The organism is Rufibacter latericius (assembly GCF_003721515.1).
Taxonomy (GTDB): domain Bacteria; phylum Bacteroidota; class Bacteroidia; order Cytophagales; family Hymenobacteraceae; genus Nibribacter; species Nibribacter latericius.
The window spans coordinates 346,029-461,371 of the sequence record NZ_RJJD01000008.1 but is presented as its reverse complement, the minus strand read 5'-3'; the positions used below and the strand labels follow the sequence as shown (position 1 = coordinate 461,371).

The window sequence follows — 115,343 nt, the reverse complement described above, 5'->3', positions numbered from 1 at the left end:
GCCAAGGCTACACCGATTCCAAAGGCGTCTTTGCCGCCCGCAAGGCCATCATGCACTACAGCCAGAGCAAAGGCCTGCAAAATGTGCACGAAGATGACATCATCATAGGCAACGGCGTGAGCGAGTTGATCATGATGAGCATGCAGGCGCTCCTCAACAACGACGATGAAATCCTGATCCCCGCGCCGGATTACCCGCTCTGGACTGCCGCCGTAACGCTCTCCGGAGGCAAAGCCGTGCACTACCTCTGCGACGAGGCCTCAGATTGGTACCCAGACCTGAAGGACATGGAAAGCAAAATCACGTCCCGTACCAAAGGCCTGGTCATCATCAATCCTAATAACCCCACCGGAGCCGTGTACCCCGCCGAGGTGCTGCAACAGATTGTTCAATTTGCCGAGCGGCACAAACTCATCATTTTCTCCGATGAAATCTACGACAAGATTCTGTACGATGGGGTAGTGCACCATTCCACTGCCGCTTTCGCCGAGGATATCTTTTGCCTGACCTTCAGCGGACTCTCCAAAAACTACCTGGCCGCCGGGTTCAGGGCCGGCTGGATGGTGGCCTCGGGGAACAAAGCTATCGCCAGTTCTTACCTGGAGGGACTGAATGCCTTGGCCAGCATGCGCCTCTGCAGCAACGTGCCCTCGCAGTTCGCGATCCAGACGGCCTTAGGCGGTTACCAGAACATTACCGATCTGGTGTTGCCCACTGGCCGATTGCACAAGCAGCGCGAAGTGTGTTACGAAAAACTAACCTCCATTCCGGGTATCACCTGTGTGAAGCCATCCGGGGCGTTTTACATGTTCCCTAAAATCGATGTAAAGAAGTTCAACATCCAGTCAGACGAGAAACTGGTGCTGGACCTGCTCATTGATCAGCACGTGCTGCTGGTGCAGGGAACCGGCTTTAATTGGCCCCAACCCGACCATTTCAGGGTAGTATACCTGCCCATGGTGGAAGAACTTGACCTGACCTTAGACAAACTAGCCGAGTTCCTGAAGGTGTACGACGGGGCAATGGTGGTGTAAGGCTTTTTCTGCTATTTGCTCCGGGTAACTCCAAGGTGCACAATAAGGCTATGGCTTCTATAGCTTAATGAATTTTCCTGTTTCCGTTTTGGGCCTCTTTTCAGAAAACCAGCCCAAAACGGAAGATTTTCGCCAATATGCAAATAAGCAAATCTGAAATAGCCGAATTGCACCATTAGTAGCTCCTGGCAAATCCTTTTTTTAAGGCAAGCCGATTTATTTTAAGCGTATTGGTTTGTATTCCTGAAGAATACCCGGTAAATTATCTTTTTATGCAGACGAGATGATTACCGGATGGGGCAATTCTTTACTAGTAATATTTTAGGACGATGGGTATGTGGGGCAGGGCTGGTATTCCTTTCGTTTACTGCCCTGGGTCAGCATCAGGCAATACCTAGAAAACAAGGCAAGCTCGCTCCGGTCCTGCGGCAGGCAAGCCACATGCGGAAGTCAGCCCAGGTGCGGGTTCAGGTAAAAGACCAGAAGCAGTTTCTGGCCTGGATCAAAACCGCCTTACCCCAGATACCGGTCCACACCACCTCACTGTCCCAAGTTTACTTTCTGGAGAAAATCAATCCGAAGAACCTGGAAACCTTAGCTCAGAGTCCCTGGGTGGAGTTTATTGACGTGCCTAACCGGAAAGCTCGGGAAGAGGCGTACCTGCAGAACGCAGACCTGCGCGTGAACCGGGTGGAAGCCCTCCACCTCCAATACCCCGACCTGCACGGCCAAAACCTGGTGGTTTCAGTGAAAGAGCAGCCCTTTGACTCTACCGATATAGATTTCAAAGCCCGGGTGCTTCCTTCCTCTGGCTTCACCCAATTGGCTACCCCGCATGCCACCAGCATGGCCACCTTAATTGCCGGCGCGGGAAATACTTCCTCCTCCAGTAGAGGCGTAGCCTGGCAGAGCCGGCTCACCGCCGCCGATTTCTCCAACCTGCTCCCAGATAACACTGACCTGCTGAAAACGCAGGGGGTATCGGTGCAGAACCATTCCTATGGTGTTGGGGTGGAGAATTACTATGGTCTGGAAAGCCAGGCCTATGACCAGCAATCGCGCCAACTTCCGGCATTGCTACATGTGTTCTCCTCTGGGAATTCTGGAAGCCAGGCCGCCGAAGAAGGCCCGTACGCCAAGATTTCGGGTTTCGCTAATCTGACCGGGCAGTTCAAGGTTTCCAAGAATACGCTGAGCGTGGGCGCCATTGACACCTCGGGACAAGTGAGTATGTTGAGTTCAAAAGGGCCTACGTATGACGGGCGTATCAAACCAGAGTTGGTAGCGTTTGGCGAGGCCGGAACCTCAGAGGCCGCTTCGGTGGTGTCAGGAATTGCTTTGGTGGTGCAGGATGCCTATCGGAGGCAGAATGGGGGCGCTTTCCCTCCTTCCGCCCTGGTCAAAGCCGCCCTCATCAATTCCGCCGATGACAAAGGCCGCCCCGAGGTGGATTATGCCGCTGGTTTCGGGAATGCCGATGCTCTGGGTGCGGTGCAATCTGTCCTTGACAAAAGGTACGCGACAGGAGAGGTAACCCAGGCAACTACCCGCACCCTCCGGTTCAAGGTGCCTGCGGGTACGGCCAAAGTGAAGGTTACCCTGGTGTGGCAAGACCGGGAGGGATCTCCTTCGGCTGAGAAAGCCTTGATTCAAGACCTTGATCTTTCTTTAAAGTCAGTGACAACAGGAAAGAAATGGCTGCCCTGGGGCCTGAGTACCTTCGCCCACAAAGATTCCCTGCTGGCACCCGCCCGCCGCCAAGCCGATCACCTGAACAACGTGGAGCAGGTAACGGTGTCTAACCCGGGGGCTGGTGAATATGAGGTGCAGGTGAGCGGCTTCAAGGTGGAAGGGGCGCAGGAATACAGCGTGGTCTATGAAGTGGAGAAAGCCTTTTCTTGGGGATATCCTACCACCGGAAGTCAACTAGAAAGCGGACAGAAGAACCGGCTGCGTTGGATACTTCCCGTGAAAGACGGCGCTAAAGGGAAGTTGGAATTCAAATGGGCGGGTGCCGGGGCCGAATGGCAAACGCTGGGAGAAAACATACCCCTTTCAGCGGAGGCTTTTGATGTCGCTTTTCCGGATACCATAGCGCTGGCCCAGATGCGCATGGTAGTGGGCAACGAAATTTATGGAACGGGTCAGTTTATGATAGGGCCTACCTTGTCTCTGAAAGTAGGGTACCAGTGTGGCGATGAGTTCATGCTTTTCTGGCCTAAAACCCAAGGAGCCGATGGTTACCAGGTGTACGCCTTAGGTCCTCAATACCTGGAGCCGGTGGCCCAAACAGCCGATACGGTCATGGCTTTTCAGAAAAGCCAACATCCGGGATTGCTTTATGCGGTGGCCCCGTTGGTAAACGGTAAACCTGGGCAGCGCAGCCTTACCCTTGATTATACCCAGCAAGGCGTTGGTTGCTACATCATCAGTTTCCTGCCGAGGCACTTCGTGTCAGATTCAGTTATCCTGGACCTGCAAATCAGCACCGTGTTCGGAATAGAGGCCATGTACCTGGAGAAGAAAGTTGCCGGTGCCTTCCAGCCTATTCAGACCCTTGAAGTTGGGCAACAAACCAGATTTGTGCTGCAGGATGTAGCTCCCCTCTCTGGAAAGAATGAATACCGGGTTAAGATGGTCACCAACACCGGGAACACCTTTTACAGTCCCGAAGAAAGCCTTTTCTACACCCCTGCCAACTACATCCAGGTATATCCAAACCCTAATTTGGCCGGGGGCGAGTTGAATATTATTACGCAGGACGATGGCGTGAACACTATTTTCCTCTATGACCAAATGGGCCGGCTGATCAGGGAATACTCCCAGGATGGCTCCATTAAGGTAATTGATACCAAAGGCATCAGCCCCGGAGCCTATTTTGTCAAAGTCTTTTCGTCAGCCGGGGCGCTTACCCAAGCCAAAGTCATCCTGCTGTAAAGAGGAGAGTAAAACTGGGCTACAACGTTTAAGGCTTGCTTTTAGGAAAATAGCCTTGAAACGGAGGCTTTCGGCAGAAGGAGTCAAGGCAGGATTTCAGGAAAGAGGTTGGTGGTGCTTGCAAGCTTAAGCGGTGTTTTGCCAAAAGGAAGCCAAAACCCCGGAATGTTGGTAGAAAGACCCTAGCATAAGTGAAATTCGGAAATAGAAAACAGGGAGAGAAGAAGTGAATCGTCAGGGTTTTCAGGCAATGGTTTACTCCGCCACAGGCTGAAGTAATTTCGAAAACTGAACCAGTTGAAAACAAAAATGGCCTCCAGTATGCTGGAGGCCATTTTCTCAATGCTTTTTATATTGACTAGTACAAGTACTTAAGTGCAGTTACGTCATTGGCGTTGAACGGACGGTTCTGGCCAGATCCGATACAAGCCAACATCCAGGAAGTGGCGTCAGCGGTAGTTGGCGTGCCTGGAATGTGGATCGCACCCACTGTGCTGGCACCTTCGTTGGTGTAAGAACCACCGCAGCTATAGCTTCTGTCCATGTAGTCAGTGTGACGGAAACCAATGCAATGACCGATTTCGTGCGCCAGGATGGTAGCGAACCAGTTTTGGTTAGGGTTTGTGCCAATGTGACGAGTAGCGATCAGGATTTGGTTGTGCGGGTTGCCATTTACCGGGAAACCTGCCGAAGCCAAATACTGTGCTGATTTAGGAGCTGCCTTCAGGTAGATATTGCCACCCGTAGCTACGCGGCTCATGGTAATCAACAAGCCTTGCGCATTGTAACGGGCAATAGCGGCATCAAGCGCAGTTACGTAGGTAGAGGGCAACGTTGGGTCAATAGAGATGGTGATGTTACGGCCGGTACCGGCATTTACCAGGTTGGTGGTGCGGTACTGCTCTGTTTCACCAACGCGCAGGAATTTGTGATCATGTTTAGCATTCAATTCGGCGTCAGTCAAAAGGATGTCTCCTTCTACCAGATAGCCACCTTCCACTACCTGCACATCGGTAGTCCCGAAGCCCATTTCATAGATTTTTGCCAGTGTTTCTTTTGAAACAGCAGCTTTTTCAACAATTTCTTCCTCTGCAGAAGAACAGGAAGAGAAACCAAGTACTAAGGCTACTGCAGCCAATTTAAGGGTGTGAGTTAACTTCATAATTTGTTTGGTTAGGTTTGGTTAAAGTGTGAGAAAAAATTTTGTTTGGTGGTAAAGAAGTGAATTGATTCGAGTCCATTTTTCTGGAAATGCAAACAAATCAAGGGTAAAAAGTAAAGTGTGATCTATTTGAAAACAAACACCGTAAAAAAAAGGGAATCTACGATTGTAGTAGGTTTTGTTATCGTTTAAAAATAGGGGAGTTGTGATAAACGAACAAGGGTAAAAGTTTCGTGAAGTTTCTAACGGAAAAGGTAAAACAAGGTTGATTAAAAGTTGACAAAAAGATTTAAAAATACTGGTAGTTTAGCTTAGGTTGAGATAGGCAATAAAATACCTTTTAGGTTTTTGATGGAAACCCAATTCAGATATTTTATTGCCTATAAAGGAGCTATACTTTTTGGTTAAAAAAGACAAGCTTTTTTAACAACGATTAAGAAATTAATAAAGATAATTTAGAGCCGTACGGTCGTTTGAATTGAACGGACGGTTTTGGCCTGTGGCCACGCAAGCCAACATCCAGGAAGTGGCATCGGCTGTGGTGGGCGTGCCTGGGATATGGATAGCGCCTACGGTACTGGCACCTTCATTGGTGTAGGCACCACCGCAGCTATAGCTTCTGTCCATATAGTCAGTGTGGCGAAACCCGATGGTGTGGCCCAGTTCGTGTGCCAGGATGGTAGCCAGGTAATTGGTTCCGGGGTTGGAACCCATGTAATCTGAGTTTACCAGTACTTTGTTGTAAGGATTTCCACCTGAAGGGAAACCGGCAGAAGCCAGGTAAGAAGAACCGGTGGGGGCTTTAGACAACAGAATATTATAGCCTGAAGACACTCTTCTGAACTTAATGAGCAGGTTTTCTGCATTATAGCGCCGGATAGCCTCGTCCAGAGCAGTGACATAAGAACTAGGCAAAGAAGTAGTAATGGCAACGTTGATGGTACGTCCGCTTCCTACGCTTACCAGGTTGGAGGTACGGTACTGTTCGGTCTCACCAACGCGCAGGAATTTGCCATCTTGCTTGGTGTTCAGTTGCTCATCGGTTAAGAAGATGTCACCTTCTACCAGGTAGCCGCCATCAACGGCTTTGACATCAGTCGTCCCGAAGCCCATGTCATAGATTTGCTGCAACGTTTCTTTAGAGACTTGCGCTTTCTCTACCACTTCATCTTCGCTTACAGAACACGAGGTGCCGCCTAATAATAAAGCGAACGCGAGGAGTCTGATCTTGTAATTTTTCTTCATACTGCTTATTGGGGGTTAGGTTAAATGATAGGCTATTTTATGTATAAAAAATTGTGTGTGCAAGCAGCCTTTCGTAAAATATGTAATTAAATTTATTTAAAAAGCCAAAAAGAACACTTGTAAAAAAGGTTTTGTGTTTTGTTGGTATAATGTAGGATTAGTAAAATTTAATTATATGTAGCGACATTAAATAGACAAGAATTCCTTTAAGGGGACTTTGTAAAAACGTGTATAAAGCAGCCAGTAAATCTTAATTATGAAAGCTTGATGGATGCGAAAAGTCTAGAATAAATCGTGTTAATACGGAGGTTGTTTTGGTGTAATTACTTTCTATTGTTTCTTGATAGTGAGAGTAGAATGGAATAATAAGAAGTAGTTAAATTTACTACATATTAATAGAGATCATATTCATTTGCGCCTATGTAATGAATTGAAGGTAGTTTTAATAAAAGACCCTTATAATGAAAAAGGCTGCCATTGGCAGCCTTTTCGTAAATAGATTAATAAATTAAATCAAGTGTTTAATTGGGTACATATTGCAGGAAGCTCAGGTTCTCTTCCCGTAGGGTTTCCTGGGCCATTCCCAGAAGATCGTTGGCCTGCACTTTCCTGATCTGCCCGAAGATGTCGTTCAGGCTTTCAATGGTGTTCAGGTCAAGGATGCTTTTGCCCATCATCATCATAAAGCCCATGTTGCTTTCCTCGGCCATGGCCAGTTGGCCCATCAATTGTTCCTTAGCGGTATGGAGCTGCACCGATCCCATGGGTTTCTCGCGCAGCAGCTTCAGTTCCTTCAAGACCAGCCCAGTGGTGCGTTTCAGCTGTTTTTTCTCCGTTCCGAAGTAAATCCCGAAGAGGCCGGTGTCAACGTAGGTGGCATAGTTGGCGTCAATGGTGTACACCAGGCCGTGTTTCTCGCGCACCGCCAGGTTGAGCCGCGAGTTCATGCCGGGGCCGCCCAGAATGTTCACCAGCATGAAGAACGTGAGCCGGCGCGGGTCAGAAAGCGGATAAGCCGGGCACCCAATCACACAGTGCGCCTGCTGGATGGCTTTTTCTACCACCAGGGTCTGCGGCTGGTACGCCTGGAAAAGCAGGCGCTCCCGGGGCTGGATTTTGCTCTGTAGGTGGCCCAGGTACTTCTCGGCTAGTTTCACCACGCGTTCAATGGGCCAGTTGCTCACCGAGCAGAACACCAGTTTGTCGGTGCTGAGGTTGCGGTCAATGAAGGCCTGGAAGTCCTCACGGGTGAAACCGCTCACGCTCTCGCGGGTGCCCAAAATGTTGTAGCCCAGCGGGTGGTTCTGGAACACCACGGCATCGAACTCGTCAATGATGGCGTCCTCGGGGGTGTCCAGGTACATGGCCATTTCCTCCAGAATCACGCCGCGCTCTTTCTCAATCTCCTTGGAAGGAAAGGTAGAGTTGAAGGTGATATCGGTGAGCAGATCAAACGCCTTCTCGAAGTGGTTTTCCAAAACCGAAGCGTAAAAGCTGATCTTCTCTTTGGTGGTATAGGCGTTCAGTTCGCCGCCCACGCTTTCCAGCCGGTTCAGGATGTGGAACGATTTCCGTTTCTGGGTTCCTTTGAATGCCATGTGTTCCCAGAAGTGGGCCAGGCCTTGCTCGTGGGGCAGTTCATCGCGGGAGCCAATGTCCATCATAAAGCCACAGTGCGCAATCTTGGTATGCGGAACCTGCTTGTGCAGCACTCTGATTCCGTTAGATAAGGTATGGATATGGTAATCAGGTATTTTTGTCAATGTATGGGTTGCGTTTACAAGTAAAACACGTTAGCGCCGTTTCCTGCATGTTTTCAGGAAAGCAGCCTGCAAAGGTACGGAGGATTGGTGTGAAAAGATGAAGATTTAGAAAGCCCGCGCTGCAATTTTACAGGGGGTCTGCATCGTTTAAAGCCCAGGAAGGAATCTATCGTTTTCTGGCATTTTCAGAAAGGCGATAGGGTAGGGATCGGTTTCATATGTCATATAAAGAAACACCCACAAAATGTACCGTTCAGGAACCTCCGTCATCCGTTTAGATACAGTTTTACCCAAAGAATACCCCGCGCTGGTAGACCTGTGGGAAGCATCGGTGAGGGCGACGCATCATTTTGTGTCTGAGGATGAAATCCAATACTACCGACCCATCATTCTGCACGAGTACCTTCGGCAAATGGCCCTCACCTGCGCCCGCACAGACCAAGGGCAGATCTTAGGGTTTGCCGGGGCAGCCGCCGGCAAGCTGGAAATGCTGTTTCTGCACCCTTCGGCCCGGGGAAAAGGGGTGGGCACGCGGCTGGTACAGCATGTGATCCGGCACCAGAAAGTCACCAAGGTAGACGTGAACGAAGAAAATGAGCAGGCCCTCGGTTTTTACCGGCACCTGGGTTTTCAGGTGGAGGACCGATCTCCCCTAGACGGCATGAATCGGCCACACCCCATCCTGCACATGACCCTAAACCTGCCCAGACTTGGGGAGGAATAAGATACGAACCCCTTTTTTCCATTTTATCCCTCCTAGGCACGGAATGAGCACGCGCTTTAAGGCCAGTTTCTTTAAACCACGCTTAAAAGACAAGCCGGCTTTTATTACTGCGCCAGCACCTGTTCGTACACCTGGTGTAATTGCGGAAGAGTCACCTGAGGCCGGAAAATCTGGGCGTGCTCCAAGCCTTGTTTGATCATCTGTTTCTGTAGATCTGGGCTGGATAAAACCTCTTGAATGGCCTGCGCCAATTCCTCAGTATCGGAAGGAGACACGTAGCGTGTGCCTGCCCCGCCCGCCTCCGAGAAGCACGAACCAGTAGAGGTGATCACAGGAACCCCGCTGTTCAAGGCCTCCACAATTGGGATCCCGAATCCCTCAAAGATGGAAGGATACACGAACAAGGTGGCCATTTGGTAGATAAGCGGCAATTCCTGGAACGGGATATAGGGCAGAAACACCACCTTTTTCTCCAGGGAGTGTTCCCTGATGTAGGCCAGCATCTCTTTGTGATAATCGGTTTTGCGCCCGATGAAGACCAGCGGAATAGGAGCCCCGGCGGCGTGCCAGCCCTTTAATAGATGGACCTGGTTTTTACGCCGCTCCAGCGTACCCACGCAAAGAATAAACTCTGCCGGCAACCCATACTTTTCCTTCACGGCGTTTAGAGCCTCTTTTCCGGAAATCTGCTGAAAAACGGGGTCACAGTCTTGGTAAATGACCTGTACTTTCTCGCGCCCTACCCCAAAGAACTCCTCCAGGTCCTGCGCCGTCTGCTCACTGATGGCAATGATCTGGTGGGCGCTTTCGCAGGCCGCCTTGAATTTGCGGCGGTAAATGTAGCGGTCAAGCGTGGGGTATAACTCCGGGAAGCGCAGAAAGATAAGGTCATGGATGGTGACCACCAACTTGGTTTTATGCCGGTCTAGCCCGTACGGAAGTTCGTTGCTAAGGCCGTGGTAAACCTGTATACCGTGCCTGGGCATAGCGCCCCTGAGCCCGAAGGTGCGCCAGATAGAAGAGAATCGCTTTCCAAGGCCATTGGGCAACACGACCTGCGTTTTGGCCAACGGCGGGTAAAAGTCCTTGAACAAGTCATTCCTGCGAGGGGTGAACAGCGCGTACTCGTTCTGGGAATAATGGGCCATCATGCCCGAGATAATAAAGCGGCTGTAGTTTCCTAAGCCCGAGGTATTGGTGAAAGCCCGTTTCGCGTCGTATCCTATCTTCATATGAGTACCCCAAAAGTAGCATTCTTCCCGCACAACTACAGAGCGCCGGCGCCTGAAGAAAGTAAAAGAGGGAATCTGGGGAGAAAAAATAGCAAACTCCCATCTTGCCAAGGGGAGCGCAGCCTCTAAGCCGGATAAAGGTGGCCATAGGTAACTTAAGCCGTGGAAGGATATTAGATTCTTAGATATCTGTTAAAATATATAGATGATTTATCCTATATTGATACGTGAATAAGGCCCTGAAGTGAAAATTTCCTACTCAGGTCTGCCTTTCGCCCTCAGACACTTCTCTACCCAACCCCATAATGACAAATAGAGCATTCTGCCTCTCTTGGCCCTTTCTTCAAACCAAAGGTTTCAAGTTCCTGATTTTGCTTTTAGTTGCGGTTTGTGCGGTCCGGTCTCTGGCTGCCCAAGAAAAGCCCTTGGCCGAGAAAGTGTATGTGACCGCGGAGCAGATGCCTGAGTTTCCCGGAGGGCAGACTGCCATGCTGAAATACCTGGCCGGCAATTTTCGCATCAACCTGGGTATCACCCAAGACTCTGTCAACGGGAGCATGGTGGCTTCTTTCGTCATCTCCAAAGAAGGCAAAGTAACCCAGGTGGAAATTGTAAAAAAACTCTTGCCCAGCCTGGACCAGGAACTGGTGCGGGTAGTCTCTTCCATGCCCGACTGGAAACCCGGAATGCAGAACGGGCAACCCGTAGCCGTAAGATCGTCGGTACCTTTTAAAGTTGTTTGGAAAGGACTCACCACCAAGGATGTCATTGAGACTGTTCTGGATAATTCTGGCTTAACTAAAAAGGAGGACAACCCGAAGGAAGACTGGCCTTTGATGTTTCCGGGCGGGGAAAAGGCCTTTTGGGAATATATGAAGGAAAATGGCGTGTCTGTGCAAGCAGCCCGAGACCTGAACCTGGAGGGCGTTTTCGCAGTGCATTTTGTGATTTCCGAAAAAGGGAAAATAGCCGAGGTGAATGTTCTGAAGCCGCCGCACCGCACCTTTGAACAGACGGTGATAAAAGCCTTGAAAAATATGCCCACCTGGCAAGTGAATGAGAAACAGGAGAAGGCTGTGCCGGTCACGTTTGGCTTTATTTTCGGGGTGAAAAGTGGGGAGCAGTACATTACCGATGAGGAGCAGGAAAAGATATTCCTGGCCGGGCGCGTGTACCATACCGCCGACCAGGAACCAAGTTTCCCAGGAGGCCGACCAGCCCTTGTAAAGTACTTCTCTGAGAACATCGTTTACCCAGAAACCGCCATAAAAGACCAGGTAAAGGGTACCCTCACCATCCAATACGTGATTAATTCATGGGGTGAGGTAGAAAGAGTACAGGTGAAGGAACCGCTGCATCCGGCGGTGGAGGAGGCTATGATAGACGTGTTCAAGCGAATGCCAGCCTGGCGGCCCGGCAAGGTGCAGGGCAAATTGGTAAGCGTGCAAAGAGAGCTGTCTTTCTCAGTGGCCAAAAACGCCATTACCTTGCAGAAAGGAGGGCCCGCCCAAGTAAAGACCGTATCTTCCGCAAGCGAGGCCCTGGCCATGGTGTCGGGGCAGAATGCCGCCAAGGCAACGCTGGCCGGCAAAGCCAGCCAAAAACCAACCGCGAGTTTGAATCAATTACCTGAATTTCCCGGAGGCGAACAAGCCATGTGGGAGTTCATGAAAGTACACAAAGCCTCTCTGGAAGACGCCAACCGGATGAAGGTGGCCGGAATCTTCGAAGCTGAGTTTCTCATCTCTGAAACCGGGAAAGTGAAAGATGTCAAGATAATCAGGCCGCTGCACCCAGACTTCAGCCGGGTGGTAATCAAAGCACTGGAGGAAATGCCCCTCTGGAAACCCGCAAAACAGGCCGGAAAAGCAGTGCCCGTCATCCATTCCTTTTCCTACGAAGTCACCGAAGGAGAGAGAAGGCCCTGGGCCGAGGAGGTGTTAGAAGAGAAAGTATACCTTTCCACCGAACAGCGTCCGGAATTTCCAGGTGGTCCGGGAAGTCTTCAGAAATATATCGCCAAAAACATCCAGTATCCAGAGAATGCAAAACAAGACAAGGCCTCCGGCACCATTGTGTTGAACTTCATCGTGGACTCCCAAGGGAAAGTCCAATCTTTGGAATTAGAACAGAAAGTGCACCCCGGCCTAGACGAGGCTCTTCTGACTGTTTTTCAACAGATGCCCCCCTGGAACCCCGCCATGCAGAATAACAGGAAAGTATCCTGCCGGCTGAAAATTCCCTTCATGGTCACCAATAATACCGTTGTGCCCGTGGGAAATTGGTAGTCTCGCGTTATTTTCCAGGTTCCGCTTTAGGGCTGTTTTCCTGAAAATGACCCTGAAACAACCTTGGGGTTCCCTCAGGTCAGTAGATGGCAATAAAGCAGGCCGGTACTTTTCTCTCCCAAAACCTTAAGGTTACTGCCAAACCAGTTCCATCACTTTAGGCCCTACCTGCAAAGTGGTATGAGTCTCGCCGGGCAACCGGTTTACTACTATCTTTTTGAGGTGCGCGGAGAGTTTCTGTTGCTTCATGACCCTGGTTTCAGATTCCTTCCGGAACAACACAATGCCGCCGTTTTCGGAAATTCCACCCACCTCCCTGGTTCTGAAAACGAACCGATTACCCTGTACCTGGATAGGAGCCTCCGCTTTTATTTGAACTTTGCTACCCTGCGCCAGTTCCAGCGCCTTACCGGCATCCGGGACTCCGAAGCCCACGAAGTTGTTCCCGTAAGGGTAAAGATGGCTGCTCCGGCGGAGGATATCGGTTAGCTGGGCGGGGGTGAGGGTTGGGTTTGCTTCCAGAAGGCAGGCAGCTAGTCCCGTAATAATAGGCGCCGAAAAAGACGTACCCGAGGACGCGAAACACACCACATCGGGTTTCAGGTAGGGCAAGAAAGTCGGGCCGATGCTGCTGTAGCCTTGTTTGGTCCAGGAAGAAAAATCGGTGGAACCTACGGTGAGCACACCGGCGGCATCGGCGGGAGTATTCACCACCTGCCATTTCTTGTTACCCCCGTCGTTTCCGGCCGCAATGATCAGCATCATGCCTTTCTGTTCCACGGCCATCTGCACGGCGCGGGCAATGTAGCTGCTGCCATCCATCTGCTCGGGCCGGTAGTTTTCCTCTGGTTTGTCGAAACCGGTCCCATAACCCAACGACGAATTCACCAGGCGCACGCCCAGGCTATCCATCCACTCCAGGGCCCTCACAAAGTATTCCTCCTCAATGCGCTCCTCGCGGCTGCCGTGGTCGGTACGGGCCAGGTAATAATCAGCCTCGGGGGCAAATCCGCTTAATACCTTGTCTTTGGGATCAGAGCCGCCCAGGCAGAGCAGCACATCGGTGCCGTGAGAATCCAGGAAACTTTCGCGTTTGTTGAAGTTCTGGCTCTGGCTCGGTTCCAGGAAATCCCGGTAGGCTTTCAGGCGACCTTCTTCAAAAATAAGTTTCAGCCCTGCCTTTTTGGGTGCCTCAAAAAAGCCGGCATCAATCACGCCTACTTTCACCCCCTGGCCGGTGAGCCCAGCCGCAAAAATGGCCTCAGGCTTAAGCTGGGTCAGGGCTTTACTGACAAACTGTGGTTTGAAGGGCGAAGTCTGCTGGGGGAGAAAGTAACCGGTAATGGGGCGCAGTTCCTGCACAAAAGAAGCCTGCTTCAGGGAACTTATCTGCGCCGGGTTCTTAACGGTTACTGCCGCGGCGTTCAGCCATTTGGAGACAGAATTCACCTTGATGCCTAGGGCGGCTAGGCTGTCCAGGTAAACTTGGTGCACCGGCTGGTCAGAGGACTGGGAGAGGGGAAGGTGCTGGAGCCGACGCTGTTGCAGGGCCGTTTCACTTACCAAGGAAGTGGCCGTAATCGCCTGAGGTTTGTCTTTGAAGAGGACCCAATACCGTTCCGGAGCCTGCGCGGCACAGCTCTGAGAGCGGGCTATTAAGAAGGCACACAAAAAAAATAATATAGTACAAACCCTCACGTTCAATTGATTAAATGAAGGCTATATGCCTGCATATTACGGTTTAAAGTCATACATTTAAGGCTTAAAAAGGAGGGTTTCAGGGCCGATTTCAGAAAAGCAGGCCTGAAACCGCATCGCGCTAAAGCGACATTCATTACCCAAACGTACCGCCATGAAATACGAGTCTATCGGGAAAGACCTTTACATCCACAACCGCCAAAAATTCACTCCTTACCTCAAGCCTCAGTCGCTGGCCATCTTTCATTCCAATGATGTGATGCCCACCAACGCCGACGGCACCATGCCTTTCCGGCAGAACAACGACCTGCTGTGGTTGAGTGGTATAGACCAGGAGGAAAGTGTGCTGATTCTTTTCCCCGATGCCCGTGAAGAACGCCTCAAAGAGATTCTGTTCGTGCGCGAGACCAACGACCACATCCTTACCTGGGAAGGTTACAAGCTTACGAAAGAGCAGGCCCGTGAGGTTTCCGGCATCCAGACTATTTTCTGGACCCATGAGTTTGACTCCATCCTGAACTCGCTCATGCCGTTCGCCGAGAACGTATACCTCAACACCAACGAGCACCTGCGCGCCGTGGTGGAGGTTGAAACCCGCGATGCGCGGTTCATCAAGAAAATAAAAGAGAAATACCCGCTGCACAGCTATCACCGCAGCTCGCCGCACCTGCACTATCTGCGCTCCATCAAGCACCCGCGCGAGATTGAGTTGATGCGCACCGCCTGCAACATCACCGAGAAAGCCTTCCGCCGCTTGCTCAAGTTCGTGAAACCCGGCGTGATGGAGTACGAGATTGAGGCCGAAATCAGCCATGAGTTCCTGCGCAACCGCTCCCGCGGGCCGGCGTACGGGTCCATCATCGCCTCGGGCGCTAATGCCTGCATCCTGCACTACGTAGATAACTTCAGAGAGTGCCAGGACGGCGATGTGCTGCTCATGGATTTCGGGGCCGAGTACGCGAACTACGCCGCCGATCTTTCCCGCTCCATTCCCGTGAATGGCAAATTCACTTCACGGCAGGCCGATGTCTACAACGCCGTGCTGCACGTGATGAACACCGCCAAGCAGATGCTGGTACCCGGCAACACCTTGGACCAATACCACCAGTTCGTGGGCAAGGTGATGGAAAACGAACTCATCAAACTGGACCTGCTCACCGAAGCCGACGTCAACAACCAGAACCCCGCGCAACCGCTCTACAAGAAATACTTCCCGCACGGGACCTCGCACTTCCTGGGACTGGACGTGCACGACGTGGGCGACAAATACCGTCCGTTTGAGGAAGGCATGGTGTTCACCTGCGAGCCGGGCATCTACATCAGGGAAGAAGGCCTGGGCATCAGGCTGGAAAACGATCTTCTCATCACCCACAATGGTCCGGTAGACCTGATGGAGAACATTCCCTTGACCCTGGAAGACATTGAGCGCGAAATGCGCGGATAAGGATTGGAGATCAATGGCTTCGTTTCGGCATTGTTTTAGGAAAACAGTGCCGAAGCTAAATGCTTTTACAATATCCAGAAGTAAATTAATACAGATTTTAGAAGTGAACGTGCGTATTTTAAAACGAGTAGCAAAAGCTGGCCGCGCCCTTTCCTGGGTGGGAGTGGTAGGCATTTTCCTGATGGGGTCAACGGCCGTCGCCCAACAGAGAGAAGCGGCTCTGCTTACCGACACCGAGGAGCCCGGCACCCGCCGACTGACGTTGGAAGAGGTAATCAAAATGGCCCGGGAGCTTTCTCCTAACTACCAGCAGGCCATTACCCAGTTGGAAAACCGCACCTGGCAGTACCAGACCTACAAAAGCAATTACCTGCCCCAATTAGCTTTGTATGCAACGTTGCCGTCCTATACCAAAGATTATGAAGCCATAACAGACCCTGAAGGGCGGGTAAACTTTGTACCTGTTCAATCTGCCATTTATTCAGGGCATTTAGAGCTAAAACAGAACATCGGCTTAACCGGAGGCACCATTGCTATTGATTCTAAGCTGAACCGGGTAGATAACTTCTCCCAAACCAATGGACATAATTTTATCTATGCCTCCAACCCGGTAGTAGTAACGCTGCGCCAACCTATTTTCAACCACAACGGCTTGAAATGGGACCGTAAAACCGAGCCCCTTCGGTATGAGGAAGCCAAGCGTAACTTCTGGGAAGAAATGGAGCGCATTGCCATTCGGGCCACTGACCTGTACTTCTCGCAGTTGCAAAGCCAGATTGGGTATGACATTGCCCAGAAGAACGTGGCCAACAATGACACCCTCTTCAAAATTGCCCAAACCCGCTTCTACGACGCCAAAATAAGCGTAAACGAATTGCTGCAGCTGGAATTAAGTCTTCTTACCTCCAAACAAAGTTTGGAGCAAGCTAAGCTGGATATTGAGACCAGCACGCTGCGCCTGAAAACATACCTGGGTTTCACCGAGACGTACCCCATTCGGTTACTTCCGCCAGACCTCATCCCACAGTTTGAAGTGAGTGAGGAGATGGCGTTAAGGCAGGCCCGCGAGAACCGATCCCGCATGATTGGGATCAAGCGGGAAGAGATAGACGCCGAGCGTAACTTAGATTGGGCCGAGGCCAGTGCGGGTGTCAATGCTGATCTTTTTCTGCAATATGGCTTAACCCAGCGGGCGGGCTCCCTGGGACCGGTGTATCAAGATCCTACAGATCAGCAACGGGTCAATCTGGGGTTTAGCGTTCCATTAATGGACTGGGGCCGCAACAAGTCTAGAATAGGAACCGCCAAAGCCAACCTGAAATTGGTGAAAGCCAATCTAGAACAGCAGCGCGTAAGCTTTGAGCAAGACGTATTCCTGCAGGTAAAACGCTTTAAAATGCTTAGAGAGCAGATGAAAATCGCTCAGCAAGCCAATGGTTTGGCCGAGCGTAGGTACCTAGGCGCGAAAGACCGTTACCTGGGGGGAAAGATAAACCTGTTGGAGCTGAACCAGGCTGCTACTGAGCGTGACTCGGCTCGCCGCAGCTACGTGAGTTCCCTGCGCAATTTCTGGGATGCCTACTACAACCTGCGCCTACAGACACTATATGACTTCGAGACAAACCAGCCGTTGACCATGCCGCTACCGTTTTAAGCCAGCTTTTGCCAAAACAGCCTTAAACCGTTTAATGCATTATCAAACAGAAGAGCCCGCTGGTATTTCCGGCGGGCTCTTCTGTTTGATAATGCATTGGTGAATTAGAAACTCAATCTTTATAGAATTCTCTCAGCCATTGTTTGGCTTTGTCTAAGTTAGCAAAGGACTTAGCATCAAAAGACTTCAGTTCTTTCAGGAAGGTAGAGGCAGAAGACTCTCCGAAACTCTCTGGGTTCGCTAACATCGCGAAGCGTTTCAGTCCGGCTTTGGCGGCATTAGGAGCCCAGTCGTTCAATACCCAGTCCATGGAATGATCCCAGGAACCGATAATGAGCCGGGTGTCATTCAAAACGCAATTGAAACCTGCCTCGGCCAAAGCCTGGGTGTACGCTTTGGCACCAGTTTTAACATTTTCCTCGGTTAAATACCCCATCCAATTTACATAGATCAACCTGTTTTTAGAGTCTTCTTCAATGGTAAGGTAGACCCTTCCAAAAGGGTTAACAAGTTCTTTGGTCATATCGTGATACAGGTTTCTTGGGGCTAAGATTTACACGTTTTGAATTTAATCAATTTGGCAGAAATTTAGTTCAAAATTGATTAAGCCCAAGACCAAGTTGTTTTAGGCCTCTATTCTATAAATGAGGTATAAAACGTACATAAACCAAAAAGGTATAGAACGGCCTTTCTGTTCTATACCTTTTTGGTGATTTTAGCTTATTTAAAGAAGTATATCCAGAAGAACCAGTTTCCTTGTTGTTCCTCGGGAAGCTTATCCTTTGCTGGCTAGCAGGTACAGGACGGCCATCCGGATGGCCACGCCATTTTCTACCTGGTCCAAGATGATGGAGTGATGCGAGTCGGCGGCATCTGAGGTGAGTTCCACGCCTCGGTTAATTGGGCCAGGGTGCATAAGCACAATCTCTTTGTCCAGCTCGTCCAGCATTTTCTTATTGATACCGAAGTACAGCGCGTACTCGCGCAACGATGGGAACAGCTTGCCGGTTTGGCGCTCTAACTGAATGCGCAGCACGTTGGCTACATCGCACCATTGCAGGGCCTCGCGTACGTCCCAGAAGATTTTCACGCCCAGATCGGCGATGTGCTTGGGCAGCAGCGTAGGCGGACCACAGACGGCGACCTCGGCTCCTTGCATCTGCAGCGCGAAAATGTTGGAAAGCGCCACCCGTGAGTGGGTAATGTCCCCGATGATGGCTACTTTTTTGCCGCCTACATCGCCCAGTTTCTGCCGGATGGAGAAGGAGTCTAGCAGGGCTTGGGTGGGGTGCTCGTGGGTGCCGTCGCCGGCGTTCACGATGTTGGCCTGGATCTTACGCGATAAAAAGTGCGGGGCTCCGGGGCTGCTGTGGCGCATCACAATCATGTCTACCTTCATAGACAGAATGTTGTTGACGGTGTCCAGCAGGGTTTCGCCTTTCTTTACGGAGCTGCCCGAGGCCGAGAAATTGATCACATCCGCTGATAGGCGTTTTTCGGCTAACTCAAAAGAAAGCTTGGTGCGGGTGGAGTTCTCGAAGAAGACGTTGGCAATGGTGACATCGCGCAACGAAGGTACTTTCTTGATGGGGCGGTTCAGAACCTCCTTAAACTGGTCGGCGGTTTCAAAGATCAACTGAATGTCCTGAGGGGTGATCTCTTTGATACCCAACAGGTGCCGGACGCTAAGCTGTTGCATGGGGTTCTTCTTGTTCTGGGGTAAGGGTATGAAGCCAGATGACATCCTCCGCAGATTCTGGACTCTGCCAGGTCACTTCCACCCGCTGCGAGTGCAGGGAATCTACGCGCTGACCTATATAGGTGGCTTCAATGGGCAGATCGCGGGTGTATTGCCGATCAATGAGTACCAATAGTTCTACCTGGGCCGGCCTGCCGTAAGAAATCATGGCATCCATGGCAGCCCGAACCGAGCGGCCGGTGTAGAGCACATCGTCCACCAGAATCACACGTTTGCCTTCCAGACTAAAATCAACTTTTGTGGCATTGGGCGCTAACGGGGTAGACCGGCGGCGGAAATCATCGCGGTGGAAGGTAATGTCCAGGTAGCCGGTTTGTACGGTGATGCCCAGAATCTCCTGGAGGGTCTGCTGCAGACGGTCGGCCACGAAAATGCCGCGGGGCTGCAGTCCCAGGATAACGGAATCTGAAAAATCGCGGTGCGTCTCTATGAGCTGGTGCGCCAGGCGCCGGATCATGATCTGAAACAGTGCGTGCGGAACAATGAGGCGTTTGTGCATGGCCGGGTTTTGGGCAAATATAAAGACTTACCCGTAGCGAAGGGCAAAAGAGCGCAATTTTTCTCTTCTCTGATCTGTCTTTTCAAAAGTTGTATTTCTGACAGCACAGACAACGATTCTTGCCCTTAGGGCTCAGGAGCAGCAGAGTAGCTGCTGGCTAATTTAGAAAAACACTTCTACCCCAAGGAGATTTTGCCGTAGGTTTGAGTTATGGCAAATTTCATCAACCTCAAAGTATTCCCTGATTTTTTCCGGTCAGCCTCCGCTGGTGGTATCATTCTGATCATTTCCCTGGTTATTTCACTGCTGATCGCTAACTCTGCCTGGGGCGACGTCTTCGCCAATCTTCTGCAGACCGAGCTAGGATTTGAGTCTGGGCAACTTCACCTCAAGTACTCCTTCCTTCTTTGGGTGAATGATGGGCTTATGGCTATTTTCTTTCTGCTGGTAGGGCTGGAAATAAAGCGCGAAATGCTGGAAGGCGAACTTTCCTCTTTGCGGAAGGCCGCCCTGCCTGTTTTCGCTGCAGTGGGAGGGATGTTGGTTCCCGCCGGCATCTATGCCCTCATCAATGCAGGTACAGACACCGCTAGCGGCTGGGGCATCCCCATGGCCACGGACATCGCCTTTGCCATTGGATTACTTTCTCTGCTGGGAAGCAGGGTGCCCACAGGATTAAAAATCTTCTTAACCGCCCTAGCCATTGTAGACGATCTGGGTGCGATTGTGGTAATTGCTGTCTTCTATTCAGAGGGGCTTCACGGCACTTACTTGCTTTACGCCGGCGGTATTCTCTTGCTGTTGCTGCTGTTTAACCGGTTTGGGGTGAAGTCACTGGTCTTTTACCTGGTGCCAGGTCTTTTCATGTGGTACTTCATTCACCACTCGGGCATACACGCCACTATTGCCGGGGTACTCACCGCACTGACCATCCCTACTACTCCAGATGCAAAGGAGTCTCCGCTGGAGAAACTGGAACATGCGCTTACCAAACCCGTCAACTTTCTCATCATGCCCATTTTTGCTTTGGTGAACACCAACATTCGGTTTGAGGCCGGTATGGTGGAGGGGCTGTTAAGTCCGTTGGGCATGGGAATCGTTTTAGGGCTACTTTTGGGAAAACCCATCGGAATCCTGCTTACAAGTTGGCTGGCCGTTAAATTAAGGGTGAGCGTTCTGCCAACCGGCGTCAACTGGAAAATGGTGGTGGGCTTGGGCTTGTTAGCCGGGATAGGGTTCACTATGTCTATCTTTATTGCCCTGCTTTCCTTCTCAGACCCTGTTCACCAAACCGCAGCCAAGTTCTCTATTTTAGTGGCTTCAGTGCTGTCTGGTCTTTTGGGCTTTTTCATGCTGCGGGCAGTCTCTGTCAAGAGCCTTACCCGGTAAAAATCCAGAAGAGGTTACTTACTCAAACGTCATATTCTGCAGGTAGAAGACCGTGCGGGGTTGTCCCTGCTTGGGTTTGATGCGCTGGAACCCATAGGCCACAAAGTTACCTCCGTACCAATGAAGAATCCCGCCTTCATTGCTGGCGTATAGTTTTTCAGAGGCTTCCTGTAATCTTACCTCCACTTTTTCCTCGTTGGCGCCAGAAACGTTCGGTTTCAGGGTTTTGTACCTAATGTATTCCTCCTCGGGGTACACCAGGGTGATATTGCCTTCCGGCGAAACGCCTGCTTTAACAATAGAAGTGGGTTCTTGGTAGGTTTCGTTTTTAAGTCGGTAGGAATTATCCCACAAAAGGTTGCCCTCCCAGTCAAAAACACAGGCGATGGCATGCGTGAACCGATAGGCATCATACGGACTTTTACCTGATTGCAGCGTGTCTGACTCGCGACCATAGGCGCCGTTGTACAGGTTTCGGGCCGTGTTTTTGTATTCCGGGTAATAAACCTCTCCAACAATGGCGTAACCCATCGGGTGCGGCATAACGGGGTGTAGCAGTACGCGATGCCGCAGCAAAAGCGGTTTCTCCTTTGCTTCATGACGGGCGAATTTCGCTTTCATCCGACGTTCTTTCCTGGGAGAGAGGTACTCAAAGAAATGCCGGAGCTTGCTAAAATCAAAGTACCTGGTATTGCCCCCCAGATGGCTGGTGAACAAACCCTTGGAGAAAGAAAAAGTGCGGTGCCCGAAAGTGCCCACCAAAACCTTTCTCAATGTATCTCCGGGAGCCAGGCGGGCACCTTGCAGGGTGTTTTCTGTCCGGAACTCCATCTGGGGCTGGACAAAATACGTGCCTATGACTTCGCCCTTTGCGTTTAGGCGTTTGGTTTGCACCCGCGAGCGCGCACCATTAGACTCGGTTAGCACAAGTTCCAGCGCATGCGTCAAGGTGTCTACCCTGAACTCTCCTAATTCTTCCAGACCAAGTGAGGCATGCAGAATCTTTACCTCCTTTTGCGCCGGGTTCAGGTGCAGGATGGTATGGTTGTTCTTCTCCAGCCCGTTCAGAAACACCTGGCCGTCCAACGCCTTCATTTCTTGGGGGGTGAGGCTAGCCGAAGGCAGCGTGTGCTCACTCACTGTGCCCATACCCGTGGCATTGTTTACTTGATGGAGCAGTACTTTCTGGTTGTTGAGTGCGTAAAACAGCAGGTACAGGGTTTTTCGCTCAGAGGCAACCAATAAGAGCGTTTGGTCTGACGTGTGGCCGTAGTTTGTTTTCCAGACAGGTTTAAGCTCTTTGTTGTATTTAGTGAGTTTAAATTCCTGCCTTTCAGTCCCTCCAAGGCGCTTGGTAGAGACCACCAGCACGCCGCTATCGGGTAGGACATGAACCAGGTGTTTGTCATCAAAAGGACTGCTTTCCACCTCCACCCGATAGGTCTGAGCCGGAGGATTCGACCTTACCCTGACTTTGTTTTTCTGGCGCGCCTGCGCAGCAAAGGCCATGCTCCAGCAAAGCAGGAGGAGCATGAGGTACGGCTGATGTGTACATCTGGGGACGAGACGCATACAAAAAGAGCTAGTCTGACTTAATATAATTATAAATTAATATAAAGTCATCATCCCAGCCCATATCTTTTCAGATTTGTGCTTGGCTCCTAAAAGGAAGTCTCAAATTTTTATAGCGCTTGCAGGAAGACAAAAGTCGTCTTAAGCCCTCAAAGTCGTGCAACGGTTTTGGCGTTGGTTTAGGAAAAGGGGCAAGAAACTGAGGTGAACCCAAACTAAGAAGATGATCAGAAAACCATGTTCTGGAGGTAGAAGACGGTGCGTGCCTGCCCGTGCTCCGGTTTAATGCGCTGGAACCCGAAGGCAATGAAGTTGCTGCCGTACCACCGCAGGATGCCCTCGCTGTTGCTGGAGATCCTTTTCTCTGTTTCGTCTTTTAGGCGCACCTCCACCTTCTCTTCGTTGGAGATGGCTACGTTTGGTTTCAGGGTCTTGTACCAGATGTATTCTTCCTCGGGGAAAACCAGTGAAACATTGCCTTCTGGTGTCACGCCGGCTTCTACGGTTGGGGCAAGTTCTGGGTAGGTTTCGTTTTTGAGCTTGTAAGCGTTGTCCCAGAGCAGTTTTCCCTGCTTGTCAAAGACGCAGACAATGGCGTGGGTAAACCGATACCCGTCAAACGTGCTTCTGGTTTGGCGTAGGTCTGGGTACCGGCCGGTGATGGTGGTGTATTGATTGAGGCTGCCGCTTCGGTACTGCGGGTAGTAAATTTCCCCTACCAGCGCATAACCCAGCGGATGCGGCATAACCGGGTGCAGGAACATGCGGTAGCGCAGCACCATGGGTTTGCCTTTGGCTTCCTGGCGGGCAAATTTGGCTTTCATGCGCCGCTGCGCCCGCGGGCCCAGGTACTCAAAGAAGTTCTCCAGTTTGCTGAAATCAAAGTACTGCACGTTGCCCGCCAGATCACTGGAAAACAAACCCTTTGAGAAAACCGAAGTGCGGTGCCCAAACGTGCCCAGCAGGATTTTGGTCAGGGTGTCACCGGGAGTGAGGCGGCCTGCCTGCAGAGTGTTATCATTCCGGTAATCCATAGGGGGCTGGATGAAGTACGTGCCAATCACATCGCCCTTGGAGTTAAGGCGCTTGGTCTGCACCCTTGACCGCCAGCCATTCGATTCAGCTACCACAAACTCCACCGCGTGGGTAAGGGTATCTACCCTGAACTCCCCCAGATCGTCTTCCATCCCGTAAACGGCGGGCAGCAATTTTATCTCGTCCGCGTTCGGGTCCAGGCGCATCATGTTCAGGTTATCGCGGTCCAGGCCGTTCAGGAACACCTGCCCATCCAGGACCGCCATTTCTTTGATGCTGATGTAGGAACTGGGCAAGGTGTGCTCCGTGAAAGTGGCTACCCCGGTAGTGGCGTTCACCTTGTGCAGCATCAGTTTCTTGCTGCTGGGGGTAGAAAACAGCAGGTAGGCCATTTTGCGCTCTGAGGCCACAAATAGCAGCGTGTGGTTTGTCTTGTGCTCGTATTTGGTTTGCCAGAGTTGTTTGAGCTCCCGGTCATATTTGGTAAGCACAAAATCATCCTTGCCAAACCAGCCGTTGCGTTTGGTAGACACCACCAGCAGGGCCGTGTCTGGCAAGGCATGCACCGTATGTTCATCTTCATAAGAGTCGCTCTCTATTTCTGCCCGATGGGTCTGGGCAGGAGGGGCAGGCTTCTCTTTGTCTTTCTCTTTTTTCTGACGGGCCTGGGCAGAGAAGGCCACGCCCCAGCAGAGCAGGAGAAACAAGTACCGCCAAGAATTTCTTCTAATGGGTGCGGGCATAAGGTGTTTTTATGAAATGACAGGGAACTCACTAAAAACGCCAAAACGCGCCAGATGTTTTACGCTGGCTACTGGCCCATAGTGAGCAGAATATCAAACTCTTCTGGCGTTAAGGGTATCACCGATAACCGCGACTGACGCAGCAGTGCGATGTTCTGGAGTCGCTCTTCTTTTTTGATCTGATCCAGGGTTACGGGCCTGGCAAGCGCCTGCTCAGGAACCAGGGTCACCGCCACCCATTGGGTTTCTGGCGTGGTAGGGTCCTGGAAAGCTTCCTGGGCAACTTTGGCAACTCCCACAATAGACTTCTCAGAAACGCTGTGGTAATAGAGCACCAGATCGTTCTGCTGCATTTTCTGGAGGTTGTTGCGGGCCTGGAAGTTTCTAACCCCGTCCCAGGTGGTTTTTGTATCGCGTTCTAAATCAGACCAGGCGTATTTTTCAGGTTCGGTTTTAACAAGCCAATAGTTCATAGGTAAGCTAAAAACAAGTGCGCCGCCCCAAAGGAGAAAAGCACTTGCCACGGTTAAAGGTAAAAGGTATCTATTTCTGGGTTTCTTTCCGCCGGACTTTGATCAACTCTGCTGTAGCCGAGATAATCTCCAGTTCTTCCGGGGTGTGTTTGGGATTGTCATAGGTAATGAGCAAGCGATCCTTGCCCTGCGCTTCCCACCTGCCGGGCTGTTCTTCCAACCCATCGGTCGGGGCGATGCCGTACCGCAGGAACCTGCCGTCTTGCTCTATCATAAACCCGGTGCGGCCCCGTGAGGGCGGAAAATCAAAAGTATTCGGGCGGTAAAACTTCACATCGGCCGAGTCTTCTTCATAGGAATTGAGCCAGGTATTCCCGTACACTGCGGCCGGTAACTCAGGCCCGGCCCCGCACTTGGCCGCCATCAAAACCAGCGCCAGCAGACTCAGCAAAAAGAAGTGTTTCATACCCGTAAGGAGTATCCCGGCAATAGGCCACTGACAATCCTGCCACAATATAAAAAATAGTCTTGAGTTCTGAGCCTTGAGTCCTGAGTAGGGCAAATATAAGTTGGGATAGATTCTAATTACAGTCTTTTGAAACCCTTATCTGGAAAACATGCCTAAATCGGCTTTGCCGATTTTAATCCCGTTTACCATTTACAACTTAAGATTCAAGACCAAGAACTCCCCAACCTCACATAATACTCAGCACTCAAGACTCAGAACTCAGGACTAACATACGCAGTATGTTCCTATCTTTGTCAGAACCCCTTTCACAACCGCACCGTGGAGAATAAAGAACTCATCCGTATGTTCCGGCTCACGGCTTCTTTGATGGAGCTGCACGACGAGAACCCGTTTAAAATAAGATCCTATACCAGTGCCGTGATGGTGATGGAGCGAATAGAATCGCCCATCCACCAGATGAGCCAGGCCCAGTTGGAAAAGTTAGATGGCATTGGCAAAGGCATGGCCGGCAAGATCATGGAAGCCATTCAGACGGGCAGCCACGCTGACCTGAAACGGCTGCTGGAAACAACGCCAGAAGGGGTGGTGCAGATGCTCAACATCAAGGGCATCGGACCAAAGAAGATCAAAACCATCTGGAAAGACTTGGGCGTGGACACCATTGAGGCGCTGCGGGAGGCCTGCGAGAAAAACGAGGTTTCTAAGCTGAAGGGCTTCGGGGCGAAAACCCAGGAAACCATTCTGCAGGGGCTGCAATACACAGAGTCCAACAAAGGCAAACTGCTTTGGGCCGAGGCCGAGGTCCTGGCCCTGGATTTGCTCTCTTTCCTGAAAAACAGGCCTGAAACAGCCTCGGCCGAAGTAGTAGGCGACCTGCGCCGCAACATGGAAACCGTGGAAACCCTGCAGTTCCTGGTAAGCCTGCACGATGATTCCAAATGGCCGGATCTCCTGACGGAGTTGCCAGGCGTCATGCCCCAGGAATCCGTATCCGGACCGTTTGTGTGGCGCGCCCAGGTAGACACTTCTGATCTGAAACTGGAGGTGCGCTTAGTGCCGGAGCGCCGCTTCGCCAACCAGGTGCTGTTGTACTCCGCGCACCCGTCCTGGTTGACCCAACCCCTGAACGACAACGGGGACACGCTCATGGCTGAGGCCTACGGCGAGCCCGCTGCTTCTGAAGAGGAGATCTTCCGGCGGGTGAACCTGCCCTACATTGCCCCCGAGCTGCGCGAAAGCCTTAAGATGCTGGAACTGGCCAAAGAAAACAAGCTGCCCACCCTGCTCACCGGCCAAGACCTGAAAGGCACCGTGCACAACCACAGCACCTACTCAGACGGCGCGCATACCCTGGAACAAATGGCGGTGCACTGCCAGCAACTGGGCTACCAATACCTGGGCATCTGCGACCACTCCAAATCGGCGTACTATGCCAACGGCCTGAATGAATTTAGAATCAAAGAGCAGCACAAAGAAATAGACCGCCTGAACCAGCAACTGGGACCCTTCCGCATCTTCAAAGGCATTGAGTCTGATATCCTGACCGATGGTGCCCTGGACTATGACAACGACGTACTGGCTTCTTTTGACTTCATCGTGGCCTCCATCCACAGCAACCTGAAAATGGACCTCGTGAAAGCCACTGACCGCCTGCTCACCGCCATCGCGAACCCGTACACCACCATGTTGGGTCACCCCACCGGCCGTTTGCTCCTTCGTCGCGAAGGCTATCCCATTGACCACAAAGCCGTGATTGACGCCTGCGCTGAGCACGGGGTGATCATTGAAATCAACGCCAACCCAAGACGCCTGGACCTGGATTGGCGCTGGGTTGAATACGCCCTCAGCCAGAACGTAATGCTCAGCATCAACCCAGACGCCCACAGCATGCGCGGCTACGAAGACATGCGGTACGGCGTGCTCGTAGGCCGCAAAGGCGGACTAACGGCGGAGATGACGTTCAACGCGAAAACCCGGGATGAAGTAGCGGCCTATTTCGAAGACCGCAAGCGGGCAAAAGGGATTTGATGGCCGTTTATAACGAAAGCTTTTTTCTCTGACTGAACTTTAGTAGGTTCAGTCAGAGAAAAATGATGGTATATGAACTTTGATTTTGCTGAACAAATAAACCCTTTCCTTGAGGTTCACGCTTATTCAAATGCAATTGAGTTAGCGGAAACAGCCCTTCAAAAAATAACTTTCACTGACTTTCATGCAGTTCTTGGACAATCCCTTGTTCACCAATCTGGTGCTTTGACGGTCTGGATGGATGAATTCTATGCCAATGTTTCAAAGGAGATTGCAGTCAAAGCCATGTACTTTGAAATGAATGAATTCGATATCAATACAGACTACTGGTATATAGATGGGTTCGCATTCATTGAAGACGGAGGATGGGACCTTGAGGACATGGAGTGGCTAAGTGAGGCAAGCGAAGAAACAATGACTTCTGGGGAGTTCATCCTAAAAGGGTATGAGCAACTTCAGGAAGCCTTTGAGAATGAAGATTCTGATTCTGCAGAGGCCGAAAATGCCCGAGACTGGTGTGAGCAAATAGTCATTGCAAGATTTATGGAACTCATGCGGACAGCCCACCTAAAGGCGAAAGACCAAAATCTGGAATGGGCAGACATACCGCTCTATTACTCAATACATGGTTATGATTTTATCCTGAGATCCGAAGGATAAATCTGACTTCAGAACGAATTACAAGAGTTAAAGAACCTGGGGAGTAAGTGAGTCTAAATGAATGCTTGCACCCCAGGTTTTTCTTCGGTGTGGACTGATGATAAGAGGCTGAATTCGTATAAAGTAGTGAAAGTACTTTCACTGCCATGGTTAATCCTTCACCCCGCATCACTTCCTTCAAGGAGTTTTACCCGTTCTACCTCTTGGAGCATCAGAACACCACCAGCCGGGTGCTGCACTTTGTAGGGACTGGGTTGCTGCTGTTGCTCATGATAATCGCGTTTGTATTAGGCCGCTATGGCTGGCTTTGGTGGCTGCCGGTGATTGGGTATGGCTTTGCCTGGGTGGGACATTTCTTTTTTGAGAAAAATAAGCCGGCCACGTTCAAATACCCTCTCTACAGCCTAGCTTCAGACTTCGTGCTGTTCTTTCAGTTGCTCACCGGCAAGCAGAAATTCAAGGTCAAATAAATCAAAGTTCTCCTTTATCCCAAGCCGGAAAGATTTTGTGGGCATACTAGCCAGGCTCCGCGTAAGCGTTCTTCGCGTTGGCTCACAAGATCCTTTCTGGATGACAAAAAGGAAAGAAAGTGCTTAGCTAAATGGCGGTCTGTTTTCCTCCATCTGTTGTGGGATTGTTTTAGAGAAAACAGCCCCGAAGCAGAACCAAATCCTACTCTTTTCTACTTTGTCTGGCTGCTGGTGAGACTGCTTTGGAGCCGCCTCGTTGCTTCTTACCGGATGCACCACCCGAAGCACTTTTTCTGGCAGTTCCGCCTTTCACGTAGGTGAATTCCAGGACGGAACCGCGGTAGTGGCTGCCTTTGGGGTCTTCGCCCGAGGGGCCGGAGGTCACTGAGGAACTGTCTACGGCCAAGTACAGCTTTTTGCCATCTGGCGAGATGGCTAGGTCACGGTACCGGATTTTAGATCTGAAATATGTGAGCGTATCGCCAGTGACTCCGGTGCCTGAGGCGTTAAGGGGCAGCCTGAGGAGTTTACCGGTTTTGAGCGTGGGCACAAGCAGTGAGTTTTGCCATCCCGGTATGCCCGAGGCGGTATATACGGCAATGCTGCTGGGGGCCTCGGATGGCCATTCCGGGGTGTTGTTTTCGCCACCGCTTCTCGCCTGCGTCAGGGTCTTTGTCAGGAACGCGTTAGAGTTGGGATTGAAGCTGTAGATGGGGTCACGATAGGTCTGAGCCCCAATGGCTGCGGCGTTTTCCTTCTCACTTTTGATGGTAGGGTAGGTGGTGTGCCACTCGCCGGGAAGCTGAGTATGGTTACTGACGCCCGCAGCAAGTCCGTTGTAGTTGTTGTCATTGTACCCGATGATGAGTGGGTGCCCGAAGTTCTTACCTCGTTCAATCACGTTGATCTCATCGTCTGAGAAAGGCCCGTGTTCGCTCGCGTAGATTCTTCCCGTGCCGCCCACCAACGCATAGGCTAAACCCTGGGCGTTTCGGTGACCCAAGCTCCAAACTGCATTCTGGCGCTGCGCACTGGTAAAAGGGTTGTCGTTCGGAATCCAGCGGTCGTACTGGTTTTTATCAGTATCAGGCTCCATGTTGAAGCGGAGGACTTTGCCTTCGTAGCTGCCAGTGACTTGGGCGTGGTTCGGCCGGCCCACGTTCTTGAACTGCCCGGCACCCATATCGCCCACGGTGTAAAACAGGAAGTCTTTTCCGTTGACCGGCGCAATCAGGAGCCGGCCTGAGTTGTGGTCGTTGCTGCCGGGAATGCTGTCGCAGAGGATCATAGGGTTGGAAAGTTTCTGCGCTTTGGGTTCGTAGTCATACCGCACCAGCCGCATGGTGTAGTGGCATCCCCCGAAATTAGGATCGCAGCCCTCGTCCGTTTTCCTTGATCCGGCAAAATCATACGCATACGCCAGGTACACATACGGCTTCCCCGATAAAAGCTGCGGGTGCAGCGCCATGCCCATCAGTCCGCCCTGCGGCCACGGTTTGCCGCCGTCTATAGAATCGGAAACCTTGTCATAGCGCGGGAATTTACGTTCTGGGGTGAGGTCCAGCAAAACGGTTTGTGCCCCGGTAGAAGGATTGAGCCGACTTACTTTATAGCCTTTGGCCTCTGTGATCCAGAGGTGGTTATCGGGTCCGTAGGCTACTTCCCAGGGATCGCTGAGTTTGTCTTTCACCACCCGCACCGAAAAGGTCTCGCCATTGGGGCCGGTAAGGTCTTGGGCCCAGGAGAGATTATCGGCACCAGAAATCAGTAGAAGAAGAGAGAGCAACAGAAAGGAACGTAGCATAAGATCAAAGTAAACCGAAGTGATTAACAGCTCTTTAACTTTTGCTCCTGGAAAATGGTTGTGGAAGAAATACGCTTTCGGGTCGTAGAAGTCCGTTGCTACCCTTTCGGCCGAACCTGTTCAGGCGTGATTTCAACCTGTTTTTTGAAAAATCGCTGAAAAAGGAATCGTCTTTAATGCCTAGGGCCAGCGCACCGTTGCATAATTCAATGACAGGGAATGAAGGAGAAACCAGTTGGCTACAATCAAAGGTGTTTCCGAAATGACCAATGGTGGCGCATCAAATTGCGGAAAACAGGGCAGAAACAACTCCAATTCTAGTGTCCTCTTGCTTGCGGATTGGTGGCCGCCTCGGGGTTGTAGCTGATGAAGATGTTGATCCAGATGGCGCGGGAGAGTTTGAAAAGCGCGGGCATAAACAGGACCAGAGAAAGAAGGAGGGCGGCCATGAACATCCAAAGGGTGATTTCCTCAGAGAACAGCATCATGAGACCCACAATGGCCAGGGTTGGTCCGGCGGTGAGGCCATAACTCACGAACATGGCGCCGTAGTAATAGCCGGGTTCCGGTTCATAGATCTGGTTGCAGACCGGGCAGTGGTCCAGCATCTTGCTCATTTTGCGGTAACCCATGAGGCTATTATTCTCAAACAGATCTCCCTCGTGGCAACGCGGGCATTTCAATTTGGCGATGCTGTATAACTTAGAGCCTTTTCCTAACATAGCTTTCTATTCTTTTCTCTTTACAAAGGTACGTGCATTGGAATGGCAAGGATAGGACAAAAGGCGGCTGTTCCGGTTATTTTTACCCGGAGGCCGGGTGTGGCGGTGATTTCAGGGTGTTTCTGAGAAAATAGGAGAGAAACGCTTTGTCCAGTTTCTGGTTGATAAAGGATTTGCAAGCCGATGTTGGTTTTCCATCAACTACCTTTTCTAAGCGCAAAGTCCCCCTTTGAAATGGGGAAAGGGGATGCCTTCTTCTGCTGATTCTTTTCTCTTTTTTATCTCCGGTTCAAGTCTGTGACTTGGACCTACCATGGTCTGAAGTTTGCAACTTTAGTGAGGCACCAGCCTCAAACTCGAATTTTACTCTGCATAGCCGGTAATTCACTGCTTCTTCATTCAATTTAAACCTAGCCGGGATTCTCCCCTTGAGGGAGATAAAGAGGGGTGTTTACACCTGTCGGTCTTCTTGCTGATCCTTTTTTAAAGAGCAGGTACTCCCACTTCCTACCTACTAACTCCAGGGCTGCAGATGCGGCCTGCCCGCGTTTGTCACTTTTCTCCTTGATGAGAAAAGTAACCAAAAGAATCAAGAAGCCTCAAACTCGCTGACGCTCGGACAGTGAGGCTTCAGATTGGTACCACCCCGCTGCCGTCCTATGTTCCATCGCTCACGTAGGCCACTGCCATTGGAATTGTCCCTGCGTGCGGCGGCCTGGTCTCGGCCTCACTGTAGGCCTTCGCCCCGGCCCGCCGCAGGTACCTGTCTTACTTTGGAACCGCTGCAAGCCTGCATCGTCCTTGCGGACGGGGTTTGAATGGGAATTACCTGCTCACCCGGTTCTCTTCGTCAGAGGTGCCGGTTTTCCGGCTGCGGGCGGCTTTGATTTTGCTGTTGCCGAATTTGAAGTCAAACGTGAGGTTCAGGCGGCGGCTTTCCCACTCATTTTCCCAGTACATGTTCACGTTGCTGTAGTTCAGATTGGCTCTGAAACGGGAGGTGTCAAAGATGTCGTTCAGTTTTACGCTTACTGTCGCGCGGCCGTCCATAAAGGTTTTCTTTGCGCCTATGCTCATAAGGTAAGAGGCTTTGTTCCTGAAGAGGCCAGACACCGAGGGCGAGCTGTAGTAAGCCGAATATTGCACGCTGAAGTTCTTAGGCAACGTGAAGTTGTTATCCGTGCTGAAGTCCCAGGAGAACTGTTCCTGGTTGTATTGCTCGCCTTGCACCGGGGTGCTTACTTTGTTCAGGTTGCCTTGCAGTTGCAGGTTGGCGCTCCACCATTTGCGCATAGGTAAGGTGCCGCCGCTGCTGATGCCCAACGTGCGGGCGCGGCTCAGGTTCTGGGGCGTGCTGATGCTTTCTTTGGTGGCATCGTTCTGGCTCACCACTTCCATCACAAAATCATTCTGCTGCAGGTAACTGATGCTCAGCAACTGGAAGTTCTTGAAGGTATAACTGGCCACCAGCGAGTTGGAGAAAGACGGCTGCAGAAACGGGTTTCCTTTGATGCCCATATATGGGTCAGAAAAGAAGGTGAACGGATTCAAGCTCCGGTAATTGGGCCTACTGATGCGGCGGCTGTAGGAGGTAGAGAACTGGTGGTCTTCACTGGGGTTGTAGCTGGCAAACACGCTGGGGAACAACTCCCAATAGTTGCGATCTACCACGTTCTGGGTTGTACGGGAGTTCCCTCTGGAAATGGTTTGCTCGGCCCGCAGACCGGCCTTCAGGCTTAATGCCTTACTTACTTTCTTGCTCAGGCTGATATAGCCGGCATTGATGTTCTCGTCATACAGAAACTGATTTGTGCGGCGGTCATCGGTTAGCCAGGTGTTTTCCTGCAGCGTCTCAAATTTGATATCTGAGTCATTGCGTACCCAACTGCTTTTCCAACCGGTTTCGGCTTTCCAGTTGTGAGGCAGAGGATGCACGTAATCGGCTTTGAGGGCGTAGATCTGGACCGCGGCATCTGAGAAACTGCGCAGGTTCTCGAACTCGCGGCCGTTCCGTATGGCTGCGGCGAAGTATTGGTTCGTGAAAGACTCATCGGCGCCGTTTTGGTAGCGCACGAAGTCGGCGTCAAAGGTGAGCGAACGGCCCGTGGTGTCTATGTCGAATTTGTAGTTCAGGTTGAGGCTGTAGTTGTTGGAAACCACATCGCGCGGATTGCTCATCTGCACGCTGCCGATGGCTCTGCCGGGTATGTCATAGTTCACCGAATTGCTGGTAGTCAAAACATCCTGCGGCGAGGAATAGCCTTTCAGCATGATGCCCACGGTGTGCTGTTTATTGATGAAATAATCGGCGCCCGCCACTACATTCACGGTCTTGGTGATGGGGTGCCAGTAGTTCACCGACCGATACAGGCTGTCTCTGATGGTACGCTCCATGGTGAGTTTGTTGTAGGAGTTGGAGTGGCTTATATGGAGGCGCGTGTAAAAGCTGACCTTGCCTAGGTTATAGTTCAGGTTGGTGCTTACCCCGGCCTTTTCATACGTGCCGTAACCGGTACCCACGATCAGGGTGCCGTTCATGCCTTTGGTGAGCTCGCGCTTGAGCACAATGTTGATGATACCCGCCGTACCAGCCGCATCAAAAGACGCCGGCGGGTTCGCGATCAGTTCTACTTTGCTCACAGCCGAGGCCGGTAAAGATTTCAGGTACATGCTCAGTTCAGAACCAGACATGTAGGTCATCTTGCCGTTGATCATCACGTTCACGCTGCCGCTGCCCCTGAAGATGATATTATCGTCTTTGTCTAGCCGCACGCCCGGCGCGTTCTTCAACACCTCCAGCGAGTTCTCCCCGGCCGTGTTGAGTTTCTCTACGTTCATGATCAGCCTATCGGCTTGCTGCTCCAGAAGAGGGCGCTGGCCCTGCACCACCACTTCGTTGAGGACAGTTGTTTTGAGGGTGGTTTGCAGAAACGGCACCTGAACCGGCTGCGTGCCTACTTCAAAGACCGGACTTAGCACCTGGTGATGGTCAATGCGACTGGCTTTGATGACGTATCGGCCGGAGGCCACTTTCTCAAAAACATACACGCCTGCTTCGTCTGTCATCTGGGAGTTGACTAGGGTAGAATCTGGCAACCCCAAAAGCATGATGGTGGCATACGCGAGGGGTTGTTTTTTCCCATCTAGTACGGTTCCTTTTACCGAGGTGCCGCTTTGAGCCAGGGCGGAGAAAGAGAAAATAAGGCTCAGGAAAACCAGAAAGGGGAATTGGCGGAAAGTAGGGGTTTGGTTCATACGGGTCTGTTCTGGTTTAATGATGAACCAAAGGTGCGGGAGGTTGCCTGATGTAAAAATTAAATAATCCCAATCCAGCGAACCATTATCCCAACGTCGGTTTTTTGCTTGTTTTCAGGAAAAGAGACCTAAAAATGAGGTTGACATCAGGAAAGTGGGGATTGGGATAAAAAATGCGGTAATGGCACCTGCGCCCTTTAACTTTGGGTATGAAGAAAAGCAGAATCTTTCTTTACCATCTGGCTGCGTGGGGCTTGTACATGGGGTACAGCATTTTGGAGAACTACCTCTTGCCGGACAGGCCTTTCACATGGATGCCGTTGCTCTACATCTCCTATTTTATCAGCTTGGCCGTTACATTTTACTTTTGTTATCTATTTGTATATCCGCGGTTTCTGAAACGGGAAAAGGTGGTTCAGTTAGTGCTTTGTTTGGCCCTTGCGCTGTTTCTGTTCACGTTTACCCGCTACTTTCTGGAGGAAATGATGTACCCGTTCCTGTTCGGCTTCCGTAATTATTCTGAGGATACGCCCTTTTCTTACTACTTCACAAATAACCTCTTAAGGGCCTTTCCTATGATGGCCATCAGTGCTGTGGTCTGGAACGTGCAGGACGCCTTTAAGAAAGAAAAGGAGTACAAAACCTTACGTGCCGAAAAGACGCAGGCCGAGCTGGCCTTCCTGAAATCACAGGTGAATCCGCATTTCCTTTACAACACGCTTAACTACATCTATGCGCTGGCTTACCCAGTTTCAGAATCTATAGCCGAAGCCGTTCTGAAGCTCTCAGATATGATGCGCTACATGCTCCATGAAAGCCCCGATGGGAAGGTGGAACTCCAGAAGGAAGTAGACTACCTGCGCAGTTTCATCGATATTTTCCGGTTCCGGTTCGAAGACAAGTTCTTCGTTGATTTTACCGTGATGGGCAACCTAAACGGGCAACGGGTAGCTTCGCTGGTACTGATTCCGTTTGTGGAGAATGCCTTCAAGCACGGAGTAGTAAATGACCCAGCCAACCCTGTTCAGATTCAGCTTGAGGTAAATGGGAAAGACCTGCTTTTTGAAGTGCGAAACCGCATCAACCGGCAGCAGAAAGACCACAGCACGGGCATCGGGTTGGCGAACATCAAACGGAGGCTGGAACTGCTTTACCCCAACCAGCACCACCTTGCCGTGAACACCAATGGGTTGGTGCACGAGACCCGGCTTAAGTTGCAGAACTTATAACCTATTTCAGGCTTATTTTTAGAAAAACGTATCGTAAACGGGTGCCCTGGACTAAGCTGAAAAGAAGGAGGTGGAAGACTTCTTCAGGTAAATTTTCATTTTCTTTTTCTCCTTTTCAACGCTTATCTTAATTCCAGATTCTTAATTCCTAATAGAAAATGATCCGGTGCATTTGTGTGGATGACGAGGCGTACGCGTCTAACCTGTTAAAAGCCTACATCCAGAAAATCCCGTTTCTGGAGTTTGTGGGCAGCACCACCAGCCCCATTGAGGCCTTGGGTTGGGTAAGCGAAAGCCGCGCCGATCTGGTGTTTCTGGACATCCAGATGCCGGAACTCACGGGACTTCAGTTCCTGAAACTTGCCGGAAACAAATGTAAAGTCATCCTGACCACCGCTTACCCAGAATATGCCCTGGACGGCTACGAGCATGATGTGATAGATTACTTGCTGAAGCCCATCGCGTTTGACCGTTTTCTAAAAGCCGTTCAGAAAGCGCAGGCCATCTTACAGCCAGTGACAACGGCCCCAACTCAGGTTTCGACATCACTTGTTCCGATAGTTTCTCCCGTTTCGGCGCATCCGGAGTACATGTTTGTGAAAGGCGAGAGCAAAAACAAGTTCCTGCGCATCAACTACGCCGATATCCTGTTCATTGAGGGCCTCAAGAATTACGTGTCTTTGTATCTGCCGCAGCAGCGCGTGGTCACCTACCAAACCCTCCGAGACCTGGAGGAACAACTGCCGCAACCACCCTTTTACCGCGTGCACAAATCCTATATCATCTCCATTGACAAAGTGACCATGGTAGACGGCCATACCATTTACATGAAGGAGAAATCAGTTCCCATTGGTGAAACTTACCGCGAGGGTTTTTTCAAACTGATCAGGGAGAAGGACCAATCCTGAAGCGTCCTGTTTAAAGAAATGCCTTTAAAACCGAAACGAGAAAGTAGCAGCTACCTTCTCGTTTCGATTTTGTGTTATAGCGCTCCTTTCACCATCCAAGGCCTTCCGAGTTATCCGAAATCCTTGGATGGTTTAGCAGACCCATGTTTACTAAGGTAGCCTTGAAATTGGGCACCTGCTTGGGTTTTGGGGCTAACTTCTGGAAATCAGGGTAGAAACGCTTACCGCTTCACCATCAGTTTTTTTGTCATCTTTCCTTGTGCGGTTCTGAGGTGCAGAAGATAAAGCCCCTCGGGTAAGCCCTCTACATTGAAGACCCATTCGTCTTTTGTTTTTACCCAGACAGGCAGTGTGAACGCCGTTCCCACGGAATTGTATACCTGGGTTTCGCGCAGTTGTAAATGGGCGGGTACTTTCAAGGTCAACGTAGACGAGGCCGGATTAGGGAAGGTGGAGATCTGCTCTTGCCATTCTTCTGAAACACCGGTTACTATTGGGGTTTCCCGCACCAGCAGTTGCCTGTCTCGCATTACCTGCCCAATTAGCCTGCCTCCGCGCCATTCCTCTACCACCATGGCAACAATGTATTCCCCCAGAACTCCCGGGGTATTCCAGGTCAGTTGGCCGGTTTTCCGGTCCAGGGTGAAGCCAGCCGGACTTCTGGCGTCTGGTACGCCAAGAAAATTCTCCAATCCTCGGTGACTGGGTATTTCCTGGCCCAATGGTGTGCCACAGGCGTTTTCGCCGTTACTTGTTAGGGGTGTTACCAATTTGTAGGAGAGGCTATCGCCGTCAGCATCAAAGGCAGAAGGGTTGTGGGTGAAGAATTGGTTTCGGAGGGCTATATCTACGGGCAGCGTTCTCAGCACCGGGGAGCGGTTAATCCCCAGCAAAGGATCTGCCACCAACGTGCTCTGCAAAAAGAACCTTTGTTGAACCGAATTGGAGATGTTGACAGTACCCGCATTTCGGCTAGAGCCAGCATACGTGATTTTATAAGTGCCGGGCCCGGCAAAGGTATGCTCAAACTGGTAAGTGTTGACAAAGGTGCCAAGTGGTGAATCTCCTAGTAACGTTCTTGATTCGCGGGCCACCGTCTGACTGGTACAGTCTCCGAAGTACAGGGTTGCCTCCAGATCTTCAAAGGGTGGTGGGGCCACACTGTACGTCACTAACGTGATAAAAAACTTCAAAGGATTACGGGCAGCGGTGGTGTCGCTTTTGTAATATAACTCACCACCGCGTAAATGAGTGGCCTGAACCGAGAAGGAAATAAGAAAAAGCAAGAAGAATGGCAGAACTAAGGTCTTTGCCTTTTTTAATGGTAGGGGAGGTTTCATAGTGAAGGGAAAATCCGTTTGGTGAATATTATCTTATATACGATGTTGGTTAATAGGTTCTGTTTCAGCTAAATATAGCTATAGTATGTTGAGATTGCAAGGGCAACCTTGTGCGTGAACCTTGCATAGGCACATCCTGCAAAATTGAATGATCTGGCAGCAGAAACAAGCGAGGCAGGACCCTTTGCTGATGTGTGATTTTCGACCGGAACTGATAAAACAAACCGGGGAAGTAATTCCTGCTTCAGGGCTATTTCTCAGAAAACGGCCCTGAAACAGGTAGCTGATTTATCGTTTAATGACCAGTTTGTAAGTCAGCGTTCCGTGGTCGGTCTGCAGACGTAGGAGAAAGAGCCCATCTGGTAAATGGCGGACATCAAAACTCCACCCCCCGGCTGATTTCTGAGGAATGAGGGAAGCCATGGATTTTCCAACCGGGCTGAAAACTTGGGCGGCTTTTACCTTCACTGCCGCCGGCGCATTTACAGTCAGTACACCAGCCGTGGGATTAGGATAGAAGCTTATCTGCTGCCTGATTTCGTCTGAAACTCCGGTCAGTCGGCCGGTGGTGATTTCATTGGAAGCGACGCTGGTGCCTCCTTTAGGGGCATTGGAATCGGCGTAGAGACGGTAACTGTAGGTCTGGGTCAGGTCAAGTCCCTGCCCGTTGTTGTTGTCCACGAAAGAAGTAGTACCCGCTGACACGTAGCCCACCAACGTGTATCCTGCCGAGGCCGCAATTCCTTTGTCGCAGGCGCTTGGCGTAAAGGAAGATGGATTTACTTTCCGGTAAAGGTAGAGGCGGCGGGCATTAGGAATAGCGTAGTTCTCCCAGGTAACCCTGATGCTGGAATCCGTCTCGCGTACCGCCGCAGAAAGGACGGGCGCGGGCCCCAACACCGTGATATTCCAGGGCTGGAGATCCACTAGTTTTAGATTACCCGAAGGCACCTGGTCTTCTGCCCTGAAAAGAACCTGGTAAGGTTGTGACCGGATATCTGAAAGGCCAGGTACCCACGTGAAAACCCCCGAACCACCATCTGCAGAAACAAACCTGGCCTCTGGCGAAGCAGAGGAAAGCATCATTCCCTGGGCTAACAGGGCAATGGGGGACCTGATTTTCATCAACTGCATGGATTGTTTCCTGGATGGAAGTGCCAGCTACCACACATATGCCCTGCAAGGTGGAGAGCACCGGTGGTTGGTTAGAGTCTTCCCGTACAAAGACCTGCATGTCTCGGGTCACTTTGCCAATCAGACGACCAGCGCGCCATTCCTCTACCTCAATGGCAAGGTTGAACTCCCCCAGCACCCCAGGGGTGTTCCACGTCAATTGCCCGGTGGTCTGGTTCAGGGAAAATCCCTCTGGAACCCTGTTTTCAAGTCTTCCCAAAAAGGATTCTAAACTTCGGTAGCCAGGGGCGTTTCTGCCCACCGGATTACCGCAGGCGTCCACGCCATCTGAGATACGGGGAGCCAGCATTTTAAAGGATAGGCTATCGCCATCGGGGTCATAGGCGGCCGGGTTGTGCACGAAAATCTGGTTTCTGGCTGCCACATCCACCGGAGTGTATTGGAGGATAGGAGATCGGTTCACGCCCAACAGCGGATCAACGGTGATGGAGGCCTGGAGCAAGAACGTCTGTTGCACAGAGGAGGAAATGTTCACCACGCCGCCGTTGCGGTTCTCGCCCACAAACGTGACGGTATGGGTGCCTGGCTGGGCATAAATATGCTCAAACCGGTAAACGTTCACGAAACTGTTGTTCTGGTTATTCGCCAGTAAAGTCCTGGATTCGCGGGCCACCTGCTGTCTGGTGCAGTCCCCGAAGTACAGCGTAGCCTCCAGATCTTCAAAGGGCGGAGGGGCCACACTGAAAGTCACTAACGTAAAGAAGAACCGTCCGGGTATTGGATTAGACGTGGTATCGCTTGAGGCATAGATCTGCCCTGCCCGTAAGTGCGTAGCCTCAGAAATGGAAGAAAATAGGAGCAATAGTAGCAGCAGGAAAGGCCAAGTTGTACTAGTGGGTAGAATTTTACTCATATAAAAAAGAGCTTGAAAGAATAAGAAGATAGCCTGATTGGGTGTTTGTTCAGCGGTTGATGCTATAAGGCAAACTTGGCAACGAAGCCTAAAAATAGAATTAATTAAAGGCATCTGTACCCTTCTAAACTATTAATTTTTGCACAATCTAAAAAGCATGGGAATCTACTAACTTGCTGGGAGTTTGGGGCAGTTTTTCAGAAATCAGGCTCCAAACCGATATCTGTTTTTCATGCTGGTCTTCTTCGTTCTTCTGTATTTGGTGCTCAACGTAGCCTTGGGGCTTTGGGCCGCCCGCCGCGTACACAACACGGCAGACTTCCTATTGGCTGGTCGGGCCTTGCCTTTGCCCATGGCCACGGCTGTGGTGTTTGCCACCTGGTTTGGGTCAGAGACTATTCTGGGAGCCTCCGCAGAAGTGGCCAAAGACGGTTTAATAGGTATGGTGGAAGATCCGTTGGGCGCGGCCCTGTGCCTGGTGCTGGTGGGCCTGTTCTTCGCCCGGAAGCTGTACCGCATGAACCTGCTCACCTTCGGCGATTTTTACCGTGTCAAGTTTGGCCGCACCACCGAAGTCATCGCCTCGTTCTGCCTCGTGATTTCCTACTTCGGGTGGGTGGCGGCCCAGATGGTGGCCCTGGGAATCTCTTTCAACCTGCTGCTGGGCACCACGCTGGTGCAGGGCATCTTGGTCGGGAGCTTTCTGGTGGTGCTGTACACGTATTTCGGGGGAATGTGGAGTGTGAGCATCACCGATTACCTGCAAACCATCATGATTATTCTGGGCCTGCTGATCGTCACCTGGTGGGTGATGCGCGAGAAACCTTTCTCAGAGGTAACCGCCACACTTCCGCCCGATTTTTACCGAATCACCCCTAAAACAGGCACTTCGTTAACCGGTTGGCTCAATTACCTCGCCCTTTGGATAACCATCGGTTTGGGATCTATTCCGCAGCAGGATGTGTTCCAGCGCGTGATGTCATCTAAATCAGAGAAGGTGGCGGTAAGCGCCTCTTTGCTGGCGGCCTTTCTGTATGTCACCATTGCTTTGCTGCCCCTGATTCTGGCCATTTACGCAAAAGTGCTCCATCCTGAATTAGCCGCCAAAGATGCGCAGATGCTGGTGCCTAGCCTCATTTTGGGTTCCAGTCCTATGGTTATCAAAGTACTGTTTTTCGGCGCTCTCATCTCTGCTATCATCAGTACCGCAAGTGGTGCAATTTTGGCCCCAGCCTCCATCTTAAGTGAGAACCTGCTACGCCCGTTTTTCAAAAACATCACGGATAAAAAACTGCTGGGGCTATCCCGTGGAAGCGTGCTCATCGTTTCGGTGATTTCCTTAGGGTTTGCTTTGTCCCGCAACAACATCCATGAGCTGGTGAGCGAGTCATCGGCGCTGAGTTTGGTGAGTCTGCTGGTACCCTTGGTGGCCGGTATTTACCTGAAAAAAACATCGGCGGCGGCAGCTATTTTGTCTATGGTGGTGGGCATGGGTTCCTGGTTCTTCTGCCGCATCTCAGGCACCCAGATAGAACCTATGTGGTACGGCTTGGCAGGCAGCTTGGCAGGCTACCTGGTAGGATGGGTGTTCTACAGAGAATCTGCCCAAACCGCCGAAGAAAAGCCCGTGCATTCCTGACCTGTTTTGCCCAAAACCGGCCTAAAACAAGAAGGCTTTGCTCTTAGGTTGCCAATCGGTTTCGGTAAGGGTGCTAAAAGGTAAAAGATTAATATATTGGTAGGCTATTTATCGAACCAGCTTATTCAATTGAACCGCTATGCGTCAGCCTTCTTTGTCTTTGCCTAAGCTTCTTTCTGCCTTATTCTGCCTCTCGTTTTTCTTCCTTGGGAAGGTACACGCCCAAGGTTTTCTCCGGGCCGAAGGAAAACAGATTGTTAACGCCCAGAACCAGCCAGTTCTGCTGCGCGGCATGGGCCTGGGCGGCTGGATGCTGCAGGAAGGATACATGCTCAGAACCGCCGAGTTTGCCGGCCAGCAGCACCGCATCAAAGCCAAGATGGAAGAACTGATCGGTCCGGAGCGTACGCAGGAGTTCTACAACGCCTGGCTTCAGAACCATACCCGCAAGATCGATATAGATTCCATGGCTACCTGGGGCTTCAACTCGGTGCGTTTGCCCATGCATTACAACCTGTACACCTTACCCGTGGAGCAGGAGCCGGTGGCGGGCCAGAACACGTGGCTGGAGAAAGGTTTTCAGATGACCGATAGCCTCCTGCAATGGTGCAAAGCCAACCGCATGTACCTCATCCTGGACCTGCACGCCGCCCCCGGCGGACAAGGCAACGACACCAACATCTCGGACCGCGACCCTGCCAAACCCTCTTTGTGGGACAGCGAAGCGAACAAGCAGAAGACCATCGCGCTGTGGCGCAAACTCGCCGAACGCTACAAAGACGAGCCCTGGATAGGTGCCTACGACATCATCAACGAGCCTAATTGGGGTTTTCAGAGCAAAGAAGACAAAAACGGCTGCGCCGAAAAAGACAACGCTCCGTTGCGCCAACTGATGATGGACATCACCAAGGCCATTCGCGAGGTAGACCAACGGCACTTGATTTTCATTGAAGGCAACTGCTGGGGCAACAACTACAACGGCGTGCTGCCCGTCTGGGACAAGAACATGGCCCTCAGCTTTCATAAATACTGGAACTACAACGACCTGAACGCCATCAAAGGATGGCTGGACTTGCGCGAACAGCACAATGTGCCCATCTGGCTGGGCGAAACCGGTGAGAACTCCAACGTGTGGTTCCGGCAAGCTATTGAGCTTGTGGAAGGGCAGGGCATTGGGTGGGCCTGGTGGCCGCTCAAGAAACTGGGCTTCAACAACCCATTGGAAGTGCCCATGACGCCCGGTTACCAGAAACTGCTGACCTACTGGCAAGGCAAAGGCCCCAAACCATCTGCCGATGAAGCTTACGTCTCCCTAATGGAACTCACCGAGAACCTGAAACTGGAGAACAATCTCTACCATCCTGATGTGGTGGACGCCATGTTCCGCCAGGTCAAATCAACCGAAACGGTTCCGTTCGGGAACTACAGTTTCGTCAAGAAACTGACCATCCCCGCTGTGAACTATGACCTCGGCCGAAACGGCTTCGCGTACCTAGACAAAGACACCGCCAACTACTACATCTCCACCGGCGGCCCCCGCACCCCCTGGAACCGCGGCACCACCTTCCGCAACGACGGCGTAGACATTGCCCAAGACAGCGTTTCTAAGAAGTTTTTCGTGAATCACATAGAAACCGGCGAGTGGCTCCAATACACCACCGCCTTCGAGGAAAACAAAGCGACTACGGGCATGCTTAAGCTGTTGGTCGGCTCTGATACCAACACAAGTAAACTCACTCTCACCGTAAACGGAGACGTGGTGAAAGCCGGAATGGGCGTGCCTAATACCGGTAGCCCCAAAAAATGGAAGACCGTTACCCTGAAAAACATCCCCCTAAAACCCGGCAAGAACGTCTTTAGAGTAATCGCCGAACAAGGCGGATTTATGCTGCAGTCCCTGGAAATTAGCGTGAAATAAAGCAGGCTGTTTCAAGGCTGTTTTGTAGAAATCAGGCTGAAAATAATGTACCGGCGTAACACCGTTACGCCATACCGGCGATGAAAGAAAAGGCCTCACAAGTTTTCAAAACCTGTGAGGCCTTCTACGTTTTCCTGCTGTTTTTACAAAAACGCCCTGAAAACGTCTAAGCTAGCAACTCCGCAATAGCTTTGTCTACTTTCTCAAACTGAAAACCGCTCAGTACCTCTTCCATTATGCCTTTGATCTGCTCGGTACACAGGTTGCCAATGCTGCCCTCATGCGTGTGGTGCAACGTTTCGGGACGGGTGAACTCACCTTTTTCAATGGCTATTCCCACGTTCTTGTACGCATCCCGGAACGGCACGCCACTCAGAACCTGGTTGTTTACCACCTCTACGCTGAAGAGGTACTGGTACTTCTCGTCTTTTAGTATATCCTCGTTCAGTTTCAGGTGCGGCAGCATGAAGGTCATCATCTCCAAACAGTTCCTAATCTCTGTGAAAGCCGGGAAGAAGCTTTCTTTGAGCAATTGCAGTTCGCGGTGGTAGCCGGAGGGCAGGTTGCCGAGGAGCATCTGAATCTCGGTAGGGAGGGCTTGCAGGCGGTTGCACTTGCCACGCATGATCTCAAACACATCGGGGTTCTTCTTGTGCGGCATGATGCTGGAACCGGTGGTCAGTTCATCTGGCAGCGTCACGAAGGCGAAGTTCTGGCTCATATACAGGCACACGTCCATGGCCATGCGGCTGATGGTACTGGCAATAGAAGCCAGGCCCATGCTCACGCTGCGCTCGGTTTTGCCGCGCCCCATCTGGGCGTACACCACATTATAGTTCAGCGCCTCGAAACCAAGTAAATCAGTTGTCATTTGACGGTTAAGCGGGAAAGAACTTCCGTACCCAGCTGCCGAGCCCAACGGATTCTTGTTGCTGATTTTGTAGGCCGCCTGCAGAAGCTGAAGGTCATCCACCAAACTCTCTGCGTACGCGCCAAACCACAACCCGAACGAAGAAGGCATAGCCACTTGCAAGTGGGTATACCCGGGCAGCAGGATGTGTTTGTTCTTCTCACTGAGTTCCTGCAAGGTGTTGAACAGCGTGTGCACGGCCTCAACCGTCTGTCGGATTTCATGGCGGATGAACAGTTTCAGGTCCACCAGTACTTGGTCGTTACGCGAACGGCCACTGTGGATTTTCTTACCAGCCTCACCCAAACGGCGTGTGAGCAACAGCTCCACCTGCGAATGTACATCTTCCACACCGGGCTCAATCTCAAAGACACCGCGTTCAATGCTTCGGTAAATCTCCTTCAGCTCACGCTGCACGGCGGCTAAGTCCTCCGGTTCCATTAGCCCGATGCTCTCCAGCATGCGCGTGTGCGCCAGGGAGCCCAACACATCAAAAGGAGCCAATTGTAAGTCCATTTCGGCGTCTTTGCCCACGGTGAATTTCTCAACGTTCTGAGCCACGGATGTTTCTTTCTGCCAGAGTTTCATGCTAAACGGTAATAACGGGTGTCAATAATTGTATGTAAAGGGCGATGCCTTCTTCCAGTTCTGATAGGTAAATGAATTCATTGGCGGTGTGCGACCGCGCCGAGTCGCCAGGACCAACCTTCACCGAGGGAATATTCAGCAGCGCTTGGTCTGAGGTGGTAGGGGAGCCGTACAGGTTCCTGCTCAGCTTTATCCCCGATTGCACAATAGGATGGTTCTGGTCAATAGACGAGGGCCGCAAACGGGTAGACCTAGGCGTCACCTCACTTTTTACGTGCTCCCGAATGATGCTTAACACTTCCTCGGGCTGATAGGCATCGGTTATGCGCACATCTACCGTGAACGTGCATTGGTCCGGCACTACGTTGTGCTGCGTACCAGCCTGAATGATGGTTACGCTCATCTTCACCGGACCTAAGAAGCTGGACTCCTTTGGGAAACGGAACGAGCGGAACCATTCCATATCTGGCAGTGCCTCGTAGATAGCGTTCACGCCTTCTTCGCGGGCAGCGTGGCCGCCTTGTCCGTGCGCGACGCAGTCCAGTACCATTAAGCCTTTCTCGGCCACAGCCAAGTGCATCTGGGTGGGCTCGCCTATAATGGCAAATTCCACTGTGCCCAGTTCTGGGTACACAAGCTCAATGCCGTTTCTACCGGAGATTTCTTCCTCGGCGGTAGCGGCCAGCACCAAATTATAGGTCAAATCCTGCCGCTCATAAAAGTGCAGGAACGTAGCGATGAGCGACACCAGACAACCACCTGCATCATTACTGCCCAAACCTATGAGTTTACCATCTTGGACCGTAGGCGTAAACGGGTCAAAGGTCCAGCTCGGGTGCGGCTTCACGGTGTCATGGTGCGAGTTCAGCAACACCGTAGGCAAAGCTGGGTTGTATTGCTTGTTAAACGCCCAGACGTTGTTCTCCTTGCGGTGAATCTCCACGCCTCTGGTCTGCAAAAACTGCGCAATCGCCTCCGCCGTTCCTGCCTCTTCGCGGCTGAAGGATTGGATGGAAATCAACTGCTGAAGCAGGGTTAAAGCGTCTTGGTATAAGGTGTTGTTCATTTAAAAAAGTACGCTATTCGAGAGTCCCCCTTTGAGGGGGTAAGGATATGTTTACATCTGCTGATTTCTGTTTTCAGTCCCTTTTCTGAGAAGTAGGCAAAACCAGCAAGAGGTGAGAGACAAGGCATGCCTTGTCTCTACTTTTCGTCTGTATACAATTTCTCCGCCTTATTGGCCGAGGTCTTGATGCCTTTGATCATCGCGGAGCTGAAGCCGTTGTGTTCCATCTCGTTGAGGCCTGCGATAGTACAACCTTTGGGCGAAGTCACTTTGTCAATCTCGTTCTCTGGGTGGCTTCCGAAGTGCAGCAGGAGGGAAGCCGCGCCTTTGGCGGTTTGGGCGGCCATGCGCAGCGCATCACCCGCGTGGAATCCGATCTCGGTACCACCTTGGGCTGCAGCGCGAATAGAGCGCAGAAAGAAGGCAATTCCGCAGGCCACCAGCGCCGTAGCCGAGGACATTAATTCTTCCTCAATCTCAACCGTTTCGCCTACGGCGGAGAAGATCTCTTTCACCAGTTTGATGTTCTCAGGCGAGGCATTCTTGCTGGTAATACACGTCATCGACTCCCGAATGGCGATGGCGGTGTTGGGCATGGCGCGCACCACTTCCACCACTTTGCCCAAGCGGGTGATGATATCGGTCACGGCCACGCCGGTCACGATGGAGATGAACAGGTGTCGGCTTGGGTCGATGCTTTCGGAGATGTTGTCCAAAACGCTGTCCAGTTGCTGTGGCAAGATACTCAAGACTACTATGTCAGCCTCGGAGACGGCCAGTGCGTTGTTGCTGGAGGCGCGGTAGCCCTGCTCCACCATCGGCTCCAATAGTCTGGTGTTACGACGGGTGAGGGTAATGTCCTCAGCGCGGTATTTCCCGGAGGCGACCATACCTTTGGCCAGCGCGATGCCCATGTTTCCGCCGCCCAGAATGGCTATTTTCTTATACTGTTCATTCATGGCTCTTAAGGTTGCAGCCGGTGCACCGGCCTGATGTTGAGACTACTTTTGCAAGAAAGGTAAATCAGAGACTCCTCCAACTGCTTTGGGCTTGTTTTCTAAAAATCTAACTAAAAACGTACAGGGCGGCCAATCAAATCTGGAAGTATTGTGAATGAAAAGGCACAGCCTGTATCCTCTGGTTAGGAAATGTTTTTAGCCTCTTTTCGGCAAAGTAGCCAAGAAACGAAAACAGCGCCGACTTACAGCGTTATCCTCGTCCCAGCCTTTTCACCTGCAGCTATGGTTTGTATTTCGCCTGCATGACCAATGATCACCGCGTTCACGCCAGCTTGTAGCGCAGCAAACGCATTATCCAACTTAGGAAGCATCCCCGCAAAGATGGAACCTTGGGCTTTCAACTCTGCATAGTTGTCTGGCTGAAGATGGTGAATTACGCTGGTCTCATCTTCCACATCCAGCAGCACGCCTTTCTTCTCGAAGCAGTACACCAGGTTCACCTCAAACTCTCGGCTCAGCGCTACCGCTAGGGTAGAGGCGATCGTGTCGGCGTTGGTGTTGAGCAGGCTGCCCTGACCGTCATGTGTTAATGCCGCAAAAACCGGAGTTAGGCCCTGTTCCGCCAAGGAAGCCAAAAACCTTACATTCACCTGCTCTGGACTTTCCACATCGCCTACCAAGCCGTAATCAATGTCTTTCACCGGGCGCTTGTGGGCCGGAATGACGTTGGCATCGGCACCAGTCAAGCCGAGGGAATTGCAGCCTCGGGCTTGCAGTTGCGCTACTAGGTTCTTGTTCAGCAATCCGCCATAGACCATGGTCACTACGCGCAAGGTATCATCATCGGTGATGCGGCGGCCGTTCACCATGTTAGGTTCAATGCCCAGTTGCTTACTCAGATCCGAGGCAATTTTCCCGCCACCGTGTACCAGAACTTTCGGACCTTGGATGAAGGCAAAATCGGTGAGAAACTGGTCAAGCTGTGCCGGATTATCCAGCACATTTCCCCCAATTTTGATGACGTTGATTTTAGTAGACACTAGGCAATAGACATTAAATTCTGGACTTTTTTGCTGGTGCGAATTTGCCACTTATGCCAGCGGCTTTCCTTACTTTAATCCTTCCAACAACAATCTTAACACTGCTTGGGCGGCAAATTCACGGTTGGCAGCGGTTTGTACTACCAGCGAGTTCGGGCCGTCCAGAATCTCATCACTGAGTTCCACATTGCGGCGCACAGGGAGGCAGTGCATGACTTTGGCGTTGTTTGTGTTGGCGAGGTGCTGATTGGTGAGCATCCAGCTAGCATCTTGGGTGAGCACCTGTCCGTAAGGCTGGTAAGTGGACCAGTTCTTCACGTAGATGAAATCTGCACCATTCAGAGCCTCCTGCTGGTTGTAGGTGATGGTGGCGCCGTTGGTGAATTGTGGGTCCAGTTCGTAGCCTTCGGGGTGCGTGATGACGAAATCCACATCAGCAGCGCACATCCATTCGGCGAAGGAGTTAGGAACGGCCTGCGGCAACGCTTTCACGTGTGGTGCCCAGGTTAATACCACTTTTGGCCGGCGGCCTTTTGGTGCATGCTCAGTGATGGTGATTAAATCTGCCAAGCTTTGCAGCGGGTGACGGGTAGCTGATTCCAAGCTTACAAATGGCACATTGGCATACTGGATGAACTTCTGCAGGATTTCTTCTGAGTAATCATCCTCCACGTTCTGCAGCTTCGGGAAAGAGCGCATACCCAGGATATCGCAGTACTCGCCCATGACTGCGGCGGCGTCTTTGATATGCTCCACGGTGGTGCCGTTCATGATGGCACCGTCCTGTGTTTCCAGCGCCCAGCCTTCCTGACCCATGTTCATCACCATTACGTTCATGCCCAAACTCTGTGCGGCTTTCTGCGTGCTGAGGCGGGTGCGTAAGCTAGGATTCAGGAAAATTAGACCCAACGTTTTGTGTTTGCCCAGGCTTTCATGTGCGTACGGATGCTGTTTTAACACCAGTGCTTCGCGCACCAGCGCCTCAATGTCTTCTACGTCGTGAACGGAAGTGAATTGCTTCATCTTTCTATGGTATCAAGTATCGCGTATCAGGTAGCGCGATACCGGTTTGACATAAATATAAAATCGTGATAAGGACTACTTGCTACGTGATACGAGCACAGCGAACGCCTCTAAAAATCTATCTAACTCCGCCTGAGTTACGTTCAAGGCTGGCAGTATACGGATGGTATTTTTGTTGGAGGCCGAGCCGGTGAAGATACCATATTCATCCAGCAGGGCTTTGCGGAGGGGAGCGCAAGGGCTTTCCAGCTCGATGCCCACCATCAAGCCTTGGCCACGCACTTCACGTACGCCCGGCAAGGCTTTGGCTTTCTCCATGAGGTACTTGCCCATTTGAGTAGCGTTCTCTATCAGGTTCTCCTGCTCAATCACTTCCAAAACCGCTAAGGCAGCAGCGCAGGCTAGGTAATTCCCTCCGAAGGTGGTACCCAGCATGCCGTGCTTGGCCGGAATCTCCGGCGAAATCAGAACGCCCGCTACCGGGAAACCGTTGCCCATCCCTTTCGCAACCGTAATCAGGTCTGGGCGAATGCCTGCGTGCTGGTGCGCGAAGAACTTACCAGAACGCCCGTAGCCCGACTGCACCTCGTCCAAAATAAGTAGCGCTCCGTGTTTTTTGGCTAGTTTTTCCAAATCCTGCAAAAAGGGCGCATCCGGAATCACCACGCCGCCTACACCCTGAATGCCTTCAATGATGATAGCTGCTACTTCATTCGTAGACAGCGCTTCTTCTACGGCCGCCGAATCATTGAACGGCAAGAACAGGATGTTATCCGTCACGTTCACCGGGGCTACAATGCTTGGGTCATCGGTAGCCGCAACAGCCGCAGATGTACGTCCGTGGAAAGATTTACGGAACGAGATGACTTTTTTGCGGCCTGTATGGAAGGACGCCAGTTTGAGCGCATTCTCGTTGGCCTCGGCCCCAGAATTCACCAGGAAGAACTGGTAATCATCATAGCCGCTGAGTTTCCCCAACTTATCTGCCAGTTCCTGCTGCTGCGGAATGTTCACCGAATTGGAGTAAAAACCCATGTTATTCAGCTGCTCGGTTAAGCGCTTCACATAATGCGGGTGGCTGTGGCCGATGGAAATCACGGCATGACCGCCGTACAAATCCAGGTACTCAGTACCGTTTTCGTCCCAAAGCGTGGAGCCGAGGGCGCGTACGGGTGTTATATCAAAGAGAGGATAAACGTCGAAGAGATTCATAGTCGGTAGCACGTATCACGACACACGTAACACGATTTCTGTTTTATGTCTATTTCTCAGAAAAGAGCCTGAAAGCGGCTATTTCTGGTTTCTGATTTTATTTGCCGCATTCGCTAGCGTGAGCTTGCTGTCCGTGTCCGCACGCATTTTAGATCATTCTTTTTGTCATCCTGAAAGGACCTTGTGAGCGAACATTAACGGCTTTTCTCTGCTGCTTTTCTAGTTTGCCTACAAGGTCCTTTCAGGATGACAAGAGTGGGAGAATCAACATTCTCAGCAATGTGTGCGGACACAAGAGGGACGCTCGCGCCAGTGGAACCTTAGTAGCTGTTTAAGTTATCAGTCTGTTTTCTCAAAACAGGCCTAAAATGAAAACTAAAACCCAATGGCTTTCAGCTGCAAGCCAGCCCTTTCGTCCCGCCCGAACATCAGGTTCATGTTCTGCACGGCTTGTCCCGAGGCACCTTTCAGCAGGTTGTCAATCATGCTGGTGATAACCAACTGGTCCTCGTGCTTCTCTAGATAGAGTAAGCACTTGTTGGTGTTCACCACCTGTTTCAGGTCGGGGTTTTTATCAGTGATCAGTGTGTACGGATGGCTTTCATAGAACTGCCTGTATAGTTGCTGCGCTTCCTCCAAGCTCAAGTCTGAACGCAGGTAGGTAGTGCACATGATGCCTCGGCTGAAGTTACCGCGGTAAGGCACAAACCTTATTGCAGGTTGCGCATTTGTTTGCAGTGATTGCAGGCTCTCCGTAATCTCATGCAAATGCTGGTGCCCGAACACTTTGTAGCTGGAGATGTTATTGTTGCGCCAGCTGAAGTGAGAGGTCTCGGCTAGTTTCTGGCCCGCGCCGGTAGAGCCGGTGATGCCGCTTACGTGCACTTCTTGAGGTAAAGAACCATTCTGCGCAAGTGGGAGCAAGGCCAGCTGAATCGCGGTAGCGAAGCAGCCTGGGTTGGCCACGTTAGCCGCTGTTTTGATTTGGGCACGGTTCAGCTCGGGCAGGCCGTAAACAAATTGCCGATTGCCAAAAGCAGATTTCTCAGTTAACCGGAAGTCCTGGCTTAGGTCAATGATTTTTACCTCATCTGGAATAGGATTGGCGTCTAAGAATTTCTTCGCATCGCCGTGGCCTACGCAGAGGAACAGCACGTCAACCTCGGTGCCCAGTTCGTTGGTGAAGACCAGATCCGTGTCGCCAATTAAATCTGTGTGCGTGTCTGTCACAGGTTTGCCAGCCTGGCTGTTGCTGTGTACGAAGCTGATTTCTACGTGTGGGCGGTGCACCAGCAGACGCAGCAGTTCACCACCGGTGTAGCCCGCTCCGCCTACTATACCAACTTTTATCAGGCTATTTTGCATCGTCCTCGCCGTTGATTAAACGGTACATCATGGTCTGGTTTCCAAATATTTTAGAGAAACCTTTCACGTCTTCGCCGGTCCAGGCGTTGTTCATTTCGCCGTAAGAACCGAATTTAGAAGACATGAGGTCATGCTCAGACTCAATACCTTCTACCTGGAAGCGGTATGGGGCCAGCAACACATGCACTTTTCCGGTGACGGTCTTCTGCGTATCGGTCAGGAAGGTCTCGATGTTGCGCATGGTGGGATCTAGGAACTGACCTTCGTGCATCCAGTTGCCGTACCAGGTAGCCAAACTGTCTTTCCAGTACAGCTGCCATTTGGTGAGCGTGTGTTTCTCCAGGGCATGATGCGCTTTGATGATGACCATCGGCGCCGCCGCCTCAAAACCCACACGGCCTTTGATGCCTATAATAGTATCACCCACGTGAATGTCTCTACCAATCGCGAAGCCTCCGGCAATTTCCTGCAGCTTCTGGATGACATGCACTGGGTTGTCAAACATTTCGTCGTTCAATCCAACAGGCTCCCCATTTTTGAAATGCAGCGTGATACGCTCTGGCGTTTCTTTAGAAAGCTGAGTTGGGTAGGCAGATTCTGGCAGGGCCTGATGCGAGGTCAGGGTCTCTTTACCACCCACCGATGTTCCCCAGATGCCTTTGTTAATAGAGTACTGCGCCTTTTGGAAGTCCATCTCCACGCCACGCTCTTTCAGATAGGCAATTTCTTCCTCACGCGACAATTTTAAATCGCGGATAGGTGTAATCACCTGCACGTTCGGCACCAGAATATTGAACACCATGTCGAACCGAACCTGGTCGTTGCCTGCGCCGGTGCTACCGTGCGCTACCGATTCGGCCCCAATCTGTTGGGCATATTTGGCAATGGCCACCGCCTGCGAGATCCGCTCGGCGCTCACTGACAGCGGATAGGTGTTGTTTTTCAGGACATTCCCGAAGATGAGGTACTTCAGGCAAGACTGGTAGTAGTTATCGGTTTCGTCTAAGGTTACGTGGTGGGTCACACCCAAATTCTCGGCCCTTCGGGCGATTTCAGCCAGTTCCTCCTCAGAGAAGCCGCCGGTGTTCACGATGGCCGAATAGATTTCATAACCTTGTTCCAGCAGGTACTTCACACAGAAAGATGTGTCTAAGCCGCCGCTGAACGCGAGAACTACTTTTTTCATTTTAATGAATGATTGAAAGAATGAATGATTGAGTGATTGTCTATGGAGTGATTGAATGGTTGAATGATTGAGAGAATGTAAACTTTTATTCTCTCAATCATTCAACCATTCAATCACTCATTCTTCTGCCTTTGGCGGAACGTACAGCATGGCCGTACACAGGCAATTGCTGCGGTTTTTGGCCGTGAGAATATCAAAGTTCACGCAGCTGCGGCAACCTTTCCAGAACTCCTCGTCGTTGGTGAGTTCAGAGTAGGTCACCGGACGGTACCCCAGATCTGAGTTTATCTTCATCACCGCCAAGGCTGTGGTAAGCCCGAAAATTTTGGCATGCGGGTACTTGGTGCGTGACAAGGCAAACACCTTTTCTTTTATGCGTTTGGCCAGACCGCTTTTGCGCAGATGCGGCGATACAATCAAACCTGAGTTGGCCACGTACTCGCCGTGACCCCAGGTTTCAATGTAGCAGAACCCAGCCCAGTTGCCTTCTTCGTCAAACGCGATCACGGCTTTGCCTTCCCGCATCTTCTGGGCCACATAGTCTGGGGAACGCTTCGCGATGCCGGTGCCGCGTGCTTTCGCCGAGGACTCCATTTCATCGCAAATCTGCTGCGCAAAGGGGGTGTGCTCTTCTGTAGCAACCACTACAGTGAAAGCATTGTGAGAGGTTTCCATGGAAACGGGTGCAATAGGCTGCAACTCTACAGCCGAAGCGTAAGTACGCATCGCTATGGCTTTTAAAAAATTAAGGAAGAAATAGGGGTCTGCTACCAACCCAAAAGGTGGTATACAGGGATGCATCCGGTTTAGTTGTAGATCACAACCTGAGCCGGTGGCCTAGCGCCTGGATCGGGTAAGGTAAAGGGGTTCACAAAAAACTGTTCTGGGAAGAACAGAAAAAAGCGCACTCCGGAGGATGGAGCGTTTTACCGTTGCCACAACAACTGATAAAATCGACTTTTTATTCATTGACCTAAGATAGTATAAAGAATGCGGCCTCTACTTGAAAGCACTTGCAAAGATTTTACATAAAAAATGAAAATACCAAAGAATAGGTTCAAAATTTATCGAAAATACTGTAGGTGGGCAGAGTTGCTACCGAGAAATAAATGGTTTTGGGGCTGGTTTGCCGAAAACGAAAGATGTAGAGGCGCTGTTTTTAAGGGGTTTCTGTAAAATCAGGCTGGAAATGCTTTGCCTTCCTTGTGGAGGAAGCAGCTTCTAAATTAAGCATTCATTATGGTTTAAGAGGCGTTTTGTTAAAAGTGGCCCTAAAACAGGAGTAGGTAATTTTAAGCCAGGATGTTACGGGACAATTCAAGGCCTCAAGGATAAAAAGAAAAGGGCACCCTACAGGCGCCCTTTTCTTTGATTAGAATAGCTGGAGGAATCTACAAAGTGCCGCCCCAGGCGGTTTCGTTGAACGGAACGCGGAGGCGGTCCCAGACCTGGTCACCGGTTCTGTCCAGCGGGAGTTGGTTCAGGCGGTTGTACCTTCTCATGTCTATCCAACGGTGACCTTCGTACCAGAGGGAATATTGGCGTTGTTTTAGCATTTCACTGATTAGGGCCTCCTTGTCGGTTCTGGATCCGGCATAGGGTGTAAGGCCGCCAGCCACGGTCCGGATGGTGTTCAGCGCCGATATGGCATCTTCGTACTGGCCCAACTGGATCTTGGCCTCGGCATAGATCAAGAGTAACTCCTCGTTTCTGATGATGGAGATGGGCGTGGTATTGGTGGTGTACAGCGTGGGATCATGGGTGCCGGTTAAATCGCCCAACGTTCTGGGAGAAGTGCGGGGCTCGGTTTTCTCCGCTACGCGGCGGTCACCGGGTTCGGCGTTGGCCAGGAAACTTGGGTGCACGAAGGCGAGGGTAGGGGAGTTGGCGTTTGGGTTCTGGAAGTAGAAATTGAACACATCGGGCGCGGCTCCAAAGGTGTGTTTGGGCCCCACCATTAGATCAGCGGGAGTAGCCGCGCTTAGGTTCAGGAATGATTCATCCAGGGCCGCTAAAGCTCCGGTCCAGTCCTCCTGATACACGGCCACCCGAGCGGTTAAGGCCCGGTTGAACTCCCGTAAAGATTCAGGGTCATCAAATCCGGCGAACCCACCGGGCAGGGCGAAAGCCAGTTCGTCTCCCGCTCCGGCTAACTCGGTACCAGCTACATCCAGCAGTCGCCTGATTTCCGTGAGGGCCGCATCATAGTTCACAAACGGACCCGGACCCGGATTGCGCGGATCATTGGGGTCTCCGTACTCAATCCGGATGCCGTTCTCGCCCATCAAATTTAACAGGTGCAGCATGGACCAAGCCTGAACGGTATTGGCAAATCCGCTGACGCCTTTTTTCTCCTCTTCAGAGAGGAAGGTGCTTCGTTGGCTTGCTTCCTGCAGGTTCTGGGCTGCACGCCGGGCCAGGGAGATCTGGTTGTAAGCCCCAACGCTGTAAAAGGAAATGTCATCCAAGGGGCGGGCTCCCAGTAAATCATTGTACCACTTGCTTTCGTTTGTAGCCAGAACGTAGATTTCGCGGCCTAATACGCCAGTTACCCGGTTATAGGGGGCGTTGCTGCCGTAGCTGTTGCGCATCTGGGCTACCACTCCCACCACTAATTGCCCAATCTGAGACCTGGAAGGATTCGCGATAGATTCAATAGCGGCACGGTTGGGGTCCTGGGAATCTTCTACTTCAAAGTAGCTGCACGCGGTGCCGCTGAGCAGGAGCGCACATGCCGTATAAATGGATAGTTTTCTGAGTTTCATGGTCTGGTTTTTTGAGGGGTTTTTAGAAATCGAAGGCTAAATGGAAAAACACTCTTTTGGTGTTAGGGAAAGAGCCTACGTCTACCTGAGAGCCAAGCGGTGTGTTCCCGAAGTTGGAAACCTCAGGGTCAAACCCTTCATAATCGGTGACGGTGAACAGGTTATTGGCCGAAACCCCAATCTTAGCGTTCTGCACGTAGCCTCTGAACAAGGTCTGCTTCAGGGTTCTGGGCAGGTTATAGTAAAGAGCCAGTTCGCGCAGGCGCAGGTAGGTTCCGTCCTGAATGCGGTAACGGGCCGATGCCCCCAGTCTTTCTTCACCGTTGACTACGCCATCGCCGTTGTCATCCTCAGCCCAGTCGTGGGTGGTGCCGCCTTCGTCCCGTAATACCATGTTCAGGTTACTGATGTAGCCGCCTTTTTTCCAGTGGAGCAGAAAAGAGAAGTCAAAGTTCCTCAGGAAGCTGAGCGTGTTGGCGAAGCTCATCTGGAAGTCTGGCTGGGCTTCTTCGTACCGGGTGTAGCCGGTAGGGTGCCCCGGCACGGTCGGGTTGCCGTACCACCGGGTAGGGGATTCGCCCAGCATAAAGAAGTTAGTGCCATATGATGCTCCAAATCCCGTCCTGAACTCCTGAACCGGCACGTTGATCTTGGTGACCTCGGTACGGTTTTGCCAGTACAGGACAGTACCGTTCCAGGAGAAATTCTGGGTCTGAACGGGAGAGTAGCCCAGGCTCAGTTCAATGCCTTTGTTGCGTAGATCTCCCAGCGGGTAGGCTTCAATCTGGGTAATACCGGTGCTGTTGGGTATCTGGAAAATCCCGATCAGGTCTTTTACTTCTTTGTTGTAATAAGTGGCCTCTAAGGTGAGCTTATTATCCAGGAAGCCCAAATCAATCCCTAATTCCAGTTCCTGAGCCCGCTCTGGTTCAATCTCTTCGTTCCCGATGAAAAGGGTAGGTACAATTCCGATCATACCCCCAATAATTTGCGGATCAAAGGAGACGAAAGTGGCCCCGTAAACGGGCATCCCGCCGGTTTCGCCGTAGGCCGCCCGCAGTTTTACCTGGTTTATCTGGGGGATAGACCAAAAACCGAACTTGGCCACGTTTACCGCCAAAGATGCTTTAGGGAAGGTGTAGAATTTCTCATGGTCGCCCAGCAGGCTTGATTTATCAAACCGGATGCCCAGCGTACCAATGATTTTGTCCTCGAAGTTGACTTCCTGCTGCCCAAAAATCCCCACATCCTGAAAAGAGGTCAGGCGCTGGTAGCGTGACGGTACCTGGGAGTTGTTGGGGTTGCGTTGCTCTGCAATCAGGCCCAGGCCTTGTTCATGGCTCAGGTCGGTTTCGTTGGTGAGGCGGCTGGTTCCTACCTGGGTAGTCATGTGGAACCGGTTGTCCAGCAGGTTGTAATTGTAAACTAAAGCCGCCTGCAGGTTGGTGTTGAACACCCTGGACCGTGAGTTGCGGATAGCGCCGGGATTGGCTAAATCGCGCTGCGACTGTAAGTCTACGGGCAGGTACAACTGTGACTCTGTGTTGGCATAGTCAATTCCTCCGGAGACGGAGAACCGCAGTTGGCTGTTTTCCTCTGAGATGAGGTTGATGTCAAAGGTACCGGCCTGGATGAAACGGTTTGTGCTCTCATCGTTTACCGCGCGTTCTACAATGGCCAAAGGGTTGTCACCGGTATTGCGGGCATCGGGGAAAATGCCTTGCTCGTTGGGGTGGAGTTCATGGTAGTTGGGCGTATAGGCGAGGTTATAGGTTAATGCCACCCCGTTGTTGTCGTTTCCGGTGAATCCGCGCTGGTTGCTGGACCTGATGTAGTTGGAACTCAAGCTCAGGTCAAACATCTTGGAAATCTGGTGGTCAATGTTGGCCCTGATGGAATTCCGCTCAAAGCCGGTTTTCTTGACGATGCCTGATTCATCGTTTCTGGAAGCGGCCACGTAGAACTTCGTTTTTTCGTTTCCGCCCGACACGCTGAGCCTGGTGTTGTAGACGGTGCCCGTGTTCCCGAAGATCTCTTCTTCGTAATCATAGATGTTGCCCGAGGCATTGGCAGCCCGCCACAAAGCGGTTTCTTCGGCCAGACGCGCAGGGTTGCTGCCATAGATAGCCTGGAGCCGCGCCTCATCCCAATTGGAGGAGCCTGGTAAATGGGAAGCGGTGACAAACCCTACATCCTGCCCCAGACTTACGTTGGTTCTGCCCGCTTTCCCGCGTTTAGTGGTGATGATGACTACCCCCGCATTGGCCCGGGCCCCGTAAATGGCGGCGGCGCTGGAGCCCTTCAGAATCTCAATGTTTTCAATATCGGCGGGGCTGATGTCTGACAAACGGTTCACCGTTTGGTCCTGGGTGGTGCGGTGGGTGGTGGCCGAGGCGCCCGTAAAGCTTGGGGAGCCGGCGCCGTTTCCTAATTGTTCGTTGTTGGCATACACCCCATCAATGATGATGAGGGGTTGCGAGGCGCCCGTTAACGTGGAAACCCCCCGTAGCTGCATAGAGATACCCCCGCCCGGTGCTCCGGTGTTCTGGGAGATGACGGCACCGGCCACTTTGCCCTGTAAGGCGGCATCCACGGTTTGGGGCCGGGTTCTGCCCACCAGTTCCTCCGCCGAAACCGTGGCCACGGCATTGGCCAGGTTGGAGCGCTTAATACTACTGGCCAAGCCGGTCACTACAATCTCTTCCAACTGCTGTGAGTTGCCTATCCGCAGGTTGACGTTGATGGTGGTTCGGTTTCCCACGGCAATTTCCTGGGTCTCCATCCCGATAAAGGAGAAAACCAAGGTGGCGTTCCCGGGTACGCTGATAGAAAATCGGCCCGATGCATCGGTACTGGAACCATTGGAGGTTCCTTTCTGAACGACACTAACCCCGGGGAGCGGAGTGCGTTCTTCAGCAGAGATAACGGTGCCGGTCACGGCCAGATCCTGGCCCCACACCTGACCTATCAGGCAGGTAAGGGCCATGAGGGTGAATAGTACGCTTTTTTTCATGGGTGTTAGTAGGTTTGGTAAGCATTATGGATATGTTAATTGGTTGAAGGGACAAGTTGAAAACAGCTACCAAGAGGTTGTAGCTTCTGAATAAAGTATTTTCTGAATACTTTATTTTCAATATACTAAATAAAAAGTAAATATTTATACTTAGATTCTGTTGCTATGCAGAAGGTTGCACGGCTTAAAAAATTTAGATAGATGATTGAAGACCTGTTGTTTACCTCTGCTGAAAGATCACTAAAAATCAGAAGAATCTAGGGGAAAGCTCTAGCCAAAGTGTGGAGCAATACTTTTATATTCCCAAGACCTAAAGAGGAAGGGCAACCTTTTTTTTGGTAGTTTTTAGAAAAAGGCTCGAAAACCCAAAAAGCTTCAAGGAAGACAGGCTTGGCTGTTCGGGAAACAAGTAAACGCTTGGTCGTCAATTTAGGATTTTCCTTAAAAGGCTTCGTTACACCAGGTATCTAAAAACAGATGCGGGTTGTTTCAGCTGAAGCAACTCGCATCTGTTGGGATAAGGTTTGAACTTAAGGCTAAATTTTGCCGCTTTTTCCTAGATGAAACGGGAGGATTGGCAATCTATATGCCTTTGCTTTCAAGTCTATTCGGATACAGATTTTTGGTTTTCTTTGGCCAATTTAGAGTGTGCTGTAAAAGGCAAAGAGCTTCACCAGGTCTTCGTCTTCTTTCAGGTTTAGTTTGTTAGCCGAGATATATTCTTTTAAGACGTCTTGGTTTGTTCCTAGAACGGCAAGGACTGATTTAGCATCGTTTTTGACCTTAATCAGTTTATCGCCTTTTTTGATAAAATAGGTTGAAAGCTCCACAAATCTCTTTGTGATGGAGGCCGAATTGTAGGCTTTCTCTTCCCTGATCACTTTGTAGTTCCGTTTCAGGAGGTCTACTTTTCCGGTAGACAGAACCTCAAGATAGGGGTTTTTACTCAGGTCTTTCTCAAGGGTAGAACCGTTGATAAACACCCTTTTGGCAAAAGGGTCCTCCAGGCTGAATTCAGAGGCTGGCAACAAAGGTTCTAACACAACTCCATGCTTGTTCTTCACAAGCAGAATACCTTCCACCATGTCGTATTTCAGTTCAATGTCTTTGTACTTAGACCCATCGGTTAGGGTCATGGTGCCTTTGCTCCAGTTATCAAGCAGGTAAGGCGATCCCTCCACATTGACATATTGGTTTATCCGGATAGGTCTTCCGTTCACCTCCTCCAAATATACCTGAGCGGTGGTTTTCTGGTTGGCCAAAGCTAAGAGGAGCAAAACTAAAAGTATGATTCGGTTAGGGTTCATGTAGGGTGGTTAAAGAATATGAACTTAAAACGTCTTTCAACCGTGTTTCCTTAAATGACCGAGGAAAGTAAAGGGGCTCCGAGGCTTCCTGAAAAGAAAATAAGCCCTCAGAGATAACCGAGGGCTTATTGATCTTAGCCGGGTGTTTTGAAGGTGTTTTTCAAAAAACGGCTTCAAAACGATCTACCCACCCCACTGCGGGTTTTGATCAATATTGGGGTTGGCAGTAATTTCAGTACGCGGGATAGGTAAAATCCTTTTGTAGTCTGAGTAAGGGACAGTTGTGGGAGCTTTTCTTCTTTCTGTGATGTCCAGCTTCAACCTGTTAAGGGTCGCTAACCTGTCTCCCTCAAAAGCCAGCTCTTTTCTGCGTTCGGTAATGATATCCTCCAGAAGTTGGTTTCCTGAAGAGGCGTATACTTTATCTGGCTCCCGCTCATCTACCAAGGTGTTCAGGTAGGTTAATGCCAGTTCCTCATTCCCCGTACGGTACGCGGCTTCTGCGGCTATCAGGTAGACTTCAGACATCCGAATGACCACTTTATCTTCTGCATCACCTGAGATAGCTTTGTACTTGGTAACAATGTAAGCTGGATTGTCACCCGCTCCTCTTCTGCCTACGGTAATCAGTTGGCGTCTTACGTCATCTGGTGAATACTGGGCAAACAGGCTAGGAGTAGCTAGGTTTTGACCATAACCACCCTGGTTGAAATAATAGGCATATTCGTCTACTCCGTTATTCTCTGTCTGGGTAGCCGATACCTCAAACAAGGATTCCAGGCCCTGCAACTTGGTGGCATCGGTTTCAGCCCAATAATCCAGAACAGCATCATAGGGCAGCAATTCCACGCCGCTGTCATTGATCACCTCCTCGGCCTGCTGTAAGGCTAGGGCATTGTCTCCTTTGTAGAGGTTAACCTCTGCTTCCAGAGCGCGGGCAGCATATTTAGACATGCGTACGGGACCTTCATCCAGTGTCATCAGGGTATAGGCCAGCTCTAAATCTGACAGAATCTGGGCATATACCTCTGCCACGGTATTCCGTTTAGGCTGGCCGTTGAACTCGAATGCTTTAAGAACCAAGGGCACCCCTAAATGGGAGGCATCGGCGGTTTCATTGTAGGGTCTGGCATAATGCCGCACCAGTTCAAAGTACATCAAGGCTCTTAGGGCATGGGCCTCGCCTTTGTATTGATCTACCGCCTCCTGGTCTGTGACCGTAGGGTTTGAATCTATGATGGCGTTGGTACGGTTGATGACATCATAGGCCCCAGACCAGATTTCTGTCACCTCCTCGCCGTTGTTCAGGAAATTGTAGCTGGACAAGGAATTGAAATAACCAGAATTGGATGTGGCTACATACAGGTTGTCGGCCAGCATATCGCCTAAAACAGGAAGATTTAAACTATACAAGTCGGTAGAGGCAAGGCCCCCGTAGGCGCCTCTTAAGGCACTCAGTACATCATTGTCGGTCCGGAGAGCCACATCGGCATCTATGCCGGTGGAAGGAGATTCGTCCAGGAACTCATCACCGCAGGAACTTAGCGTACCCGCTGAGATCAGAGCGGCTAACAGCAGAATTTTATATTTATTTTTCATTAGAAGTCTTTGTGTTTAAGATTAGAAGCCAACGTTTATGCCAAAGGTGATAGTTTTAGGGACATTGATTTCAAAGTTCGTTGTTCCGGTAACTCCACCAGATTCTGGATCATAGGGCAGGTTCTCATCTGCCACCCAGGTCCACAGGTTTGTTCCTCTGGCATAAACCCTCAGGTTGGTCATCTTTAACCCACTAATGAGGCTGCTTGGAATGTTATAGCTTAAGGTGACATCTCTTAAACGAATGAAATCACCTTTATTCAGTTCATTGTCTGAGAAGTAGCGGAAGCCATAATCGTTGTCATAGGAAAGCTTAGACACGGAGGCTTGGTCGCCTTCCTGTTGCCACCTGTCAAGTTGGGTTGCCCTTTGGTTGAAGCCGCTCAGGTACCAGCCACCGCTGTTCAGGTATTGGTAGTAAGGGTCCTGGATGTAATTACCATAGCTGTAGTATAACAATCCATCAAGGGTAATGCCTTTATAGGTGAAGGTGGTTCCTACGCTACCGAATGCCTTGGGTAAAGCAGACTTTCCGGTAAGGGAATATTGTGCCTCAGAATAGGTTTTGGTGGTCTCGGACCGTGTTTCATCTATGTACCACGTGGGCATGCCATCCTCAGGGTCAACTCCAGCCCAAAGGGGCATATAGAACTGGTAAATGTCCTTGCCCACCTGCCTGATAAACCCACCCGTCTGTTGTTTGTCTACCGCCAGCTCAGTGATCTCGTTTTTGTTTCTGGAGATGTTAAAGCTCAGATCCCATTTGAAGTCACCTACCTGCACCGGGGTACCGGTTACTGCAAGCTCAAAGCCGCTGTTTTTCATAGCGCCAATGTTCTCCAGCCTGCTGGGCCAACCGGTTGTTAATGAAAGCGGCCTGTTCAATAACAGGTCAGAAGTGGTTCTGGTGTAATAGTCTGCTGTAACGCTCAAGCGGTTGCCAAAGAAAATGGCATCTACCCCAACGTCAAAGGGTTTGTTTTTCTCCCAGGTGAGGTCCGCATTCCCTAAAGAGGAGGGAGTGGCCGCTACAGAGCCTTCATAGGTGCTGGCATAAGAGTAAACTCTTCTCCAGTCATAGTTCCCGATACCGGCGTTCCCATTCACCCCGTAAGAGGTTCTCAGTTTTAATTGGTTAATCCAGTCATAGTTTTGCATGAATTCTTCTTGATCAACGTTCCAGCTTGCGCCTACTGACCAAAAGTTACCATACCGGTTTTCAGACCCGAATCTGGAAGAACCATCCCTCCTGAAGGAGCCAGACAGTACGTATTTGCCTTTGTAGGAAATGTCACCCAGAGAAAGGAGAGAAGCAAAAGAGTAGTCTTCATTAGCACCGCCGGCGGTAATAGGAGTGGCCGCATTGGTTGGTACCGTGAAATCAATGTTCAGCGGCATGTTTTCTGCGTATACGTTGGAGGAGTAAAAATTAGATTTTTGCGCCTCATAGCCTCCTTTCAAATTGACTACCCAGGTATTGTCCTGGTTGAAGTCTAAGGTGTAGTTAAGTAAGTTAGTCCAAACCCAGTTGAAATATCGGGTGTAATACCTAGTAGCGCTTCCGCCAACAGATTCTGCATCGCCGTAGAATGGGTTATTGTAGCTGTCTTCCTCCAGGTTATTAAAGTCAATGCCGTATTTAGAGGTGATGGAGAGACCTGGCAGGATTTTATATTCTGCGTTGAAGCTCCCTACTGCTTTCAGGATATTGCTTTTATTTTTATCCAGCTCTGCTAACCGCAACGGGTTGAAAGGGCCTTGTGGTTCGGCATCAAGGTCAAGAGAAGGCATTAAAAATAAACCTGCTAATACCGGATTGGCAAAGAAACCACTGTTTAATGGACCTGTTTGGGTGGAATTTGAAAGCAGCAGATTAGTGCCAAAAGCCAATTTGTCATTGAGACTGTGTCTGATGTTAAATCCGCCGGAGTACCTTTCAAATTCAGAGTTGAGGGTGGTGCCCTCCTGATTGAAATAACCCCCTGATATATTGAAGGTGGTTTTTTCATTTCCGCCGGATACTGCAAGATTGTATTGCTGGCTTCTGCCGGTGCGGTTTACTTGGTCTTCCCAATCTGTGTTCACGTTAGGGTCCAGACCGAAATTTTCTTCTATGAACGGCCCGATGGTGGTTTCATCTAGTTCATAAAAATCCCAGTAACCATCATTTTTCAACGCTTCGCCAAATAGTTCGAAGTTTTCGGCGGTGGTAAGCATGCGGGTGTTTTCATTGTAGTAGGCCCGTTTGGCCGTGCCATACTCTGCATCAAAGCGTACGCTGGTTTTCCCGGCCTTGCCACTCTTTGTGGTAATCACAATTACCCCATTAGCTGCCCTTGAACCGTAAATAGAGGCCGCTGAAGCATCTTTCAGGACGTTGATACTTTCAATGTCATTTGGGTTAATCCCCGCTAAAGCGTTAGCTGTAGTGGTGTTCCGAGATAAATCACCGGAGTTGATAGGCACCCCGTCAATCACAAACAGCGGGGCAGAGGAACTTGTAATGGAACCCACCCCCCGTATACGGATCTGTTGGGCCGACCCGGGTTGGCCGGAAGCCCCTATTGACTGTAAGCCAGGTACACGCCCTTGCAGAGCCTTGTCTACAGAAGACATGGGGATGTTCTCAATTTCAGCGCCCCCTACCTGTGACACTGCTCCAGTTTGCTCCAGCCTGGTTTGCGTACCATACCCGGTTACCACTACCTCTGTAAGGGCACGTGCGTCTGAGGTTAAGCGGGCATCTATCGTTGATTGGCTTCCTATAGCAATTTCTCTGTTACCATATCCAATAAAAGAGAATACAAGGGTTCCTCCAGTTGCTGGCACAGAGATGGAGTAAGTTCCATCTAAATCAGTAGGCGCAGCAGTGCTGGTTCCTTTGAGTTGGACGGTCACACCGGGCATGCCTTCGCCTGTGGTTGCATCCGTCACTCTTCCTGTGATCATCCTTGTTTGCGCCACCGCTTCGGTCAGAAGCATAGACATCAAGAAAAGGCTCAGTAGTAAGGTTTTCTTCATGTTGATTTTTGTTAGAAGGTGTAGTAAGAACACATTGAAAGGTATTAAGTTAATAAAAATTTAGATTTTGTTTTTATGGTAGACTTAGGTAGATAAGAGTTTATGGACCTAATTCCTTTATTTTTTTAATAAGAGTTCTAAAAAGATAATATTTATTAATTTATAACTTAACTGAAATGGTTAATATGCCCTAAGACGTTGCTAATGGGAGTTGGGTTGCTTTTAACTGAATGATTTACAAACGTTTATTAGGATAATAGCAGATATATTTATTCTGTTTAAGTAAGGGCCGTAGGTTTTGATATTGTGTCACAACTTCCCCCCTCAGGGTTGCTTCAGAAGAGAAAGTCTGTAGAACTGAGGAGAGTCTTTCTAAAAGAGCGGTGTTTGAGGGGTGTTTTCCTGAAAACGGCTTTAAAACCGCTCCTAGCATTTGAGTAGATCAATTCCGAGCCCAATAGGTAGGTACCTGTAAATCTTAAGCGTTTCTTTTAAGTCTTATTGCATTATCCATTTAAACACCAGAGCCCCGCCTATAAAAGACAGACGGAGCCCTGGTGCTTAAGGAGAATTGTATGCTGGGTGTTTAGAGGTTATTGAACATCCCAGAAAACCTTAGTGGTGACCACATCACCGCCAATGGCCGCAGCGGCTGCCGCGTAGTTGGCGTTGTTCAGGTTCTGCTCGGTAGCCGGATAAGGGAAGCGGAGCGGAATCTCTGACTGAGCTAACTCTGGAGCCTCCAATTGCGGATAATCCAGGCGTCGCCATTCTTTCCAGCCTTCTACGGGTTGGTTGTACAAGGCAATCCATTTCTGCATGCCAATGCTTTGTTTCCAGTTGCTGGTGTTTAGCATTACCTCGGGTTGTTGCAGGTACGCAGTAGCCTCGGCCTGGGTGCCGCCCCAGTCATTCACAATAGAGGAAGTGATGGCAGCAGTGTAGTGCTGCTCAGCGGTGCCGGGTACATTGAAGCCGCGCAGGGCAGCCTCGGCCAACAGGAACTCCACCTCAGTGTAAGACAAAAGAATGCCTGGCGCATCTGGCTCCCTCACAAGGTCACTAGGCTGCGCAACATCTACGTAGTTGTTCAGGTCTCCGTAAACACCGCCCACGTACTTGCCCTCATTTTCCCCTTCTGGGGCCGGTCTGAAAAATTCGTCCAGCCGAGGGTCTTCCAAGTCAACGAGGACGTCAATGAAGGTGTCGGCGGCCACGTTGTCGTCCCGTTGGCGTAACTCATCATAGACTGGGTTAGCGGTTGGGACATTTGGCGTGTAAACCAAGCGGGCATCCTCGTCACTGGAAGTGAACACATTGGGTGCTGCCGCTTCCACTACGGTCCTGGCTTTGGTTTCGTTCACATCGGCAATGGTGATGCCCATTCTCAATTTGAGTGAGTTCGCGAATTTGAGCCACATCTCCAGGTCTCCTCCGTAGAACAAGTCAGCGTTGCCCAATCCGTTATTGTCCTGGTTCTGTGAAAGGCTGTTGATAGCGGCATCTAACCGGGTGAAGAGATCATCGTAAATCTCGACATCATCATCATAAACTGGTTGCACATTGTTGATGTCTAGAGCCTGGGAATAAGGGATGTCACCGTAGGTGTTCACCAGAACGGACCAGGCGTACACCTCCAACACTTCAATGCAAGCCAATTGGCTGGCTTTCAGGTCCGGGGCCAGCAAGTCATTGGCCGAGATAAGGTTTTTGGCTTCCCGTAAGTCTGAAAGGACATCGCGGTAGAGAATGGTCCAGAAGAACCGGTTGATCTCGCGGGTGTTGATGTTGTACTGGCTCTCATCTGGGTACTGGGCGGCGGCCCAATGCTGCACATAATACCGGAACACGTTGGTATTATAGTCTGGGGTGGTGATGACGTTGGTTAGGTTAAACTGCGCGTTGCTCACCAGGGTAGTGGGCGGCACGTCTGTGCCCCGTTTGGGATCCAAGTTGTAATCGTCGTCCAGGTCATTTACGCAAGAGGTGGCCAGGAACAGAGACGCTATGGTGTATAGAAATATCTTTTTCATCGTCTTCTTCATTAGAATTGGAATCTTAAGTTGAAGCCCACGTTACGGGCAGTAGGGTAGGCACCGCTCAGGTAACCCTGACCTAAGTTACCGGCCCCAAACCCAGCTTCCGGATCTGAGTAAGGCAAATCTTTGTCTATGATCCAGAGATTACGTCCTACCACAGACACATCAATGCCTTTGAAGACTTTCAGCCTGGAGATGAGCCGTTGGGGCAGCGTGTAGGTCAAAGAGGCTTCCCGCAATTTCACAAATCCGGCTCCGTACACATGGTATTCATTAGGCATATAGTACCCCAGCACCCCTTCAGTGTTTTCTATCCTAGTGTCATTGGGTGAGCCGTCTTCCTTCACACCAGGTAAAATGATGCCACCGCCCTCAAGGATTGGAAGCCGCGAAGGGTTGCCCAAGTCATTCAGCCCGGCTGTCTCTGGGTAGAGACCAGTCCCGAATCCGTAGTAGTTATCCAGGCTGAACAGTTCGCCCCCTTTGCGGATGTCTATTAGGAAGTACAAGGAAATCCCTTTGAAAGTGAAGGTGTTGGAGATACCTCCCAGCCAGTCTGGGTTAGGGTTGGCGATCTCTTTGGTAGGATCTGACAGCATATAGAAACCGTCTTCGTCTACCATTCTGCCGCCGTTTTCATGGAGAACAAAGCCCTGGGCACGTAGAATCCCAAAGGGGCGCCCTACGGCGGCATTGGAGGTAACACCGCTTTGGTAGTTTGCCAGGATCATGTTTTCGCCTTCGGCCAGCGCTACCACTTCGTTTCGGTTGTGGGTCCAGTTCAGGTTCAGGTTCCAGGTGAAGTTATCGTTCCTGATTGGTTGGAACCGGAGGGCCGTCTCAATACCGCGGTTCTCCACTTCCCCGGCGTTCACATATTTAAATGAATATCCCGTGGACGCAGTCACAGAAACCGGCAGAATCTGGTTGATGGTATTAGACTTGTACACCGTTACCTCAAAGCCCAAGCGGTTATCTAAGAAGGCCGTTTCCAGCCCAATTTCTGAGCTTTTGGTTCTTTCTGGTTTCAGCCCTGGGTTATAACGGGTGTTGGGGACTGAGTATAAAGGAATACCCCCGAAACTACCAATAGGCTCATCTATCTCCTCATCCTGTTTGTTGTAGTAGCGGTCAGTGGCCGCGAAGGGTGCATCGTTGCCTACCTCGGCATAGTTACCCCGTAACTTAGCATAAGAGAGCCAGTCTTGTTTGAGAACTTCAGAGAAGACAAAACTCAACGCCACGGATGGATAGAAGTAGGAATTATTGCCTCTTGGGAGGGTGGAGGACTGGTCTCTTCTGGCAGATAAATCCAGGAACAACATTTCCCGGTAGCCTAAGGTGGCGTTGGCGAAAATGCCATCCACCGCGCGTCTTTGCTCACTTTCCAGGGGAGGAGAAAGCAGGTTCAAAGAGTTGGACAAGGCATACAGCCTGGGCACCACTAAGCCCCCACTGGTAGATGCGCGGATGGAGTTCAGTCTGGACCTTCTCAAGTTCAAACCCACCAAACCCCTGATGTTGAAATCTTCAGTGAAGTTGCGGTCAAAGTTGGCGAACAAGTCAAAGTTGAACTCCCTGAACGTTCTGTTAAACCGGGTATAATTGGGGTCCTGGTCGTTGGTGGTACTCCCTACGGCGTATCGTTCTTCCTGTAGTTCATCATAGGTGTCCAGGGAGATACGGGCGGTGAGGTTCAGCCAGTCGGTGAACTTGTAATTAGAGGCTACATTACCGAACGTGCGATAGCGTTCATCGCTCTCAAAGTTTTCATAGCGGTTCCAATACACGTTGTCATGGTAGGCGGCAGTGAGATTACTGGGGCTCCGCCAGTTCCAGGTAATGTTTGGCGGTTTCGGAAATAGGCTTCTTCCTGCTCTTTCAGGTCAACGTTGGTCTGGAACCATTGCCGGAAACCCAGCATGGGGTTGATGGAGTTATACCCCGAGCCGTACCGGCCCAAACCTTCCTGTTGGGTGAAGTTGACCCCGGCGCTTGTGGTTAGCTTGTCTGTCAGGTTCAAAGAGCCCGCCAAGTTGACCATGTTTTTGGTGATCTTGCTGTTAGGCAAAATACCTTTGTCTTCATTGCGGTTGTATCCCAGTTTGAAGTTGGCTTTTTCATTTCCCCCGTCAATGGTGATACTGTTGTTGTAAGAGACCGCGGTTTCAAAGAAATACTCAGGACCGTGTTCGCCAGCTACCCATGGGCGGGGTTTTCTGTAGTTGGGAGAGGCTGGGTCAAAGGCATCCCATTGGTACACCAACAAGTTAGGGTCAAAAGGGAAGCCGTAGGAGGCATCGTCTCCCATGCGTACCACATTATCCAGAGTGCCGTCTCCGTTTACATCAGATCTTAGCCATGCCGCGGCATAACCAGCCCCGTATTCTTTCTGATATTTAGCAAAAGTTGATTTGTCAATGGTGCCAATGGTGATGCCATTGTTGAGGGTTACTCCAAGACCGCGTTTCCCTTTTTTAGTGGTGATAAGGATTACCCCATTAGCGGCCCGTGAACCGTAAAGGGCAGTGGCGGCGGCGCCTTTCAGCACGCTCATGGACTCAATGTCATCTGGGTTGATGTCGGCGGCAGGGTTACCGTAGTCAAAACCGCCCCGGCCGGTGCTCTGGTCAAGGGTATTGGCGACATCGTTGCTGATGGGTACCCCGTCTACTACAAACAACGCCTGGTTATTGCCGGTGAGGGATTTGGTACCCCTGATGACCACGTTGGCAGAGCCGCCCAAGGTGTTGGTCTGGGTAACGGTAAGACCCGCCACTTTCCCGGATAGAGAGTTCACCATGTTAGGGTTTCGGGCCGCAGTTACAGTGGAGCCTTCCAACTGCGTAGCGGCGAAGGGGAGGGAGTTGCGGCTTCTTTCAATGCCTAATGCGGTCACCACAACTTCGCTTAGTTGAGTGGCGTCGGGGACCAATGCTACATTGATCGTTGTGGCTCCAGTCAAAGCCCGCTCAATAGCATTATACCCAATAAAACTAAAGACAAGGGTAGCAGTTGGGGTAGGTACCGAAATAGAGTAAGTTCCCTCTATACTGGTAGATGTTCCAATTTGTGTCCCTTTTACTACGACAGATACTCCGGGAAGAGGGGTTCCATCATCTGCGGAAGTCACCGTACCTGAAACGGTCACGGCTTGGGCCCACACCTGACTCATAAAGCAGGTAAGGACCACCATGGTGAGAAGTAAACCTTTTTTCATGGATAAAAGTGGTTTTGGTAAACATTTGGGGTATGTTAATTAAGTGAAGGGACAGATTTTGAAGTAAAACCAAAAGGAAGGGTTGCATAGGCAAGTCCTTCCTCTTGATTGAGTAGGTAGTTCTATGGCTTCTTTCTGAAGCTCAGGCAAAAGCAACAGGTTAGAATTTGATATTCTTCATAGGTGTCGGGAATTGTTTGGTAGGGAGGAATTATTCTATTACATAATTATACGAATTTTTAATATAAAAAAGCAAACCAACGTTTGTAAAAAAAATTCTAAAAATATATACAAAACGGTCTAATATTGAATAAGTACCAAATAAAACATAATTGTAGGGGTTTGGAATTGCCTAATGAGGGGTTAGTATTTTAAATATGCCAAGCTTAGTTGTTGAAATTTTATGATTCTATTAAGGGTGAAAAAGGGTTGTTAAAATTATTTATTTTCTCAGTCAACCTTTTTATCATAAATCCGTATAGCCCAAATCCCTTTTTTTTCGCTGAAATGAGCTTAATCAAGTTAATTAGTAAAGTTTGTTAATCAGCTTGATAGCGCCACCTTGAGGGGGTAATCCAGAATTGATGTTCTTTTTTAATACATGTAGCAGAAATCTTGTTTCTGTTAAAGTAATCATGTAATATTAGGGATCGAAAATCCATTTTTAACCTAACAACAACCTAACATGAAGAAAATCTTACTTTTGGTTCTCTTTCTGTTCTCCGTGGTATTGCAAGAAGCCGCGGCGCAGAATAGGACTATTACAGGAAGAGTGACTGATGCAGCCACAGGCGAAGGAATGCCTGGGGTGACCGTCCAATTGAAAGGAAGCACCACGGCTGTACCAACAGATGTCAATGGAAGTTACACTATTAGCGTACCTGCTAGTGGTGGTTCGCTTGTTTTTACGTTTATCGGGTACACCAACCAGGAAGTTGCCATTGGAACGCAATCAAATGTGAACGTTAGATTGTCTACCGATGCAGAACAACTAAAAGAAGTGGTGGTAACTGCTTTGGGTGCCGAGAGAACTAAGAACTCGCTTCCGTATGCTGCGCAGCAGGTACAGGGAGAGGCTTTGACGGTTGCTCGTAACCCCAACGCAGTGAACTCATTAGCTGGTAAAGTAGCTGGTTTGAACATTACGCAAAACAACACCATGGGTGGTTCTACCAACGTGGTAATGCGTGGTACCAAGTCAATTACCGGTAACAACCAGGCGTTGTTTGTGGTTGACGGTGTTCCAATCAGCAACGCCAACACCAACTCTGCAAACCAAAGAACTGGTCGTGGTGGTTATGACTACGGTAACGCTGCCGCTGACATCAACCCTGATGACATTGAGTCTATGAGTGTGCTGAAAGGCGCTGCCGCAACTGCTCTTTATGGATCCCGTGCTGCCAACGGTGTGATCATGATCACTACCAAAAAAGGTAGAAGAGGCCTGGGTATTACCATGAACAATGGTATGACAGTAGGCTTTGTTGACAAGAGCACCGCTCCTAAATACCAGAAACAATATGGTGCTGGTTACGGTCCTTTCTACGGCCCGGATGAAGATGCTTACTTCAACCAGCGTGACATGAACGGCGATGGTGTGATGGACTTAGTAGTTCCTTTCACTGAAGATGCGTCTTATGGTGCGCCGTTTGATCCAAGTTTGATGGTTTACCAGTGGAACTCTTTAGACCCAACGTCTCCTCAGTACCGCCAGGCAACTCCCTGGATTGGTGCTAAAAATGATCCAAACTACTTCTTTGAAGAGGCTGTTTCAATCAACAATAGCATCACTTTAGATGGTGGAAACGATAATGGAAGCTTCAAACTGGGTTTCACCCGGAACGAGGACAAAGGTATTCTGCCAAACAGTAACCTGACTAAGAACATGATCAATTTCGCGGCTACCTATAATGTGTCGCCAAAGTTGACTACGAATGCTTCTGTGAACTTTACCAAAGTAAATGGCTTAGGTCGTTACGGAACTGGTTATAGCTCATTCAACCCAATGCAGCAGTTCAGACAGTGGTGGCAAACCAACGTTGACCTGAAAGAGCAGAAAGACGCTTATTTCCGCAACAAACAAAACATTACCTGGAACCCACGTAGTGCTACCAACCTGAATCCAATCTATTCAGACAACCCTTACTGGGTGCGTTATGAAAACTTCGAGAACGATGAGCGCTACCGTTATTTCGGTAACGTGTCTGCCACTTACAAGTTTGCCGACTGGTTTAACCTGATGGGTAGAATCACTTTGGATTCTTATGATGAGATGCAGGAAGAAAGAAATGCGGTTGGTAGCACTGGGACGCCATACTACGCTCGTTTCAACAGAACTTCAAGAGAGTTTAACTATGACCTGATCGCTAACTTCAACAAAATGGTAGCAGGTGGTGATGTAAGCTTATCTGGTTTGGTTGGTGCAAACATGCGCAGAAACTATGAAAGCTCCATCTTCGCACAAACCAATGGTGGCTTGGTAGTACCAAGATTGTATTCTCTTTCTAACTCAGTGAGCCCAATCACTGCTCCAACTGAAAGTGAAGTAAGAGTAGGGGTAGATGGTGTATTTGCAAGTGCAACCGTTGGTTACAAAGAGACCGTTTTCTTAGACCTGACTGGTAGAAGAGATAAGTCTACTACCTTGTTGACAGGCAACAATGTATTCTACTACCCATCCATAGCGACCAGCTACGTTTTCTCCGAGACTCTGAAAGAAACATTGCCTTGGCTGAGCTATGGTAAAGTGCGTTTGAACTATGCAGAAGTAGGTAACGATGCTCCGGCCTTGTCTATCTATGATGTGTATGACAAGCCAACCGGCTGGGGATCTATTCCTTTGTTCTCTGTAGTTGGAACCAAAAACAACCAAAACCTGAAACCAGAAAGAACCAAAAGTGTGGAAGCTGGTTTAGAGATGGCCTTCCTTCAAGGAAAAGTAGGATTTGACATGTCGGTTTACAAAACCAACACTGTTGACCAGATCTTACCGGTAAGTGTTTCAACTGCCACGGGTTACAACTCTACTTTCGTGAACTCAGGAGAGGTTGAAAACAAAGGGATTGAGGTTTCTGCCTTTGTTACCCCAGTTAAAAACGATGATTTCTCCTGGACCATGAATGTGAACTGGTCTAGAAACAGAAACAAAGTTCTTTCATTATATGAAGGTGTTCAGAACATCTCTTTGGCTACTTACCAGGGAGGTATGTCTTCCAACGCAACAGTAGGCCGTCCATTCGGTATGCTGCGCGGTGGTGGGTTTGAGTACAAAGACGGTCAGAAAGTAGTGGATGAAAACGGGCATTACAAAATCGTTCCTAACACCGAGATCGGTGATCCTAATGCCAACTGGAGAGGTGGTGTTTCTAACACCCTGAACTACAAAGGTGTTTCTTTATACTTCCTGGTAGATGTTCGCCAAGGCGGAGATGTGTTCTCTTTGGATAACTACTATGGTTATGGAACCGGTCTGTATGAGGAAACCACTCAGTTGAACGACCTTGGTAACCCATCCCGCTCACCAGTCACTGAAGGTGGTGGACTTATCTTACCAGGTGTGAACGAAGACGGTACTCCTAACACTACTCGCATTGAGAACGGAGAAGGTACTTTAGGCTACTACATGCCACAGGAATACCATATCTATGATGCTAGCTTCGTGAAGTTGAGAGAGGTTTCTTTAGGTTATACTTTACCAGCCGGTTTGATGGCCAGATTGAAACCATTCTCATCTATTGATGTTTCTCTGGTGGGTAGAAACCTGTGGATCATCCACAAGAACCTTCCATACGCAGATCCAGAAGATGGTTTGAGCTCTGGTAACTTAGGTCAAGGATATATTTCAGGTTCTTATCCAACTACCCGTAACCTTGGATTTAACGTTAGATTCAAATTTTAATTAAGAGCAAATGAAAAGAATACTATATTTCTGCATTCCAGCTTTGCTATTCACAAGCTCGTGCGTAGATAGCTTAGATGATTATAATATAAATACCAAAGCCGCTACTGAGGTACCAGGTGCAACCCTGGTGACCAGTGCAGAGCGTAGCTTATCTAACATCATTACCAGCTCAAGTGTGAATAACAACCCTTTCCGGTTTTACGCACAGTATTGGGCAGCAACCACCTACCCAGACGAAAGTCAGTTTGTGATTGCCACCAGACAAATTGATAGAAACTTCTGGGATCCTTTCTACCGTGACGTGTTACGTGACCTGAAAGAAGCCAAGACTATCATCACGGCTAACAACCTACTGGATCCTAAGGTAAAAGCGAATCAATTAGCTTCTATTGAGGTATTGGAAGTGTATGCCTGGTCTGTGTTGGTGAACACGTTTGGTGATGTTCCTTACTCAGAGGCCCTGGATATTACTAAGGTGCTTCCTAAGTATGATGATGATGCTGCTATCTACGCTGATCTAGTGGTGCGTTTAGACAAAGCCATTGGCATGTTTGACGCTAATGCCAATGGTTTAGGAACCGCAGATTTGATCTACAATGGCAATGTTCCTAACTGGGTAGCCTTTGCTAATTCTTTGAAACTGAGACTAGGCATGACCCTAGCCGATGTAGATCCTGCCAAAGCGAAAGCTATGGTAGAAGCTGCTGCCGCTAACGTGATTAAGTCAAATGCTCAAAGCGCAGACATTACCTATTTATCTGCTACGCCTAACAACAACCCTGTTCACTCAGACTTGATTTTGAGCGGTCGTGTAGATTTCGTGGGTGGCAATACCATCATTGATAGAATGAATGCACTTAGTGATCCAAGAATCAATGAGTACTTCAAACCATTGGAAAATGGGACTTTCAAAGGTGGAACCCAAGGAACGTTGAACTCGGCTGCTACTAACTCGGCGCCAGGTGCTATCCTTGAAAGCCCAACTAACCCAGGTATGCTTTTGTCATATGCAGAAGTTGAATTCTTATTAGCGGAAGCAGTTGAGAGAGGATTTGCCGTAGGTGGAACTGCTGAGGCACACTATAATGCAGGTATTACAGCCTCCATCACCGAGTGGGGAGGAACTGAAGCAGAAGCTTCAGCGTATATTGCGCAACCAGGTGTTGCCTATGCAACCGCTGCCGGTGACTTCAAACAAAAGATTGGAGTTCAGAAATGGTTAGCTCTTTACAACAATCCTGTAGAGGCTTGGAAAGAGTGGAGAAGACTAGATGCACCAAGCCTGGTGAAACCAGCGACTGCTATCAGTGAAATTCCACTTCGGTTAACGTACCCAACAACTGAATTCAACAGTAACGGAGATAACGCTAATGCAGCCTCTGCTGCCATTGGTGGTAATACCGTTACTTCAAGAATCTTCTGGGATAAAAACTAAGTAAGATTTTAGGCGTCAAGCCTGAATTTTAAAAGCTCTGGCAGATAACTGCCAGAGCTTTTTTTTGCTCCGTCCCGAAGGTTGTACACGAGGTCCTGCTGCCTTTCCTCTTTAGTCAAAGAAGTTTTGTTAAGGAATCGGTTTCTTGTTTTAGTAGGCTTTTTCCAAAAACAAGCCCTAAACATTGATTTGGGTAAGCCTTGTACATCATTAAGAGCAACTCGTAAAATGGTGCTAGAAGGCCTTTAAACCTTTAATGGATTAAGCACCCGCAGCATTCACAACCTGTAGTCGGGGGAAAACTGACTACTTACCCAGGAGGTGAAAAAGTACTACAGAAGATTGTAGTATGGGTATTTTGTGGAAGCCTTAAACCTGGTATTTAAGACCTGAAGTAATCGGTTGGTCGAGTAAGGACAAGGAGAGGGTAAAAATAGAATGCCTGCCCAGTCTGTATCTTCACAGACTGGGCAGGCATTCTATTTTTAATAAGGAAAGCTAATCAGCTCTGGCTTTTAGAAAGCTGCCTTCTTAATGCACATCAAACTGAAGCTTCAGCAGATTGGCGTAGATACCCTCCGGGTTATTGGCGAGTTCGTCATGTGAGCCCTGCTCCACAATCTGGCCTTGGTCAATAACCAAAATCTTGTCTACTTTTCTGATAGTAGCCAGGCGGTGGGCAATGATGATGGTGGTGCGGTTCTTCATGAGCTCATCCATGGCTTCCTGCACCAGCATCTCAGATTCAGAATCGAGAGAGCTGGTGGCTTCATCCAGAATAAGGATGGCGGGGTCTTTCAGGATGGCGCGGGCAATAGCGATCCGCTGGCGTTGCCCACCAGATAATTTGATACCACGCTCACCCACGACGGTGCTAAACGCCTCAGGAAAAGATTGGATGAACTGGAGGGCGTTGGCTTTCTGGGCTGCTATGTGTACTTCCTCATCGGTGGCGTCTGGCTTGCCGTAGGCGATGTTTTCGCGGATGGTGCCACCAAAAAGCAAAACTTCTTGGGGAACAATACCCAGGTTTCCGCGCAGATCATGCAGGTGGAATTGGTTGATGTTCTGGTCATCCACGTAAATGCTGCCTTGCTCTATCCTGTAGAACTTCATGAGCAACTGAGCAATCGTAGATTTCCCGGCGCCGCTGGGGCCTACCAACGCAATCTTCTCACCGGCTTTGATGTTGAAATGGATGTTCTGCAATACCGGAAGGTCAGGGCGCGTAGGGTAGGAGAAGCCTACATGGTCATACCGCACATTTCCTTTGAACCGAACGGCCGGAGCAGTCGGGTTTCCAAGATCGGTTTGTTCTACCGGTTGGTCCAGGATCTCCAGAATACGGTCTGAGGCACCAATAGAAACCTGAATTTTAGCGTATAGATCACCCAAACCTGCCACCGAGGCCCCAATGAAGGTAGTGTACAGAATAAAGGAGGTCAGTTCACCGAAGGAAAGTTCGCCGCGTTGCACCAGCGTAGCCCCGTACCAGATCACCAGAATGATCCCGCCAAAAAGCCCGATGATGATAAAGGAGATAAAAGCGCCCCGGTAAAAGGAGGTAGTAATAGCCGTTTTTACTGATCTTCCTAGGGCCTGTTTGTAGCGGTTGATCTCAAAGAGCTCGTTTGTGAAGGCTTTCACCACTTGTATGGCCTGCAATGTCTCCTCCACAATCACGTTGGTGATGGCCAACTCATCCTGGGTTTTGCGCGACAGTTTTTTAAGCCGTTTTCCGAAAACCATAGCCAAAATGACCAGCACCGGAAACGTGGCCAGCATAAACAACGACAATTTCACCGAAATGAACATGATGAACCCAATCCCCACCAGCAACGTGGTCACCTGCCGGAAAAGCTCGGCCAAGGTGATGGAGAACCCATCTTGGATATAACTCACGTCTGAGGTGATGCGGCTGGTGATCTCGCCCACGCGGCGTTGCTCAAAGAAGGTGAGGGGCAGGCCCATGAACTGGGTGTAGAGACTTTGCCGGATGTCTGCGATGGCATTCTCGCTGACCTGAGCAAAGAAATAAACCCGGAAGAAAGAGAAAATTCCCTGCAGGGCAATCACGCCAAACAACAGCAGCGCAATGTAATCTATGTCCTGGAAAAAAGCGTTCGGTTTGCCTACGGCCGCATCAAGCAGCATGCCGGTTACGGCCGGAAAAGCCATGAAGGTAAGGCTGGAGAACAGCAGGAACCCCAAGCCTATGTAGAACTTGGTTTTATAAGGAAGAAGAAATCTGAATATTTGAAGGCCGCGCCGTAAGCTCTCTTTGTTCAGTTTGGCTTTGCCTTCTGTTTCAAGTTCGGCTGCCGCTCCCGGCCCGAATCCTCGTTTTGCCATGTAGTAATTACTGGTTTAGTAAAAATTTGCCACCGTTGGGTAACATCAGGAACGCTTTCCAGACTAAGTATTTCCGTATTATACTTCGTTTTAAAAAAGTAGGCCGAAAACAGGAACAAATCCGCTTAATCAGAGAAAGCAACCCGCAAAGGTAGAGAATAAGCCGGACATCCGCAGGCAATAATAAGGCGAACGAAGGGCCGTTTAAAGGGTTTTTCTGTTGGAGGCCAACCATAAACCCAGGAACATGAGCAGGCCATTCAGGAGCAGTACCTCAAACCCAAACTGGTAGCCCCAGAACCACTCCTGCGAGTTAGTGCTGAGGATGTAGGTGAGCACCGGCGACAGCACTCCCAAAAAGGGAACTACCCGGTCACGCACGGTCCGTTTGGTCAGCAGACCGAAGCTGTACATGCCCAGCAATGGTCCGTAGGTATACCCCACCAAGGTGAAGAGCGTGGCAATGATGCTTTCGTCGTTGTAGAGCCTGAAGAGCAGAATCACCACCATGAGCAACACCGAGAAACCCAGGTGCACCCAGTTGCGGTACCGGATACGTTGGGTTTCGGGCTTATTTTTGAAATCAAGGAAGTCTACACAGAAGGCGGTAGTAAGGGCCGTAAGCGCCGAGTCTGCCGAGGCGTAGGTAATGGCGGTGATACCTAACAGGAACGCCACACCGGCTATCGCCGGGAAGTGATGCAGCGCTAGTTCCGGGAAAACATCGTCTCCTTTAGTGGGCAGTAGAATCCCCTTTTCGCTGGCGTACAGGTACAGCAAAGCCCCCAGGCAAAGGAACAGCAGATTCACCACTATAAGGATGACCGTAAACCAGAACATGTTTTTCTGGGCCTCGGGCAGGTTACGGCAGCTCAGGTTTTTCTGCATCATGTCCTGGTCCAGCCCTGTCATGGCGATGGTGATGAACGCCCCGGCCAAAAGCTGCTTCAACAGAAAATTAGGGGCTTTGGCGTCCCATTCCCAGACTTGGGCATAGCGGCTCTGGGCAATGGTGTCCACCATACCGGAGAAGGAAAGGGCCAGTTCCTGAGACACCACCCAGATGCAGATGCCCAGACACAAAAGCATGGCTAAGGTCTGCAGGGTATCGGTCCAGATGATGGTTTTCATGCCGCCCCTGAACGTGTATACCCAAATGAGCCCGATGGTGATACCCACGGTTCCCGCAAACGGAACACCTAACGGCCCGAAAACCGCCAACTGCAACACGCCGGCCACCAGGTAAAGCCGTAAAGCCGCGCTAAGCGTGCGGGAAAGTAAAAAGAAGGCACTGCCTGTTTTATAGGACCAAAAGCCCAGCCGCTGCTCCAGGTAGGTGTAGATAGAAACCAAATTCAGGCGATAATACAGCGGCAGCAAAACCAACCCGATGACCAGGTACCCCAGCGCGTAACCCAGCACCATCTGCAGGTACGTGAACCCAGACTTCTCCACCATGCCCGGAATAGACACGAACGTAATACCCGAGAGCGTGGTCCCGATCATGCCAAACGCCACCACGTACCAGGGAGAAGCCCGGTTAGCCAAAAAGAAACTGGCCGTAGATTCCCCTTTCTTGCTGGTGGCAAAGGAAACCGCTAAAAGAAGACAGAAGTATGCGGCAATAATGCCGAGGATCAGAAGAGGAGACACTTGAAAGAATTAAAGGTAAGATGAGCGGTGTTCAGTCGATGAAACCGAGGTTGCAAAAATACATCGAAGCAAATTCGTTTTAAGGGTGGTTTGGAAAAACAGCCTCAAGGCCGATGTCCAGAATCGGGTTAAACGAAAGACCCCTGCGCTTTCGGCCTGATTTAACAAAATCAGGCCGAAAGCGCAGGGGATAAAAAGGATAGCTTTTTGTTATTAATAGCTCTCGGTTACGTCTACAAACTCAGTTCTCTTTCTGGACACAGAATAAAGTCCCATAAACGTCAGGAAACCGTTCAGAATGAGGACCTCGAACCCGAATTCATAGCCCCAGAACCAATCCACGGAATTAAGGCTGATAATGTAGGTAAGGATGGGCGCCAACACGCAGATCAAAGGAACCAGGCTGTCGCGCACCGGACGGTTGGTGAATACCCCGAAGGAATAAAGCCCCAGCAATGGTCCGTAGGTGTAGCCGGCCACCTTGAATACGGCCTGCACCACGCTCTCGTCGTTCACAATCTTAAAGATGACAATCACGATGGCCATGGTCACCGAAAAGCCCAGGTGCACCCAGTTCTTCAGCCGGATACGCTGTTCCTCGGGTTTGTTTTTGAAGTCCAGGAAATCCACGCAGAAAGAGGTGGTGAGCGCCGTTAACGCTGAGTCAGCCGAGGCGTACGTAATGGCCGTGATGCCCAGAATGAACACAATACCCATGAACGCCGAGAAGTAATTCAACGCCAGGAACGGGAACACGTTATCGCCTTTCTCAGGAAGACCAATGCCGTTTGCTTCACCATATAGGTACAACAAGGCACCCAGACTCAGGAACAGGATGTTCACAAAAAGGATGATCACGGTAAAGGAAAACATGTTTTTCTGCGCTTCCTTCAGGTTTTTGCAGCTCAGGTTCTTCTGCATCATGTCCTGGTCCAGCCCCACCATCACAATGGAAATAAAGAAACCAGAGAAGAACTGCTTGAAGAAATAGCGCGGATCTTTCACGTCCCAGAAGAACACCTGCGAGAACTTACTTTCACTGATGGTGTTCACCATGCCGTCAAAGGAAAGGTTCAGATCCTGCGAGATGGTGATGATGGTAATGCCCACGCAGATGAGCATGGCCAGAGTCTGGAAAGTATCGGTCCAGATGATGGTCTTCATACCGCCCCGGAAGGTGTACACCCAGATCAGCCCAATAGTGATGATCACAGTAACCTCAAACGGCACGCCCAAATTATCGAACACGGCTAACTGCAGCACCCCGGTCACCAGATACAGGCGCAGGGCAGCCCCTAACGTTCTGGAAAGCAAGAAGAACCCGGCTCCTGTTTTATAGGACCAGTAGCCGAAACGCTGCTCCAGGTAGGTATAGATAGACACCAGGTTCAGGCGGTAATACAGCGGCATCAGCACCAAAGCCACCACAAAGTAGCCCAGCATGTTGCCTAGAATCAGCTGCAGATAAGAGAACTGCGCGTTTTCCACCATGCCCGGCACCGAGATAAACGTTACCCCGGAAAGGGATGTCCCGATCATCCCGAAGGCCACCACGTACCACGGCGACTGCCTGTTGGCCAAAAAGAAGCTATCCGTAGATTCTCCTTTTTTACTTGTTAGAAACGAGATGAAAATGAGAATACAGAAATAAGCCGCGATGATACCCAGTATAAGCGTTGACGACATGAGTGATGGCGAAGGGTTTTGAGTTAGGTGTAAGGGCAAATATAACTAAAAAAGTATTGGGCGTAGTTGAAAGAACCGACCCACACTTTTTGATTGAACACAAAGAAGCCTTCCCCAACCAGGTGAGAAAGGCTTCTTTGTGTTTGAGAAGGAATTAGCCTCCCAACTAATAACCCCACGGAGAGCCGAAACCGGCGCCCGGGTACCCGCCATAGCCATAGTTCTGGTTAGCACCGTTGCTGTAGCGTACCCCTCCGGAAACGGTGAAGTTTGGAGCAACCTGGTACTGGGCCTGAAACTGGAAGCCTTGGTTTGGAAGCCGCCCGTAGGTAAACGGGTTGTAGTTCATCCTGTTGCTCACCGATGGGTTCAGGTCTTTCCAGACACTACCGCTTAGTAAAAGTTTTTCGCTCATGGCGTAGGAACCGCCCACGTGCAACAAGTACTGTCGATCAGGGGCAGCCGTCATTAAGGTAGAGGTGCCTTCGCCGGTAGAAGTTCTGAACGTAGGTCCGCCCCAGGTCTGCAACATGGTCAGGCTGCTGAAAACGCTGAACCGGGGCGTCACGGAGTACTGCACCCGAGGCTCCACGTAAGAGACTGATCCCAGATTGCTGAACCCCGCCCCAGCGTTCAAACCGTAGCTAACCCGAGGCACAAAGGGAGCCGCCGCTTTCAGGGAATCCGAGGAGGGAGTATTGGTAATGTCCTGCGCCTGTCCTGGGAGTACCGCTACGGTCCACACCAGTAAGAGAAAGAAGGTTTGTATGAAAAGTTTGTTTGACATCTTGTATATAGAAAGGGTACCGCTGAAGGTTTTTAGAGGCACTACTAAGATAACAGTATTTGCTTTGATTAACGTAGGAACCCCGGTCAATAGTTTACTTCTTTCTGTTTTGGCGTTGTTTTCTGAAAACCGAGGTTAAAATAGGTGGACTCTTAAAACAGGTTGATCCTTTTTGTAAGGGTGAGCCAGGTAGATGAACGTTTTGGCATTGATGCTACCTTCAAATTGCGCATAAAATTGCTCATATTCCAGTTTTATCATCTTGGTTAACCCTGTTTTGTCCAACCTTGACTCCCCTTCTGTTACTCTGATTATCTCTCCATCTTCCTACTTGTTACTCCTAATTTGTCATCTTGGAAAGATCTTGTGGGCGAACGGTAGTTGCGGTAACTGCAGGCTTTTTTTGTTCGCTCATAAGATCCTTTCAGGATGACAAAAAGAATAAAAGGTTGAATGGCAATACTAAAGGATTGATTGACAATACAAGTACATTGCTTTTACCCTTTGCTTTGCTTGCTTAACCAGGCTTCTCTGCGGGCTTTAGCGTCTTTTGAGATTGACTGGCCTGTTTTCTCCAGCGGCACTAACTCTACCTGTGGGTCTCGGGCAAGGGTAAGCGGTACGGTTTTCTTCGTTCCCTGCTGTAATACCTCCAGTTGCACCTGATCGCCGGGTTTGTGATTGGTTAAAAGGCTATCTAACGTTTTCTGGCTGGAAAGTTTTTGGCCGTTTAGGGTAAGAAGCACATCGTCACGGTCCAGGCCTACTTTGTAGAGCGGGCTGTTGGAGAAAGTGCCTTGGGCAATGGTGGCCTGGTCGTTCTGGAACTTAAGTCCTTCCCAACCCAGAACCGCATCTTTGGAAGGCTGCAAAGCCAATCCCATTTGTTTGGCGAGGGCTTCATACGGGATCATTTCTTTTCCATGAATGTGCCGTTTAAAGAAATCCTGGGCGAAAGCGGCGTCTTTGGTCAGGTCAGCCAGGGCTTTTTCCAGTTCGGGAAGGGTGTAAGGTTTCTCGGGTTTGCCGTGGCGTTGCCAGAGCAGGCGCATGTAGTCATCCAAGGTCAGGTTCTTGAACTTGGTGCGCAGGGTGAAGTCCAGCCCGATGGCAATGGCGTTTCCGTAGGTGTAATAAGAGATATAGGTGTTGGTACGGTTGGTAGGGTCCACGGACCGGGAGGCATCAACGAAGGGCGCCTGCTGGCTCATTTCCACCGGAGAGAAATAGTCCTTGCCCGGTGATACCATTACCGACAGGATGGGATAACCCGCATTCTGCAGGTAATCGGCTTGGGAGGTAACCCCCGCTCTTTCCATCAGCAAAGAACCATAATAACTGGTAAACCCTTCGGCCAGCCACAATTCACCGCTCATGTTGGCATCAGCGAAATTGAAGGGCTCCAGGCTCTTTGGGCGGATGCGCTCCACGTTCCAGGCGTGGAAAAACTCGTGTGACAGCGTGCTCAGGTTGGGATTCATGCCGGTTTCCAGTGGGCGCGAGCTGGTGATGACCGTGGAGTTGCGGTGTTCCATGCCATCGCCAGGGGTGCCGGGCAGGTAGCAGGCGATAAACGTGTATTCCCCGAAGTCAAAGGCCGGAAGTTCGCCAAACACGGCTTGGGCTTCCTGTACAATGCGTTTGGCTTTCTGGGTATACTCGTCTAGTTGCTGCTCGGTGCCTTTGTGGTGCAGGCCTATCTTTATCTTTTGGGTGCGTCCTTTTTCCTGTATGGTCCACTCGCGCCATTTCAAATCGGCCAATTCAGTGGGGCTGTCCATGAGGTACTGGAAATCGGGGGCTGAGAAGGTGAGTGGCGCAGTCTCGGGCTTTAATTGCGTAGCGGCAGTCCAGTTTTGGCCAGCCGGTGGCGTGAATTTCACTTGTATGGGGGCTTTCTCCAGGCCATTGGCGTACATAAAGGTGGCCGGTGCGTTCAGGTGGGCGTGACTGGGGCTAACCCCGGCGTAGGTGCCATCAGGGTGATCGGCGAACAAAGTGTATTTCACGGTCACGGTTCCGTCATGACCCGAGGCATTCCATTGGTGCAGATTAGGCCGATTCACAGCCAGAGTGCGGCCTTGTCCATCGGTTACCTGCACGTTGTACACGTTTTTGGCGAACTCATGCAAGGCATAGCGGCCGGGGGAGGAACGGGCCATTCGCACTTCCAACACCGGGGAGGTCACGCCTTTGAAGGTGGCAGTGATGGTGGCCTCGTGGTGGACGGCATTTTCAAAAGAGACCTGGTAGTTGACGCTCTGTTGCGCCACAGCGGGAGTCGTAAAAGCCAAGGCCGCCAAGGCCAAAGCTGTGAAGAGGGTTTTCTTCATGGAGTGGGAGGTTTCAACCCCCAAGATACACACGAAAGCCAAAAACTTTCCTATCACGCCCAATTAGTTCCTTGTGGCGGAATTCCCGATTTCTGCAAAACCTGCGCCCGAATAAAGCCTGCGTAAAAGAAAGCATCATGCCGCGTTTTATAGCCGATTTCCTGAAACAAGGCCTCAAACGGAGGTAGGCCGCGGGCGGAGATGTGGCTGACTACCCTGAAAAACCGGTACATGCCCCACAGCAACAGCTTCTGCCAAAGCGGCTGCGTTTTAGGGGTGCAAAAATCGGTGTGCAACCAAAGGCCACCGGGAAGTAGGGCTTGGGAAAGCCGCTGCATCATGCCTAAGGCCTGATCAGGGGAAAATAAATCCAGCACAAAAGGGGTGAGTACCACGTGAAACGTTTCGTGCGGCAACAGGTCTTTCTCGGTCCCTAACCTGAATTCCACTTCTGTTTCGGTGGCTACTTTGGCGAGCCTGTCTTGTGCTTTCCCCACCATTTTTGGGGAGGGTTCCAGGTACAGCACGTACCCCGGATTGCTCTGGCGCAATAGTTCGGGGAGAATCCAGCCGCTGCCGCCGCCTAAAATCAAAACCCGTGCATTGGCAGGTACGAGGGAAAGAAAATGCGCCTGTGCCTGCTGCTGCGCCTTTCCAAACACCAGCTTCGCCATTAGGTCATACACCGGCGCGATGGAGTTGAAATCAGGGACAGTGGAGGACGGCATGCGCGATTTGGTCTTTCTAGTTAGAGGCTGTTTTCGCGAAAGTACGGCAAAAACGCATGCTGTTGGGAAAAGGTAACCCCAAGCCATTTGTCCCCTCTAGTAAACAAGAAAGCGGCAGAAAGTCGTTTCAGGGCAGGTTTCCCAAAAGCAGGCTCTAAACGTTTTCGATTGTTATAAGCCTTGAAGGGCAGGGCCTTTGAATCCAAAACTCGCGCTTAGTGCTGAAAGTGGCGGTCTACGGTTTCGCTGAGTTTGTTGAAGATGAAATCCTCGGTCTGTTCCCGCATTTTCTGGGCATCGCCTTTGAAGACCTGGCGGTATTCTTCCACTTTGTCTTTGAACAGGATGGAGATAAAGGTTGTCCCGATGGGTTTCTCCGCGTTCTCTGAGCCACCCGCCCCGAAAAGCCCGGTTACCGCCACGCAGACATCGGCTTTCAGGAGTTTGTGGAGGCCCTGTACCATTTCGTTTGTGACTTGCTGGCTCTCGGCGGTGTAGAGTTTCAGGGTCTCGGTTTTTACGCCCAGTACTTTGGTTTTGGCGACGGCGCTGTAGGTGACCATGCTGCCCAGAAAGACATCGGTGGTGCCGGTGGCCTCACTCAACGCCGAGGCTAGGCTTCCGCCGGTGCAGCTTTCGGCGAAAGCCAGTGACAGGTCTTTGTCTTTCAGTTTCATGATGAGCTGGGTCAGTTCGTCTGGTTTCATACGGTTTGTTTTCGGCCTATGAGCATGATACTGCTTTTAGGGAAATGGGTTGCCGGCGGGCTACTCCCAACACGAGCCGGGCCAGATACGTACTTTAAGAATCTTTCAGTTTAAGAGCCCTTTTCAAGGAATATGCCTAAAACGACGGGGCTCCTGATCTTGACCCTATGAAAAAAAGATTTCGGAAATTCGTAGCCTCTACTGCTTTGTTCACGGTGGAGTTAGTGGTGACGTGGACAGCCTTCATTCTTTGCCTGGTGCTATTTTTCTGGCTGGCCAAGGAGGTGCTGCCGGGCCGTGAGCTCAAGTTTGACAGCCGGGCGTTTGCCTGGGCCGATGAACGGGCCAATCCCACCCTGACGGAGTTTATCAAAGGCATTACGTTCCTGGCCTCGCGTAATTTCATCTCGGGGGCGGGTCTGATGCTGATCGGGTATTTTCTTTTCGTGAAAAAGCACAAATGGTACTCGCTCAAAGTGCCGGTGATTGCCGTGGGTAGTATCACTTTGAACTTGATTTTGAAGTATCTGTTCAACCGGCCCAGGCCCTTAGTGCCGCACCTGGTAGATTCCTACGGTCTCAGTTTCCCTAGCGGCCACGCCATGATCAGCGCTTCTTTTTATGGCCTGCTGATTTACCTGGTCTGGAAAAGCGTAGAAGAAACGCCCTGGCGCTTTCTCCTGATCACCCTGCTGTCACTGCTGATTTTGTTCATCGGGTTTAGCAGGGTCTACCTGCACGTGCACTACGCCACCGACGTGTTAGCCGGACTCGCGGCTGGGCTGGGTTGGGTAATCCTAGCCCTCTTTGTCTTGAACCGCATGGAGAAATTCTCTAAACGGAACCTGAACCCCGTGGTGAAAGGAGAGGGGCAGGTAGTCTCCTAAAGCAGGTTTGTTTTGGAAAGTGGCCAAAAAACACAGGCAAAAAATTTTCTGCAAGGCTATTGCAGTTACCGAAAAAGTAAATACTTTTGTGCACCCTATCGCAAGAAGGGGGCATTGATGCGCAGGTGGCGAAATTGGTAGACGCACTGTCTTCAGGCGGCAGCGCCTTCGGGTGTGGGAGTTCGAATCTCCCCCTGCGCACATCACTAGAAAGGCCTTGTAACTGAAAAGTTGCAAGGCCTTTTTCTTTTGGTATATGGGTAATTTTAGGGTTGGCAGCATGGGTCCAAGCGGAAAAGGTACTATCATCTACTCTTCCAGTTACTTATAATCCTTTTCAACGTTACTTACAGGAATAGGAGTAGATGCGTTTTGTGGCAGGGAGGAGGAAGTCGCCCGGCAGGACTATGGAGGATTCTATCGGGTACCCTTCTTCATTGTAGTTGTAGCGGATGAAGTAGTCAGAAAAGCTGGATCCGAACTCAAACCTTCTGGTTATTTTGTAGCGGGTGATGTTCCCTGCGGAGAGAATGGGCGGGAGTTGGTCAACGTACCCGGGGTGTCCACCCAATGACATGATGGGTAAGGCTGGAAAAGGGTTTTTCTTTCCGTCAAAAGTGACATAGACGCTATCTACGTACTTCTTGGATGGATCAGGTAACTCGCCCTCCTCAGCATAGGTTGTTTTTATGATCTGGTACAATCCGTCCTGGCTGTAGTCATAGGTTGAAATGGACAGAGCATAGGACATGTCTTCGGTATGAATGGAGGTGAGGAAGAGTCTCCCGGTAGGGACATGATAGCTGTGAAGGTAGATAAACGTCTGCTTGCCTGAGGGTGTGTTGACGCTCTTGGTTTGCCTAACCAGAAAGCCTTTGTCATCATACGTGTTCTCCCAGGAGACATCATTGGACTCTTCCCTAGCCAACCGGCCTTCGCTGTCATAGGCCAGCGAGATTCCATAAGAAAAGGGCTTTCCCAACGAGTCTACTGAGTTGACGTTAATCCTTTCAAGCTGCTCCCGCTCATTGAAGGCGTAACCGTAAGAATGGGGCACGGAAGAGTTGGGGTAAGAGATGGAACTGATATGACAGGGCCCTTCAGGGTCCACGGGTGAGTCCTCTTGGCACCCGAACAGCAGTGGAATCAAAAGAAGGGAGAGAAGCAGTTTCTTCATTTTTGTTAGCGAGGGTTGGCAATCAAAATAGGCCTGTGAAATACAACCTGCAAAACCGAATGACTATATACAAATCTTTAGCCGGCATGCAGAATCAAAAAAGATAAAGGTACGCCTGAAGTTAACCGATAAATAAAGGAAGTGGAGGGGCCGAACCGATGATGGATTATTTTGATTTCAGTACCTTGTCTAATTCCTTGAATAGCGATTCAACGAAAGCCCGTGTCTGCTGCTGGTAACTAGACATGGTGCTTAGAAACTCTACATCATCCTTTTTGTCATCTGGAGGTGTTGGACCCAAAAACCTTTCGCCAGGAATGGGTTGGTTGCCCATGGTAAAGGTGGTATTGGTCACTTCCGCGCTATATCTTCCTTCCTGCAGGCTGATCTTCAAGTCGTACTCAAACAACACGGGCTTAAACATTCCATTGCTTTCTACGGTGATTTTTTGGATTGCATTGCGGACTACCACCTCCCCCTCAGACGTATTTTTCTGGTGTCCTTGAAGGGCTTTATAGTAGTTCTGTACAAAATCGTCTGCTAATACCTGTAGATCCTCCCTTGACGCTTTTGGCGCTTTTCCAGTGTGTTTAAATTTCACTGTCTGCACCGCCACAAGGATAGGCAGGAGCAGGAAGAGGAAGGAGAGAAGTCTTTTCAATGAATTTTGTATGGAGTTATCGGTAGTACTTCCTGTAGGTAGTTGTTTGTTCCCGTAGGTTATTATTGCCAAGGTGCTGCACTTCGGATCTGAAAACCAACTCCAGGGTGCTCCGCTCCAATCGAAGCACCTCATACCACATTCCACGGATGTATAGATACTTCTTATCTGCTGACTCCCTTAGTTGTAATCCTTCAGTTGTTGCGAAGAATGGGGTGCCATCAGGCATATTGAAAAGACTGAAAGTGAGAGAATCCTCTGAGAATAATAACCTAGTATGGCCAAAGAGAGCATTGGTGGAGGAGGTGTGCAAAAGTAATTTGTCATGGTTAAACTCTTCGGTCTTTACGTCGGTGATACTCCATTCCCCCTGCAGCATGGCTTTTACATCTGCCAAGGTTACTTCATCCTCATCGTCACCGCAGCTGGAGAATATTAGTAAAAGTAGCAGTAATAAGGGAAATGGTCTTTTCATTAGTGACAGAGTTTTTTGTAAATACCAGCCTAAACAAGCCAACCGGACGCTGATGGACCGTGTCAAAACCCATGAATGATATTCATCTTATAAATAAAGTGAGCCCGTCAAAGATGAATCGCTTCGCTTTTGGGCTTGATTCAGGTTTGATCCCTTTGGGAATAGATTCAAGACAAAATTGGCAATCAATATAAGGTGTGGAAAATAAAAAAGGAAAGCCGGCAACTCTCCTTTAATTCTATAATAGAATAATAAGTGATTTCTACTGAGCTTGTCCTTATTTGAGAGAACCTTTGTTTGTTCTGAACATCAAGCCAAAAGTCAAGGAGTTACCTCCTGCATGTTGAAGGTAGTAAGTGCCATTCCTTCTCTGAAAATACTTCTGACTGTCAATATCACGGCGATAATTCACAAATAAGTAGGCGTTATTGAAGTAAAAGCCTAGCTCGGCACCTCCTACAGGGGAGGCCATTAGCCCAGGAGTTTCTATGATTGTGCCTGGCTCGTAGTTGTTTTGGTTGTATTTGACGGGCACTATCGCAGCGTTTAAGGCCAAACCTCCTTCCACAATCAATCTTACATTAGAGGCAAGGGGTAGCTTGTAGCCAACCAGAGCAGGTATTTGGAGGTAGGTCACTGTCTTTGGCTTATTCTCATAGAAAGAACTCCCCACATGGTCGGCTCCCTTTACTATGCGATTCGCCTCAAACTTCAATTGAAAGGCCTTGCTTAGGTCAGTCCCAAGGACCACCCCTAAAGTATAGTCTTTATGCGGGACAAAGTCATCTCCACCGCTTCTGTGTAGATCTACTTCAGTGCCAGACACCGAAAACTTGGTAAAGCCTCCCTTGATGCCGAAATAGGTCTTTGGGGTGAATGGGCTATCCTGGCCAAAGGACGCTTTTGCTACTGCAAGAAGTAATAGGAGTGAGTAGAATTTCTTCATTTAATCTAAATTCTTAGTGGGCGATTTTGCGGCAAATGTACGCACTACTATCCTAGTGTTCCACTAAATGAATTTTTGAATCCTTTTGTCCAATACTTCTTCTATTTTAAGTTTTAACCCATGTATACCGCTTTTTTGTTATAGGTAGTCTGCAATGGTGTTTTGGGGCTGGTTTTGAGAAAATAGGGCAAAATCTACTGCCTTCCTTTTTTGAACGTAAAGATGGCCGCTACATCAAACGCCATCCCCAGGGTGAAAGCCGAAGCAAAAGCTGCCCGGGCATTTCTTACCTTTTTATCTCGTTCACCAGACTTTTGATGGTAAACCACCATTGCCTGTTTATACTCGTTGCTTAGTTGCTGAAAGGCCGCAGGGTCGGTTCTGGCAGCGGCCTCTAGGGCATATCTATATTCTAACGTGGGGTCATAAGGCTTTTTGTAAAGCCCCGGAGCCATCAGGTAGTATCCCGCACTGGCAATGTTCAAGCCTAAGCCCACCAACAAAAACCTGTCTGCTCTTTTTTTATAGGTATAGGGGTTAGTCTCCTGAGGGAGGGAGGGTAATGACAAATTGATGCTTTGAGGGGTAACAGTAGGCTTTGTGGCTAAAGCTAGGGTAGCCTGGGCCATCCCTCCGTAAGAAATGGTGAGGGCTAGTAAAACGAGTATCAATTTTCTCATATAGTTTAGTTTTTACTAAGATAGGAAACCTTTCACAAAGAAGGTTCTTTCCCAGGCTTGCTCTTTTGAGCAAATATTCTGATTTCAGGCTAAAAGCAAGATGAAAATCCCCATTCAAAACAAAGTCTTTCTGTAACTTCCTTACGCTAGTCTTTAGGAATTGACTTCTTAGCTAATCAACAAATGAGGCAAGCTGATCTGCTCCAGATAGAGATCAAAGAAGGGCTCCTCGGTGAGGGCGGTGATTTTCTCGTTTCGGTTTCTGGCTGGTGAGAAGTGGACCTCGGCAAAGAAATTTGGAGTCCAATAGAGTTGCACTTCAAACTCGGCTTCGGTACGGCTGGCCAGATGCCGGCCATGCGTCAGGAGATAGTCGGCCCGATCGGCGAAATCTAAGTAAAGAAAGCCCAGGAGATACAGCATGTTCCATATACGAAGCAGGGCAGAGGGACGGATTTTACGGCCGCGGCTTTCCGAAGGACACACCTTTATGTATCTGAGTGAGGTAGGTCTTGCGTAGAAAGCCTGAACCAACAGGATTGCCTATGCAGGAGAAAGTGGAAGATAGCGGCAAAAAAGCAGGGGCGGTGCTCACCGTCATCACGCTGCAGGTGGTGATTGCGTGGCTGGTGTTTGTGGGGTCAGTGCTCTTGTTTTTTTGGATGGCTACGGTGGTGTTTATAGAGCAGGAGAAAGAACTGGACCAAGCGGCTTTCGCTTTCGCCGGGGACATCACCGACCCCGAGACCACCGATGCCATGTATTTCATCACCTTCTTCGGGTCCAAGAACTTCCTCATTTTCGGGTCGCTGGGATTGGCGCTTTTGTTCCTGGTTTTCAGAAAATGGCGGTTTTACTCGCTCAAGATCATTGCCATCTCGGCTACTACCACGCTCTTCAACCAAAGCATGAAACTCTTCTTTGCCCGCCCTCGGCCCGATACCGCTTTCATGCAGGTGAATGGCAACAGTTTTCCCAGCGGCCATGCCATGATTGGTGGCGCGTTCTGGGGGTTGATCGTGTACCTGGTCTGGACCAATGTGCGGCAGGTTTGGCTTCGGTGGGTGCTGAGCATTCTGCTGGGAATCTGGATTCTGCTCATCGGCTTCAGCCGGGTGTACCTCAACGTGCACTATGCCTCAGATGTGCTGGCCGGGTGGGCGGCAGGCATCTTCTGGCTTATCATCGCTATTTTCCTGCTGAACAAACTGCAGCAACGGCTGGGCCGGAAAGTGGAAAAGCAAATAGAGGGCTGAGCTTTGATGCGCTTCTAAAAGAAAAATTCGGCCGGAAGAAGAAGGAAGCGGGCACCAGAGAAGTCTTTCTGATGTATTTTGAAATAAAAATGACAAATTTACGCCTGAAACTGACCTTACACCTGTACAGAGTTATCTGTCAAAAACGCATCATATGATTATTACGCCCAGAGTACGCGGCTTTATCTGCCTGACCTCCCATCCTAAAGGATGCGAGCAGAATGTAGTGAACCAGATCAACTATGTGAAATCTAAGGGTACTATTGACGGACCAAAGAAGGTTTTGGTGATAGGTGCCTCCACCGGTTTTGGGCTGGCTTCCAGAATCACCAGTGCCTTTGGGTCAAACGCCGCCACCATTGGGGTGTACTTTGAGAAACCATCGGCCGAGGGGAAACCGGGTTCGCCGGGCTGGTACAACACTGCCGCTTTTGAGAAACAGGCGCATGAGGCCGGGCTGTATGCCAAAAGCATTAACGGCGATGCCTTCTCTGACGAAATCAAGCAGAAAACGCTGGACCTCATCAAAACCGATCTGGGTCAGGTAGACTTGGTGATCTATAGCCTGGCATCGCCGCGCCGTGTGCACCCAAAAACCGGGGTCATCCATAACTCCGTGCTGAAACCCATTGGGCAAACGTTCTCAAACAAAACCGTTGATTTCCATACCGGCAACGTGACCGAGGTAAGCATCACCCCGGCCTCTGAAGAAGACATTGAAAATACCGTGGCCGTAATGGGCGGCGAAGATTGGGCCATGTGGATCGATGCCCTGAAAGCCGCCAATTTATTGGCTCCGGGCGCAACCACCGTAGCGTACTCGTACATTGGGCCGGCTCTTACGGAGGCGGTGTACCGCAAAGGCACCATCGGGCGCGCCAAAGACCACCTGGAGGCCACCGCCTTCACCATCACCGATACCCTGAAGGACCTGAACGGAAAAGCCTACGTTTCTGTGAACAAGGCCTTGGTGACCCAAGCCAGCTCGGCCATTCCGGTTATTCCCTTGTATATCTCCTTGCTGTACAAGGTGATGAAAGCCAAAGGAATCCACGAAGGTACTATTGAGCAGATTCAGCGCCTGTACCAGGAAAGACTGTACACCGGTTCAGAAGTTCCCGTAGACGAGAAAGGCAGAATCAGGATTGATGACTGGGAGATGCGTGACGATGTACAGGCCGAAGTAGCCACTCTTTGGGAGCAAGCCACCACTGAGAACCTTTCTGAGATTGGTGACCTGGCCGGCTACCGCACCGATTTCTTCAACCTGTTCGGGTTTGAAGTGGAAGGCGTAGAATACGGAACCGACGTAAACGAAGTAGTGGAAGTGCCAGGACTGGTATAAGCTGCTTTCCAGGTAAATCCTTTTTACCTTAGTATTCAGAAAGGACCCCGAAAACGAAAAGTAATAGCTCTTTACCGGAGCAGTTCTTTTCGTTTTAGGGGTCCTCTCTGTATTTCAGGCCAAAAACAGGCCGAAGAATTTGAAGCGAACCCAACCTCTCCTCTAAACCTTGATCTGCACCCGCAAAGCTTTGAGGCCACTAACGCCTTGCAGGTCTTCCACTTCCAGTTGTTCCACGTGTTCGGTTAAGATGCCTTTGTTCTGGAGGTATTCAATATATTCCAGGTACTCGTTGGCTTCGCGGACTTGGGAGTAGACAATGGCTATTTTTCCGGGTTGGGTGAGGCGTTCCTCGGTGTCCCGCACCAAGGCTTTGTCAATGCGCTTCTTCACGATCTCGTAGCGGATGTTATAGGCGCCGTCTACATCGAACTTGCGCTCGTCTTGCCGGAACCTAATGGCCAACGGCTGGCTGTGTATCAAAATCAGCTGGGTAGTTTCCAGAGGTACTTTCAATTTGGGCTTGAGAGCATGGGTGCGCTGAGCTACTTCACAAATCACCATCAGTTGCCAGAGACGCAGGTTCCGGAGAAACATCAGGTCAAAGGGCTGGTTTTCTACCAAAGACTGTCCCACATAGATGTTGAACTCCACGCCATCGGTCACAAAACGCTCAAAGTAATGCGGGTACATCTGCTGGGCGTTCAGTTCTTCCTGCTCCACGTACTCAGAGATGGTCTCGTTGATGAGCGTGAGGCTTTCCTCGAAGGCCTTGCGGCGTTTGTACAGAATGCCCAAGGTGGGGTCCATGGCGTTGCGATAGTCTTGGATGTGCGCCACCAACTCAGGATGGGTGACCTCCAGAAACTGGAACATGGGTTCTACCTGGGTGCGCAAAGTCTCAAAGATGGTGATGCCGTCTTGAATCAAAACGCCTTTTTTGAGTTGCCGCAGGTGCTTGGAAACCGAGAACCGCAGCTCGTCCAGAATGGGCAGAGAGTGAACCTCCACGGCTTTTTTCAGAATGCGCTCAGCTAGTTGCAGGTGCTCTACCAAGTCTCCCAAGATGGCAGTATTCCGCTCAGTACTAGAACCTCGCACATCGGCGACGGCGTAGAGCGGATAGACATCGGGGAAGATGATGGCTTCCATCTCTGGGTTTGGGGCAATGGGAGAGGCGTTGATCTTGTCCAGCAGGTTCATGGCGGCCTCCCGGAAGCGCCACTCCAGCACCGGATGGATGGCCGTGAACTTCTCCCTGATCACCGACTGAACCCGCGCCTCAATCTCTTCTGAGTTTCGGTTCACCGCCACTGAGAAAAGCGGCAAAAACTGCTCTACTTTGGTGATGGAGAAATTGTCCAGGTCGCCGGGATTGGGAGAACCAAGCTCCAAAATGCCAATCGGGTCATTCCCGTAGCGCAGCAAGGCCAGCACAATGTTCCGGATGCCCATGCTCAGCATTTCCTCCCGTACGCCGTCGGGAAGATGTTCGGTATTCTCTACGTTCTTGATGACCAGCGGCTCACCGTCTCGTACCAGTTCGTCATAAATGGCCTTAAAACCGGCGTAGCTGGAACTGGTGATCTCGCTCTGCAGCAGAAAGCTGTGGTTGATCTTGTTCCCGAAATTGACGAACGCGCTCTTGTTTTTATGGAAAGCCGCCACGCCCAACTGCAGGTGCGGCCGCTTGAACAGAACCCTGATTTTTTCCTGTAACTGCTCAAACCGGTCAGGGGCCAACATCACGTCGCGCTCCAAGAGGTCATTTTTCAAGGAAGACAATACCTCCTGATCGGTGACGTCCAGCAGGTTCATGATGTAGAAACCGCTGATCTCAAAATTCTGGGGCGGAAGCAACTCCATCCAGATGTCCATGTCCCGGATGTTGTCCAGCATGGTCTGAATATCTTCCTCGCTCAGCTCTGGGAGCGATTGGGTGAGCGTGATGTCCAGAAACTGGGTGTTGAGCACCACGTTGTAGTGGCGGTACAGGCCCAGTTGGTAGTCAGGAACGGTATAGATCAGGAACTCCTCGTGCGGTACCTGCACCTGGTAGAATTTCTCCAGGATCATGAGGTACACCATGCGCACCCGGTTGAAAAGCATGCGGTGCTCATCAATGTTGAGGGGGCGTTTGAGGTGTTTGTTCTCGTTGAGGATGATCTGCTTGAAAGGCTGCGTGTAGTAGAAACTGGCATCGTACCGAGGACCCACCGCGCCGCTGGCCTCTGATTCATGCGTGGCCGGCGGAAAAATGGCCGTCATGAGCAGATCAATCAGGCACGTATGCTGCGGACCCAGGGCGTTCAGATCAGTGATCGGCTCCAGAATCTCCGGAATCTCTTTCAACTGCCGGCTGATTTCCTGGGCACAGAGCATAAAGCTGCTTTTGCAGTCGTCTTCAAACCGCTGCCAATAGGAAATGATGGGTTTCAGGCTTAAATAAGCCGTAAACGGAAACGAAGTAACACTAATCTGATAGTCGTTGGGTTGCATACAGGGCTTTTAACGCAAAAACCAGTACCCAGATACAAAATAAGCCGATCAGTCGTAATCCAGGATTTGATAAGGCGAGAATGCACCTGAAAAAACGGAACATCGCTTCCCAAGGCCAGCCTGTTTTTAACTCCTTTTTATAAAAACGGCCTTAAATCAACCCGAAAGAAATCCTGACCGAACGCTGCCCTATTTCTGGAACAGCACCACCATAGATACCGGCGGAACCGCAATCTGGCCTTTCACGGTGCGTCCGCCTTCCAGTTGAATGGTCTCGCCCTCGGCGGCTATTGTCCATTCTCCGTTCAGCCGAATATCGGCGGCAGTTTCGCGGCTATTGTAATACACCAGAATGTTTTTCCAGGAATCACCGTTGGCATGGTCTTTCAACTGATATCCTACCAGACCCGGATAGGTGGTCTTGAACTCCAGGTGTTTGGTCACCAGCTGGGCAGTAGGCATCCGGAACGCGGGGTGCGCTTTGCGCAGGGCAATAAGGTTTTTGTAATAAGTGAATACCTCAGGGTAAGCCGATTTCCAGTTCCAGTTGATCTGGTTGATGGCATCGGGGAGGTTGTAGCTGTTGTGTTCGCCGTTTTTGGTGCGCAACATTTCTACGCCCGCGTGCAGAAAGGCAGTTCCCTGCGAGGTAAGCACGATGGCGTTTGAGAGCAGGTGCATTCTCTGGAGCTGTTTGGAAGTGGCCTCAGGGTTGGAGGCCTTCAGCTTGTCAAACAAGGTGAGGTTATCATGGCACGATACATAGGAAACAGCCTGCCACGGCTCGCGCGCCCAAAAGGCTTTGGAGTAATTGACCTTTTTGATGTCAACCTGCGGATGCGGCACGCTGCCCACCACCCCAAATTTGATGGCTTCCTCGGTGTCTTTGGCGCCGCTCACAAATCCTTTTCCCTTCTCATTGAAGACCGATCCCTTAATGGCATCTCTTATGTCGTCTGAAAAGGCGGCCACGTGGGTAAGAAGATGGGTATTGGCTTTCAGGGCTTTTGCATTATCGGGAAGGGGGCTGCTTCCGGCTGTCCAGCCTTCTCCGTAGATAATAATGTTGGGGTTGATTTTCTTCAGCTCCGCCGATAGCTGGTTCATGGTTTCCAGATCATGAATGGCCATCAAATCGAATCGGAACCCATCCAAGTGATACTCACGGGCCCAGAACTTGCAGGACTCAATGATGAACTTGCGGGCCATGGCACGTTCGCTGGCGGTCTCGTTTCCGCAAGCCGAAGCGTCTGAGTATTTCCCGTCGGGGGTTTGGCGGTAATAATAGTCGGGGAACTCCAGGTTGAAGTTAGAGCCTTTCGTGAGGCCGGTATGGTTGTACACCACGTCCAACACCACTCCCAGACCCTGGTCATGGAAGCCCTTTACCATCTGCTTGAATTCTTTAATCCGCACCTCGGCCCGGAAAGGGTCAGAGGCATAGGACCCCTCGGGCACGTTGTAGTTCTGCGGATCGTAGCCCCAGTTGAATTGGGGTTTGGCAAGGTTGGCCTCATCTACAGACCGGTAGTCAAAAGCAGGCAGCAGGTGGATGTGCGTCACGCCCAATTCCTTCATGTGGTCAATACCCGTGGCCAGTCCTTCTTTATTTTTGGTACCCGTCTCTACCATGCCCAGAAACTTGCCGGGTTTCGTGCTCCCCGATGTAGCATGGGTGGTGATGTCCCGTACATGCGCTTCCCACAACACCACGTCATTTGGCGATTTCACCACGGGACCTTTGTCCTGCTTCCAGCCTTCGGGGTTGGTAGAGGCCAGATCCAGAACCATTGCCCGATGCCCATTCACGCCCACCGCAGTAGCATAGATTCCGGGGGTTTCGTCCAGCCAATGCCCGCTGACTTTGACATGGTACGTGTAATAAACGCCTTGTAGATCCTTCTTCACCGTAAGCGACCAGAGGCCTTTTTCCCCTTTAACCATGGGGAAGCCTTCCCGGGCAGATCCACCATCTCCCTTGTCATACAGCTTCACTACCACTTCCTCTGCCACCGGCGACCACAACTTGAACGCAGTACCCTGGGGTGAATATTCCGTCCAAAGGTTGGCTTCCACCGGAGTGGGATATTGGTCAAACTTATGGGTTTGTGCCCAAAGGGTGGCAGAGGTCATCAGGAACAGAAGGGAAAAGAGTAAAGAATTCAGTTTACGGCGTTTCATAAGATTGGTAAAAACAAAAACAGATGCCAGGTGAAAACTACAGAATCGCCCTTGTATTTGCCTTGTGAAAAAAGGAAAATATCTAACAAAATCCCACAAAGGCTCTTACCTGAAAGATTAAACCCAGAAAAGCAGCTTCTTGCTTGTTTTTAGTAAAACAGGCAAAAAATGATTCTGCACTTGTCCAAGGAAAGGATTTCTGTTCTCGCATAGCGAAGTAGGCAATAATTCATATAGGTCGTACAATGAGCAATAGGCTAGGCGCATGCGTACCTAGCCTATTGCTCATTGTAAGTAGTACCGTTTCTAAGAGCAGTGGCATAAGTAAACCATGAAACAGAGGAAGGTAGCCAAGTGGTACGAAGAGGTGAAGAAAAGACTGTCTGAGCGTCAGCCAGTTTCTTTAATTCTTGATTCTTTTGGTTAGGTTGAGCATCAAGGATCAACCTGACAAACCCCAGCAGGAAGCGGCTCCAGCCCTGAGGCTCGGTAGGGAAGGAAGTAGGAAGTCAGGACCCATAAAGAGGTTTGAGGCTATCGCCTCACTGATTTGCAAACTTCAGCCCATGGTAGGTCCAAGTCACAGACTTGAACCATGGTAATTATTAAACCATGAAAAAGGATCAGCAGAAAAAGTCATCCCCCTACCCCCTTCAAAGGGGGACATGCGCTTAAGAAACAGTAAGGAGGTCGTTGGTGAGAACACCAACAACGGGGACAAACAATAACAACGGCGGGCGCAGGTGAGTAGAGGGACTTTGTAAGTGCCTAAGAGGGAAAGCAGGCTCAAGAACTCCTCCCCCTATCAAAGCCTAGATAAGACCAAAGCCATTACCCTTCCTCCGTTTTAATCCGGCTTGAAAGCAACGCTACACTTATCCCCATCAAGGCAATGGTGGCAAACGAAAGCCGAAGGCTACTGATACCCGCCAACATCCCGATCAGGGGAGGGCCCACCAGGAAGCCGGCGAAGCCAATGGTAGAGACTGCTGCCAAGGCCATACTGGGAGCCATGGTTTTGCTTTTACCAGCCACACCGTACACCAACGGAACCACCGCCGATACACCTGCGCCTACCAGTAGGAAACCAATGATAGCCGTAACCAGGTTCGGGAAAGCCACAGAGATCGTGAAACCTATCGCCGTTAGGAGGCCGCTGAACTGCAGAACACGTTTCAGGCCCAGTTTCATGGTAAGCCAGTCGGCGATGAAGCGGGTGAAAGCCATGGTGCTCATGAAGGCGGTGTAGCCGGCGGCAACCCAGGCTTTCTCGGCGCCCACTACTTTCTGGAAATACACGCCGCTCCAGTCAAACATGGCGCCTTCGCATATAAGCGAGCAGAAGGCAATCAGGCCCAGGCCCATGAGGGATTTGTCTGGTTTCACAAAGAGCGGCTGATCGGCGGGTACTGGGGCGTCCTTCGGGAAAGTATAAGGATAGGCAATGGCCGTTCCAGCCAGGATGACGGCCATGATGATGAAAAAATGCTCCAACGGTTCTACATCGGCCCCAATCATAAGGGTACCAACGGCGGCGCCCGCAAAACCAGCCAGACTCCAGAGGCCGTGGAAGGAAGCCATGATGGATTTCTTGTACAGGCTCTCCACACCCACCGCCTGAGTGTTTACCGAGATATTGGCCATGTTGCTGGCAAACCCGAAGAGGAACAACACCGAGACCAGATGCAGAATGCTTTGGCTCATCCCAATCAACACCAGCGTGGAGCTGTACAGGAGCAAGGCAAAGGTCACCACTTTCCGGCTACCGATCTTGGAGGTAAGCCAGCCGGTGAACGGAAGGGAAAGCATGAGGCCCACCGGAAGAGCGAAAAGCACCGCGCCTAGTTGGGTTTCGGAAAGGTGAAGCTTTTGTTGGATGCTGGGAATGCGGGATCCCCAACTGGAAAAACAAAGACCCAACAAAAAGAACAGCGTACTAACGGCGATTCGATGGGCTTTTCTTGAAAGGGGGAGAGAAGCGGAAGAAAGCATGTACTAAAATGAAATTCAGGCAAAAATACATCTTTGTACGGGAAGGAACTACCAGAAGCCCAATTCAAGTCATCGGGTTGAAAGTTTCTTCCGCTGTTCCCGGGTGTAGGTTGGCTTGCTCAGTATAGATAGTTCAGGTCGGTTTTCGGCATCTTTACCCCTTTGATCCTCCGTTTTTGCCTTGTTTTTCTGGAACTGGGCGTGAAAAGGAAGATCTTAGGAGGAATTGCTTTGGCCCGATGGGGTAAAAAAGAACCTGCCTCCCTCCTGGAAAATCCAGAGAGGAGGCAGGTTCTTTTTTTTGAGCTTTAGTGAGTTTTATGCTTTTTTTCAGAAAAGAGGCTTACATCAGGTTACTTGGTGCTGTCGCCTTTAAGAATGGTGAGCATGTTCATTTCCAGGGTAGGATAGGCGGTTTCCACAATGCGGCCCACTTCCTTGCCCTCGCGGTACAGAATGAAGGTAGGAACGGCCGTGATGTTATCGGCTTTCTCTTCGCCGTTGAACCCGGATTTGTCTTCGCGCAGACTGATCAGGTTAAAGCGGGAGTGGGGGAAATGAGCAAAATCCAGCACCTTGTAAAACCGGGGAATATCGCGCTGGCTGTCTTCGCACCAGCTGCCCATGTAGCCTTTTACCGTCACGTTTTCCAGCAAAGGCACCAACTCGTCCATGATTTTCTGGTTGGGCGTGTAGCGCTGATAGGCCGGGTGAAACCAGGTGCTGTATGGGGCATTTTCAAATGCCGCGCGGTTGGTGGACCCGATCAGGATGTTCCCGTTTCCGGATTTGTCTTTCTCTTCCCGGTTCTTGTTCGCGTCAAGGCCGGTTTGACCAAGAGCCGAATAACCAGATTGATCAGCGGAAGAAGTAGCTTGGCGGGCGCAGGAGAAAACCCCCAGGGCCAGTATGGAAAGTAAAAACAATCTGAAATGCATCTTCAACAGTACGTTTGAAAAAGTAAATACACGGGGATGAAGGAGAAACGATATTTCTCGCGCAAAAGATATGCCTCCGGGAAAAACTTCAGGCCTTAGATGGTCTCCAAGGCACGCGGGGCGTCCAGATCCACGAACTCCCCTTCCCAACGGGCAATCACGGCAGTAGCCAGGCAGTTTCCGATCACGTTCACCGAGGTACGGGCCATGTCCATCAGTTCGTCAATGCCCAGGATGATGAAAATAGGTTCTACCGGCAGGTTGAAAGAAGCCGCGGTACCCAACAGAATCACCAAAGAAGCGCGCGGTACCCCGGCAATCCCTTTACTGGTGAGCATCAAGGTAAACACCATCAATAACTGCTGTTCCCAAGGCATCTCAATACCGGCAGCCTGCGCCACAAAGATGGAAGCTAGGGAAAGGTAAAGCGTAGAACCGTCCAGGTTGAAGCTGTAGCCCATGGGCATCACAAAAGCCACAATCTTGCGCGGTACCCCAATAGATTCCATGGCTTCCATGGCGCGCGGCAAGGCGGCCTCAGAACTGGTGGTGGCAAAAGCGATGGAAACTGGCTCCGCGATGGCCTGCACAAACATCTTCACCGGAATCCTGAAAATGAGCGCTACTGGTAACAACACCAGCAATAAGAACGCTATCAACGCCACGTACAGCGTAGCCAACAGCTTGAAGAGGTTCACCAGAATCCCGAAGCCCATGTGGCCCACGGTGTAGGCAATGGCCGCGCCCACCGCAATAGGGGCGAAGAACATGATGATGTTGGTGAACTTGAACATGGTCTCGGCCAGGCTCTCGGTGACTTCCAGCAACGGACGGCGCTTGCGCTCGTTCAGCATGGCCAGCGCAATTCCGAAGAGCACGCTGAATACCACAATCTGCAGTACCTGTCCCTCGGCCACCGATTTAGCGATGTTTTCCGGAAAGATGTGCAAAATGATGTCTTGCCAAGTTTGGGGCGGCGGCGCGGTGATCTCGTCGCTGGTTTGGCCTTTCAGCACAATGCCGTCGCCGGCCCGGCTGATGTTAATGGCGGCCAAACCGATGAAAAGCGCAATGGTGGTCACAATCTCGAAATAGATCAGCGCTTTTCCGCCCATTTTGCCTACCTGTTTCAGGTTAGAATGGCCGGCAATACCCACCACCAACGTCGCGAAAATGAGCGGCGCAATGACGGTTTTCACCATCTTCAGGAAAATCTTGCTTAAAACGTTCAACCCAGAAGCGAACGCCGGGAAACTGTAGCCAATCTCGGCACCCACCACCATGCTCACCAAAATCCAGGTAGTGAGGGATTTCTTCTGTTTGGCAAACAGCAGGAGCACGGCAATACCTACCCACCGGATGGCGGTAAGCACCATTTCAGGAAGTGCGATAAGGCCGTAGTTTTGACACAGCGTGAGCACAACTGCCACCGTGAGAATCACAAAAGCCGAGAGGGCGAGCGTGGATTTTTTCATAAAGGAGTTCAGTACTTTTCCTTTCCGAGGAAGGGAAAGCAGGGGTTTTTATTTGGTTGAGTAACCCGTCTTGAAGACAAGTTAAGGTATTGGAACCTACAAATATACTTTTTTCTTCCGGTTCGTAAAGAAGCCAAGCGTTCTAAGGCCGTTTTTGAAAACCGGAGGCAAAAACACGTTTTTTATTGGGCTTTGCTTCTTTTTTGCTACACTTGAACTTCGCAACCGCTACTTTTCACTATGCTACTATGGAATTTGGAGGCCCGGGACCTCACTTTGCGTTACACCTGGAAAATCTCAAGAAATGCCTCTGATGTCAAGACCAATCTTTTTGTAACTGTAGGTGATGATCGGTTTCAGGGAAGGGGAGAAGCCGCACCCAATACCCGCTATGGCGAAACCCCAGATTTACTGCAGCAGCAGTTCCAGACTTTGCAAGCCAACGGCCTGGATCAGGTGGCATCAGTAGAAGAACTCCAGCACCTCATGCGCCTGCATCCGGTGTTGCCAGCCCTTCGGTTTGCCATTGAATCTGCGTTCGTGCACTACCTCTGCCGAAAAAACGGGCAAACCGTCACCGAGTTTTTAGGGGTGACCCCGGTGTCTTCGGCCCCCACGGCCTATTCCTATCCTATCATGGAACCCGGTAAAATCGCCGCCTTTACCAAAGAGCACGGCCTGCATCGGTTTGAGTACCTGAAAGTAAAGGTAAACCAGGAAAGCGGCCTTCACATGCTTTCTGAAGTGGTGAAAGCCACCTCGCAGGGCCTGATTATAGACGCGAACGAAGCCTGGCAAGACCCAGATTCTCTGATGCGGTTTTTCGAAGGCCTGAAGAAGTACCCTATCCTCATGATCGAGCAGCCTATGCCCTCGCAACTAGAGGAGGAATACCTCTACCTTAAAAAGCGCTCGCCATACGACCTTTTCGCTGATGAATCTGTCACCGACCACGCCGATTGGGACCTGCTACAGCAGCAATTCCACGGAGTGAACATGAAACTGATGAAGGCAGGCGGCTACCTGAACGGCTTGGAAATCCTTCAAAAGACACGCTCTCTGGGCCTGAAAACCATGATTGGCTGCATGATGGAAACCTCTATGGCTATCTGGTCTGCCCTGCAACTGGCACATGGCGTAAACCTGCTGGACCTTGACGGAATGCTGGTAGTGAAAGATGAGCCCTTTCACCTAGTGCGCGAAGAAGCCGGAAGACTGTACCCTGTGGAGCAACCGTAAAAGGGACATAGTTATAAAAGCAAAAAGCCACTTGTCGGTTAAGGCAGGTGGCTTTTTGCTTAGAATAGAATTTGTTTTACATGGCATCAACCATGGTTTTTACCTGTTGCGCATGCTGTAAGTGTAACCTTAAGGCTGGCAAGGTGGCATCAATGAAGGTCTGAACCTCTGGATCGGTGATTTGTTGATCAGCAGTTTCATACAGAGTGATGGCTTCTTGGTGCGCCTGTACCTGGGCAGTGGCAAAGGCTTTGTCAAAGGCAATTCCTGACTGGCCTTGCAAACTGTTTACAATTGTCACCTTAGCCGGAGGCAAGGTAGTAGGAAGTTGCACATCTCTTTCATCAGCCATTTCCATGATTTTCTGAGCGGTCATTGTGTGGTCTTCCACCAGCATTTCGCCAAACATCTGTACATCATCTGTCTCTCCTTTGGTCTGGGCCATGGTGCCGGTAGTGATCTCAAACATATCACTTTGGGCCGCAGCCTGTAAAAATGTTGCTACCCTGGCGTTGTCCTGACCCATGTCTGCATCCTCATCATCGTCATCACACGAGACCATCACCGTGCAGCTTACCATTAACGCCCATAAGAGCATCCATACGTTAGTTTTTTTCATAGTAAATCTTTGTTAAACATGAATACAATTGTGTACGGCGCGAAAAGGTAAATGCTTTAAAAAGTGATACTTATTCCGGTATTTGGGTATAAACCATATTATGCATATATAAATAGTTTAATTTTTAAACATTGCCTTGGTTAATCTAACTGGTGTATAAATGGTGGATCTTTTTAGAAGATTTTTCTTTAAAAATCAAGAGCTTGGCTTAACAGATTTCCTAAGAGAGGATAGTGGACGGGTTAGTAGGATAACTGTAAGGATTTGCCCTTGTCCGGTCTATTGGCCAAGGCATTTTCTGCCCATGGTTTTCTTAAGAAAATGCCTCCTCTCTGTCTGAAAAGGTTTTCTGACAGAGAGGAGGCAAGAAGGATAAAGGAGGGAGTGACTCCTATTGCTTTTTCTTTTCTTCAGCGGCTAACTGCTGCTGGAGTTTAGCTAAATCAGCGTCCAGTTTCTGGAGTTCGGTATTGGTGGGTTTGTTCTGGACGGTTTTCTGCAGGAGTTCGTTCTTTTGCTGTAGCACACGCTGCTTTTCCTGCAAAAGGCGCAGCTGGTCGTTCATTTGCTGGGCCTGCAGCAGTTGTTTGCCAATACCGGTGGTATCTCCGGTAACGGTGGTGCTTTTATGGGTGATGACGGTGGTGCGGTGCACGTTGCCTTTCAGGTCTACATGGTCTCCCTCGTTCAGTTGGATAGCCTCGCCGCCGCTTACCGTTAAAGAACCGTTGGGTTGCAGGGTAGCTCCGTTGGAAAAAGTCCTAGCCTGGGTTAGCGGTGAGAAGTTGGTGCCTCTTATTTCCATCATTTTCCCGTTCCGCATGATGATACCCTCCCGCAACGGAGTAACACTGGTAGTGGTGGTTCGGCCACTCTCTTTTTTCCCGATGGAGGCACTTTGGGCCTGAACTAGAACCGGCGCGCAAAAAAGACCTATCAGAAGGCCGCCGGTTAAGATGAAACGATGTCGCATAGATTTGCTTTGTAGTATTGGTATTTATACGATGATTTCTGAAAAACAGGCCAAAAACAGAAGTAGCGGGCGGGTTATACTTTTGCTTCTTTCCGGCGTTCTTTCAGGTATTGCATCACCCCAGGTAGAATGGACAGAAGAACAATGATCGGGATGGCGAAGTGCAGGTAGTCTTTCAGCTGCGGAAACTGCTGGCCCAGGTAATAACTGGCCAGCACCAAAGAGCAGATCCAGAGGGCAGTGCCCAGGAAACTCAGCGTTAAGAATCGGCCCAGGGGCATTCCGGTTACACCCGCCAGCAACGGATTGAAGGTGCGCACCACGGGCACGAATTTGCCCAGCACAATAGCCGATTTTCCTTTCTCGCGGTAAAACTTTTCGGCACGGTCAAGGTGCTTGCGTTTGAAATACCAGGTATCTTGTTTTTTGTACAGGCGTTTGCCCATGCGCTTGCCAATGGAATACCCCAATAGGTCACCCGCCACCCCGGCCGCGGTCATACTGGCCAGCAATACCCCCACCGATACTTTCAGCACATCGGCACCCGCCAGTAACCCGGTGGCCAGCAGCAGGGAGTCTCCGCCGGGAATCACCAGCCCAATCAGCAAACCCGTTTCCACAAACACAATGGCCAGAATCAGGGTGAGGCCGCCGTACCGGATCATGTTCTCAGGGCTGGAAAATAAATCTGGCAGTGCTACTAGAAAAAGGTCGGACATGGGCAAGGAAAGTAGATTCAGAGGAAATACGCACGAACGAAGCCCGATGTTGGTTGTATCTTTGGCAAAACTGGCAGAAAAATTGCAGCTAAGTTGTTGATTTTGCGGTTGGAACATATATTTGGATATCGCCTGAAGACTGGAGGTTAAGATGAAAATTGAAGAAGAAATAAAGCAAAGCGCTTTCAAGGACGTTTACCAGAAATCGTACATCAATGTGGTGTATACCTCTAACTGGCTGGAACAAAGGCAGGCTGCGCTGTTCAAGTCTTTTGGCGTTACGTTGCCGCAGTACAATGTGCTACGCATCCTGCGGGGGCAGTTCCCAAAACCGGCTACGGTGAACCTGCTCATAGACCGCATGCTGGACAAAACCTCCAATGCCTCGCGCATTGTAGACAAGCTGGAAGCCAAAGAACTGGTTACCCGCAAGCAGTGCCCTTCAGACCGGCGTACGGTGGATATTCTCATCACCGAGAAAGGCCTTGGCCTGCTACAACAAATGGATGGTTTAGGAAACGAAGGTTTCACCGGCCTGAACCGGCTGAGCCAGGAAGAAGCCGAACAACTAAATGACCTTCTGGATAAGATCAGAGGCTGATTTGTCCTTTCCTTGAACTATATTACAACCTGTTTATACTAAACCACTTACAAATACATCCCATGAAAAAAATGTTACTCTCTGTTCTGGTGGCGGCCGCTGTAGGGGTTTCTGCCTTTCAAATGGTATCTCCGGGTTCCCCAGAGAAGGCGGTAGCTCCTAAAAATACCGTTGCCCCCGCCATCCAGACCTATAAAGTAATTCCCGCGGAAAGTAAAATTACCTGGATTGGGCGTAAGGTAACCGGCGAGCACACTGGTAACATCACCCTGGCCAGTGGCACCATGCTCCTGGAAAGAACAGCCCTACGCGGCGGTACTTTCATCATGGACATGACCTCTATCACTGACACTGACCTGGAAGGAGGCTCTAACAAGAGATTGGTAGACCACCTGAAATCTGATGATTTCTTCTCGGTAGAAAAAAATCCTACGGCCAAGTTTGCCATCACCAACCTGATTCCAAAACAGAATGCCAAGGCGGGTGCCGCCAACTACACTATCACCGGCGACCTAACCATCAAAGGCATCACAAACCAAATCTCGTTCCCGGCCATGGTGAACGTGAAGAAGGGCGTGGCCACTGCCAAAGCCAATCTGAAGTTTGACCGCACCAAATGGGATATCAAGTTCCGTTCCGGAAATTTCTTCGAGAACCTGGGAGACAAAGCCATCCTGGACGATGTAGAACTTAACATCGAGCTGGTTGCCAAAGAAGAAGCGGTAGCCAAGAAATAAGGAGATACCTCCAACAGCAAAAGGCCAGTGTCCCCATGTGGGTACTGGCCTTTTTTGTGCCAGAATCTGACAGGGCTGGTATTTACGGTCTTACCCTATTACTTTGTTCAGGAAACACATTTCTCTAGAAGCTCACATTGGTCATGAAGAAGAATCTCTCCCTGCTCTTGCTCTGTTTATTGGTTGTTTTCTCCATCCATGCCCAAAACTACCCTCCTCAAAGCAATGTGCTATGGGTTACCACTCCAGACCATACCAATTGGCTTTATAAGCTGAAAGAAGAGGCCAAGGTGACGGTGGCTCTCTATGAATACGGGATTCTACAGGACAATCTTCAAATAAGCTATAGCCTAGGCCCTGAATTGATGCCGAGTGAGAAAACCGGAACCGCCACCTTGAAGAATGGAAAAGCGGTGATCTCCCTGGGCTCCATGGCAAAGCCTGGTTTCAAGGACTTACAACTAAAGGTGAAATTGAACGGAGAGGAGTACAAACACCACATAAAAGTGGGGTTTGAGCCGGAAAAGCTAACGCCTTACACCCAGTTTCCGGGTGATTTTGTCAGCTTTTGGCAGAAGTCTATGGCAGATGCCGCCAAATGCCCGATGGACGTTACCAAAACCTTTGTTCCTGAATATTCCAACGATAAAGTTGATTGCTACCTGATCAAGTTACAGGCCTACAAAAAAGGAAGTTTTGTGTACGGCTACCTTACCATGCCTAAAAAGCCAGGAAAGTACCCGGTGGTATTCTCTCCGCCCGGCGCTGGCATCAAGCCTATGAACCCTTTAAAGGATATTTTCTACGCCGAAAACGGCTACATCCGTCTCGATATGGAGATCCATGGGATACGGCCAGATCTAAATGAGGCCGCCTACGAAGAGATAAGCCGGGCTTTTGGTCGGGGAAATACCAGTTATCTGGTGAATGGGTTAGACAACCGGGATTCCTATTACATGAAAAAGGCCTACCTAGCCGGCGTACGCGCCATTGATTACCTGACCTCCTTGCCAGAGTGGGACGGGAAAAACGTGATCGCACAGGGCGGAAGCCAGGGAGGAGCCTTGGCGCTGATTGCCACCGGGCTAGATCCCAGAGTAACCGCCTGCGCGGCAAGTCATCCCGCCCTGAGCGACATGGCCGGGTACAAAGCCAACAGGGCAGGGGGCTATCCACACCTTTTCACGAATTATGAGGGAATGGACACGCCTGAAAAACTGAAAACCCTGGAATCCTATGATGTGGTAAATTTCGCGAAGTTGATAAAGGTGCCGGTATTCATGACCTGGGGCTATAATGATGATGTTTGCCCGCCCACTACCAGCTACATCGTGTACAACACCTTAAAGACAAAAAAAGAAGCGTTGATCACCCCCGTCAACGAACACTGGATTTCGCTCACCACTCGTCATCAGATCTTAGATTGGATAAAGAAAAACCTGAAGTAGGTAATTCAGCCCAGTTTAGGTCCCATCGATTCCCCTCATCGGAGGGTAGCGGTTGTATTTTGATTTCAGTCCGTTTTCAGGAAATACACCAAAAACGAAAACCCGGAAGCTTGGCTCTAGACCAGGCTTTCGGGTTTCAGAGAATCGAAATAAAATGTTTCTAAAACGAAGGGGTTTTCACTTTTGACCGGTTGTAATCAGGTTCCCAGTCATTGATAGGCAGGCAAATGCCTGGTGGAAGGTCCAGATCGGGTAAACCATCATTGATTGGTTCGCCTCCGTCATCGTCACTGTCATCTTGCGGCGGTACGCTAATTCTTTTTCTGGGGGCCAGCGCCAAAAAGGCTATCAGGGCAAACATGGCCAAAGAGTATACGATCATCATAAAATCCGATGAATTAAAAGTCTCACATCACATCCACAGCCGGGCTGGCGACTCTTTTCTGTTCAACGTATGGCAGCCCTGGTATGTTGACTACTGGAGCAAAAAAATCTCATAACTTCTTCTGAGCCCATTGGTTTTCAAAAAAGCGGGCGTAGCTTTGCCTCAGTTTAGGGGTGCCTTAATATAACGGGCTGAGATCATACCCATTGAACCTGATCCGGGTAATGCCGGCGAAGGGAAAAACAAGGGAACAAAACAGAGTGAGAGCACCGACCCCTGGTGGCTCCTGGTTGTTTTATCTATTTTTCAATTTTCACATGAAAAAAGCTTTAGCCCTGCTCTTGGGCTGCCTGCTGCCGTGGTTTGCCATGGCACAGAACACTTTGTCTGGCCGCGTAGTAGATGCCGCCACACACGCTCCGCTTACCGGTAGTACCGTTACGCTTACCGCTGGCAACCGCGCCACCTTCACCGATGCCACGGGTCACTTCACTTTCTCCAACCTGCCTGCCGGCGATTACTCCCTGCAAGTAAGTTACTTGGGCTATGCCAACGCGGACCAAACCATAACCTTGCCCACGTCGCAGCCTTTGGAGTTCAACCTGACCCGCACCAGCGTGGCCACCAAAGAAGTACTGGTGACCGCCACCCGTGCAAATGAAAAGACCGGCACCACCTATACCAATGTGGGTAAGCAGGAACTGGAGAGCCGCAATTTTGGGCAAGATTTACCATATCTGCTCGAAAACACACCTTCTCTGGTAACCAATTCAGACGCCGGGGCCGGGGTAGGGTACACCAGCATGCGCATCAGGGGCTCAGACATCACCCGCATCAACGTGACCGTGAACGGAATCCCGGTGAATGATGCCGAAAGCCACGGCGTTTTCTTCGTGAACATGCCAGATTTTGCCTCTTCGTTGCAGGATGTGCAGATTCAGCGCGGCGTTGGAACCTCGTCTAACGGACCAGGGGCGTTCGGTGCCAGTCTGAACCTACAGACTCAGGATGCCAGCCCAGAGGCCTACGCCCGCACCGATAACGCCTTCGGCTCTTATAACACCTGGAAAAACAACGTGCAGTTTGGTACCGGTCTGCTGGGCGGCAAGTTTGCCGTAGATGGCCGTTTGTCGCGGCTTTCCTCAGACGGGTACATTGACCGCGCAACCTCAGACCTGAAATCATTTTACCTTTCGGGCGGCTATTACGGCGCAAAGGATATGCTCAAGGTGGTGATCTTCGGGGGAAAGGAAGTCACTTACCAGGCTTGGAACGGCGTATCTGAAGAGATGCTGGAAACCAACCGAACCTTCAACGGATCAGGCACCGATTACGGCAGCACCGATATCCCCTATGACAACGAGGTAGATGATTACCAGCAGAACCATTACCAACTGCACTATGCCCATGAATTCAGCCCCGCGCTGACCTTGAACGCAGCCCTGCACTATACCAAAGGAATCGGGTTTTACGAGCAATTTAAGGTAAACGAGCGCTTAACCAACTACAACATTCCGCCCGTGACGGTTGGTGGTACGGCCATCACCCGTACCAATCTGGTGGGGCGCAAATGGCTGGACAATGACTTCTACGGCAGTACCTTTTCGCTGCAGTACAACGGTCAGGGCAAGGTTTCGGCGGTATTAGGCGGCGGTTGGAACCGCTACGAAGGGGCGCACTTCGGCGAGGTGATCTGGGCCCAGTACGCCTCCACCATCCGCCCGCGCCACCGCTACTACGACAACGATGCCCAGAAAACCGATTTCAACGTCTATGGCAAGCTCATGCTCCAGGCCACGGAGAAACTAGGTCTCTTCGGGGATCTGCAACTCAGAACGGTAGACTATAAAATAGATGGCTTGGACGATGACCAACGGAACGTGACCACTCAGGCCGATTACAGGTTCTTTAACCCCAAAGCGGGTGTAACTTACGCTTTCTCTGACCAAAACAGCCTTTACGCCTCGGTAGCGGTTGGCCACCGTGAACCCACCCGCTCCGATTTCACTGACCGTCCGGCCACAGACCGGGCCAAGGCAGAACGGATGATCGATTACGAAGCCGGTTATCGCCTGAACCAACCCATAGGAGAACTGAATGGGTTGCCTCTGCGCTTCACCGCCGATCTCACCTACTTTTACATGGACTATAAGGACCAACTGGTGCTCACCGGCCAGCTCAATGACGTAGGAACCGCGCTCAGAACCAACATCCCTGAAAGCTACCGCACCGGTGCCGAACTGTCTACCGGAGTAGGACTAGGCGATTTTGCTAAGCTATCCACCAATTTCGCCCTCAGCCGGAACCGCATCAAAAAATTCACCGAAACCCTGCCCATTGACTACAACCCCGAGGATGTGGTAGTAACCCAGTATGACGAGACCACTATTGCGTACTCTCCCAGCTTTGTGACCTCCACGCAACTGGAAGTCCAGCCGTTGACCGGGCTGCGGTTCGCGTTCCAATATAAAACCGTGAGCGAGCAGTTCCTGGATAATACCGGCAGTCAGAACCGCCGCATCCGGCCCTATGAAGTAGGCGATGCCCGAGTGTTCTATCGTTTCAGACCGGTGAACTGGATGAAGGAAGTGGAACTGGGCCTGCTGGTGAACAACGTCTTCAACGAAGATTACGAAGCCAACGGCTACACCTTCACTGAGCTGTACGCCGGAGACACCACCCGCCACGACTACAATTATTATTTCCCCCAAGCACCCCGCAACTTTATGGCGCAAGTGAGCCTTCGTTTCTAAGCTGTTTTCAGAGAAACGGGCCTAAAACAGAAATCCCTGGTAGTTTTACTGCCGGGGATTTCTCTTTTAAGAAGATATGAGATTGCCGGCGCGAGCTTGCAGCTCATGTCTGGAGGTGTGTTCTTCTCTATGGTGAATGGCTACCTAACCCTCATCAGCCATCCAGCAGAAACAAACAGCAAGCTCGCGCCAACGGCAACAAGCAATACCTTCTTTTTACAAAGTTTGCTTCCTTCCTCTGTTTTCAAGCCGTTTTCAGGAAAACAGCTTGAAAGCACGGAGCGAAATCAATGGTGTGAAAGGTTTTGCTAACAAGTGTTGGCAGGGGGCGGGTTTCTTGCTAAGTTTGGAAACAGACATCGAAGTAAACCCTAAATTCTATGGCTTCAGAAAACGCCGGCGCCCCAGACTATTTCAACATAGACGACCTGCTCACCGATGAGCACAAACTCATTCGGCAGACCATGCGTGATTTCGTGCGGCGCGAGATCTCCCCCAATATTGAAAAATGGGCCCAAGACGCTCATTTTCCTTCAGAGATTGTCCCCAAGTTTGGTGAGGTGGGAGCTTTCGGACCTACGATTCCTACGGAGTACGGCGGCGGCGGCCTGGACTACATCAGTTACGGCATTATCATGCAGGAGATTGAGCGCGGCGACTCAGGAATGCGGTCTACGGCATCGGTGCAAGGTTCTCTGGTCATGTATCCCATCTACGCTTATGGTTCTGAGGAACAGCGCAAAAAATACCTGCCCAAGCTGGCGAGTGGCGAGTGGCTGGGCTGTTTCGGGTTAACCGAGCCTGATTTCGGGTCTAACCCGGGCGGCATGGTCACCAACATCAAAGACATGGGCGACCATTACCTGCTTAACGGCGCCAAACTCTGGATATCCAACTCTCCCGAGAGCCAGGTTGCCGTGGTGTGGGCCAAGAACGAACAGGGCCGCATCAAAGGCCTCATTGTGGAACGCGGCATGGAAGGCTTCACCACTCCTGAGATCCACAACAAATGGAGCCTGCGCGCTTCTACCACCGGCGAGTTGGTGTTTGACAACGTGAAAGTGCCCAAAGAGAACCTGCTGCCCAACATTGATGGCCTCAAAGGTCCACTGGGCTGCCTGGACTCGGCACGTTACGGCATTTCCTGGGGAGCCATTGGCGCAGCCATTGACTGCTACGAGTCGGCGTTGAACTATGCCAAACAGCGCATCCAGTTCGATAAACCCATTGCCTCTTTCCAGCTCATTCAGAAGAAACTGGCCGAGATGGTCACAGAGATCACCAAAGCCCAACTCATGGTTTGGCGCTTGGGAATGCTCAAGAACGAAGGGAAAGCCACCACGCAGCAGATTTCCATGGCCAAGCGCAACAGCGTAGACATGGCCCTGCACGTGGCCCGTGAGGCCCGTCAGATCCATGGCGGCATGGGCATCACCGGCGAGTACCCCATTATGCGCCACATGATGAACCTGGAAAGCGTCATCACCTATGAAGGCACCCACGACATCCACTTGCTTATCACCGGCGCTGATATCACCGGCATTCAGGCGTTCAAATAGGCTTGTAGAGACAAATAAAATAAATGGAAGAAAGTCAAAGAGACGCCTATTTTGGATTTGAGGAATTAATTGAAACAAAAGGCTTAGATAATGTAAAAGGAAGAAGGCGCGATCTATTACCCTGGTGGATAAAGGCTTTCACCTGGATTTTCCTGCTTATGGCTGCTATTGTCCCCATTGGAGTGGTGATGGGCTTAATGGGGTTAAGCTTTTCTGTTTCTTTATATGGATTTGAGACCACCAACCCAATCTCACCTACAGGTATCACCCTCACCTTGCTGATCTTTTTAAAGGGAGTAACCGCTTTCGGGTTATGGACCGAAAAGGATTGGGCAGTTAGGATCGGGACTCTTGATGCCGTGATTGGCCTTGTGGCTTGTGGGGTTGCTATGTTTGTACTTCCCTTTGTTGACAGGTCTGAAGGATTCGTGTTTAACTTCAGATTAGAACCTATTTTGTTAGTTTTATATTTGTTGAAGCTTCTAAAAATAAAGCCTTATTGGGAAGTAAAATAACGGTAAAATAAATAGCGTGTAACAAAGGTTCACGCTTGCCTTAACCATTGTTATGGGGGGGCATAAATTAATAAGGAAAGGCAGCTGCGGGAACGTAGCTGCTTTTCTTGTTTACAGGTTAGTTTCTGAAAAGTAGGTCAGAAACCCAATTGCTAAAATGATTGGTTGAATGAAAATTATTGGTAAAAATAATAGCAAAAAGAAAGCTTTTTACCACTTTAAGGGACCGTTTTTAGGTGGAATGCTGTTATCTTTACATCGGAATCTTTGCTTCATCCGCTAAGAGATTTTACACATGAGAGAAGACTATTTAAGCGGCTCTGCCGATCACCTATCACCCGCCGAGAAGGAGTACGACAAGGCCCTCCGGCCGTTGGACTTCAGCGATTTCACCGGTCAGGCGAAGGTGGTGGAGAACCTGAAGGTATTTGTGGGAGCGGCCATCATGCGCGGCGAGGCTCTGGACCACGTCCTGTTACACGGACCTCCCGGTCTGGGTAAAACCACGTTGTCGCACATCATTGCCAACTCTTTGGGTTCTAATATCAAGATTACCTCTGGCCCTGTATTGGATAAGCCAAGTGATTTGGCGGGTTTGCTCACCAACCTGGAGAAGAACGATGTGCTGTTCATTGACGAGATTCACCGCCTGAACCCTATTGTGGAAGAGTACCTGTACTCGGCCATGGAGGACTACAAGATCGATATCATGCTGGACTCGGGCCCTAATGCTCGTTCCGTGCAGATTTCCCTGAATCCGTTCACGTTGATAGGCGCTACCACGCGTTCTGGTCTGTTGACGTCGCCATTGCGTGCGCGTTTCGGGATCAACTCGCGTTTGGAGTACTATGATTCCAAGCTGTTGACTTCCATTGTGCAGCGTTCCGCCGAGATTCTGGGATCGCCTATTTATGAGGATGCCGCCTTTGAGATTGCCCGCCGGAGCCGTGGTACGCCGCGTATTGCCAACAACCTGCTGCGCCGCACCCGTGACTTCGCCCAGATTAAAGGCGATGGTACTATCACGGTGGAGATTGCGCAGTTTGCCTTGAACGCCCTTGATGTGGACCACAACGGTCTGGATGAGATGGACAAACGCATTCTGAGCACCATCATTGATAAGTTCAAAGGTGGTCCGGTAGGACTTTCTACCATCGCTACGGCTTGTGGCGAGGAAGCCGAGACTATTGAAGAGGTGTACGAGCCTTTCCTGATCCAGGAAGGGTATATCAAGCGCACTAGCCGGGGCCGTGAAGCCACTGAGGCCGCTTATCGTCACCTGGGCAAGATTCCGCCCAACCACGTACGCAGCGGTACCTTGTTTGACCAAGCAGAATAACCGTCTCAGACGGTTGTATATATTTTTGGAAAGCCCGGGCCTTAACTGAGCCGGGGCTTTTTATTTGGGTGATTACTCTGTTTTCTGGATCTCGGCAATCAACTCCACTTCCAGAACCACATTGGGCTCTAGGAGCCGCACTACCTGAACCCAAGTAGCGGCCGGGGTATGCGTTCCGTAGTATTTCTTCCGGACCAAGTGGTGTTTGGAGGTTTCTTCCATGTTGGTAGTGTACAGGTTTTCCTTCACCACGTGGGTAAAATCAAGGTTGTACTGTTTCAGAGTAGCTTGCAGGGTGCGGTACACTTTGTCAATGGCCTGATCCATGGGGCCGCTGGCAACCGTTCCAGAGATGTACAGCATGTTGGCGCTGCGGTAGGCCTGGGCGTAGTTCCATTCCTGGTTTGGCCGAAGCACCTTTGGCATCTGGGTAGAGGTAGGTGTGGTCTGGGCCTTTGATGTGTAGGCTAGCAAAATCAGAAGAAGGGTAAAGGCGAATTTGGTCATACAATAAGAGTTCGTTTTCTTACTTGACAGGCGAAAGTAGATGTATCCCTATATACTTGTCTAGGACTGGGGCATCTCCTTGGGAAAAGAGCTATACGGAGCAATCCTCAGACAAATACCCTATTTCCCAGTGGAGAGGATTTGTTGATTAAACCTGAGAAGTACCTGAATGAAGGCGACGTGCTTTGGGCCTCTTTTCTATAAAAGAAGCCTAAAAACCAGAAAAACGCTGCAAGTGAAATTCTTTTCCCCCAATTTTGTTCTCCCAATACAGCTGACGCCGTTCATCCATGTTCAACCTTGCTCCGAAACATACGCACCTTATCAAGCAGAAAGCCCAGGAACTAGGGTTTATGTACTGCGGTGTGTCCAAAGCGGATTTTCTGGAAGAGGAAGCACCCC

85 protein-coding genes, 1 tRNA gene, 1 pseudogene and 1 riboswitch (2 of these 88 cut by a window edge) are annotated in these 115,343 nt (G+C 50.4%); of the genes and pseudogenes, 29 read left to right on the top strand and 58 right to left on the bottom strand.

Going from position 1 to position 115,343, the window contains the following annotated elements; genetic code table 11:
• Positions 1-1,034, top strand: the 3' portion of a protein-coding gene (locus EFB08_RS13915; protein WP_123127959.1) for a pyridoxal phosphate-dependent aminotransferase. The gene continues 187 nt to the left of window position 1, outside the view; only the last 1,034 of its 1,221 coding nucleotides appear in the window; the start codon falls outside the window, past its left edge; its stop codon occupies positions 1,032-1,034.
• A 441-nt stretch (positions 1,035-1,475) separates the two neighbouring features.
• The gene (locus EFB08_RS13910; protein ID WP_165864902.1) at positions 1,476-3,971 is read left to right on the top strand and encodes a S8 family serine peptidase; all 2,496 of its coding nucleotides are present in this window, start codon (positions 1,476-1,478) and stop codon (positions 3,969-3,971) included.
• A 358-nt stretch (positions 3,972-4,329) separates the two neighbouring features.
• Here EFB08_RS13910 and EFB08_RS13905 read toward each other — a convergent pair whose 3' ends face one another.
• The 3 genes from EFB08_RS13905 to EFB08_RS13895 form a co-directional block, all read right to left on the bottom strand.
• Positions 4,330-5,133 carry a M57 family metalloprotease gene (locus EFB08_RS13905; RefSeq protein ID WP_123127553.1) on the bottom strand — a complete coding sequence of 268 codons (804 nt, stop codon included), beginning with the start codon at positions 5,131-5,133 and terminating at the stop codon, positions 4,330-4,332.
• A 441-nt stretch (positions 5,134-5,574) separates the two neighbouring features.
• Positions 5,575-6,378: a M57 family metalloprotease gene (locus EFB08_RS13900; protein ID WP_123127552.1), complete on the bottom strand. Its 804-nt coding sequence runs from the start codon at positions 6,376-6,378 to the stop codon at positions 5,575-5,577.
• A gap of 521 nt (positions 6,379-6,899) precedes the next feature.
• Positions 6,900-8,132: a M16 family metallopeptidase gene (locus EFB08_RS13895; protein ID WP_123127958.1), complete on the bottom strand. Its 1,233-nt coding sequence runs from the start codon at positions 8,130-8,132 to the stop codon at positions 6,900-6,902.
• Positions 8,133-8,385: 253 nt separating this feature from the next.
• Between EFB08_RS13895 and EFB08_RS13890 the strand changes: the two genes are divergently transcribed.
• A complete protein-coding gene (locus tag EFB08_RS13890) occupies positions 8,386-8,865 on the top strand; it encodes a GNAT family N-acetyltransferase (protein ID WP_123127551.1) in 480 nt (159 codons plus the stop codon).
• Positions 8,866-8,969: 104 nt separating this feature from the next.
• Here EFB08_RS13890 and EFB08_RS13885 read toward each other — a convergent pair whose 3' ends face one another.
• Complete coding sequence (locus EFB08_RS13885) at positions 8,970-10,097, bottom strand: glycosyltransferase family 4 protein (RefSeq protein ID WP_123127550.1); 1,128 nt, start codon at positions 10,095-10,097, stop codon at positions 8,970-8,972.
• Positions 10,098-10,402: 305 nt separating this feature from the next.
• On the opposite strand from EFB08_RS13885, the gene EFB08_RS13880 reads away from it, so the two are divergent.
• Positions 10,403-12,385: an energy transducer TonB gene (locus tag EFB08_RS13880; RefSeq protein ID WP_123127549.1), complete on the top strand. Its 1,983-nt coding sequence runs from the start codon at positions 10,403-10,405 to the stop codon at positions 12,383-12,385.
• 132 nt (positions 12,386-12,517) lie between these two features.
• On the opposite strand, the gene EFB08_RS13875 is transcribed toward EFB08_RS13880, so the two are convergent.
• Positions 12,518-14,056: a S8 family serine peptidase gene (locus EFB08_RS13875; RefSeq protein ID WP_165864901.1), complete on the bottom strand. Its 1,539-nt coding sequence runs from the start codon at positions 14,054-14,056 to the stop codon at positions 12,518-12,520.
• 181 nt (positions 14,057-14,237) lie between these two features.
• Between EFB08_RS13875 and EFB08_RS13870 the strand changes: the two genes are divergently transcribed.
• Entirely contained in the window at positions 14,238-15,527 is a 1,290-nt protein-coding gene (locus EFB08_RS13870) for an aminopeptidase P N-terminal domain-containing protein (RefSeq protein ID WP_123127547.1), read from the top strand.
• Between the two features lie 109 nt (positions 15,528-15,636).
• Positions 15,637-17,181, top strand: coding sequence for a TolC family protein (locus EFB08_RS13865; protein WP_165864900.1), 1,545 nt, complete (start codon positions 15,637-15,639; stop codon positions 17,179-17,181).
• Between the two features lie 112 nt (positions 17,182-17,293).
• Here the strand turns inward: EFB08_RS13865 and EFB08_RS13860 are convergent, their stop codons facing one another.
• The 3 genes from EFB08_RS13860 to pyrR form a co-directional block, all read right to left on the bottom strand.
• Positions 17,294-17,704 (bottom strand): STAS/SEC14 domain-containing protein, encoded by a 411-nt coding sequence (locus EFB08_RS13860; protein ID WP_123127545.1) that lies wholly within the window; start codon positions 17,702-17,704, stop codon positions 17,294-17,296.
• 252 nt (positions 17,705-17,956) lie between these two features.
• On the bottom strand, positions 17,957-18,880 hold the full coding sequence (locus EFB08_RS13855) for an aspartate carbamoyltransferase catalytic subunit (protein WP_123127544.1): 924 nt from the start codon (positions 18,878-18,880) through the stop codon (positions 17,957-17,959).
• The gene (gene pyrR, locus EFB08_RS13850; RefSeq protein WP_123127543.1) at positions 18,867-19,439 is read right to left on the bottom strand and encodes a bifunctional pyr operon transcriptional regulator/uracil phosphoribosyltransferase PyrR; all 573 of its coding nucleotides are present in this window, start codon (positions 19,437-19,439) and stop codon (positions 18,867-18,869) included. The genes EFB08_RS13855 and pyrR overlap by 14 nt, the downstream gene beginning before the upstream one ends.
• 210 nt (positions 19,440-19,649) lie before the next feature.
• Between pyrR and nhaA the strand changes: the two genes are divergently transcribed.
• Positions 19,650-20,828, top strand: coding sequence for a Na+/H+ antiporter NhaA (gene nhaA, locus EFB08_RS13845; protein ID WP_123127542.1), 1,179 nt, complete (start codon positions 19,650-19,652; stop codon positions 20,826-20,828).
• Positions 20,829-20,846: 18 nt separating this feature from the next.
• On the opposite strand, the gene EFB08_RS13840 is transcribed toward nhaA, so the two are convergent.
• From EFB08_RS13840 to EFB08_RS13825, 4 genes are all read right to left on the bottom strand, one after another.
• Positions 20,847-22,361: a hypothetical protein gene (locus tag EFB08_RS13840; protein ID WP_125077742.1), complete on the bottom strand. Its 1,515-nt coding sequence runs from the start codon at positions 22,359-22,361 to the stop codon at positions 20,847-20,849.
• Between the two features lie 266 nt (positions 22,362-22,627).
• Positions 22,628-24,178 carry a hypothetical protein gene (locus tag EFB08_RS13835; RefSeq protein ID WP_123127540.1) on the bottom strand — a complete coding sequence of 517 codons (1,551 nt, stop codon included), beginning with the start codon at positions 24,176-24,178 and terminating at the stop codon, positions 22,628-22,630.
• Positions 24,179-24,246: 68 nt separating this feature from the next.
• Entirely contained in the window at positions 24,247-24,651 is a 405-nt protein-coding gene (locus EFB08_RS13830) for an EVE domain-containing protein (RefSeq protein WP_123127539.1), read from the bottom strand.
• A 70-nt stretch (positions 24,652-24,721) separates the two neighbouring features.
• Entirely contained in the window at positions 24,722-25,117 is a 396-nt protein-coding gene (locus tag EFB08_RS13825; protein ID WP_165864899.1) for a hypothetical protein, read from the bottom strand.
• Between the two features lie 321 nt (positions 25,118-25,438).
• Between EFB08_RS13825 and polX the strand changes: the two genes are divergently transcribed.
• The 3 genes from polX to EFB08_RS13810 all read left to right on the top strand — a co-directional run bounded on the left by polX (position 25,439) and on the right by EFB08_RS13810 (position 28,278).
• Complete coding sequence (gene polX / locus EFB08_RS13820) at positions 25,439-27,148, top strand: DNA polymerase/3'-5' exonuclease PolX (protein ID WP_123127538.1); 1,710 nt, start codon at positions 25,439-25,441, stop codon at positions 27,146-27,148.
• Positions 27,149-27,220: 72 nt separating this feature from the next.
• Positions 27,221-27,808 carry a hypothetical protein gene (locus tag EFB08_RS13815; RefSeq protein WP_123127537.1) on the top strand — a complete coding sequence of 196 codons (588 nt, stop codon included), beginning with the start codon at positions 27,221-27,223 and terminating at the stop codon, positions 27,806-27,808.
• A gap of 146 nt (positions 27,809-27,954) precedes the next feature.
• Complete coding sequence (locus tag EFB08_RS13810; RefSeq protein WP_123127536.1) at positions 27,955-28,278, top strand: DUF962 domain-containing protein; 324 nt, start codon at positions 27,955-27,957, stop codon at positions 28,276-28,278.
• A gap of 202 nt (positions 28,279-28,480) precedes the next feature.
• Here EFB08_RS13810 and EFB08_RS13805 read toward each other — a convergent pair whose 3' ends face one another.
• The 3 genes from EFB08_RS13805 to EFB08_RS13790 form a co-directional block, all read right to left on the bottom strand.
• The gene (locus EFB08_RS13805) at positions 28,481-30,082 is read right to left on the bottom strand and encodes a PQQ-dependent sugar dehydrogenase (protein ID WP_123127535.1); all 1,602 of its coding nucleotides are present in this window, start codon (positions 30,080-30,082) and stop codon (positions 28,481-28,483) included.
• Positions 30,083-30,399: 317 nt separating this feature from the next.
• A complete protein-coding gene (locus tag EFB08_RS13800; RefSeq protein WP_123127534.1) occupies positions 30,400-30,804 on the bottom strand; it encodes a DUF983 domain-containing protein in 405 nt (134 codons plus the stop codon).
• An 825-nt stretch (positions 30,805-31,629) separates the two neighbouring features.
• On the bottom strand, positions 31,630-34,059 hold the full coding sequence (locus EFB08_RS13790) for an outer membrane beta-barrel family protein (RefSeq protein WP_123127532.1): 2,430 nt from the start codon (positions 34,057-34,059) through the stop codon (positions 31,630-31,632).
• Between the two features lie 209 nt (positions 34,060-34,268).
• Here EFB08_RS13790 and EFB08_RS13785 point away from each other — a divergent pair, with 209 nt between their 5' ends.
• Positions 34,269-35,288 (top strand): sensor histidine kinase, encoded by a 1,020-nt coding sequence (locus EFB08_RS13785; RefSeq protein WP_125077741.1) that lies wholly within the window; start codon positions 34,269-34,271, stop codon positions 35,286-35,288.
• Positions 35,289-35,446: 158 nt separating this feature from the next.
• Positions 35,447-36,196 (top strand): LytR/AlgR family response regulator transcription factor, encoded by a 750-nt coding sequence (locus EFB08_RS13780; protein ID WP_123127530.1) that lies wholly within the window; start codon positions 35,447-35,449, stop codon positions 36,194-36,196.
• 221 nt (positions 36,197-36,417) lie between these two features.
• Here the strand turns inward: EFB08_RS13780 and EFB08_RS13775 are convergent, their stop codons facing one another.
• The 3 genes from EFB08_RS13775 to EFB08_RS23530 all read right to left on the bottom strand — a co-directional run bounded on the left by EFB08_RS13775 (position 36,418) and on the right by EFB08_RS23530 (position 39,583).
• Positions 36,418-37,482, bottom strand: a complete 1,065-nt coding sequence (locus EFB08_RS13775) for a T9SS type A sorting domain-containing protein (RefSeq protein WP_165864898.1) — start codon at positions 37,480-37,482, stop codon at positions 36,418-36,420.
• A gap of 342 nt (positions 37,483-37,824) precedes the next feature.
• Positions 37,825-38,463: a T9SS type A sorting domain-containing protein gene (locus EFB08_RS13770; protein WP_165864897.1), complete on the bottom strand. Its 639-nt coding sequence runs from the start codon at positions 38,461-38,463 to the stop codon at positions 37,825-37,827.
• A gap of 10 nt (positions 38,464-38,473) precedes the next feature.
• Positions 38,474-39,583 (bottom strand): hypothetical protein, encoded by a 1,110-nt coding sequence (locus tag EFB08_RS23530; RefSeq protein WP_165864896.1) that lies wholly within the window; start codon positions 39,581-39,583, stop codon positions 38,474-38,476.
• A 232-nt stretch (positions 39,584-39,815) separates the two neighbouring features.
• Here EFB08_RS23530 and EFB08_RS13755 point away from each other — a divergent pair, with 232 nt between their 5' ends.
• Together EFB08_RS13755 and EFB08_RS13750 are read left to right on the top strand one after the other, a co-directional pair.
• The gene (locus EFB08_RS13755; protein WP_123127956.1) at positions 39,816-41,222 is read left to right on the top strand and encodes a sodium:solute symporter family protein; all 1,407 of its coding nucleotides are present in this window, start codon (positions 39,816-39,818) and stop codon (positions 41,220-41,222) included.
• Positions 41,223-41,361: 139 nt separating this feature from the next.
• Positions 41,362-43,140 (top strand): cellulase family glycosylhydrolase, encoded by a 1,779-nt coding sequence (locus EFB08_RS13750; RefSeq protein ID WP_123127525.1) that lies wholly within the window; start codon positions 41,362-41,364, stop codon positions 43,138-43,140.
• Positions 43,141-43,306: 166 nt separating this feature from the next.
• Here the strand turns inward: EFB08_RS13750 and argH are convergent, their stop codons facing one another.
• The 17 genes and pseudogenes from argH to EFB08_RS23985 all read right to left on the bottom strand — a co-directional run bounded on the left by argH (position 43,307) and on the right by EFB08_RS23985 (position 69,453).
• A complete protein-coding gene (gene argH / locus EFB08_RS13745; protein ID WP_123127524.1) occupies positions 43,307-44,638 on the bottom strand; it encodes an argininosuccinate lyase in 1,332 nt (443 codons plus the stop codon).
• A 1-nt stretch (position 44,639) separates the two neighbouring features.
• Complete coding sequence (locus EFB08_RS13740; protein WP_123127523.1) at positions 44,640-45,704, bottom strand: M20 family metallo-hydrolase; 1,065 nt, start codon at positions 45,702-45,704, stop codon at positions 44,640-44,642.
• Positions 45,705-45,841: 137 nt separating this feature from the next.
• Positions 45,842-46,663, bottom strand: a complete 822-nt coding sequence (proC, locus tag EFB08_RS13735; RefSeq protein WP_123127522.1) for a pyrroline-5-carboxylate reductase — start codon at positions 46,661-46,663, stop codon at positions 45,842-45,844.
• A 242-nt stretch (positions 46,664-46,905) separates the two neighbouring features.
• On the bottom strand, positions 46,906-47,703 hold the full coding sequence (gene argB, locus EFB08_RS13730) for an acetylglutamate kinase (protein ID WP_227006337.1): 798 nt from the start codon (positions 47,701-47,703) through the stop codon (positions 46,906-46,908).
• A gap of 69 nt (positions 47,704-47,772) precedes the next feature.
• A complete protein-coding gene (locus EFB08_RS13725; protein ID WP_123127521.1) occupies positions 47,773-48,726 on the bottom strand; it encodes a Rossmann-fold NAD(P)-binding domain-containing protein in 954 nt (317 codons plus the stop codon).
• Positions 48,727-48,801: 75 nt separating this feature from the next.
• On the bottom strand, positions 48,802-49,938 hold the full coding sequence (locus tag EFB08_RS13720; RefSeq protein ID WP_123127520.1) for an aspartate aminotransferase family protein: 1,137 nt from the start codon (positions 49,936-49,938) through the stop codon (positions 48,802-48,804).
• 375 nt (positions 49,939-50,313) lie between these two features.
• Positions 50,314-51,303 (bottom strand): N-acetyl-gamma-glutamyl-phosphate reductase, encoded by a 990-nt coding sequence (gene argC, locus EFB08_RS13715; RefSeq protein WP_123127519.1) that lies wholly within the window; start codon positions 51,301-51,303, stop codon positions 50,314-50,316.
• Complete coding sequence (gene argG / locus EFB08_RS13710; protein WP_123127518.1) at positions 51,293-52,489, bottom strand: argininosuccinate synthase; 1,197 nt, start codon at positions 52,487-52,489, stop codon at positions 51,293-51,295. The genes argC and argG overlap by 11 nt, the downstream gene beginning before the upstream one ends.
• 129 nt (positions 52,490-52,618) lie before the next feature.
• Positions 52,619-53,164: pseudogene (locus EFB08_RS13705) on the bottom strand (GNAT family N-acetyltransferase); the annotation flags it as partial.
• Positions 53,165-53,880: 716 nt separating this feature from the next.
• The gene (locus tag EFB08_RS13700) at positions 53,881-55,254 is read right to left on the bottom strand and encodes a RagB/SusD family nutrient uptake outer membrane protein (protein ID WP_123127517.1); all 1,374 of its coding nucleotides are present in this window, start codon (positions 55,252-55,254) and stop codon (positions 53,881-53,883) included.
• Between the two features lie 22 nt (positions 55,255-55,276).
• Positions 55,277-58,267, bottom strand: coding sequence for a SusC/RagA family TonB-linked outer membrane protein (locus EFB08_RS13695; RefSeq protein ID WP_123127516.1), 2,991 nt, complete (start codon positions 58,265-58,267; stop codon positions 55,277-55,279).
• A 641-nt stretch (positions 58,268-58,908) separates the two neighbouring features.
• Entirely contained in the window at positions 58,909-59,574 is a 666-nt protein-coding gene (locus EFB08_RS13690; protein WP_123127515.1) for a hypothetical protein, read from the bottom strand.
• A 183-nt stretch (positions 59,575-59,757) separates the two neighbouring features.
• Positions 59,758-61,173 (bottom strand): RagB/SusD family nutrient uptake outer membrane protein, encoded by a 1,416-nt coding sequence (locus EFB08_RS13685; protein ID WP_123127514.1) that lies wholly within the window; start codon positions 61,171-61,173, stop codon positions 59,758-59,760.
• A gap of 21 nt (positions 61,174-61,194) precedes the next feature.
• Entirely contained in the window at positions 61,195-64,194 is a 3,000-nt protein-coding gene (locus EFB08_RS13680) for a SusC/RagA family TonB-linked outer membrane protein (protein WP_123127513.1), read from the bottom strand.
• Positions 64,195-64,787: 593 nt separating this feature from the next.
• A complete protein-coding gene (locus EFB08_RS13675; protein ID WP_123127954.1) occupies positions 64,788-66,227 on the bottom strand; it encodes a SusD/RagB family nutrient-binding outer membrane lipoprotein in 1,440 nt (479 codons plus the stop codon).
• Between the two features lie 11 nt (positions 66,228-66,238).
• Positions 66,239-68,023, bottom strand: a complete 1,785-nt coding sequence (locus tag EFB08_RS23990; protein ID WP_317125602.1) for an outer membrane beta-barrel protein — start codon at positions 68,021-68,023, stop codon at positions 66,239-66,241.
• Positions 67,960-69,453 carry a carboxypeptidase-like regulatory domain-containing protein gene (locus tag EFB08_RS23985; RefSeq protein WP_317125601.1) on the bottom strand — a complete coding sequence of 498 codons (1,494 nt, stop codon included), beginning with the start codon at positions 69,451-69,453 and terminating at the stop codon, positions 67,960-67,962. Before EFB08_RS23985 ends, EFB08_RS23990 begins: the two co-directional genes overlap by 64 nt.
• 685 nt (positions 69,454-70,138) lie before the next feature.
• Here EFB08_RS23985 and EFB08_RS13665 point away from each other — a divergent pair.
• Together EFB08_RS13665 and EFB08_RS13660 are read left to right on the top strand one after the other, a co-directional pair.
• On the top strand, positions 70,139-73,351 hold the full coding sequence (locus tag EFB08_RS13665) for a SusC/RagA family TonB-linked outer membrane protein (RefSeq protein ID WP_123127512.1): 3,213 nt from the start codon (positions 70,139-70,141) through the stop codon (positions 73,349-73,351).
• Between the two features lie 10 nt (positions 73,352-73,361).
• Positions 73,362-74,789: a SusD/RagB family nutrient-binding outer membrane lipoprotein gene (locus EFB08_RS13660; RefSeq protein WP_123127511.1), complete on the top strand. Its 1,428-nt coding sequence runs from the start codon at positions 73,362-73,364 to the stop codon at positions 74,787-74,789.
• Between the two features lie 531 nt (positions 74,790-75,320).
• On the opposite strand, the gene EFB08_RS13655 is transcribed toward EFB08_RS13660, so the two are convergent.
• The 7 genes from EFB08_RS13655 to EFB08_RS13625 form a co-directional block, all read right to left on the bottom strand.
• A complete protein-coding gene (locus EFB08_RS13655) occupies positions 75,321-77,141 on the bottom strand; it encodes an ABC transporter ATP-binding protein (protein ID WP_123127510.1) in 1,821 nt (606 codons plus the stop codon).
• Positions 77,142-77,345: 204 nt separating this feature from the next.
• Positions 77,346-78,794, bottom strand: coding sequence for a sodium:solute symporter (locus tag EFB08_RS13650; protein ID WP_123127509.1), 1,449 nt, complete (start codon positions 78,792-78,794; stop codon positions 77,346-77,348).
• Positions 78,795-79,007: 213 nt separating this feature from the next.
• Entirely contained in the window at positions 79,008-80,480 is a 1,473-nt protein-coding gene (locus EFB08_RS13645; protein ID WP_123127508.1) for a sodium:solute symporter, read from the bottom strand.
• Between the two features lie 166 nt (positions 80,481-80,646).
• Positions 80,647-81,267 carry a hypothetical protein gene (locus tag EFB08_RS13640; protein ID WP_123127507.1) on the bottom strand — a complete coding sequence of 207 codons (621 nt, stop codon included), beginning with the start codon at positions 81,265-81,267 and terminating at the stop codon, positions 80,647-80,649.
• 497 nt (positions 81,268-81,764) lie between these two features.
• Positions 81,765-83,600, bottom strand: a complete 1,836-nt coding sequence (locus EFB08_RS13635; RefSeq protein WP_123127953.1) for a M61 family metallopeptidase — start codon at positions 83,598-83,600, stop codon at positions 81,765-81,767.
• Between the two features lie 53 nt (positions 83,601-83,653).
• A complete protein-coding gene (locus EFB08_RS13630; RefSeq protein WP_165864895.1) occupies positions 83,654-84,328 on the bottom strand; it encodes a class I SAM-dependent methyltransferase in 675 nt (224 codons plus the stop codon).
• A 215-nt stretch (positions 84,329-84,543) separates the two neighbouring features.
• Positions 84,544-85,035: a CinA family protein gene (locus EFB08_RS13625; protein WP_123127505.1), complete on the bottom strand. Its 492-nt coding sequence runs from the start codon at positions 85,033-85,035 to the stop codon at positions 84,544-84,546.
• Between the two features lie 167 nt (positions 85,036-85,202).
• On the opposite strand from EFB08_RS13625, the gene EFB08_RS13620 reads away from it, so the two are divergent.
• Positions 85,203-85,922 carry a phosphatase PAP2 family protein gene (locus tag EFB08_RS13620; protein ID WP_123127504.1) on the top strand — a complete coding sequence of 240 codons (720 nt, stop codon included), beginning with the start codon at positions 85,203-85,205 and terminating at the stop codon, positions 85,920-85,922.
• Between the two features lie 119 nt (positions 85,923-86,041).
• Positions 86,042-86,123: transfer RNA gene (locus EFB08_RS13615), tRNA-Leu, on the top strand.
• A gap of 142 nt (positions 86,124-86,265) precedes the next feature.
• Here EFB08_RS13615 and EFB08_RS13610 read toward each other — a convergent pair.
• From EFB08_RS13610 to EFB08_RS13590, 6 genes are all read right to left on the bottom strand, one after another.
• On the bottom strand, positions 86,266-87,099 hold the full coding sequence (locus tag EFB08_RS13610) for a hypothetical protein (protein WP_123127503.1): 834 nt from the start codon (positions 87,097-87,099) through the stop codon (positions 86,266-86,268).
• A 166-nt stretch (positions 87,100-87,265) separates the two neighbouring features.
• Complete coding sequence (locus EFB08_RS13605) at positions 87,266-87,832, bottom strand: DUF4468 domain-containing protein (RefSeq protein ID WP_165864894.1); 567 nt, start codon at positions 87,830-87,832, stop codon at positions 87,266-87,268.
• Positions 87,777-88,235 carry a hypothetical protein gene (locus EFB08_RS23525; protein ID WP_165864893.1) on the bottom strand — a complete coding sequence of 153 codons (459 nt, stop codon included), beginning with the start codon at positions 88,233-88,235 and terminating at the stop codon, positions 87,777-87,779. The genes EFB08_RS13605 and EFB08_RS23525 overlap by 56 nt, the downstream gene beginning before the upstream one ends.
• 277 nt (positions 88,236-88,512) lie before the next feature.
• Positions 88,513-89,181: an outer membrane beta-barrel protein gene (locus EFB08_RS13600; RefSeq protein ID WP_123127501.1), complete on the bottom strand. Its 669-nt coding sequence runs from the start codon at positions 89,179-89,181 to the stop codon at positions 88,513-88,515.
• 194 nt (positions 89,182-89,375) lie between these two features.
• On the bottom strand, positions 89,376-89,861 hold the full coding sequence (locus EFB08_RS13595) for a hypothetical protein (protein ID WP_123127500.1): 486 nt from the start codon (positions 89,859-89,861) through the stop codon (positions 89,376-89,378).
• A gap of 168 nt (positions 89,862-90,029) precedes the next feature.
• Complete coding sequence (locus EFB08_RS13590; protein ID WP_123127499.1) at positions 90,030-90,284, bottom strand: hypothetical protein; 255 nt, start codon at positions 90,282-90,284, stop codon at positions 90,030-90,032.
• A 122-nt stretch (positions 90,285-90,406) separates the two neighbouring features.
• Here EFB08_RS13590 and EFB08_RS13585 point away from each other — a divergent pair, with 122 nt between their 5' ends.
• Complete coding sequence (locus tag EFB08_RS13585) at positions 90,407-91,117, top strand: phosphatase PAP2 family protein (protein ID WP_123127498.1); 711 nt, start codon at positions 90,407-90,409, stop codon at positions 91,115-91,117.
• 154 nt (positions 91,118-91,271) lie between these two features.
• The gene (gene fabV, locus EFB08_RS13580) at positions 91,272-92,462 is read left to right on the top strand and encodes an enoyl-ACP reductase FabV (protein ID WP_123127497.1); all 1,191 of its coding nucleotides are present in this window, start codon (positions 91,272-91,274) and stop codon (positions 92,460-92,462) included.
• Positions 92,463-92,624: 162 nt separating this feature from the next.
• On the opposite strand, the gene EFB08_RS13575 is transcribed toward fabV, so the two are convergent.
• The 5 genes from EFB08_RS13575 to EFB08_RS13555 all read right to left on the bottom strand — a co-directional run bounded on the left by EFB08_RS13575 (position 92,625) and on the right by EFB08_RS13555 (position 101,547).
• Complete coding sequence (locus EFB08_RS13575; RefSeq protein WP_123127496.1) at positions 92,625-94,961, bottom strand: GAF domain-containing protein; 2,337 nt, start codon at positions 94,959-94,961, stop codon at positions 92,625-92,627.
• Between the two features lie 189 nt (positions 94,962-95,150).
• Positions 95,151-97,142, bottom strand: coding sequence for a type I pullulanase (gene pulA, locus EFB08_RS13570; RefSeq protein ID WP_123127495.1), 1,992 nt, complete (start codon positions 97,140-97,142; stop codon positions 95,151-95,153).
• 831 nt (positions 97,143-97,973) lie between these two features.
• Positions 97,974-99,134, bottom strand: coding sequence for an MFS transporter (locus tag EFB08_RS13565; protein ID WP_123127494.1), 1,161 nt, complete (start codon positions 99,132-99,134; stop codon positions 97,974-97,976).
• 353 nt (positions 99,135-99,487) lie between these two features.
• Positions 99,488-100,072, bottom strand: a complete 585-nt coding sequence (locus tag EFB08_RS13560; protein WP_123127493.1) for a thioredoxin family protein — start codon at positions 100,070-100,072, stop codon at positions 99,488-99,490.
• A 95-nt stretch (positions 100,073-100,167) separates the two neighbouring features.
• Complete coding sequence (locus EFB08_RS13555; RefSeq protein WP_123127492.1) at positions 100,168-101,547, bottom strand: dicarboxylate/amino acid:cation symporter; 1,380 nt, start codon at positions 101,545-101,547, stop codon at positions 100,168-100,170.
• Positions 101,548-101,787: 240 nt separating this feature from the next.
• Here EFB08_RS13555 and EFB08_RS13550 point away from each other — a divergent pair, with 240 nt between their 5' ends.
• A complete protein-coding gene (locus tag EFB08_RS13550) occupies positions 101,788-102,786 on the top strand; it encodes an enolase C-terminal domain-like protein (RefSeq protein WP_123127491.1) in 999 nt (332 codons plus the stop codon).
• Between the two features lie 76 nt (positions 102,787-102,862).
• On the opposite strand, the gene EFB08_RS13545 is transcribed toward EFB08_RS13550, so the two are convergent.
• The 3 genes from EFB08_RS13545 to EFB08_RS13535 all read right to left on the bottom strand — a co-directional run bounded on the left by EFB08_RS13545 (position 102,863) and on the right by EFB08_RS13535 (position 105,097).
• The gene (locus tag EFB08_RS13545) at positions 102,863-103,405 is read right to left on the bottom strand and encodes a DUF4142 domain-containing protein (RefSeq protein WP_123127490.1); all 543 of its coding nucleotides are present in this window, start codon (positions 103,403-103,405) and stop codon (positions 102,863-102,865) included.
• A 391-nt stretch (positions 103,406-103,796) separates the two neighbouring features.
• Positions 103,797-104,378, bottom strand: coding sequence for a DUF6799 domain-containing protein (locus EFB08_RS13540; RefSeq protein WP_123127489.1), 582 nt, complete (start codon positions 104,376-104,378; stop codon positions 103,797-103,799).
• Positions 104,379-104,452: 74 nt separating this feature from the next.
• Positions 104,453-105,097 (bottom strand): DedA family protein, encoded by a 645-nt coding sequence (locus tag EFB08_RS13535; RefSeq protein ID WP_165864892.1) that lies wholly within the window; start codon positions 105,095-105,097, stop codon positions 104,453-104,455.
• A gap of 151 nt (positions 105,098-105,248) precedes the next feature.
• Between EFB08_RS13535 and EFB08_RS13530 the strand changes: the two genes are divergently transcribed.
• The 3 genes from EFB08_RS13530 to EFB08_RS13520 all read left to right on the top strand — a co-directional run bounded on the left by EFB08_RS13530 (position 105,249) and on the right by EFB08_RS13520 (position 107,883).
• Positions 105,249-105,698 (top strand): MarR family winged helix-turn-helix transcriptional regulator, encoded by a 450-nt coding sequence (locus EFB08_RS13530; RefSeq protein ID WP_123127487.1) that lies wholly within the window; start codon positions 105,249-105,251, stop codon positions 105,696-105,698.
• A 62-nt stretch (positions 105,699-105,760) separates the two neighbouring features.
• Positions 105,761-106,435 (top strand): YceI family protein, encoded by a 675-nt coding sequence (locus EFB08_RS13525; RefSeq protein ID WP_123127486.1) that lies wholly within the window; start codon positions 105,761-105,763, stop codon positions 106,433-106,435.
• A gap of 143 nt (positions 106,436-106,578) precedes the next feature.
• Positions 106,579-107,883 carry an acetylxylan esterase gene (locus tag EFB08_RS13520; RefSeq protein ID WP_123127485.1) on the top strand — a complete coding sequence of 435 codons (1,305 nt, stop codon included), beginning with the start codon at positions 106,579-106,581 and terminating at the stop codon, positions 107,881-107,883.
• Between the two features lie 160 nt (positions 107,884-108,043).
• Here the strand turns inward: EFB08_RS13520 and EFB08_RS13515 are convergent, their stop codons facing one another.
• Complete coding sequence (locus EFB08_RS13515; RefSeq protein ID WP_123127484.1) at positions 108,044-108,268, bottom strand: hypothetical protein; 225 nt, start codon at positions 108,266-108,268, stop codon at positions 108,044-108,046.
• Positions 108,269-108,427: 159 nt separating this feature from the next.
• A riboswitch (TPP riboswitch) is annotated at positions 108,428-108,525 on the top strand.
• 60 nt (positions 108,526-108,585) lie between these two features.
• On the opposite strand from EFB08_RS13515, the gene EFB08_RS13510 reads away from it, so the two are divergent.
• From EFB08_RS13510 to ruvB, 4 genes are all read left to right on the top strand, one after another.
• On the top strand, positions 108,586-111,021 hold the full coding sequence (locus tag EFB08_RS13510) for a TonB-dependent receptor (RefSeq protein WP_123127952.1): 2,436 nt from the start codon (positions 108,586-108,588) through the stop codon (positions 111,019-111,021).
• A 380-nt stretch (positions 111,022-111,401) separates the two neighbouring features.
• Positions 111,402-112,580, top strand: coding sequence for an acyl-CoA dehydrogenase family protein (locus EFB08_RS13505; RefSeq protein ID WP_123127483.1), 1,179 nt, complete (start codon positions 111,402-111,404; stop codon positions 112,578-112,580).
• A 23-nt stretch (positions 112,581-112,603) separates the two neighbouring features.
• On the top strand, positions 112,604-113,095 hold the full coding sequence (locus EFB08_RS13500; RefSeq protein WP_123127482.1) for a hypothetical protein: 492 nt from the start codon (positions 112,604-112,606) through the stop codon (positions 113,093-113,095).
• Between the two features lie 295 nt (positions 113,096-113,390).
• Positions 113,391-114,434, top strand: a complete 1,044-nt coding sequence (gene ruvB, locus EFB08_RS13495) for a Holliday junction branch migration DNA helicase RuvB (RefSeq protein ID WP_123127481.1) — start codon at positions 113,391-113,393, stop codon at positions 114,432-114,434.
• A gap of 72 nt (positions 114,435-114,506) precedes the next feature.
• Here ruvB and EFB08_RS13490 read toward each other — a convergent pair whose 3' ends face one another.
• Entirely contained in the window at positions 114,507-114,941 is a 435-nt protein-coding gene (locus EFB08_RS13490) for a RidA family protein (RefSeq protein ID WP_123127480.1), read from the bottom strand.
• Positions 114,942-115,231: 290 nt separating this feature from the next.
• Between EFB08_RS13490 and queG the strand changes: the two genes are divergently transcribed.
• Positions 115,232-115,343, top strand: the 5' end (the start) of a protein-coding gene (queG, locus tag EFB08_RS13485) for a tRNA epoxyqueuosine(34) reductase QueG (protein ID WP_123127479.1). Its footprint extends 863 nt past the window's final position; the window shows 112 of its 975 coding nt (coding positions 1-112); the start codon lies at positions 115,232-115,234; its stop codon lies off the right edge, out of view.

Excerpts from the sequence above, each read along its gene's own strand:
- EFB08_RS13545 (WP_123127490.1), bottom strand. The coding sequence starts at position 103,405 with ATGAAAAAAACTAACGTATGGATGCTCTTATGGGCGTTAATGGTAAGC.
- pyrR (WP_123127543.1), bottom strand. The coding sequence starts at position 19,439 with ATGCACAAACGCCTCATTGTTCCGCACGCACTGTTTCAGATCATGATC.
- EFB08_RS13540 (WP_123127489.1), bottom strand. The coding sequence starts at position 104,378 with ATGCGACATCGTTTCATCTTAACCGGCGGCCTTCTGATAGGTCTTTTT.
- EFB08_RS13905 (WP_123127553.1), bottom strand. The coding sequence starts at position 5,133 with ATGAAGTTAACTCACACCCTTAAATTGGCTGCAGTAGCCTTAGTACTT.
- EFB08_RS23525 (WP_165864893.1), bottom strand. The coding sequence starts at position 88,235 with ATGAAAAGACCATTTCCCTTATTACTGCTACTTTTACTAATATTCTCC.
- argH (WP_123127524.1), bottom strand. The coding sequence starts at position 44,638 with ATGAAACTCTGGCAGAAAGAAACATCCGTGGCTCAGAACGTTGAGAAA.
- EFB08_RS13880 (WP_123127549.1), top strand. The coding sequence starts at position 10,403 with ATGACAAATAGAGCATTCTGCCTCTCTTGGCCCTTTCTTCAAACCAAA.
- EFB08_RS13785 (WP_125077741.1), top strand. The coding sequence starts at position 34,269 with ATGAAGAAAAGCAGAATCTTTCTTTACCATCTGGCTGCGTGGGGCTTG.
- EFB08_RS13825 (WP_165864899.1), bottom strand. The coding sequence starts at position 25,117 with ATGAAACACTTCTTTTTGCTGAGTCTGCTGGCGCTGGTTTTGATGGCG.
- EFB08_RS13830 (WP_123127539.1), bottom strand. The coding sequence starts at position 24,651 with ATGAACTATTGGCTTGTTAAAACCGAACCTGAAAAATACGCCTGGTCT.
- EFB08_RS13515 (WP_123127484.1), bottom strand. The coding sequence starts at position 108,268 with ATGATGATCGTATACTCTTTGGCCATGTTTGCCCTGATAGCCTTTTTG.
- EFB08_RS13780 (WP_123127530.1), top strand. The coding sequence starts at position 35,447 with ATGATCCGGTGCATTTGTGTGGATGACGAGGCGTACGCGTCTAACCTG.
- EFB08_RS13640 (WP_123127507.1), bottom strand. The coding sequence starts at position 81,267 with ATGTCAAACAAACTTTTCATACAAACCTTCTTTCTCTTACTGGTGTGG.
- EFB08_RS13815 (WP_123127537.1), top strand. The coding sequence starts at position 27,221 with ATGAACTTTGATTTTGCTGAACAAATAAACCCTTTCCTTGAGGTTCAC.
- EFB08_RS13680 (WP_123127513.1), bottom strand. The coding sequence starts at position 64,194 with ATGAAGAAAACCTTACTACTGAGCCTTTTCTTGATGTCTATGCTTCTG.
- EFB08_RS13690 (WP_123127515.1), bottom strand. The coding sequence starts at position 59,574 with ATGAACCCTAACCGAATCATACTTTTAGTTTTGCTCCTCTTAGCTTTG.
- EFB08_RS13520 (WP_123127485.1), top strand. The coding sequence starts at position 106,579 with ATGAAGAAGAATCTCTCCCTGCTCTTGCTCTGTTTATTGGTTGTTTTC.
- argG (WP_123127518.1), bottom strand. The coding sequence starts at position 52,489 with ATGAAAAAAGTAGTTCTCGCGTTCAGCGGCGGCTTAGACACATCTTTC.
- EFB08_RS13585 (WP_123127498.1), top strand. The coding sequence starts at position 90,407 with ATGCAGGAGAAAGTGGAAGATAGCGGCAAAAAAGCAGGGGCGGTGCTC.
- EFB08_RS13595 (WP_123127500.1), bottom strand. The coding sequence starts at position 89,861 with ATGAGAAAATTGATACTCGTTTTACTAGCCCTCACCATTTCTTACGGA.
- EFB08_RS13810 (WP_123127536.1), top strand. The coding sequence starts at position 27,955 with ATGGTTAATCCTTCACCCCGCATCACTTCCTTCAAGGAGTTTTACCCG.
- EFB08_RS13575 (WP_123127496.1), bottom strand. The coding sequence starts at position 94,961 with ATGCAACCCAACGACTATCAGATTAGTGTTACTTCGTTTCCGTTTACG.
- EFB08_RS13855 (WP_123127544.1), bottom strand. The coding sequence starts at position 18,880 with ATGCAACAGCTTAGCGTCCGGCACCTGTTGGGTATCAAAGAGATCACC.
- EFB08_RS13885 (WP_123127550.1), bottom strand. The coding sequence starts at position 10,097 with ATGAAGATAGGATACGACGCGAAACGGGCTTTCACCAATACCTCGGGC.
- EFB08_RS13610 (WP_123127503.1), bottom strand. The coding sequence starts at position 87,099 with ATGAAGAAACTGCTTCTCTCCCTTCTTTTGATTCCACTGCTGTTCGGG.
- EFB08_RS13530 (WP_123127487.1), top strand. The coding sequence starts at position 105,249 with ATGAAAATTGAAGAAGAAATAAAGCAAAGCGCTTTCAAGGACGTTTAC.
- EFB08_RS13890 (WP_123127551.1), top strand. The coding sequence starts at position 8,386 with ATGTACCGTTCAGGAACCTCCGTCATCCGTTTAGATACAGTTTTACCC.
- EFB08_RS13665 (WP_123127512.1), top strand. The coding sequence starts at position 70,139 with ATGAAGAAAATCTTACTTTTGGTTCTCTTTCTGTTCTCCGTGGTATTG.
- ruvB (WP_123127481.1), top strand. The coding sequence starts at position 113,391 with ATGAGAGAAGACTATTTAAGCGGCTCTGCCGATCACCTATCACCCGCC.
- fabV (WP_123127497.1), top strand. The coding sequence starts at position 91,272 with ATGATTATTACGCCCAGAGTACGCGGCTTTATCTGCCTGACCTCCCAT.
- EFB08_RS13840 (WP_125077742.1), bottom strand. The coding sequence starts at position 22,361 with ATGCTCCTCCTGCTTTGCTGGAGCATGGCCTTTGCTGCGCAGGCGCGC.
- EFB08_RS13750 (WP_123127525.1), top strand. The coding sequence starts at position 41,362 with ATGCGTCAGCCTTCTTTGTCTTTGCCTAAGCTTCTTTCTGCCTTATTC.
- EFB08_RS13620 (WP_123127504.1), top strand. The coding sequence starts at position 85,203 with ATGAAAAAAAGATTTCGGAAATTCGTAGCCTCTACTGCTTTGTTCACG.
- argC (WP_123127519.1), bottom strand. The coding sequence starts at position 51,303 with ATGCAAAATAGCCTGATAAAAGTTGGTATAGTAGGCGGAGCGGGCTAC.
- EFB08_RS23530 (WP_165864896.1), bottom strand. The coding sequence starts at position 39,583 with ATGAGTAAAATTCTACCCACTAGTACAACTTGGCCTTTCCTGCTGCTA.
- EFB08_RS13505 (WP_123127483.1), top strand. The coding sequence starts at position 111,402 with ATGGCTTCAGAAAACGCCGGCGCCCCAGACTATTTCAACATAGACGAC.
- EFB08_RS13800 (WP_123127534.1), bottom strand. The coding sequence starts at position 30,804 with ATGTTAGGAAAAGGCTCTAAGTTATACAGCATCGCCAAATTGAAATGC.
- EFB08_RS13910 (WP_165864902.1), top strand. The coding sequence starts at position 1,476 with ATGCGGAAGTCAGCCCAGGTGCGGGTTCAGGTAAAAGACCAGAAGCAG.
- EFB08_RS13700 (WP_123127517.1), bottom strand. The coding sequence starts at position 55,254 with ATGAAACTCAGAAAACTATCCATTTATACGGCATGTGCGCTCCTGCTC.
- EFB08_RS13490 (WP_123127480.1), bottom strand. The coding sequence starts at position 114,941 with ATGACCAAATTCGCCTTTACCCTTCTTCTGATTTTGCTAGCCTACACA.
- EFB08_RS13685 (WP_123127514.1), bottom strand. The coding sequence starts at position 61,173 with ATGAAAAATAAATATAAAATTCTGCTGTTAGCCGCTCTGATCTCAGCG.
- pulA (WP_123127495.1), bottom strand. The coding sequence starts at position 97,142 with ATGAAACGCCGTAAACTGAATTCTTTACTCTTTTCCCTTCTGTTCCTG.
- EFB08_RS13645 (WP_123127508.1), bottom strand. The coding sequence starts at position 80,480 with ATGTCGTCAACGCTTATACTGGGTATCATCGCGGCTTATTTCTGTATT.
- EFB08_RS13740 (WP_123127523.1), bottom strand. The coding sequence starts at position 45,704 with ATGAACAACACCTTATACCAAGACGCTTTAACCCTGCTTCAGCAGTTG.
- EFB08_RS13835 (WP_123127540.1), bottom strand. The coding sequence starts at position 24,178 with ATGCCCGCACCCATTAGAAGAAATTCTTGGCGGTACTTGTTTCTCCTG.
- EFB08_RS13790 (WP_123127532.1), bottom strand. The coding sequence starts at position 34,059 with ATGAACCAAACCCCTACTTTCCGCCAATTCCCCTTTCTGGTTTTCCTG.
- EFB08_RS13870 (WP_123127547.1), top strand. The coding sequence starts at position 14,238 with ATGAAATACGAGTCTATCGGGAAAGACCTTTACATCCACAACCGCCAA.
- EFB08_RS13510 (WP_123127952.1), top strand. The coding sequence starts at position 108,586 with ATGAAAAAAGCTTTAGCCCTGCTCTTGGGCTGCCTGCTGCCGTGGTTT.
- EFB08_RS13900 (WP_123127552.1), bottom strand. The coding sequence starts at position 6,378 with ATGAAGAAAAATTACAAGATCAGACTCCTCGCGTTCGCTTTATTATTA.
- EFB08_RS13550 (WP_123127491.1), top strand. The coding sequence starts at position 101,788 with ATGCTACTATGGAATTTGGAGGCCCGGGACCTCACTTTGCGTTACACC.
- proC (WP_123127522.1), bottom strand. The coding sequence starts at position 46,663 with ATGAATGAACAGTATAAGAAAATAGCCATTCTGGGCGGCGGAAACATG.
- EFB08_RS13535 (WP_165864892.1), bottom strand. The coding sequence starts at position 105,097 with ATGTCCGACCTTTTTCTAGTAGCACTGCCAGATTTATTTTCCAGCCCT.
- EFB08_RS13725 (WP_123127521.1), bottom strand. The coding sequence starts at position 48,726 with ATGAAGCAATTCACTTCCGTTCACGACGTAGAAGACATTGAGGCGCTG.
- EFB08_RS13525 (WP_123127486.1), top strand. The coding sequence starts at position 105,761 with ATGAAAAAAATGTTACTCTCTGTTCTGGTGGCGGCCGCTGTAGGGGTT.
- nhaA (WP_123127542.1), top strand. The coding sequence starts at position 19,650 with ATGGCAAATTTCATCAACCTCAAAGTATTCCCTGATTTTTTCCGGTCA.
- EFB08_RS13630 (WP_165864895.1), bottom strand. The coding sequence starts at position 84,328 with ATGCCGTCCTCCACTGTCCCTGATTTCAACTCCATCGCGCCGGTGTAT.
- EFB08_RS13675 (WP_123127954.1), bottom strand. The coding sequence starts at position 66,227 with ATGAAAAAGATATTTCTATACACCATAGCGTCTCTGTTCCTGGCCACC.
- EFB08_RS13560 (WP_123127493.1), bottom strand. The coding sequence starts at position 100,072 with ATGCATTTCAGATTGTTTTTACTTTCCATACTGGCCCTGGGGGTTTTC.
- EFB08_RS13565 (WP_123127494.1), bottom strand. The coding sequence starts at position 99,134 with ATGCTTTCTTCCGCTTCTCTCCCCCTTTCAAGAAAAGCCCATCGAATC.
- EFB08_RS13590 (WP_123127499.1), bottom strand. The coding sequence starts at position 90,284 with ATGCTGTATCTCCTGGGCTTTCTTTACTTAGATTTCGCCGATCGGGCC.
- EFB08_RS13660 (WP_123127511.1), top strand. The coding sequence starts at position 73,362 with ATGAAAAGAATACTATATTTCTGCATTCCAGCTTTGCTATTCACAAGC.
- EFB08_RS13555 (WP_123127492.1), bottom strand. The coding sequence starts at position 101,547 with ATGAAAAAATCCACGCTCGCCCTCTCGGCTTTTGTGATTCTCACGGTG.
- EFB08_RS13720 (WP_123127520.1), bottom strand. The coding sequence starts at position 49,938 with ATGAATCTCTTCGACGTTTATCCTCTCTTTGATATAACACCCGTACGC.
- EFB08_RS13805 (WP_123127535.1), bottom strand. The coding sequence starts at position 30,082 with ATGCTACGTTCCTTTCTGTTGCTCTCTCTTCTTCTACTGATTTCTGGT.
- EFB08_RS13600 (WP_123127501.1), bottom strand. The coding sequence starts at position 89,181 with ATGAAGAAATTCTACTCACTCCTATTACTTCTTGCAGTAGCAAAAGCG.
- EFB08_RS23985 (WP_317125601.1), bottom strand. The coding sequence starts at position 69,453 with ATGAAAAAAGGTTTACTTCTCACCATGGTGGTCCTTACCTGCTTTATG.
- EFB08_RS13635 (WP_123127953.1), bottom strand. The coding sequence starts at position 83,600 with ATGAAGAAAACCCTCTTCACAGCTTTGGCCTTGGCGGCCTTGGCTTTT.
- EFB08_RS13695 (WP_123127516.1), bottom strand. The coding sequence starts at position 58,267 with ATGAAAAAAAGCGTACTATTCACCCTCATGGCCCTTACCTGCCTGATA.
- EFB08_RS13755 (WP_123127956.1), top strand. The coding sequence starts at position 39,816 with ATGCTGGTCTTCTTCGTTCTTCTGTATTTGGTGCTCAACGTAGCCTTG.
- EFB08_RS13500 (WP_123127482.1), top strand. The coding sequence starts at position 112,604 with ATGGAAGAAAGTCAAAGAGACGCCTATTTTGGATTTGAGGAATTAATT.
- EFB08_RS13625 (WP_123127505.1), bottom strand. The coding sequence starts at position 85,035 with ATGAAACCAGACGAACTGACCCAGCTCATCATGAAACTGAAAGACAAA.
- EFB08_RS13860 (WP_123127545.1), bottom strand. The coding sequence starts at position 17,704 with ATGACCAAAGAACTTGTTAACCCTTTTGGAAGGGTCTACCTTACCATT.
- EFB08_RS13655 (WP_123127510.1), bottom strand. The coding sequence starts at position 77,141 with ATGGCAAAACGAGGATTCGGGCCGGGAGCGGCAGCCGAACTTGAAACA.